The sequence below is a fragment of the Streptomonospora mangrovi genome (genome assembly GCF_027604915.1).
GTDB lineage: Bacteria > Actinomycetota > Actinomycetes > Streptosporangiales > Streptosporangiaceae > Streptomonospora > Streptomonospora mangrovi.
The window spans coordinates 57302-161294 of record NZ_JAJAQC010000012.1 but is presented as its reverse complement, the minus strand read 5'-3'; the positions used below and the strand labels follow the sequence as shown (position 1 = coordinate 161294).

General features: G+C 74.1%; 88 protein-coding genes and 1 riboswitch (1 of these 89 only partly in view). Of the genes, 31 read left to right on the top strand and 57 right to left on the bottom strand.

Annotation, left to right across the window (positions count from 1 at the left end; all coding sequences use genetic code 11):
- Positions 1–102: 102 nt before the first annotated feature.
- The 6 genes from LG943_RS09615 to LG943_RS09590 form a co-directional block, all read right to left on the bottom strand.
- Entirely contained in the window at positions 103–2955 is a 2853-nt protein-coding gene (locus LG943_RS09615; RefSeq protein ID WP_270071870.1) for a DEAD/DEAH box helicase, read from the bottom strand.
- A gap of 100 nt (positions 2956–3055) precedes the next feature.
- Complete coding sequence (locus tag LG943_RS09610) at positions 3056–3481, bottom strand: DUF397 domain-containing protein (protein ID WP_270071869.1); 426 nt, start codon at positions 3479–3481, stop codon at positions 3056–3058.
- 63 nt (positions 3482–3544) lie between these two features.
- Complete coding sequence (tatC, locus tag LG943_RS09605) at positions 3545–4354, bottom strand: twin-arginine translocase subunit TatC (protein ID WP_270071868.1); 810 nt, start codon at positions 4352–4354, stop codon at positions 3545–3547.
- Positions 4355–4496: 142 nt separating this feature from the next.
- Positions 4497–4922: a twin-arginine translocase TatA/TatE family subunit gene (locus LG943_RS09600; RefSeq protein WP_270071867.1), complete on the bottom strand. Its 426-nt coding sequence runs from the start codon at positions 4920–4922 to the stop codon at positions 4497–4499.
- Positions 4923–4951: 29 nt separating this feature from the next.
- Positions 4952–5176: a hypothetical protein gene (locus LG943_RS09595; protein ID WP_270071866.1), complete on the bottom strand. Its 225-nt coding sequence runs from the start codon at positions 5174–5176 to the stop codon at positions 4952–4954.
- A gap of 93 nt (positions 5177–5269) precedes the next feature.
- Positions 5270–7369, bottom strand: a complete 2100-nt coding sequence (locus tag LG943_RS09590; RefSeq protein WP_270071865.1) for a helix-turn-helix transcriptional regulator — start codon at positions 7367–7369, stop codon at positions 5270–5272.
- A gap of 71 nt (positions 7370–7440) precedes the next feature.
- On the opposite strand from LG943_RS09590, the gene LG943_RS09585 reads away from it, so the two are divergent.
- Positions 7441–8535: a DUF3866 family protein gene (locus LG943_RS09585; RefSeq protein WP_270071864.1), complete on the top strand. Its 1095-nt coding sequence runs from the start codon at positions 7441–7443 to the stop codon at positions 8533–8535.
- Positions 8536–8588: 53 nt separating this feature from the next.
- Here LG943_RS09585 and LG943_RS09580 read toward each other — a convergent pair whose 3' ends face one another.
- The 8 genes from LG943_RS09580 to LG943_RS09545 all read right to left on the bottom strand — a co-directional run bounded on the left by LG943_RS09580 (position 8589) and on the right by LG943_RS09545 (position 18302).
- Complete coding sequence (locus LG943_RS09580) at positions 8589–9677, bottom strand: FKBP-type peptidyl-prolyl cis-trans isomerase (protein WP_270071863.1); 1089 nt, start codon at positions 9675–9677, stop codon at positions 8589–8591.
- 102 nt (positions 9678–9779) lie between these two features.
- Positions 9780–11138, bottom strand: coding sequence for a Pup--protein ligase (pafA, locus tag LG943_RS09575; RefSeq protein ID WP_270071862.1), 1359 nt, complete (start codon positions 11136–11138; stop codon positions 9780–9782).
- Between the two features lie 172 nt (positions 11139–11310).
- Positions 11311–12072 (bottom strand): proteasome subunit alpha, encoded by a 762-nt coding sequence (gene prcA / locus LG943_RS09570; RefSeq protein WP_270071880.1) that lies wholly within the window; start codon positions 12070–12072, stop codon positions 11311–11313.
- A gap of 44 nt (positions 12073–12116) precedes the next feature.
- Entirely contained in the window at positions 12117–12965 is an 849-nt protein-coding gene (gene prcB / locus LG943_RS09565; RefSeq protein ID WP_270071861.1) for a proteasome subunit beta, read from the bottom strand.
- 266 nt (positions 12966–13231) lie between these two features.
- Positions 13232–13435, bottom strand: a complete 204-nt coding sequence (locus LG943_RS09560; protein WP_270071860.1) for a ubiquitin-like protein Pup — start codon at positions 13433–13435, stop codon at positions 13232–13234.
- A 185-nt stretch (positions 13436–13620) separates the two neighbouring features.
- On the bottom strand, positions 13621–15141 hold the full coding sequence (gene dop, locus LG943_RS09555) for a depupylase/deamidase Dop (RefSeq protein ID WP_408648572.1): 1521 nt from the start codon (positions 15139–15141) through the stop codon (positions 13621–13623).
- Between the two features lie 267 nt (positions 15142–15408).
- Positions 15409–17178, bottom strand: a complete 1770-nt coding sequence (gene arc / locus LG943_RS09550) for a proteasome ATPase (protein ID WP_270071859.1) — start codon at positions 17176–17178, stop codon at positions 15409–15411.
- 161 nt (positions 17179–17339) lie between these two features.
- Entirely contained in the window at positions 17340–18302 is a 963-nt protein-coding gene (locus tag LG943_RS09545) for a tRNA (adenine-N1)-methyltransferase (protein ID WP_270071858.1), read from the bottom strand.
- Between the two features lie 214 nt (positions 18303–18516).
- Here LG943_RS09545 and ppgK point away from each other — a divergent pair, with 214 nt between their 5' ends.
- On the top strand, positions 18517–19296 hold the full coding sequence (ppgK, locus tag LG943_RS09540) for a polyphosphate--glucose phosphotransferase (RefSeq protein WP_270071857.1): 780 nt from the start codon (positions 18517–18519) through the stop codon (positions 19294–19296).
- Positions 19297–19420: 124 nt separating this feature from the next.
- On the opposite strand, the gene LG943_RS09535 is transcribed toward ppgK, so the two are convergent.
- Positions 19421–19786, bottom strand: coding sequence for a hypothetical protein (locus tag LG943_RS09535; protein ID WP_270071856.1), 366 nt, complete (start codon positions 19784–19786; stop codon positions 19421–19423).
- A 164-nt stretch (positions 19787–19950) separates the two neighbouring features.
- On the opposite strand from LG943_RS09535, the gene LG943_RS09530 reads away from it, so the two are divergent.
- The gene (locus tag LG943_RS09530; protein ID WP_270071855.1) at positions 19951–21216 is read left to right on the top strand and encodes a helix-turn-helix domain-containing protein; all 1266 of its coding nucleotides are present in this window, start codon (positions 19951–19953) and stop codon (positions 21214–21216) included.
- Between the two features lie 63 nt (positions 21217–21279).
- On the top strand, positions 21280–21753 hold the full coding sequence (locus LG943_RS09525) for a hypothetical protein (protein WP_270071854.1): 474 nt from the start codon (positions 21280–21282) through the stop codon (positions 21751–21753).
- Positions 21754–21765: 12 nt separating this feature from the next.
- On the opposite strand, the gene LG943_RS09520 is transcribed toward LG943_RS09525, so the two are convergent.
- Positions 21766–22851: a site-2 protease family protein gene (locus tag LG943_RS09520; protein WP_408648575.1), complete on the bottom strand. Its 1086-nt coding sequence runs from the start codon at positions 22849–22851 to the stop codon at positions 21766–21768.
- Positions 22852–23227: 376 nt separating this feature from the next.
- On the opposite strand from LG943_RS09520, the gene LG943_RS09515 reads away from it, so the two are divergent.
- The 6 genes from LG943_RS09515 (at position 23228) to LG943_RS09490 (ending at position 31695) form a co-directional block, all read left to right on the top strand.
- A complete protein-coding gene (locus LG943_RS09515; RefSeq protein WP_270071852.1) occupies positions 23228–24052 on the top strand; it encodes a RecB family exonuclease in 825 nt (274 codons plus the stop codon).
- 80 nt (positions 24053–24132) lie between these two features.
- Complete coding sequence (locus LG943_RS09510; RefSeq protein WP_270071851.1) at positions 24133–25500, top strand: sensor histidine kinase; 1368 nt, start codon at positions 24133–24135, stop codon at positions 25498–25500.
- Positions 25501–25682: 182 nt separating this feature from the next.
- On the top strand, positions 25683–26360 hold the full coding sequence (locus LG943_RS09505; protein WP_270071850.1) for a response regulator: 678 nt from the start codon (positions 25683–25685) through the stop codon (positions 26358–26360).
- 162 nt (positions 26361–26522) lie between these two features.
- Positions 26523–27368 (top strand): ABC transporter ATP-binding protein, encoded by an 846-nt coding sequence (locus LG943_RS09500; protein WP_270071849.1) that lies wholly within the window; start codon positions 26523–26525, stop codon positions 27366–27368.
- Positions 27368–29917 (top strand): ABC transporter permease, encoded by a 2550-nt coding sequence (locus tag LG943_RS09495; RefSeq protein ID WP_270071878.1) that lies wholly within the window; start codon positions 27368–27370, stop codon positions 29915–29917. Before LG943_RS09500 ends, LG943_RS09495 begins: the two co-directional genes overlap by 1 nt.
- 356 nt (positions 29918–30273) lie before the next feature.
- Positions 30274–31695, top strand: coding sequence for a threonine/serine exporter family protein (locus tag LG943_RS09490; RefSeq protein WP_270071848.1), 1422 nt, complete (start codon positions 30274–30276; stop codon positions 31693–31695).
- An 82-nt stretch (positions 31696–31777) separates the two neighbouring features.
- Here LG943_RS09490 and LG943_RS09485 read toward each other — a convergent pair whose 3' ends face one another.
- Together LG943_RS09485 and LG943_RS09480 are read right to left on the bottom strand one after the other, a co-directional pair.
- Positions 31778–32623, bottom strand: coding sequence for an EamA family transporter (locus LG943_RS09485; protein WP_270071847.1), 846 nt, complete (start codon positions 32621–32623; stop codon positions 31778–31780).
- A gap of 154 nt (positions 32624–32777) precedes the next feature.
- Positions 32778–33440 carry a MarR family transcriptional regulator gene (locus tag LG943_RS09480; RefSeq protein WP_270071846.1) on the bottom strand — a complete coding sequence of 221 codons (663 nt, stop codon included), beginning with the start codon at positions 33438–33440 and terminating at the stop codon, positions 32778–32780.
- A gap of 136 nt (positions 33441–33576) precedes the next feature.
- Here LG943_RS09480 and LG943_RS09475 point away from each other — a divergent pair, with 136 nt between their 5' ends.
- Complete coding sequence (locus tag LG943_RS09475) at positions 33577–34719, top strand: NADAR family protein (protein ID WP_270071845.1); 1143 nt, start codon at positions 33577–33579, stop codon at positions 34717–34719.
- 424 nt (positions 34720–35143) lie between these two features.
- Here the strand turns inward: LG943_RS09475 and LG943_RS09470 are convergent, their stop codons facing one another.
- The 3 genes from LG943_RS09470 to LG943_RS09460 form a co-directional block, all read right to left on the bottom strand.
- Entirely contained in the window at positions 35144–35800 is a 657-nt protein-coding gene (locus LG943_RS09470; RefSeq protein WP_270071844.1) for a LutC/YkgG family protein, read from the bottom strand.
- A 553-nt stretch (positions 35801–36353) separates the two neighbouring features.
- On the bottom strand, positions 36354–38039 hold the full coding sequence (locus tag LG943_RS09465; RefSeq protein WP_270071843.1) for an LUD domain-containing protein: 1686 nt from the start codon (positions 38037–38039) through the stop codon (positions 36354–36356).
- The gene (locus LG943_RS09460) at positions 38036–38758 is read right to left on the bottom strand and encodes a (Fe-S)-binding protein (RefSeq protein WP_270071842.1); all 723 of its coding nucleotides are present in this window, start codon (positions 38756–38758) and stop codon (positions 38036–38038) included. The genes LG943_RS09465 and LG943_RS09460 overlap by 4 nt, the downstream gene beginning before the upstream one ends.
- 1237 nt (positions 38759–39995) lie before the next feature.
- Here LG943_RS09460 and LG943_RS09455 point away from each other — a divergent pair.
- Together LG943_RS09455 and LG943_RS09450 are read left to right on the top strand one after the other, a co-directional pair.
- Complete coding sequence (locus LG943_RS09455) at positions 39996–40742, top strand: endonuclease V (protein WP_270071841.1); 747 nt, start codon at positions 39996–39998, stop codon at positions 40740–40742.
- Between the two features lie 295 nt (positions 40743–41037).
- A complete protein-coding gene (locus LG943_RS09450) occupies positions 41038–41235 on the top strand; it encodes a DUF5999 family protein (protein ID WP_270071840.1) in 198 nt (65 codons plus the stop codon).
- Positions 41236–41423: 188 nt separating this feature from the next.
- Here LG943_RS09450 and LG943_RS09445 read toward each other — a convergent pair whose 3' ends face one another.
- The 4 genes from LG943_RS09445 to LG943_RS09430 form a co-directional block, all read right to left on the bottom strand.
- Positions 41424–42032, bottom strand: coding sequence for an alpha/beta hydrolase family protein (locus LG943_RS09445; RefSeq protein WP_270071839.1), 609 nt, complete (start codon positions 42030–42032; stop codon positions 41424–41426).
- A 103-nt stretch (positions 42033–42135) separates the two neighbouring features.
- On the bottom strand, positions 42136–43341 hold the full coding sequence (locus tag LG943_RS09440) for a hypothetical protein (RefSeq protein ID WP_270071838.1): 1206 nt from the start codon (positions 43339–43341) through the stop codon (positions 42136–42138).
- A 274-nt stretch (positions 43342–43615) separates the two neighbouring features.
- Entirely contained in the window at positions 43616–46540 is a 2925-nt protein-coding gene (gene gcvP, locus LG943_RS09435; RefSeq protein ID WP_270071837.1) for an aminomethyl-transferring glycine dehydrogenase, read from the bottom strand.
- Between the two features lie 119 nt (positions 46541–46659).
- A riboswitch (glycine riboswitch) is annotated at positions 46660–46749 on the bottom strand.
- 278 nt (positions 46750–47027) lie between these two features.
- Positions 47028–47621 carry a MerR family transcriptional regulator gene (locus LG943_RS09430; protein ID WP_408648571.1) on the bottom strand — a complete coding sequence of 198 codons (594 nt, stop codon included), beginning with the start codon at positions 47619–47621 and terminating at the stop codon, positions 47028–47030.
- Between the two features lie 396 nt (positions 47622–48017).
- Between LG943_RS09430 and LG943_RS09425 the strand changes: the two genes are divergently transcribed.
- Positions 48018–48548, top strand: a complete 531-nt coding sequence (locus LG943_RS09425; protein WP_270071835.1) for a hypothetical protein — start codon at positions 48018–48020, stop codon at positions 48546–48548.
- 104 nt (positions 48549–48652) lie between these two features.
- The gene (locus LG943_RS09420) at positions 48653–49924 is read left to right on the top strand and encodes a D-arabinono-1,4-lactone oxidase (RefSeq protein WP_456340057.1); all 1272 of its coding nucleotides are present in this window, start codon (positions 48653–48655) and stop codon (positions 49922–49924) included.
- Positions 49925–49980: 56 nt separating this feature from the next.
- On the opposite strand, the gene ligD is transcribed toward LG943_RS09420, so the two are convergent.
- Entirely contained in the window at positions 49981–50889 is a 909-nt protein-coding gene (gene ligD, locus LG943_RS09415) for a non-homologous end-joining DNA ligase (RefSeq protein WP_270071833.1), read from the bottom strand.
- 113 nt (positions 50890–51002) lie between these two features.
- On the opposite strand from ligD, the gene ku reads away from it, so the two are divergent.
- On the top strand, positions 51003–52082 hold the full coding sequence (gene ku / locus LG943_RS09410; RefSeq protein ID WP_270071832.1) for a non-homologous end joining protein Ku: 1080 nt from the start codon (positions 51003–51005) through the stop codon (positions 52080–52082).
- A 50-nt stretch (positions 52083–52132) separates the two neighbouring features.
- Here ku and LG943_RS09405 read toward each other — a convergent pair whose 3' ends face one another.
- The 9 genes from LG943_RS09405 to LG943_RS09365 all read right to left on the bottom strand — a co-directional run bounded on the left by LG943_RS09405 (position 52133) and on the right by LG943_RS09365 (position 62956).
- Entirely contained in the window at positions 52133–53092 is a 960-nt protein-coding gene (locus LG943_RS09405) for an ATP-dependent DNA ligase (RefSeq protein ID WP_270071877.1), read from the bottom strand.
- Between the two features lie 142 nt (positions 53093–53234).
- A complete protein-coding gene (locus LG943_RS09400) occupies positions 53235–53705 on the bottom strand; it encodes a bifunctional nuclease family protein (protein WP_179766258.1) in 471 nt (156 codons plus the stop codon).
- A 292-nt stretch (positions 53706–53997) separates the two neighbouring features.
- Entirely contained in the window at positions 53998–54540 is a 543-nt protein-coding gene (locus LG943_RS09395; protein WP_179766259.1) for an FHA domain-containing protein, read from the bottom strand.
- A gap of 364 nt (positions 54541–54904) precedes the next feature.
- Positions 54905–57403 (bottom strand): mannose-1-phosphate guanyltransferase, encoded by a 2499-nt coding sequence (locus LG943_RS09390; protein WP_270071831.1) that lies wholly within the window; start codon positions 57401–57403, stop codon positions 54905–54907.
- Between the two features lie 137 nt (positions 57404–57540).
- On the bottom strand, positions 57541–58152 hold the full coding sequence (locus LG943_RS09385) for a CDP-alcohol phosphatidyltransferase family protein (protein WP_408648574.1): 612 nt from the start codon (positions 58150–58152) through the stop codon (positions 57541–57543).
- A 411-nt stretch (positions 58153–58563) separates the two neighbouring features.
- Positions 58564–59361 carry an FAD-dependent thymidylate synthase gene (gene thyX, locus LG943_RS09380; RefSeq protein ID WP_270071829.1) on the bottom strand — a complete coding sequence of 266 codons (798 nt, stop codon included), beginning with the start codon at positions 59359–59361 and terminating at the stop codon, positions 58564–58566.
- 280 nt (positions 59362–59641) lie between these two features.
- Positions 59642–59782 carry a GPGG-motif small membrane protein gene (locus tag LG943_RS09375; protein WP_179766262.1) on the bottom strand — a complete coding sequence of 47 codons (141 nt, stop codon included), beginning with the start codon at positions 59780–59782 and terminating at the stop codon, positions 59642–59644.
- 66 nt (positions 59783–59848) lie between these two features.
- Entirely contained in the window at positions 59849–60655 is an 807-nt protein-coding gene (locus tag LG943_RS09370; RefSeq protein WP_270071828.1) for an NAD-dependent epimerase/dehydratase family protein, read from the bottom strand.
- 66 nt (positions 60656–60721) lie between these two features.
- Complete coding sequence (locus LG943_RS09365; protein WP_270071827.1) at positions 60722–62956, bottom strand: anthranilate synthase component I; 2235 nt, start codon at positions 62954–62956, stop codon at positions 60722–60724.
- 405 nt (positions 62957–63361) lie between these two features.
- On the opposite strand from LG943_RS09365, the gene LG943_RS09360 reads away from it, so the two are divergent.
- The 3 genes from LG943_RS09360 (at position 63362) to LG943_RS09350 (ending at position 68003) form a co-directional block, all read left to right on the top strand.
- The gene (locus LG943_RS09360) at positions 63362–65809 is read left to right on the top strand and encodes a HelD family protein (protein WP_270071826.1); all 2448 of its coding nucleotides are present in this window, start codon (positions 63362–63364) and stop codon (positions 65807–65809) included.
- A gap of 61 nt (positions 65810–65870) precedes the next feature.
- A complete protein-coding gene (locus tag LG943_RS09355) occupies positions 65871–66332 on the top strand; it encodes a nuclear transport factor 2 family protein (RefSeq protein ID WP_270071825.1) in 462 nt (153 codons plus the stop codon).
- Positions 66333–66779: 447 nt separating this feature from the next.
- Positions 66780–68003: an MFS transporter gene (locus tag LG943_RS09350; RefSeq protein ID WP_270071824.1), complete on the top strand. Its 1224-nt coding sequence runs from the start codon at positions 66780–66782 to the stop codon at positions 68001–68003.
- On the opposite strand, the gene LG943_RS09345 is transcribed toward LG943_RS09350, so the two are convergent.
- From LG943_RS09345 to LG943_RS09315, 7 genes are all read right to left on the bottom strand, one after another.
- Positions 67957–68973 carry a LacI family DNA-binding transcriptional regulator gene (locus tag LG943_RS09345; RefSeq protein ID WP_270071823.1) on the bottom strand — a complete coding sequence of 339 codons (1017 nt, stop codon included), beginning with the start codon at positions 68971–68973 and terminating at the stop codon, positions 67957–67959. The genes LG943_RS09350 and LG943_RS09345 overlap by 47 nt on opposite strands.
- A 299-nt stretch (positions 68974–69272) precedes the next feature.
- Positions 69273–69794 (bottom strand): SRPBCC family protein, encoded by a 522-nt coding sequence (locus LG943_RS09340; protein WP_270071822.1) that lies wholly within the window; start codon positions 69792–69794, stop codon positions 69273–69275.
- A 58-nt stretch (positions 69795–69852) separates the two neighbouring features.
- A complete protein-coding gene (locus LG943_RS09335) occupies positions 69853–70197 on the bottom strand; it encodes an ArsR/SmtB family transcription factor (protein WP_270071821.1) in 345 nt (114 codons plus the stop codon).
- Between the two features lie 219 nt (positions 70198–70416).
- Positions 70417–71025 (bottom strand): hypothetical protein, encoded by a 609-nt coding sequence (locus tag LG943_RS09330; RefSeq protein ID WP_270071820.1) that lies wholly within the window; start codon positions 71023–71025, stop codon positions 70417–70419.
- 61 nt (positions 71026–71086) lie between these two features.
- A complete protein-coding gene (locus LG943_RS09325) occupies positions 71087–71788 on the bottom strand; it encodes a TetR/AcrR family transcriptional regulator C-terminal domain-containing protein (protein WP_270071819.1) in 702 nt (233 codons plus the stop codon).
- A gap of 178 nt (positions 71789–71966) precedes the next feature.
- Entirely contained in the window at positions 71967–72932 is a 966-nt protein-coding gene (locus LG943_RS09320) for an aldo/keto reductase (RefSeq protein ID WP_270071818.1), read from the bottom strand.
- A 172-nt stretch (positions 72933–73104) separates the two neighbouring features.
- On the bottom strand, positions 73105–73716 hold the full coding sequence (locus LG943_RS09315) for a TetR/AcrR family transcriptional regulator (protein ID WP_270071817.1): 612 nt from the start codon (positions 73714–73716) through the stop codon (positions 73105–73107).
- A gap of 172 nt (positions 73717–73888) precedes the next feature.
- Between LG943_RS09315 and LG943_RS09310 the strand changes: the two genes are divergently transcribed.
- Entirely contained in the window at positions 73889–74071 is a 183-nt protein-coding gene (locus LG943_RS09310) for a hypothetical protein (RefSeq protein WP_270071816.1), read from the top strand.
- Positions 74072–74179: 108 nt separating this feature from the next.
- On the opposite strand, the gene hemC is transcribed toward LG943_RS09310, so the two are convergent.
- From hemC to LG943_RS09270, 8 genes are all read right to left on the bottom strand, one after another.
- The gene (hemC, locus tag LG943_RS09305) at positions 74180–75130 is read right to left on the bottom strand and encodes a hydroxymethylbilane synthase (protein ID WP_270071815.1); all 951 of its coding nucleotides are present in this window, start codon (positions 75128–75130) and stop codon (positions 74180–74182) included.
- 186 nt (positions 75131–75316) lie between these two features.
- Positions 75317–75487: a hypothetical protein gene (locus tag LG943_RS09300; protein WP_270071814.1), complete on the bottom strand. Its 171-nt coding sequence runs from the start codon at positions 75485–75487 to the stop codon at positions 75317–75319.
- Positions 75484–75720 carry a hypothetical protein gene (locus tag LG943_RS09295; protein ID WP_270071813.1) on the bottom strand — a complete coding sequence of 79 codons (237 nt, stop codon included), beginning with the start codon at positions 75718–75720 and terminating at the stop codon, positions 75484–75486. The genes LG943_RS09300 and LG943_RS09295 overlap by 4 nt, the downstream gene beginning before the upstream one ends.
- A 14-nt stretch (positions 75721–75734) precedes the next feature.
- Entirely contained in the window at positions 75735–75965 is a 231-nt protein-coding gene (locus tag LG943_RS09290; RefSeq protein ID WP_270071812.1) for a hypothetical protein, read from the bottom strand.
- Between the two features lie 514 nt (positions 75966–76479).
- Positions 76480–77724 carry a helix-turn-helix domain-containing protein gene (locus tag LG943_RS09285; RefSeq protein ID WP_270071811.1) on the bottom strand — a complete coding sequence of 415 codons (1245 nt, stop codon included), beginning with the start codon at positions 77722–77724 and terminating at the stop codon, positions 76480–76482.
- A gap of 58 nt (positions 77725–77782) precedes the next feature.
- Positions 77783–78955 (bottom strand): methyltransferase domain-containing protein, encoded by a 1173-nt coding sequence (locus LG943_RS09280; protein ID WP_270071810.1) that lies wholly within the window; start codon positions 78953–78955, stop codon positions 77783–77785.
- Positions 78956–79264: 309 nt separating this feature from the next.
- Entirely contained in the window at positions 79265–80515 is a 1251-nt protein-coding gene (locus LG943_RS09275) for an acyl-CoA dehydrogenase family protein (RefSeq protein ID WP_270071809.1), read from the bottom strand.
- Positions 80516–80755: 240 nt separating this feature from the next.
- Positions 80756–82192 carry a helix-turn-helix transcriptional regulator gene (locus LG943_RS09270; RefSeq protein WP_179770397.1) on the bottom strand — a complete coding sequence of 479 codons (1437 nt, stop codon included), beginning with the start codon at positions 82190–82192 and terminating at the stop codon, positions 80756–80758.
- 227 nt (positions 82193–82419) lie between these two features.
- Between LG943_RS09270 and aceA the strand changes: the two genes are divergently transcribed.
- Positions 82420–83718 (top strand): isocitrate lyase, encoded by a 1299-nt coding sequence (gene aceA, locus LG943_RS09265; RefSeq protein ID WP_270071808.1) that lies wholly within the window; start codon positions 82420–82422, stop codon positions 83716–83718.
- 174 nt (positions 83719–83892) lie between these two features.
- Positions 83893–84771 (top strand): CPBP family glutamic-type intramembrane protease, encoded by an 879-nt coding sequence (locus LG943_RS09260; protein ID WP_270071807.1) that lies wholly within the window; start codon positions 83893–83895, stop codon positions 84769–84771.
- Between the two features lie 43 nt (positions 84772–84814).
- Here the strand turns inward: LG943_RS09260 and LG943_RS09255 are convergent, their stop codons facing one another.
- Positions 84815–86062, bottom strand: coding sequence for an MFS transporter (locus LG943_RS09255; protein ID WP_270071806.1), 1248 nt, complete (start codon positions 86060–86062; stop codon positions 84815–84817).
- A gap of 159 nt (positions 86063–86221) precedes the next feature.
- Here LG943_RS09255 and LG943_RS09250 point away from each other — a divergent pair, with 159 nt between their 5' ends.
- Entirely contained in the window at positions 86222–86899 is a 678-nt protein-coding gene (locus tag LG943_RS09250) for a FadR/GntR family transcriptional regulator (protein ID WP_270071805.1), read from the top strand.
- A gap of 16 nt (positions 86900–86915) precedes the next feature.
- Here LG943_RS09250 and LG943_RS09245 read toward each other — a convergent pair whose 3' ends face one another.
- Positions 86916–87614, bottom strand: coding sequence for a TetR/AcrR family transcriptional regulator (locus LG943_RS09245; RefSeq protein ID WP_270071804.1), 699 nt, complete (start codon positions 87612–87614; stop codon positions 86916–86918).
- Between the two features lie 253 nt (positions 87615–87867).
- Here LG943_RS09245 and LG943_RS09240 point away from each other — a divergent pair, with 253 nt between their 5' ends.
- The 4 genes from LG943_RS09240 to LG943_RS09225 all read left to right on the top strand — a co-directional run bounded on the left by LG943_RS09240 (position 87868) and on the right by LG943_RS09225 (position 92160).
- Positions 87868–88668, top strand: coding sequence for an ABC transporter permease (locus LG943_RS09240; RefSeq protein WP_270071803.1), 801 nt, complete (start codon positions 87868–87870; stop codon positions 88666–88668).
- Between the two features lie 5 nt (positions 88669–88673).
- Positions 88674–89465 (top strand): ABC transporter permease, encoded by a 792-nt coding sequence (locus tag LG943_RS09235; protein ID WP_333486348.1) that lies wholly within the window; start codon positions 88674–88676, stop codon positions 89463–89465.
- A complete protein-coding gene (locus LG943_RS09230; RefSeq protein ID WP_270071876.1) occupies positions 89462–90430 on the top strand; it encodes an ABC transporter ATP-binding protein in 969 nt (322 codons plus the stop codon). The genes LG943_RS09235 and LG943_RS09230 overlap by 4 nt, the downstream gene beginning before the upstream one ends.
- Positions 90431–90555: 125 nt before the next feature.
- On the top strand, positions 90556–92160 hold the full coding sequence (locus tag LG943_RS09225) for an alkaline phosphatase D family protein (RefSeq protein ID WP_270071801.1): 1605 nt from the start codon (positions 90556–90558) through the stop codon (positions 92158–92160).
- Between the two features lie 140 nt (positions 92161–92300).
- Here LG943_RS09225 and LG943_RS09220 read toward each other — a convergent pair whose 3' ends face one another.
- The 3 genes from LG943_RS09220 to LG943_RS09210 all read right to left on the bottom strand — a co-directional run bounded on the left by LG943_RS09220 (position 92301) and on the right by LG943_RS09210 (position 95101).
- Positions 92301–92975 (bottom strand): RraA family protein, encoded by a 675-nt coding sequence (locus LG943_RS09220; RefSeq protein WP_408648570.1) that lies wholly within the window; start codon positions 92973–92975, stop codon positions 92301–92303.
- A gap of 203 nt (positions 92976–93178) precedes the next feature.
- Positions 93179–94054 (bottom strand): dihydropteroate synthase, encoded by an 876-nt coding sequence (folP, locus tag LG943_RS09215; RefSeq protein ID WP_270071800.1) that lies wholly within the window; start codon positions 94052–94054, stop codon positions 93179–93181.
- A gap of 99 nt (positions 94055–94153) precedes the next feature.
- Entirely contained in the window at positions 94154–95101 is a 948-nt protein-coding gene (locus LG943_RS09210; protein ID WP_270071799.1) for an Lrp/AsnC family transcriptional regulator, read from the bottom strand.
- A 375-nt stretch (positions 95102–95476) separates the two neighbouring features.
- Between LG943_RS09210 and LG943_RS09205 the strand changes: the two genes are divergently transcribed.
- A complete protein-coding gene (locus LG943_RS09205) occupies positions 95477–97060 on the top strand; it encodes an LCP family protein (RefSeq protein WP_270071798.1) in 1584 nt (527 codons plus the stop codon).
- Between the two features lie 210 nt (positions 97061–97270).
- On the opposite strand, the gene LG943_RS09200 is transcribed toward LG943_RS09205, so the two are convergent.
- Positions 97271–97819 carry a flavin reductase family protein gene (locus tag LG943_RS09200; RefSeq protein ID WP_333486346.1) on the bottom strand — a complete coding sequence of 183 codons (549 nt, stop codon included), beginning with the start codon at positions 97817–97819 and terminating at the stop codon, positions 97271–97273.
- 372 nt (positions 97820–98191) lie between these two features.
- Here LG943_RS09200 and LG943_RS09195 point away from each other — a divergent pair, with 372 nt between their 5' ends.
- Positions 98192–98968: a hypothetical protein gene (locus LG943_RS09195; RefSeq protein ID WP_270071797.1), complete on the top strand. Its 777-nt coding sequence runs from the start codon at positions 98192–98194 to the stop codon at positions 98966–98968.
- Positions 98969–99378: 410 nt separating this feature from the next.
- Here the strand turns inward: LG943_RS09195 and LG943_RS09190 are convergent, their stop codons facing one another.
- A complete protein-coding gene (locus tag LG943_RS09190; protein ID WP_270071796.1) occupies positions 99379–100758 on the bottom strand; it encodes an MFS transporter in 1380 nt (459 codons plus the stop codon).
- 941 nt (positions 100759–101699) lie between these two features.
- On the opposite strand from LG943_RS09190, the gene LG943_RS09185 reads away from it, so the two are divergent.
- Positions 101700–103151: a TldD/PmbA family protein gene (locus LG943_RS09185; RefSeq protein WP_408648573.1), complete on the top strand. Its 1452-nt coding sequence runs from the start codon at positions 101700–101702 to the stop codon at positions 103149–103151.
- A protein-coding gene (locus LG943_RS09180) for a metallopeptidase TldD-related protein (RefSeq protein ID WP_270071794.1) crosses the window boundary here: on the top strand, positions 103148–103993 show its 5' portion. The gene runs 582 nt beyond the window's last position; the window shows 846 of its 1428 coding nt (coding positions 1–846); the start codon lies at positions 103148–103150; the stop codon falls past the right edge of the window. Before LG943_RS09185 ends, LG943_RS09180 begins: the two co-directional genes overlap by 4 nt.

The window sequence follows — 103993 nt, the reverse complement described above, 5'->3', positions numbered from 1 at the left end:
CGAAGGCGCGGAGCGGGGCGGCCGCGCGGGCGCGGCGGCCCGGCGGGCGCGGTCGCACCGGCCCCCCGCCCCCGCGACCGCGCCGGGCCGGGCGGCGCGGCCTCAGCCCACCGACGAGTAGGCCACCACGCCCCGGCGCACCAGGTCCACGGCCTTGCGCGCGGTCCGGCGCACGCCGCTGGCCTCTGGGGCGGCGTCGGCCACCTGGCCCAGCATGTCCACCAACTGCTTGGTGGTGCGCACGAAGTCGCCCGCCGGCATGTCGGCCTCCAGCAGGATGCGGTCGAGGCGGTCGCCGCGCGCCCAGCGGTGGGTGATCCACACGAAGCCCAGGTCAGGACGGCGCAGGAACGACACGTGGTGGTCGCGCTCCACCTCGTGCAGCTCACCCCACAGCCGCTCCATCTCGGTCAGGACCTCGGCGGGCACGCCGTCGGGCACCCGCGGGAAGGGGTCGTCGGAGCGGCGGGACTCATACACCAGCGACGCCACGCACGTGGCGAGGTCCTGGGGGTCGAGGTCGTCCCACAGGCCGCGCCGCAGGCACTCGGCCACCAGCAGGTCCAGCTCGGAGTACACCTTGGCCAGCCGCCGCCCCTCCTCGGTGACCGTGTCGCCGTCGAGGTACTCCAGGTCCTCCAGCACCCCGCACACCCGGTCGAAGGTGCGCGCGATGACGTGGGAGCGCCCCTCGACCCGGCGGCGCAGGGAGTCGGTCTCCTTGCGCAGCCGGAAGTAGCGCTCGGCCCAGCGGGCGTGGTCCTCGCGCTCGGGGCAGCCGTGGCAGGGGTGCTGCCGCAGCTCGCGGCGCAGCCGGGTGATCTCGGGGTCGTCGCCCTCGCCGTCGCCGCCGCGCCCGCGGCTGACCTCGTCGACCCCGGTCTCCTTCAGCCGGTTGCGCAGGCTGGAGGCGAGGTCGGTGCGCGACTGGGCCGAGCGCGCCGAGAAGTTCTTGGGGATCCGCAGCCGCCCGGCGGGCTCCACCGGCACCGGGAAGTCCACCGCGTTGACCCGCTTGACCTGCCGCTTGACGGTCAGCACCAGCGGCGCCGGGACGTCGCCGCGCAGCCCGGGGTCGAGCACGACCGCGTAGCCGCTGTGGCGCCCGGCCGGCACCCGGATGATGTCGCCGGCGCGCAGCCGCTCCAGGCTGCGCACCGCCTCCTCGCGGCGGCGCGCGCTGCGGCCCTTGGCCGCCTGGTTCTCGCGGTCGCTCAGCTCGCGGCGCATGGCCGCGTACTCCATGAAGTCGCCCAGGTGGCAGGTCGCGGCGGCGCCGTAGCCCTCCAGCGCCTCCTCGTGCTTGCGGAGCTGCTTGACCAGCCCCACCACGGCGCGGTCGGCCTGGAACTGGGCGAAGGACGCCTCCAGCATGGTGCGGCTGCGCTCGCGGCCCACCTGGCCCACGAGGTTGACCGCCATGTTGTAGGAGGGCTGGAAGCTGGAGTTGAGCGGGTAGGTGCGGGTGCTGGCCAGGCCCGCGACCGCCTCGGGGTCGGTGCCGGGCTGCCACACCACCACCGCGTGGCCCTCGACGTCGATGCCGCGCCGGCCCGCGCGCCCGGTGAGCTGGGTGTACTCCCCGGCGGTCAGGGCGGCGTGGGTCTCGCCGTTCCACTTGTCCAGCTTCTCGATGACCACGGTGCGCGCGGGCATGTTGATGCCCAGCGCCAGGGTCTCGGTGGCGAAGACCGCGCGGATCAGGCCGCGCGAGAACAGCGACTCCACGACCTCCTTGAACGTCGGCAGCAGGCCGGCGTGGTGGGCGGCCACGCCGCGCTCCAGGGCGCGCAGCCACTCGTCGTAGCCCAGCACCGCGAGGTCGGCCGGGGGGATGTCGGCGCACTGGCGCTCGGCGAAGGCGCGGATCTCCAGCGCCTCCTCGTCGGTGGTCAGGGTCATCCCCGCGTACATGCACTGGCGCACCGCGTCGTCGCAGCCGGCGCGGCTGAAGATGAACACGATGGCGGGCAGCAGCCCCTCGCGGTCCAGCTCGTCGATGATCTGCACGCGGCTGGGCGGGGCGTACTTGGCGCGCGGGCGCGCCGAGGTGCGCGCGCGGGCCTGGGGGTGGCGGCGGCGGTGCGCCAACTGGGTGATGCGGTCGTCCTCCAGCGCCAGCCGGGTCAGGCGGGGGTTGATCCGCATGGGCTCGCCGTTGACCAGGATCTCGCCGGTGCCGCCCGAATCCTGGCGATCGCGCCGGCGGGAGCGCCGGCCGCCCCGGCCGCCGCCGCGCTCACCGGACTCCGCGTCATCGGCGTCGGCGTCGGCGGGCGAGACGAACAGGTCGTGCACGCGCTTGCCGGCCATCATGTGCTGCCACAGCGGCACCGGGCGCTTCTCGTCCACGATGACCGTGGTCTCGCCGCGGACCTGCTGCATCCACTCGCCGAACTCCTCGGCGTTGCTGACGGTCGCCGACAGGGCCACCACCCGCACCGACTCCGGCAGGTGGATGATGACCTCCTCCCACACCGCGCCCCGGAACCGGTCGGCGAGGTAGTGGACCTCGTCCATCACCACGTAGGCCAGCCGCAGCAGGGTATGGGAGCCGGCGTAGAGCATGTTGCGCAGTACCTCGGTGGTCATGACCACGATCGGCGCCTCGCCGTTGACGCTGTTGTCGCCGGTGAGCAGCCCGACGTTGTCGGCGCCGTAGCGGCGCACCAGGTCGGTGTACTTCTGGTTGGACAGCGCCTTGATGGGGGTGGTGTAGAAGCACTTGGCGCCGTCGCGCAGCGCCAGGTGCACCGCAAACTCCCCCACCACGGTCTTGCCCGAGCCGGTGGGGGCGGCGACGAGTACCCCCTGGCCCTGCTCCAGCGCCTTGCACGCCCGGACCTGGAACGGGTCGAACTCGAACCCGTAGAGCCCCTGGAACTCCTCGATGGCGGCGCTGGACTCGGCTTGGCGCCGACGGAAGGCGGCGTACCGCTCGGCGTGGGTACTCATATCGATCAAGCCTAGGGCGTTGCGGCGGGTGAGGCGCACACGCCGGGACGGCGGCGCCCGCCGTCCCGGACGGCGCCCCGCGGGGGCGGGGCGGGAGCGCTCAGGCCGCCGGTCCGCCGCCGCGTTCGGCGGTCTCGCCGGCGGGCTCGGCGGCCCCGGCCGCGTCGTCCTGGGCCGCCGGGCGGGAGTTGGGCGACACCACGGCGGTGACCGGGACGTCGCCGCGCTGGATGGCGGCCTCCTCGGGCGTCAGGTACTCCTCGGGGATGTCGAACTCCCCGTCCTTGGCCCCCAGGACGAACGCCTCCCACTCCGCGGGGGTGAAGAAGAGGATGCCCTTCTCGGGGTGCTTTCCGTCGCGCACCGCGCGGAACCCGTCCTCGAACTTGGCGACCTCGACAACGGCCTCGGAGTCCTCGCGCGAGAGCGAGGAGCGCTTCCACACGGCGTTGGTGGTGTCGTGCCACTTCTCGTTGCCCTGCGCCTCGGGCGGCAGGTCTCGCCGGGTACCGGGGGTCTCGGCCACTGTTGGTTCTCCTCGCGCCTTGCGTCGGTGCTCTCCCGCTGGTGGGGACTGCCGGGACCGACCCTAGCGGCTCGGGCCGGAGTCGGTCAGCGACTCCTCGTCATCGAGGGGGGAGATCTCGTCGTCGGAGAGGCCGGCGAACTCGTCGCGGCGGCCCCGGCGGCGGTCGTTGATGAAGCAGAACAGCTCGGCGGCCTCATACAGCACGACCAGCGGGAGGGCCAGGGCCAGCATCGACAGGGGCTCGGCGGGGGTGACGATCGCCGCCAGGACGAAGATGCCGAAGATGATCAGCCGCCGGGACTTGGCGAGGGTCTCGTGCCGGATGACGCCGATGAGGTTGAGCAGCGCCACCAGCAGCGGGGTGACGAACCCCAGGCCGAACACCAGCATCATCAGGGTCATGTAGCCCAGGTAGCTGTCGATGGTGATCATCGGCAGCGAGCCCTCGGGGGCGAACTCGAACAGCACCGCCATGGCCAGGCCGGTGACGTAGTAGGCCAGCGCGGCGCCGCCCACGAACAGCAGCGCGGCGGTGGGCACGAACCCGTAGGTGTAGCGCTTCTCGCGGCCGGTCAGCGCGGGCGCCACGAACGCCCAGAGCTGGTAGAGCCAGAACGGGCTGGACACCAGCACGCCGACGATGATCCAGACCCGGAACGCCACGAAGAAGGCGTCGAAGACGCCGGTGAAGATGAGGTCGCAGCCGGACCGGCCGCCGCGCGCCTCGGCCGGCAGGGAGCAGTAGGGGCCCCGCAAAAGGTCCCACACCGGCTCGTAGAGGAAGTAGCCGACCACCGTGCCCAGCGCGACGAACAGCAGCGCCTTGACCAGGCGGTTGCGGAGTTCCCGCAGATGGTCCATCAGCGGCATGCGACCCTCGGGGTCCTTCGGCCGCCGCCGTCGCCGCACCTGCATCGCCTGCTACGCTCCTCGACCTGTCCTCGCCTGCGTGCGGCCGCGCGCCTGTCCGCGCGGCCGGCCTGCGCGGCCGCACGCTGCGGCCGCGGCCCGTTCAGCCGTTGTAGGTGCGGCGCACGGGCTCGCCGTTCTCGTTGATGATCCGCCCCGGGGGGAGTTCGGGGTAGTCCTCGTGGCCCTGCTGCCGGTAGGGCTCCCGGTCGGCGGGGTCGGGGTGGCCGACCTGCCGGGGGTCGGCCGCCTGCGGACGGCCCGGGTGGTCCGGGTAGCCCGAGCGGTCCTGGTGGTCGCGGTGGTCCTGGCCGCCGTGGGCGGCCGAGGGGCCGGACTCATGGCGCCGGGGGTCGTCGCCGCGGCCGCCAGTGTCCTGGCTGTCGTCGTCGCTCAAACCCTTGGCCTCGGACTTCAGGATACGCGCGCTGCGGCCCAGGGAGCGGGCGAGATCGGGCAGCCGCCGCGCGCCGAACAGCAGCAGCGCGATCAGCAGCAGGATGAAAAGCGTGCGGGCGTCGATACCCATGACTCAACCTCGTTTCCCGGCGCAGGCGCCTACGCCTTCGATGGTACGTCCCCGCCGGCGACGGGCTCGGGGGCGCCCACCGGGCCGCCCTCACCCTGGGAGCGCAGCCGGTCGTACCCCGGTTGGACCTGTGCGCGGGTGCGCGCCACCTGGACGCGGAGGCGGTGCAGCTCGGCCAGCATGCGCAGGGCCAGCACCCCCACCAGGGCCAGGCCGAGGAGGGTCAGCACTCCCAGTGCGGCGAACACGAACACGCCACCCACCTTACTGCGTGAACCGGGCGCCGACGATGGACACGGGATGAACCGGGAGGTAGCGGCCGCAGGGCGCCGGCCGCGCGCCGCCGGTCACCGCAGGCCGCCGGAGTCGGGCGCATAAGCGGCCAGGGCCGCCCGAGCCCGCTCGCGCACCTGCTCGGCCAGCTCCACCGGCGCCACCACCCGGGCGCGCGGGCCCAGCCGCAGCGCCAGGCGGCGCACCCACTCCGGCGCCGGGGTGCGCAGGACGGCCCGCACTCCCCCGCCCTCCAGGTCGCGGACCGAGGAGCAGTGGTACTCCTCGGCCACCCAGCGGGCCGAGGGGTCGAGATCCAGGGTCACCCGGGTGTCGTCGTCGGACAGTCGCAGGACGCCGTCGCGCAGGTCGCGGCGGCGCGCCCGCGCCGGCACCCGCGCGGGCTCGGGCAGCACGGTGAGGTCCAGCACCCGGTCCAGCCGGAACAGCCGGACGTCGCCGCGCAGCCGGCACCAGCCCTCCAGGAACGCCTGCCCGCCGTAGACGACCAGGCCCATGGGGTCGACGTCGCGCTCGGTGACCTCGTCGACGTAGCCGGAGAGGTAGCGCAGGTGCAGCAGTTGGCCGGCGCGCAGCGCCTCGTCGCAGCGGCGCTGGACCTCGCGGACCTCCTCGCTCAGCTCGATGCGCACGCCCACGGCGTCGGCCAGGCGGTGCACGGGGTCGGGGGCGGCCTCGGGTTCGCGGGGGCGGCCCGCGCCGCCCGCGCCCACCGCCGCGAGGGCGCGCGCGGCCCCCGCCGGCGCGGCAGCGGCGGCGCGCAGCTTCTCGCCGACGCGCTTGAGGGCGTCGCTGTCGGCCACGCCGGGGAGTTCGGCCAGCAGTTCCAGGCCGATCACCAGGCTGGCGGCCTCGTCGGCGGTGAGCCGCAGCGGCTGGGCCAGGGTGTCGGCGTTGGCGATGATGATCTCGCCGGTGGACTCCGCGGCCTCGATGTCGACGTCGATGAGGTCGCCGGGGGTGTAGCCGGGCAGGCCGCACATCCACAGCAGGCTGAGGTCCTTGAGCACCTGGCGCTGGGACAGGCCGAAGTGCTCGGCGACCTCGTGCACGCGGACGTCGTGGCTGAGCGCGTAGGGCACCAGCATCAGCAGCCGGCGCAACTGCTCGGCCGAGGCCGACCCGCGCCGGGCGTCGGCGGCGGGTTCGGGGTCGGCGGCGGGATCGCCCACTTCGGGGCCGGGGTCGCGCGCGGCGAGGTCGGCCAGGTGGGCGGCGATGGCGGCGCGCGCCTCGTCCGGGGCCTCGATGACCGCGCGGTCGCCGAAGCGGGCGACCATGCCGACCAGGTCGTCGAGGTCGGCATAGGGCAGGTCGAGGAGGTCCCAGCGGGGGTGGTCGCCCTGGGGCGGGCCGGGCACGATGCGCTGGGCGGCCCGGCGCAGTTCGTGGCCGGAGTCGGCGCGCACCCGCACCCGCGCCACGCCCTGGGGTTCGAGGGGCTCGCGCCCGCGCACCAGGGAGCGGACGTCGACGCCGTCGGGGACCTCGACCGGCGGGCCGGCGGTGTCGATCTCGACCTCGCCGACGATGCGGCCCAGGCGGAACACCCGCCGCGCGCCCCGGTCGAGGTCGCGGCCGCCGACGTACCAGTGGCCCCGGTAGTTGACCACGCCCCAGGGCTCCAGGCGGCGGCGCGCCACGGGTTCGCCGGGCTTGCGGTAGTCGAAGGCGACCCGGCGGCGGTCGCGCACCGCCTGCCACATCGGCAGGAACGCGGGTTCGTCGGTGCCCAGCACGGGGGTGAGGGCGGGGGCGGCGTCGGTGTCGACGGGCACCCCGGCCGCGCGCAGCTTCATCAGGGCGTTGGCGGCGGCGTCGCCCAGCGCGGCGTGGCGCCAGGCGCGGGCGGCCAGGCCCAGCACGGCGGCCTCGTCGGGCATCAACTCGATCTCGGGCAGCTCGTAGTCGGCGGGGAAGACACGGTAGCCCTCGTCGTCGCTCCAGGGGTCGCTGCCGCCGGTCTCGATGGGGATGCCGCTTTCGCGGAGTTCGCGCTTGTCGCGCTCGAACATGCGCTTGAACGCGGAGTCGGAGTCGGCCTCCTCGTAGCCGGCGACCATGGTGCGGATCTCGCGCGCGGTGAGGAAGCGCCTGGTGGCCAGGAGGCAGATCACCAGGTTGAGCTGCCGTTCGGTCTTCCTCCGCGACATCGCCGGTCCCTTTCCCGCCGTGGGCGCGCCGTCCCCGAAGTTGTGTCAGGCACGACGGTACCGTGCCTGGCGTGATCCGTTGGCGTTGTGCACATGTCACCGCGCTCCTGCGCTCCTGGCCCGGTGCGGTGGAGGTCGAGGCCGTGCCCGAGCGGGCCTCAGGGCCGCCGGGGCCGCCCGCCGCGCCGTGCCGCGCGCTGGCCTACACCGCCCTGGTGGGCACCCCCGAGGTCGGCGACCGGGTGCTGCTCAACGCCACGGCCCTGGAGATGGGCCTGGGCACCGGCGGCTACGCGCTGGTGGCGGCGCTGCCCGACCGGCTGCCGCCCGACCCCGCCGGGCCGGGCCATCTGGTCAAGGCGCGCTACACCCCGCTCCAGGCGACGGTGGCCGGCGCCGACGAGCAGGGCTCGCCCCACCACGCGCTGCTGCGCGACGCCGACGACGTGGGCGGCATGCCGGTGGTGGTGGCCGACCTGCACTCGGCGCTGCCGGCGGTGGTGGCGGGGGTGCGCCAGGCGGCGCCGGCGGCGCGGATCGCCTACGTGATGCTCGACGGCGGCGCGCTGCCGGCGGCGTTCTCCCAGACACTGGCGGCGCTGCGCGGCGCGGGCCTGCTGGCGGCGGTGGTGACCACCGGGCAGTCCTTCGGCGGCGACCTGGAGGCGGTGACCGTGCACAGCGGGCTGCTGGCGGCCCGCCACGCGGCGGGCGCCGACGTGGCGGTGGTGGCCCAGGGGCCGGGCAACCTGGGCACCGGCACCCGGTGGGGGTTCTCGGGGGTGGCGGCGGGCGAGGCGGTCAACGCCGCCGCGGTGCTGGGCGGGCGGCCGGTGGCGGCGCTGCGGGTGAGCCAGGCCGACCCGCGCGAGCGGCACCGGGGGGTGTCCCACCACAGCCTGACCGCCTACGGGCGGGTGGCGCTGGCGCGGGCCGACGTGGCGGTGCCGGTGCTGGGGGGTGAACTGGGCGCGCGGGTGCGCGCGCAGGCGGCACGGCTGGGCGGGCGCCACCGCCTGGTGGAGGTGGGCACGGCCGGGCTGGAGGCGGCGCTGCGGGCGCTGCCGGTGCGGCTGAGCACGATGGGCCGTACCTACGACCAGGACCGGGCGGCGTTCCTGGCGGCGGGGGCCGCCGGCCGGCACGCGGCGGCCCTGCTGGGCTGAGGAACGCGCGCGGGGCCGGTGGGCGCACGCCGCACCGGCCCCGCGCCGCCGCGCTACTCGCTCTCGGGCTCGGCGGTCTCCTCGGAGCTGTCGCCGCCGCCGTCACCACTGCCGCCGCCGTCGCCGCCCTCCTCCTCGGGGGCCGGAGCGCTGTCGACCGCGTCGAGGATGTCGACCACGAACACCAGGGTGCCCGCCGGGGAGCCGGACTCCTCGGCGTTCTCGCCGTAGGCCATGTCCTCGGGGATGACCAGCAGCATGCGGCTGCCGACCTTCTGCCCCACCAGGCCCTCGTCCCAGCCCTCGATGACCTGGCCCGCGCCGATGATGAAGGTGGAGGGCACGCCCTCGGCGCCCTCGCGGTTCCAGGTGGAGTCGAAGACGGTGCTGTCGTCCCAGCGCATGCCGGTGTACTGAACGACGAGCTGCTGACCTTCCTCGACCTCGGGGCCGTCGCCCTCGATGAGCGCCTGGGTCTCCAGGTCGGCCGGCGGGTCGGAGTCGGGGATCTCGATGTCGGGCAGCTCGTGGCCGGGCTGGTGCACCGTGGGCAGGCCGTCGCCGCCGTGGGCGGTCTGCTCGCCGGGCACGACCTGGCCCTCGCCGTAGCGCTCCTTGATGTCCAGCACCGACACCGAGGCGCCGGGGGCCGGGGAGGGCTGGCCCATGGCCTGGGCCTCGGCGGGGTCCTGGGGCGGGAAGGCGTAGATGACCCGGCTGCCGACCGGCTGGTTGACCAGGCCCTCGGTCAGCTCCTCACCCAACTGGGAGAGGTTGAGCAGGATGGGGGCGCCGGCCTCGTAGGTGGACTGGGTCTTCTCGGCCTTGCCCTCGGCGGTCCACTGGTACTCCACCACCTCGGCCTGGATGATGTCGGTGGAGCGCACCAGTTCGTTCTCGCCGTCGCCCTGCTCGACCACGTCGGAGATCTGCTCGTCCTGGGGAGGCGCCTTGTCGCTGAAGTCGACCTTGGGCTCCTCGCCGAGCTCGCCCCGCACCGTGGGCAGCCGCGAGTCGTAGTCGTCCTCCTCCGACTGGAGGAAGGCGGGGGTGCGCCAGTCCTCGGGGATGGAGCTACAACTCGACGCCGCGAGCAGCACGGCTAGGAACGGCACCGCAAGGGCGGCGGCACGCAGTCGCATAGGTCACAACCTCAAATATCCGGCTCGGGTCCCCGACACACTATCGGAGAGCCCATAATGCCCCGGCGGGGTGAGAACAGTGTAAGAGCCGGAGTCGCGGCCTCACATCCCGGCGATGAGCTTCTCGACGCGCTCGTCGACCGCCTTGAACGGGTCCTTGCACAGCACGGTGCGCTGCGCCTGGTCGTTGAGCTTGAGGTGCACCCAGTCGACGGTGAAGTCGCGGCGCTTCTCCTGGGCCTTGCGGATGAACTCCCCGCGCAGCCGCGCCCGGGTGGTCTGCGGCGGCACCGATTTGGCCTCGAAGATCTGGAGGTCGTTGACGACCCGGTCCATCTGGCCTCGGCGCTGGAGCAGGTAGAACAGCCCGCGGTCGCGGAAGATGTCGTGGTAGGTGAGGTCGAGCTGGGCCACGCGCGGCGAGGACAGCGGCAGGTTGTGCTTGGCGCGGTAGCGCTCCAGCAGCTTGTACTTGGCCACCCAGTCGATCTCGCGGGCCACCAGGTCGAGGTTCTGGGTCTCGACGGCCTCCAGGGTGCGCGCCCACAGCTCCAGCACCCGCTTGCCGGTGGCGTCGGTGCCGTTGCGGTCGACGAAGGTCTGCACCTTCTCCAGGTACTCGCGCTGGATCTCCAGGGCGCTGGCCTCGCGGCCGTTGGCCAGGCGGACCTTGCGCCGCCCGGTCATGTCGTGGCTGACCTCGCGGATGGCCCGGATGGGGTTCTCCAGGGTGAAGTCGCGCATCACCACACCGGTCTCGACCATGCGCAGCACGAGGTCGGTGGAGGCGAGCTTGAGCAGGGTGGTGACCTCGCTCATGTTGGAGTCGCCGACGATGACGTGCAGGCGGCGGAACCGCTCGGCGTCGGCGTGCGGCTCGTCGCGGGTGTTGATGATGGGCCGGGAGCGGGTGGTGGCCGAGGACACGCCCTCCCAGATGTGCTCGGCGCGCTGGCTGACGCAGTACAGCGCGCCGCGCGGGGTCTGGAGCACCTTGCCGGCGCCGCAGATGATCTGGCGGGTGACCAGGAAGGGGATGAGGATGTCGGCCAGGCGGCCGAACTCCCCGTGCCGGCCCACCAGGTAGTTCTCGTGGCAGCCGTAGGAGTTGCCGGCGGAGTCGGTGTTGTTCTTGAACAGGTAGATCTCGCCGGCGATGCCCTCTTCGTGGAGGCGCTGCTCGGCGTCGACCTGGAGGCCCTCCAGGATGCGCTCGCCGGCCTTGTCGTGGGCCACGAGGTCGGCCAGGGAGTCGCACTCGGGGGTGGCGTACTCGGGGTGGCTGCCGACGTCGAGGTAGAGGCGGGCGCCGTTGCGCAGGAACACGTTGCTGCTGCGGCCCCAGGAGACCACGCGGCGGAACAGGTAGCGGGCGACCTCGTCGGGCGACAGCCGGCGCTGGCCCCGGAAGGTGCAGGTGACGCCGTACTCGTTCTCCAGTCCAAAGATCCGACGTTCCATTGGCCTCACCCGTTTCGGTCCGTGGTCGCCGCTCCCGGCCGTTGCCGGAGCGCTGCAACGACTCCCAGCCTATTTATGGGCCGCCCGCGTGCCGCGGAAACCCCGGCGGGCACCGGCCCGGCGCCCCTGCGCGCAGGTGCGCCGGCGCCCGCGCCCGCCCGGCGCGGCACGGTCAGCCCTCGTCCTCGGTGCCGGCGGACCCGGTGCCGCCGGCGGTGGTGTCGGTGTCGGTGGTGGCGGTGGCGGAGCGGTCGGCGAGCAGGGCGCTGAGCCGCTCGCCCTGGATGCGCCGGAACTTGCGGTGCTCGCGGCGGGCGCGCTCCAGCACCGCGACCTCCAGCCCGGCGGCCTCGATGTCGCGCTGCTCGCCGTTCTCGTGGCGCAGGGCGTGAACGGCGGCGCTGAGCGCCTCGCCCAGGCCGGCGTCCTTGTTGAACCGCTCCTTGAGGGCGGTGGTGACCTGCTCGGCGGAGCCGCCCATGGCCAAAAAGCCCTGCTCGTCCACCACGGAGCCGTCGAAGGTGATGCGGTAGATCTGGTCGGCGGCGGCGTCCTCGCCGACCTCGGCGACCACGATCTCCACCTCCCAGGGCTTGTTGCTCTCGCTGAAGACGGTGCCCAGGGTCTGGGCGTAGATGTTGGCCAGCACCCGCCCGCTGACGTCGCTGCGGTCGTAGGCGTAGCCGCGCACGTCGGCCAGACGCACGCCCATCTGCCGCAGGTTCTCGAACTCGTTGTAGCGCCCCACCGCCGCGAAGGCGATGCGGTCGTAGAGTTCGCTGATCTTGTGCAGGGTGCGGGAGATGTTGTCGGCCACGAACAGGATGCCGCCGTCGTACTGCAAGACGACGGCGCTGCGGCCGCGCGCGATGCCCTTTCGCGCGTAGTCGGCCTTGTCCTTCATGCTCTGCTCGGGCGAAACGTAGAACGGCATCGACACCGCGGATCGTTCCTTTGCTAAGTCGTGGGGGCGGGACCTCAGCGCACCGGGGCGCGGGGTCCGTCGGGGCGGTCGGCGCGGTCCTCGACCACCTGGGTGGCCAGGCGGGCGACGTCCTCGGCGGGCAGGCGCCGGTGGCCGTCGGCGGTGATCACGTCGACCAGCGGGAAGATCCTGCGGTGCAGGTCGGGGCCGCCCGTGGCGGAGTCGTCGTCGGCGGCGTCGTAGAGGGCCTGGATGGCGACGGTGGCGGCGTCCTCCTCGGAGAGGTCGTCGGCGAACAGCTTCTTCAGCGCGCCGCGCGCGTAGACCGAGCCCGAGCCGATGGAGTGGAAGTTGTGCTCCTCGTAGCGGCCGCCCACGGGGTCGTAGCTGAAGATGCGGCCCTCGCGGCGCGCTTCGTCGTAGCCCACCAGCAGGGGCACCACGACGAAGCCCTGGAGGGCCATGGGGAGGTTGCCGCGGATCATGGTGGCCAGGCGGTTGGCCTTGCCCTCCAGCGACAGCGAGCGGCCCTCCATCTTCTCGTAGTGCTCCAGCTCGACCTGGAACAGCTTGGCCAGCTCGATGCCGATGCCGGCGGCCCCGGCGATGGCGATCGCCGAGAACTCGTCGGTGCGGTAGAGCTTGTCCATGTCGCGGTTGGCGATGACGTTGCCCGAGGTGGCCCGGCGGTCACCGGCCAGCACCACGCCGCCCGGGAACGTCAGCGCGACGATGGTGGTGGCCTCGGGGGTGAGGCGGGTGGAGGAGACGCCCTGCGGAAGCTCCCGGTTGCCCGGCAGGAGGTCGGGGGCGACCATGCCGAGGAACTCGGAGAACGAGGAGGTTCCCGGATTCATGAACGCGGCGGGCAGGTGTGCTCCGCCGTCGAACGCTTCGGACACGCGACTCCCTTCGGCAGGCGGCCCGTCCGGCTGGGGGGGCGGACGGGGCGCGCGAGGTTGTTCGGTTGGCAGGTACAGAAGACCCTATTGACCCAGGCCCCACTTGGCGCACGCGCCGACCGGTATCCGCTGAGAGCGAACCCGGCGGGGGTGCGGCGGGCTCACGCGGCGGGGCCGGCCCCGGTGTCGGGGGGGGGGGCCGGGGGGGGGGGCCGCTGCCCCCGCCGCCGGCCGCGTTTTCCGGGAGGAGCGTCCCGGCTCGGCGGTCACTGACCGCCCTTCTGCACGAACTGACGCACGAAGTCCTCGCTGTTGCTCTCCAGGACCTCGTCGATCTCGTCCAGGATGTCGTCGACGTCCTCGCTGAGCTTCTCGTTGCGCTCCTGGGCCTCGGTGCCGGCCTCGACCTCTTCGACCTCTTCGTCGCGTCGGGTGCCGTGCTTCTGGCCGCCGGTGTCCTTCGTCGCCATGGATGCAACCTCCTCGATGGGCCTACGCCCTTATCTTGGCCCGCGCACAGGCGCCTCAACCTTGATCGCGGCGCCCGTTGTGTGCACGTTACCGGTGGCACGGGCTGTGAGCCCGTACACACGAACGAACGCCCCGGCGCCGGGGCGGATTCCCCGGCGGGCCGGCGGCGGCGCGGCGGACGGCCTCAGCGGCGGTCCCCGGTGAGCACCGACACCAGGTCGGCGGCGGTGGGAGAGCGGTCCAGGAGCGCTCCGACGTGCTCGCGGGTGCCCCGCAGCGGCTCCAGGGTGGGCACGCGCTGGAGGGAGTCGTAGCCGGGCAGGTCGAAGATGACGGAGTCCCACGAGGCGGCGGCCACGGAGTCGGCGTACTTGGCCAGGCAGCGGCCGCGGAAGTAGGCGCGGGTGTCCTCGGGCGGCTCGGTGATGGAGCGCTCGACGTCGGCCTCGTCCAGCAGCCGCTTCATCCGGCCGCGGGCCACCAGGCGGTTGTAGAGGCCCTTGTCGGGGCGGACGTCGGAGTACTGGAGGTCGACCAGTTGCAGGCGGTGGTGGCCCCAGTCGAGGCCGTCGCGGGTGCGGTAGCTCTCCAGCAGCTTGAGCTTGGCCACCCAGTCCAGTTCCTCGGCCAGTCTCATGGGGTCCTCGGTGAGGCGGTCCAGCACCGACTCCCAGCGGTCGAGGATGTCGGCGGTCTGGGGGTCGACGTCGGCGCCGAAGCGGTCCTGGACGTACTTGCGGGCCTGCTCCAGGTATTCGCGCTGGATCTCCACGGCGGTCATCCGGCGGCCGTCGCGCAGCCGCGCGGTGTGGGTGAGGCCGGGGTCGTGGGAGAACGCGCGCAGGTCGGCGACCGGGGTCTCCAGGGAGAGGTCGACGCTGATGAAGCCGTCCTCGATCATGGCGAGCACCAGCGAGGTGGTGCCCAGCTTGAGGTAGGTGGAGATCTCGCTCATGTTGGCGTCGCCGATGATCACGTGCAGGCGCCGGTACTTGTCGGGGTCGGCGTGCGGCTCGTCGCGGGTGTTGATGATGGGCCGCTTCAGGGTGGTCTCCAGGCCGACCTCGACCTCGAAGAAGTCCGCGCGCTGGCTGATCTGGAAGCCGGTGTCGCGGCCGTCGGCGCCGATCCCGACCCGGCCGGCGCCGCACACCACCTGGCGGGAGACGAAGAACGGGATCAGGTGGCGGACGATGTCGCCGAACGGCGTGGAGCGGCGCATCAGGTAGTTCTCGTGGCAGCCGTAGGAGGCGCCCTTGTTGTCGGTGTTGTTCTTGTAGAGCTGGATCGGCTCGACCCCGGGCACCGCGCCGGCGCGCCGGGCGGCGTCGGCCATGACGCGTTCGCCGGCCTTGTCCCAGAGCACGGCGTCGCGCGGGTTGGTGACCTCGGGCGCGGAGTACTCGGGGTGGGCGTGGTCGACGTAGAGGCGGGCGCCGTTGGTCAGGATGACATTGGCGAGTCCGAGGTCTTCGTCGGTGAGCTGGGTGGGATCGGCGACCTCGCGGGCGAGGTCGAATCCGCGGGCGTCCCGCAGCGGGTTCTCCTCCTCGAAGTCCCAGCGGGCCTTGCGCGCCCGCGCGGCCGAGGCCGCCAGGTAGGCGTTGACCACCTGGGTGGAGGTCACCATCGCGTTGGCACCGGGGTTTCCGGGCACGGAGATGCCGTACTCGGTCTCGATGCCCATAATCCGCTGCACACTCATGGTGGAAGGTTATCCATCGACGGGGGGTCTTGAACTCTCCATGGCGAATTGTGGCCCAACAGCCGCTCTCCTCCGGAGTCGCCGCCGGCGCGTCCGCGGTCCCAAAAGCCCGGCTGACCGGGGATCGCGCGGTTTGGGCGGGGTGCGCCGGCGCGCGCGGGCCCGACACGCGGGGTGACGGCTTGGGGCGCGGACCGGGCGGGCGCGACGCCGACGGCCGGCCCCCGCATCGGCTGCGGGGACCGGCCGTGGACGTGGCGCGGGCGGCTAGAGGTACTGGCCGGTGTTGGCCACGGTGTCGATGGAGCGGCCGGAGTCGGCGCCCTTCTTGCCCGAGACCAGGGTGCGGATGTAGACGATCCGCTCGCCCTTCTTGCCGGAGATGCGGGCCCAGTCGTCGGGGTTGGTGGTGTTGGGCAGGTCCTCGTTCTCGCTGAACTCGTCGACGCAGGCCTGGAGCAGGTGGGAGACCCGGATGCCGCGGGACTGGTTGTCGATGAAGTCCTTGATGGCCATCTTCTTGGCCCGGTCGACGATGTTCTGGATCATCGCGCCGGAGTTGAAGTCCTTGAAGTACAGGACCTCCTTGTCACCGTTGGCGTAGGTGACCTCCAGGAAGCGGTTCTCCTCGCTCTCGGCGTACATGCGCTCCACGACCCGCTGGATCATGGCGTCGACGGTGGCCTTGGCCGAGCCGCCGTGCTCGGCGAGGTCGTCGTCGTGCAGCGGCAGGTCGGGGGTGATGTACTTGGAGAAGATGTCGCGGGCGGCCTCGGCGTCGGGGCGCTCGATCTTGATCTTGACGTCGAGCCGGCCGGGCCGCAGGATCGCGGGGTCGATCATGTCCTCGCGGTTGGAGGCGCCGATCACGATGACGTTCTCCAGCCCCTCCACGCCGTCGATCTCGCTGAGGAGCTGGGGCACGATGGTGTTCTCGACGTCGCTGGAGACCCCCGAGCCGCGGGTGCGGAAGATGGAGTCCATCTCGTCGAAGAACACGATCACCGGGGTGCCCTCGCCGGCCTTCTCGCGCGCCCGCTGGAACACCAGCCGGATGTGGCGCTCGGTCTCGCCGACGTACTTGTTGAGCAGCTCGGGGCCCTTGATGTTGAGGAAGAAGCTCTTGCCGACGTCGCGGCCGGTCTTCTCGGCGACCTGCTTGGCCAGCGAGTTGGCCACCGCCTTGGCGATGAGCGTCTTGCCGCAACCGGGCGGGCCGTAGAGCAGCACGCCCTTGGGCGGGCGCAGCCGGTGCTCGTAGAAGAGGTCCTTGTGCAGGTAGGGCAGCTCGACGGCGTCGCGGATCATTTCGATCTGGCCGCCCAGGCCGCCGATGTCGGTGTAGGAGATGTCGGGGACCTCCTCGAGGATCAGCTCCTCGACCTCCGACTTGGGGATGCGCTCGTAGACGTAGCCCGAGCGCGGCTCCAGCAGCAGGGAGTCGCCGGGGCGCACCGGCTGGTCGCGCAGGGGCTCGGCGAGGCGCACGATGCGCTCCTCGTCGTGGTTGGAGATCACCAGCGCGCGGTCGCCGTCCTCAAGGAACTCCTTGAGCAGCACGACCTCGCCGATGGTCTCGTAGGACTGCACCTCGACGACGTTGAACGCCTCGTTGAGCATGACCTCCTGGCCGGCGCGCAGGGAGTCGACGTCGACCGAGGGGCTGACGTTGACGCGCATCTTGCGCCCGTTGGTGAAGATCTCGACGGTGTCGTCGTCGCGCGCCTCGAGGAACACGCCGAAGCCCGACGGCGGCTGCGAGAGCCGGTCGACCTCCTCCTTAAGCGCGGTGATCTGGTCGCGGGCCTCCTTGAGGGTGGCCGCGAGGCGTTCGTTCTTGCCATTGGTGGCGGCGAGGTTGGCCTGCGCCTCGCGCAACCGGTCCTCAAGCAGCCGCACATGGCGGGGGGAATCGGCGAGCTTGCGCCGGACTACGCTGAGCTCCTTCTCCAAGTAGGAGACCTGAGCGGTGAGTTCTGCGACTTCACGGTCGCGCTCGGTCTGACGCTCGTCGTCGCGATCGGCCACGTCCGCCACCTCCCAATAAGAAGGACGACTACTCGAAACCCTACCTACCCATGGACTATTCCTAACCTCCAGTACTCGGCGAGTGTCGAAGCACTCACTTCTTGATCTTGTGAACGCCTAGGTCACACTGGTAAAGGCGGGCTGGACGTAATGAGAAAGTAACGTTGCGACTAGTGTTCGACCGGGTTGTCGGAGGCGTCGGCGGCCTGTCCGGCGCCCTCGGCGCGGCCGGGCGCGCCCGGCGACGCCGCCTCGCGCGCCTTCTGCTCGCGCTGCCAGTCCTCGCCGTAGGAGCCCTTGGCGGGCCGGCGGCGGCGCTCGGGCGCCTCGGCGCCGTCGGCCAGCCGCCGCGCCGTCACCAGGAACCCGGTGTGGCCGATCATGCGGTGGTCGGGGCGCACGGCCAGGCCCTCCACGTGCCAGGTGCGCACCAGAGTCTCGAACGTGCGCGGCTCGTAGAACGCGCCGTGCTCGCGCAGGTCCTCCACCACCCGTGAGACCTGGGTGGTGGTGGCGACGTAGACGCACACCAGGCCGCCGGGCACCAGGGCCGAGGCCACGGCCTCCAGGCACTCCCAGGGGGCCAGCATGTCCAGCACGACGCGGTCGACCCCGGTGTCGTCGATGTCGGCGGCCAGGTCGCCCACGGTCAGCTTCCAGGCGGGGTGGGGGCCGCCGAAGAAGCGCTCGACGTTGGTGCGGGCGATCTCGGCGAAGTCGGCGCGGCGCTCGTAGGAGGAGACCAGGCCCTGCTCGCCCACGGCGCGCAGCAGCCAGCAGGTGAGCGCGCCGGAGCCGCCCCCCGCCTCGACCACGCGGGCGCCGGGGAAGATGTCGGCCTCGGCGACGATCTGGGCGGCGTCCTTGGGATAGACGATGGTGGCGCCGCGCTTCATCGACAGCGTGAAGTCGGCGAGCAGGGGGCGCAGGGCCACGTAGGCGGTGTTGGAGGTGGAGCGCACCACGCTGCCCTCGGGCCGGCCGATCAGGTCGTCGTGGTCCAGCCGCCCGCGGTGGGTGTGGAACGCCGCGCCGGCGCGCAGCGTGATGGTGTGCATCCGGCCCTTGGGGTCGGTCAACTGGACGATGTCTCCGTCGCCGAAGGGGCCGCGGCGGCCGTGGATGCCGGTCACTGGTGCTCGTCTCTACAGGTCGTGGGAGGTGCGGGCGGGGCAGTCGCCCAGGGTAGCGGCCCCCGCGCCGCTCGGCGTAATCGCGCCGCCGCCCCCGGCGGGGCCGCGCGCGGACGCGCGCTCGCCCGCGCGGGCACGCCACAATTGGGACGGCGGGAGCGCGGCGGCGGACGCCTGCCGGGTCCGCGGACTTGATCGGAAGGACGGGATGATGATGGCGGTCACGAAACCGCAGGTCGGTCTGGGGATCGACATCGGAGGCAGCGGGGTCAAGGGCGCACCGGTGGACCTGGCCACCGGCACGTTCGTGGTGGACCGCGTCAAGCGGGCCACGCCCCAGCCCTCCACGCCGGCGGCCGTGGCCGAGGTCGTGGCCGAGATCGCGGCGGCCTTCCCCGAGCACGTCGACCCCTCGGTGCCGCTGGGGGTGACCTTCCCGGCCGTCATCCAGCACGGGGTCGCGCGCAGCGCGGCCAACGTCGACCGGTCCTGGATCGGCACCGACGCCGAGAAGCTGCTGGCCGAGGCCACCGGCCGGCGCGTCTACGTGCTCAACGACGCCGACGCCGCGGCGGTGGGCGAGCACCGCTACGGCGCGGCGCGCGGGGTCAGCGGGGTGGTGCTCATGACGACCCTGGGCACCGGGATCGGCACCGCGCTGCTGGTGGACGGCCGCCTGGTGCCCAACACCGAGTTCGGGCACCTGGAGATCGACGGGTACGACGCCGAGACCCGGGCCGCCGCCAGCGCCCAGGCCCGCGACGGCCTGACCTACGAGGTGTGGGCGCGCGAGCGCCTCCAGCGCTACTACGACGTGATCGAGAAGCTGCTGTCGCCGGACCTGATCGTGGTGGGCGGCGGGGTCAGCCGCGTCTCCGACGAGTTCCTCCCCCACCTCAAGCTCAACGCGCCGATCATCCCGGCCGAACTGCGCAACACCGCCGGGATCGTGGGGGCGGCGTGCCTGGCCGCCGAACGGTTCGGCGCGGAGTAGGCCGGCAAGCGGAGCAGGCCGGGAGCGGGTGCGCGGCAGGCCGGCGGGCGGGCGGGGTCGGTCGCCGGCCCGCGGCGGGCCGGCGCGGCTGTCCCGCCCGGGCGCGGGCCGGGCGGGACGGGCCTCAGGCGCCGGTGCGGGCGAGGACCCCGGCGATCCTGCGGGCGGCGTCGGCCGTGCGCGCCGCCGGAGCGAGCGGGGCGCGGTAGGGCGGGGGCACCGAGGGGTCGCCGTGCCAGTGCAGCCACCACCACAGGCGGCCCCGGTGGGGGCGCAGGACCGCCCGCTGGACGCGGGGGGCGCCGTCGCGGGCCACGGCCTCGACGGTGCCGATGACGCCGTCGACGCGCGCCTCGACCCCGCACGAGCGCAGTTCGGCGCGCAGGGCGTTGAGCGCCCGGACCCACAGCAGCTCGACCGGGGCGTTGTCAAGTCGGTGGCCGTGTGCGGCCAGGCCGGGGATGCCGGACGGCGGGGTCTCGACGGTCATCGGCGCTCCTGACTGTTCGGGGGTATCCCCAGCACCGGGGGGACTTTAGTCCCTTGAATCTGCCTCACCGACCGCCCTCGCGAACCCTTCCATGCATATTACGCATAGCAGTAATCCTCTCACTCATAGCCACCAAAACCAGGTCGTCACCCTAGCCTAGGCTCATGCCTCGACGTGACAGCGCTCTGCCGCGGGAATTCTGGGCGCGCCCCGACATCGCGGCCGCACTGGCCACCTGCGACCTCCCCGGGGTCCTGGAGGGGGTCCGCGCGGCCCAGGGGTGGTCGCAGCAGGAACTCGCCGCGGCCGTCGGCTACTCCCAGAGCTGGGTGTCGCGGGTGGTCAACCGGCAGCAGTCGCTCACCGTCGAGCAGGTCCGCGACCTCGCCGGACGGCTGGGGATCCCCATCCACCTCCTCCGGTTCGCGGACACCGCAGCGCCGGAGAGGGGGGCCGGTCCGACGAAGCGACGGGAATTCGGCAGGGTGATCACGGCGGCCGCGCTGGCGGTGCCGGTGGCGCCGCCGCCGGGGGACATCGGCGACCACACCGCGCCGACCCTGCGCGCCATCACCGGGGGGCAGCGGCGGCTGGACGCCTCCTGCCCCGCACGCGACCTGGCCGCGGGCGCCCGCGCCCACGTGGAGCTGACCGCGCGCACCCTGGCGCGGGCCCGGCGCACGCCCTTCGCGGCCGACATCGCCGCGGCGGCCGGCGAGGCCGCCGGGTTCGCCGCCTGGCTGCACGCCGACATGGACGACACCGGCACCGCGCGCGCCCACTACCGCTCCGCGGTGCGCGCCGCCCGCCTGGCCGGCCATCCGCTGCTGGGCGCCTACATGCTGGGCAGCCTGGCCTTCTTCGAGACCGACAACGGCGACGCCGCGGCCGGGCTGGAGCTGGCGGGCGAGGCCGGGCGGCTGGTGGGCGCCGGCGCCCACCCCACGGCCGCGGCGTGGCTGGCGTGCGTGCGGGCGGTGGCCCACGCGGCGCTGGGCGAGCCGCGCGCCGCCGACCGCGCGATCGCGGCGGCCGAGGCGGCGGTGGCCCGCCGCGACAACGCCGACCCGCCGTGGCCGTGGGTGTTCCCCTTCGACGCGGCCAAGGTGGCGGGCTACCGGGCGCTGGCGGCGGTGCGGCTGGACCGGCCCGCCGACGCCCGGCGCGCCTTCACCGAGGCGTTCGGTCAGGCGGCGCCCGCCGCCAAGCAGCGCGGGGTGCTGATGGTGGAGATGGCGCGCGCCCACCTCGCCGCCGGCGACGTCGACGAGGCGTTCCGGCTGGCCGGCGAGGCGCTGGACGTCGGCCTGCGCCACGGGTCGGACCGGCTGGTCTCGCGGGTGCGCGGCCTGCGCCGGAGCTACCGGGGCGCCCCGGCGCGCTGCCTGGGCGACCTGGACGACCGGCTGGCCGACGCGCTGGCGCTGTAGGCGGCGCGACCGGGGGTAGACCTCCGGCACACCCGGGGCGGACGACGCAGGAGGAGGCGACGGATGCGGCGAGTGGCGATCACGGGGCACCGCGGACTTCCGGCGGAGGTGGAGCGCGCCGTGGCGGCGGACCTCCGCGAGCGGCTGGGGCGCGTCACCGGGCCGGTGACGGGCCTGTCGTGCCTGGCCGACGGAGCCGACACGCTGTTCGCGCGGGCGGTGCTGGAGCGCGGCGGCGCGCTGGAGGCGGTGGTGCCGGCCGAGCGCTACCGCGAGGGGCTGCCGGCCGAGCACCGCCCGGTCTACGACACCCTGCTGGCGGCGTCGGTGCTGGTGCACCACCTGCCCCACGTGGAGTCCACTCCGGAGTCCCATCTGGAGGCCGGGCGCTACCTGGTGGAGCACTCCGACGAACTGGTGGCGGTGTGGGACGGGCAGCCGCCGCGCGGCCTCGGCGGCACGGCCGACATCGTGGACTACGCCCGGCGGCAGGGCCGCGCGGTGACGGTCGTCTGGCCCGAGGGAGCGCGGCGCTAGCCGGCGCGGGGGTCAGCGGCGGGTGAAGGCGGCCTCGACGTCGGCGGTGCGCAGCACGCCCATGGCGGTGCCGTCGTCCTCCACCAGGAGGTACTCCGAGGCGGGGTGGGCGCGCATCGCGTCGAGGAGGTCCTCGCCCTCCAGTCCGGCGCGCACCACGGCGCCGCGCGTGATGGCGCGCGCCACGCTGGAGACCGGCACCCAGGGGCGCCGGGCCTCGGGCACGGCGGCGGCGGCCGCGGCGTTGACGATCGAGGTGGGCGTGCCGGCGGTGTCGGTGACCACGATGGCCCCGGCACCGGCCTCGGCCATACGGCGCTGCGCCTCGGCGACGGAGGTGTCGGCGGGCACGTGGACGGCCGCCGCCGCCATGGCGCGGGCCCGCAGGGTGGGCACGCGCTCGCGCAGCCGGGAGGCGCGCAGCGCCGAGCCGGCGCCCATCCAGATGAAGGAGGCCAGCAGCACGGCCCACAGCAGGCCGAAGAGGTTGGGCGAGGTGCCGTCGCGCAGGGCGAGGAGCACCGGCAGGGCCACGACGCACACGGCCAGCACCCGCCCGCCCCAGGCGGCGACGACCGTCCCGGCGGCGGGGCGCCGGGTCAGGCCCCACACGGCCGCGCGCACCATGCGGCCGCCGTCCAGCGGCAGGCCGGGCAGCAGGTTGAACACGCCGACCAGGAGGTTGGCCACCCACAACTGCCAGATCAGGACGCCCACGATGGTCTGGGGCTCGACGAACCAGTAGGCGACGAAACCGACGGCGGCCAGCACCAGCGACAGCAGCGGGCCGGAGAAGGCGATCAGGAACTCGCGGCCGGGGCTGCGGGCCTCGCGCTCGATCTCGGAGACCCCGCCGAGCATGTAGAGGGTGATGCGGCGGACGGGTAGGCCGAACATCCGGGCCACCACGGAGTGGGCGAGTTCGTGGATGAGCACGGAGACGTAGAGCAGGACCGCGAAGACGAACGCCACCAGGTAGGACGCCGGCCCAAGGGCGAGGGTGCGGTCGACCATGGGCTGGTAGAGCAGCGTGATGATGACGGCGATGACCAGCCAGGAGGGCGTCACGTAGACCGGGATCCCGAACGGGCGCGCCATCAGCCACCCCGAGCCCCGCTCAGGCGGCCGGGGGGTCGCGGGCGGCTCCGAGGAGGTGGTGTTGCCGTGTTCGGTCACGTGTTCAGGTTACGTGCTGTGAGTGAGGGCGCCGAGCGAGCGGAGTGGGGTCCGCCCCACGCGCAGCCCCCAACGCCGACCCCGCGCAGCAAGTGGGCCACCCGGATGAACCGCGAGCGGTGCGGGCGCACTCGGCGGTCGGCCCGGTCCGCCCGTTGGGGCGCGCGGGTCGCCCTCCCGAAGTGCCCCGAAAAAACTGCGGATTATGAGGGGAAATTAATCCACGGGTCCCCTCCCCCGCCTCCGGGGGCTGTGGACAGGGGATTTCGGCGTCCCTCCCGGCTCGTACTGTTGGAGCATGGATTCGCCGCCCGCCACCCCCTTGGTATCGGCGCTGTCGCCCTCCCGGGCCGCCGACTTCTTGCAGTGCCCCCTGCTGTTCCGGTTCCGCGTCATCGACCGGCTGCCCGAGAAGCCCAGCGCCGCCGCGCTGCGCGGCACCCTCGTGCACGCCGTGCTGGAGCGGCTGTTCGAGCTGCCCGCCGACACCCGCACGCCCCGCACCGCCCTGTCGCTGCTGGAGCCGCAGTGGGAGCGGCTGCGCGCCTCCCGGGCCGAGGCGGTGGCCGGGCTGTTCGCCTCCGACGAGGAGCTGGCGGCCTGGCTGGCCGAGGCGCGCACGCTGATCGGCCGCTACTTCGAGATGGAGCAGCCGCAGCGGCTCGAACCCCACAAGCGCGAGATGCGCCTGGACGTCACCCTGGCCTCGGGCCTGCGGCTGCGCGGCTACCTCGACCGCATCGACGTCGCGCCCACCGGCCAGATCCGCATTGTCGACTACAAGACCGGCAAGTCGCCGCAGCCGCGCTTCGAGCAGAAGGCGCGGTTCCAGATCTTCTTCTACGCGGTGATGCTCTGGCGCGAACTCGGCGAGATCCCCACCCGCCTCCAGTTGATGTACCTGGGCGACGGCGGCGTGCGCTGGTACGAGCCCACCGAGCAGGAGCTGCTGGCGGCCGAGGCCGAGATCCTGGGCATCTGGCAGCAGATCGAGGACACCGCCCGCTCGGGGGTGTGGGCGCCCCGGCGCAGCAGGCTGTGCGACTGGTGCGACCACCGCGAACGCTGCCCCGAGTTCGGCGGCACCCCTCCACCGATGCCCGATTCACTTCCAGTGGTGTAGCCGAAACTCATCCGGGCGTAGGAGGCCGAATCAACCGGGCGGAGGTCCGCGCGCGGCGGTCCCCCTTCTAGCGTTGACGTGTGAGGTCCACTCCCGCGCCGCCGAGGTCCCGCGCCGCCGGCGCCCGCCCGGCCGCCTCCGCCGCCGACCGCTTCTCCCCCGGTGCGTGCCGCGCTCACGCGCGCGCGGGCCTGGGACGTCCGGCGCCGCCGGGGCCGGCGCGCTCGCGGCTGCGCTCGGCGCTGCCCGCGCTGCTGACCGACGTGTTCATCGTGGCGGCGCTGGTGGTGTTGAACAGTTCGCTGGTGGAGCTGGCGCGGACCGTGCCGACCATGGCGCAGCTATGGGGCGAGTTCGCGGCCGGGCACGTCGGGGGCGCGCTGCTGGCGCTGACCATGCTGGCCCGCCGGCGCCTGCCCTTCACCGTGCTGCTGGTCCTGACGCTCGGCGGGCTGGTCGGCGACCACGCCCACGTCCTGGTGTGGGGCAGCGCGAGCCTGGGGATCGCGGTCGCCGCCTATTCGGTCGGGCGGTATCTGCCGCTGACGCGCGCCCTGATCGCGCTGGGCACCGGTGTGGCCGTCAACGTGCTGGCGACCACGCTGAGCCCCGCCCAGGCGGGCGACCCCGGGGAGCCGTGGTGGATCAACCAGGGGTTCTACCTGGGGTGGATCCTGGCGGCGTGGTGGGTGGGCCGCCTGGTGCGCATGCGGGCCTTCCACATGGAGGAGCTGGCCACGCGCGCCGAGCGCCTGGAGCGGGCGCGCGACGCCCACACCCGCGCCGTGCTGGCCGAGGAGCGCGGCCGCATCGCCCGCGAGCTGCACGACGTGGTGGCCCACCATGTCAGCGTCATGACGGTGCAGGCCACGGCGGGGCGCCGGGTCATCGACCGCTCCCCCGAGCGGGCGCGGCAGACGCTGGTGGAGATCGAGGAGACCGGGCGCCAGGCCATGGCGGAGATGCGGCGCATCGTGGACGTGCTGCGCACGACCGAGGCCGACGCGCCCGACCGGGGGCCGCAGCCGGGCCTGGCGGGGCTGGCCGAGCTGGTGCAGCAGGTCCGCGACACCGGGACGCGCACGGAGCTGCGCGTGGTGGGCGATCCGCCCGAGCTGTCGCCGGGCCTGGAGCTGACCCTGTACCGGATCGTGCAGGAGTCGCTGACCAACGTGCTCAAGCACGCCGGGCGGGGTGCGCGGGCGGCGGTGGAGGTGCGGTTCACGCCGGAGTCGGTGGAGGTGGCGGTGACCGACGAGGGGGCGCCGCCGGGCGCCGAGGGCGAGCCGGCGGGGGCCCCGCGCGCCACCGACGAGCCGGGGCACGGCCTGGTCGGGATGCGTGAGCGGGTGGCGCTGTACGGCGGCGACCTGGTCACGGGTCCGCGCGCGGGCGGCGGGTTCGAGGTGCGGGCGCGGCTGCCGCTGGACCGGCGTGGCCAGGGCTGAGCGCCCGGGGGCGGCCGGCCGCCGGGCGCCGCCGGGCGCCGCCGGGCGGCCGGTTGTGGCCGGGGGCGGGAGGTGGGTGCGCCCGGTGCGCGGCCGGGGGGGGGCCGGGGGGGGGGGGGTGGGGGGGGCGGGGGGGGGGGGGGGGGGTCGGCGGGGGTCGCGGAGTCGGCCAGAATCTGATCATGTCCATCCGCGTCCTGCTGGTCGACGACCAGCCGCTGCTGCGCACGGGTTTCCGCCTCATCCTGGAGTCGGAGCCGCAGATCTCGGTCATCGGCGAGGCCGCCGACGGCCACGCCGCCGTCGCCGACACCAAGCGCCTCCTGCCCGACGTGGTGCTGATGGACATCCGCATGCCGGGCAAGGACGGCATCGACGCCACGCGGGAGATCCTGGAGTGGGCGGCGGGCGCCGGCCAGCAGGTGCGGGTGCTGGTGCTGACCACCTTCGACCTGGACGAGTACGTGGTGGAGGCGCTGCGGGCCGGCGCCAGCGGGTTCCTGCTCAAGGACGTGCCGCCCGACGAGCTGGCGGGCGCGATCCGGGTGGTCTCCGACGGCGCGGCGATCGTGGCGCCCACGATCACCCGGCGGCTGCTCGACCGGTTCGCCCACCACCTGCCGACCACGCGGGAGCGGCCCGAGCCGCGTATGGAGCTGCTGACCGAGCGCGAGCGCGAGGTGCTGCGGCTGCTGGCGCGCGGGCTGTCCAACGCCGAGATCGCCCGGCGGCTGGTGGTCAGCGAGACCACCGTCAAGACGCACGTGGGCAACGTGCTCACCAAGCTGGGGCTGCGCGACCGCGTCCAGGCGGTGGTGCACGCCTATGAGACGGGGATCGTGCGCCCGGGCGAGGAGTAGGGCGCCGGAGGCGGGGCGCGCCGAAGGGCGCGGGTTTTCCACATCCCTCCATTGAGGGATGCGCTCGGGGGCCGGCGCCGTCTAGCTTCGAGCTGAGAAACGCGGTGCGGGCGCTGTGCGCGCACCTCGGCGCCCGACCTCAGCCGGAGAGGACGGTCTGTTGTGACCCTCACCGCTCCCACCACCCCCGACCTGCTCGCCGCCGGCCACCCCGGCGACCTCGCCGCCTACGCCGACCAGGTCAGCAAGGTCTACGGCCGCGGCGACTCCCGCGTGGCGGCGCTGGACGGCATCACCCTGGGCGTGCCCAAGGGCCGGTTCACCGCGATCATGGGTCCGTCGGGGTCGGGCAAGTCGACCCTGATGCACTGCCTGGCCGGGCTGGACCGCGTCACCTCGGGCCGGGTGGTGCTGGGCGGCACCGACCTCACCCGGCTGGGCGAACGCGCCCTGACCCGCCTGCGGCGCGACCGCGTGGGGTTCGTCTTCCAGGCGTTCAACCTGGTGCCCACCCTCACCGCGCTGGAGAACATCACCCTGCCCGCCGACATCGCCGGGCGGCGCCTGGACCGCGCGTGGCTGGACGAACTGGTCGACTCCGTGGGCCTGCGCGACCGGCTGCGGCACCGCCCCTCGGAGCTGTCGGGCGGCCAGCAGCAGCGGGTGGCGTGCGCGCGGGCGCTGGCGGCGCGGCCCGACGTCGTCTTCGCCGACGAACCCACCGGCAACCTCGACTCCCGCTCCGGGCGCGAGGTGCTGGGCCTGCTGCGCGACTCCGCGCGGCGCACCGGGCAGAGCGTCGTCATGGTCACCCACGACCCCTCGGCGGCGGCCTACGCCGACCTCGTCGTCTTCCTGTCCGACGGCCGGGTGGCCGGCCAGCTCGCCGACCCCGACCAGAACACCGTGCTGGAGCGCATGAAGCACCTGGACGGCGCCGGCGGCCCCGCCGCCTCCGCTCCCGCCGACCCCGCCTCCTCCGGCGGCCCCGGGGGTGGGCGGCCGTGATGATGCTGCGGCTCACCCTGCGCGGCCTGGCCGCCCACCGGCTCCGATTCCTGCTGACCGGCTTCTCGGTGGTGCTGGGCGTGGCGTTCGTTTCGGGCACCCTCATCCTCACCGACACCATGGACCGCGCCTTCACCCGCATGTTCGAGGGCATGGACGCCGACATCGCGGCCGTGGTCCGCCCCCAGCAGGAGTTCGCCCAGGGCTTCGCCGCCCAGGCCGACCCCGCGACCCTGCTGCCCGACCACCTCGCCGACGACCTCGCCGAGGTCGAGGAGGTCCAGGCGGTCTACCCCATGGCCGAGGGCACCGCCGCCGTGCTCGGCCGCGACGGCGAGGAGATCGGCGGCCAGGGCCCGCCGCAGGTCGGCACCACCTGGCACGACCGCCCCGGCTCGGGCAGCGAGATCGTGGGCGGGCGCGGCCCCCGGGGCGGCGGCGAGTTCGTCCTGGACCAGGGCAGCGCCCAGGCGGCCGGGTTCTCCGTGGGCGATGAGGTCACGGTGCGCGCCGGCGGCGAGGAGCGCGACATGAGGCTGGTGGGGGTGTTCCGCTCGGGCCAGTTGGGCAGCACGGCGGGCTCCACCGTGGCCGCCTTCGACCTGCCCACCGCGCAGCGGCTGCTGCTGGGCGACCCCGACCGGGTCAACGCCTACTACCTCGACGGCGTGCCGGGCAAGTCGCAGTGGCAGATCGCCGACGCCGCGGCGCCGCTGCTGGAGCCGGGCATGGAGTCGCTGCCCATGGACATCGTCCGCGACGAGCAACTCGGCCCCATGCGCGAGGTCCTCGACTACTTCGGGGTGTTCCTGCTGACCTTCGCCGGGATCGGGCTGTTCGTGGGCTCGTTCCTGATCTTCAACACCTTCGCCATGCTGGTGGCCCAGCGCGGGCGCGAACTCGCGCTGCTGCGGGCCATCGGCGCGAGCCAGGCGCAGGTGCGCGGCGCGATCACCGGCGAGGCGCTGGGGGTGGGGCTGGCGGGCTCGGGGCTGGGGCTGGCCGGGGGCGTCGGACTGGCCTGGGCCATGCTCGCGGCGGTCGAGGCGCTGGGCATCGACCTGCCCGACACCGGGCTGCGCGTCACCCCGCTCACCGTGGCGGCGGCGTTCCTGGTGGGCACCGGGGTGACCGTGCTGGCGGCCTACGCGCCGATCCGGCGCGGCACCCGGATCCCGCCGGTGGCGGCCATGCGCGACGACCTCGGCAGCGCGGTGGCGCCCTCCACCGGGTGGGGGCGGGCGGCGGCCGGGCTGCTGGCGCTGCCGGGCGGGGCGGCGCTGATCTGGGCGGGAGTGCGCGATCCCGCCGCCGAGGCGGCGCCGTGGCTGGTGGGGTCGGGCGCCGGGGTCGGTTTCCTGGCGGTGGCGCTGCTGATGCCGCACGTGAGCCGACCGCTGATCGCGCTGATGGCGGCGCCGTTCCCGGCGGTGTTCCGCATCGCCGGGCGCCTGGGGCGCGACAACGCCGTGCGCAGCCCCCGGCGCACGGCCGCCACCGCCACGGCGCTGATGATCGGCCTGGGGCTGGTCGCCACGATCGCCACGCTGAGCGCGTCGGCCTCGCGGTCGGTCGACGTCGAGATCGACGAAGCGCTGGGGGCCGATTACATCGTCACCACCGACAGCCCCACCGAGACCGTGCCCGAGGACGCCCTGGAACGCCTGCGCGGCGTGGCGGGGGTGGACGCCGTGGTGCCGATGCGCATGGGCCAGGCCCAGGTCGGCGGCGAACCCGCGATCACCGTCTCGGCCGACCCCGGCGGTCTGGAGCGCACCGTGAGCATGGAGGTCGTGCGCGGCGCGGCGGGGTTCGACGGCGAGGGGTTCATGGTGGCCGAGAGCGTCGCCGACCGCCGGGGCTGGCGGGTGGGGCGCGAGGTCCCCTTCGTGTTCCCCGACGGCGGCGAGGCCCGCCTCGAACTCCAGGGCGTCTACACCGCCTCCCAGGCGATGCGGTCGGACTACCTGGTCTCCCCCGCCGCCTACCGGGCGCACTTCCCCCAGGACCTCACCATGGGCGTCTACCTCACCGCCGACACCCCCTCGCCGCGGGTGCGCGAGGCGGTCGACACCGCGCTTGAGGAGCACTCCGCGCTGGAGGTGATGGACCGCGGCGAACTCAAGGACCGCAACCGCGAGAACCTCGCCCTGCTCACCAACACCATCTACGCGATGCTGCTGCTGTCGATCGTGATCGCCGGGCTGGGCATCATCAACACGCTGGCGCTGGCCACCGCCGAGCGGGTCCGCGAGATCGGGCTGCTGCGGGCGGTGGGCCTGTCCCGGGTGCAACTGCGGCGCATGATCCGGCTGGAGGCGGTGGTGATCGCACTGCTGGGCGCGGTGGTGGGGGTGGGCATCGGCCTGGTGTTCGCCTGGGCGCTGCAACAGGTGCTGGCCGAACGCGGGGTGACGGTCCTGGAGGTGCCCACCGGCCAGCTCGTGGGGCTGCTGGGCCTCGCGGTGGTGATCGGGGTGCTGGCCGCCCTGTGGCCCGCGTGGCGGGCGTCCCGCATGGACGTCCTGCGCGCGATCGCGACCGAGTAGCCGCCGCCCGGGCCGGGCCGGCCGCGTCCGAGCGCGCGGCGGGCGGTCCCCCGCCGCCGTCGCCTCCGCGACCGACCGGCTACGCTCAGCGGTCGAGGGACCGGCGCCGCCCGGCGGCGCCCCGGTCGCGGCCACGGGCGGGGCCGCCCTCCACCGGCGCCACTCGGACCGCCGCGCTGCTGCCCAATCAGCGGCCGGCCTGCGACGATGGCCGGTGACGGACCTCACCGGTGGACGTGGCGCGCCAACGCCAACCGGTGCCGCGACCGGGGCGTCTCACGCGTGGCCGCGGCCAGACCGCCGCGGCCGCGCATCCGCCGGCCCGCACACCACGGAGGAGGTGGCCACCCCAGGCCATGGCCCAGGACCCGCGACCCGCACCGCTGAACGACGCCAACCTGCTGAGCCGACTGCGGGACTGGAGGGCGGCGCGCGAGTCGGAGATGCACGCCGACCTCTTCGACGAGGCGGTGGAGCTGCCCGACCCGCGCGCGCTCGACCTCGTGCTGCGGGTGGGCGAACTGCTGCTGGCCAGCGGTGAGAGCACCGAGGTGGTCAGCGAGTCGATGCTGAGCCTGTCGGTGGCCTTCGAGCTTCCGCGCGCCGAGGTGTCGGTGACCTTCACCGCCATCACCCTGTCGACCCACCCCGGCGGCGACCAGCCCCCGATCACCGGCGAGCGCGTGGTGCGCCGCCGCACACTGGACTACTTCCGCGTCAACGAGCTGCACACCCTGGTGCAGGACGCGGCGCTGGGCGCCGTGGAACTGGAGGGCGCCATCGCCCGGCTGCGCGCCATCAAACGCGCCCGCCCGCCCTACCCCAACTGGCTGATCGTCACCGGGTTCGGGCTGATCGCCTCCAGCGCCAGCCTGATGGTCGGCGGGCAACTGCTGGTGGCCGGCGCCGCGTTCCTGGCGACGGTGCTGGGCGACCGCGCCTCGGCGTTCCTGGCGCGGCGCGGCGTCGCGGAGTTCTACCAGATGACGGCGGCCACCGTGGTGGCGTCGTGCATCGGGGTGGCGCTGCTGTGGGCCAGCGACCGCATGGACCTCAACCTCCAGGCGGGCGCGGTCATCACCGGCAACATCATGGCCCTGCTGCCGGGCCGCCCCCTGGTCTCCAGCCTCCAGGAGGCCATCGCCGGCAGCTACGTCTCCTCCTCTGCGCGGCTGCTGGAGGTCTTCTTCACCCTGGGCGCGATCATCTCCGGGGTGGGCGCGGTCGCCTACACCGCCGTGCGGCTGGGCGTCAACGTCAACCTGGAGGACCTGCCGGGCGCCGACGCGTCGGTGGCGCTGCCGGTGCTGATCGGCGCGGCGGGGATCGCCATGGCCTTCGCGGTGTCGCTGACGGTGCCGCCGCGCATGCTGCCCTGGATCGGCGTCATGGGCGTGATGATCTGGGTGATCTACGCCGGTGTGCGCGCCTTCCTGGACGCGCCGCCGATCCTGGGCACGGTGGCCGGCGCGGTGGCGGTCGGCGTGGTCGGCCACGCCCTGGCCCGGCGCACCCACCGGCCGGTGCTGCCCTACGTAATTCCGGCGATCGCCCCGCTGCTGCCGGGCAGCGTCCTCTACCGGGGGCTGCTGGAGATCACCCTCAACCAGCCCGTGGAGGGCCTGCTGAGCCTGTCGGAGGCCGTGGCCATCGGCCTGGCCCTGGGCGCCGGGGTCAACCTGGGCGGCGAACTCGTCAGAGCCTTCCAACGCGGCGGCCTGGCCGGCGCCGGCCGCCGCAGCCGCCCCGCCGCCCGCCGCAGCCGAGGCGCCGTCTAAGCCGGCGGCGGGAGTATCGAGCGTTCAGACCGATCCCCCAAACAGAGGCAGGGGGCTGGGGCGCCACCCGGCGGTGGGTGGTTCACCCGGTCGACAGCAGGGCCACCGCCGCCGCCGCGCCCACGAGCCCGGCGACCTGCGGGGGTGCCACGCGCTCGCGCAGCACAGCGACGCCCAGCAGCACCGGGATCGCGGGGTAGAAGGAGGCGAGGACCACGGCGACCACCATGAGCCCGTCGTGGGCCGCCAGCAGGTAGAAGACCAGGGCGACGGCGGCGACCACCCCCAGCGCGCCCGCCGCGAGCGCGTCGCGGGCGCTCATACGCAACCGCGAGAGCGCGGGCAGCACCAGGGGCAGCACGGTCAGCACGGCGGTCACCCGCCCGGCCGCCACCGGCCAGATCCCCGCGTCCGGCCCGGCCTGGGCCAGGGCCACGTACTGCACGGCCACGCCCACCCCGGCCACCAGCGCGTCCACGGCGGCGGCCGTCCGCGCGGAGTCCACCGGACCGCCCCCGCCGCCCGGGCGCGCCACCAGCCACAGCGCGGGAGCGGCAGCCGCGATCCCGACCCAGGCAAGCGCCGTGGGCCGGTCGCCCAGCAGCAGCACCCCCACGAGCACGGGCAGCGCCACTCCGCTCACCGCCGAGACGGGGACAACGACGGTCATCGCCCCGCGGGTGAGCCCCCGGAACAGGAAGACCATGCCCACGCCGGTGCCCACACCGGAGAGGGCGCCCCAGGCGAGATCGGTCAGGCCGGGCGCACCGCCCGGCACCAGCGGCGCGGCGGCCAGCGCGGCAAGCAGCCCACCCGCCTGCCCCAGCAGGGCCACGGCGGCGAAGTGCGCCCGCCGCGCCAGGAGGCCGCCGCCGAAGTCCACGACGCCGTAGCAGCAGGCCGAGGCCAGCGCGAGGACGGTACCCATCAGCACTCACCCCCGCCCCCGGCACGGCGAGTGCCGCGGCCCGCCGGACGGCGGCGGCGCAGCCCGGTATCCCGGCGGCAGGGGCCGGTGCTCCAGGGGTAGAGTCCGGTGCGCACCAGGGGCGGTCGGGGCACCGGCCGCGCGCGGCGGGCCGTCATGAGGGGGCCTCCCCACCACCGCCGCCGGAAGGCGGAGCGCCGGGAGCCGTCCCCTCGCGGCCACTCCCCCGCGTGTCGCCGTCCCCGCCTCCCCCGGCGTTAGCGCCGTCCTCGGCGGTCGGCTCGGCGGCGGGCCGTGCCGCCTGAGCCTCGCGGTCGGCCTGGCCGACCGGGCATACGGCGTCGCGCACGCAGGCGGCGCGGTCGCACAGGCGGCACAGCAGGTCCGGGTCGCCGACGTCGCCGTAGAGGCGCCGCAGCAGCTTGGCGAGGAGTCCGGCAAGGGCTGCCTGCTCGTCGGCGTCGAGCACCGACACCACGTCGTTCAGCGGCCGACCGCGCGCGGCGAGAAGCCGGCGCGCCGTCGCCTCCCCCGCAGCCGTGCAGACGATCGCGACCAGCCGCCCGACACCGGGGCGCCGCTCCGCCAGCCCTTGCCGCTCCAGCGAGTCGACCATCCGGGCGGCGGCGGGCTGGGAGAGCCCCACCCGGCGCCCCAGCTCCGTGACGCTGATCCCCGGGGCGGCGGTGAGCACCACCAGCGCCGCGGCGCCGCTCGCGCTCACCCCGGCGGCGCCGGTGGCCCCGGCCAGCGCCATGTCCGTGACGGCGAGCGCCGTCGCACCGAGCAGGTTCGCGAGCCGATCGACATCATGCATGAATCATGCATAACAGCACTGCGTGATCACCGCAATACCCCCGCCCGGTGCCGCCGCCCCGCAGGCGCCGCGCCCAGCGCGGTTCGCCGCCGGACCGGGGCCTGCCCACCCGGGGCCCGCCCAGTACCCTGCGCCCATGAGATGGCGGAGCCCCACCCACCGCACGGTGGCCGGTCAGCGGATCGACGGCGCCTGGTGCCACGTGTGGCTGCGGCGGGCGGGCGGCACCCACGCCGTGGAGGACCTGCTGGCGTTCGCCGACGGCACGATCCACTGCGGCCGCTCCACCGACCTGGCGGGGCTGCGCCGCATGCTGGAGTCCGGCGAGATCGCCCTCACCGACCCCGCCGCCGACCACTCCCCCGCCGGGGGCACCGGGCAGCGGGGATGGCGGTCACGCGCCCCCGAACCGCTCACCCCCGAGGGCTTCCTGCTCGACGTCGCCGACCGGATCGAGGCGCTCGCCGGCCGGCCCACCGCCGCCGACCGCTGCTGGGCGGCGATCCGCGACTACCTGCGCGACCCCGTCGAAGCGCGCCGCCAAGAGGTGCGCGCCGCCTACCTCGCCGTACCGCCGCACCGGCGCGTCTACGTGCTGGGCGACATGGACGCCCAGGACCGGCCCCTGCGGATCCTCACCGCCGACCTCGGCACGGTGCTCGGCGGCGACGGCCCGGTGGCGACCGAGGAACTGCGCCGCGAGGCGCACGAGTACTTCACACAGACCGAGGAGGCGGTCGAACGCGAACGGAGGCAGCGCGCCGTCCAGCACGCCGACGACCCGCCGCAGCCGCCGCCCCCGGCGGTAACCCTGAACCAGACGGTGTTCCCGAGCGGGTGGCCCGACCGGCTCGGCACGTTCGCGCTGCGCAACGACTACCCCGCGCCCATCGACGTCGAGGGCGAGGTCTACCCCTCGGTCCAGCACGCCTACTGGGCGCTGTCCACGGCACAGGCCGCCGACCGGACCCGCGTGCGCGAGGCGCCCTCGACCCGGGAGGCCCAGGAGCGCGGCGGCCGGGCGCGTCGGCGCCCTGACTGGCCGGCCGTGCGCCTGGCCGTGATGGCGGACCTGCTGCGCGCAAAGTTCACCCAGCACCCCGACCTCGCCGAGGTGCTGCTCTCGACCGGCGAGGCGCCCATCAGCTACACCGGTTTCTCCGACTCCCCGTACTGGCTGGACGACCCCGACGGCCGGGGCCGCAACTGGATGGGCCGCCTCCTCGAACTGGTCCGCGCCGAACTCCGCCTCCGGCCCCCCGGCCCGCCCGCCCCCTGACCGACCCGCGGGACAGCTCCCGTCGCGGGACGGCGCGCGGTCCCCATGCCTGGCAGGCGAACACGTCCCACATTCGACGCACACCAAGCAACGGGACCCGGCACCCGCACGCACACGACGGCCTCGACGGCGCCCCTGGCGTATATCGATGCCCCCGCGCCACTCGCACCGCCCGGAAGGCCCGCGCGACGGCTACGCGCCGCATCGCCCACCGGCACCCGGACAGCGACGTTCCCCGTGGCGGGGACGTCGCGCGGTCCCCATGCCCGGCAGGCGAGCACGTCCGTCATTCGACGCGCACCGAGCCATGAGGGCGGACGCCGCCCTTTTCGCCGTGCTCCCCGGCGGATTCGGCGGCGTTCGAGGAGGATTCGGACAGGGGTCGGGGGATACGGACAGCGGCGGACCTGGCGCCGCTTTTCGGTCAGCCGACGATGACCACGTCCACGCGCTGCGGACCGTGCACGCTGCCCACCGCCACCCCGTCGACGGCCGTGGTCGAGGTCAGGCCGGTCAGCCAGGTGGTGGGGCGTGCCGGATCGAGTTCGGCCAGGGCGGCGGCCATCGTGTCCACGATCTGGCCCGACTCCACCACGCACAGGTGGCGGGCGGGCAGCAGGGACAGCGCGCGGCGGCCCTGGCCGATACCGCCGTCGAAGACCAGGGTGCCGGTGTCGGCCACGGCCAGCGCGCAACGCGTGACGGCGGCGCCGGCGCTTTCGATCGCCCGTGCCGACAGCGGCGCGTGCGGCGGGTCGTCACGCATGGCCCACACGCCGTCGAGGTCCGACAGCCAGATGGACGACAGGTCGCGCGGCACCACCACCCGGCGCACCCCGTAGCCCCACAGCGAGGAGGCGATCACCCTCGGCAGGTCGTCCAGGTCGGTCACGTGCTGCACGCCGATCCCGTGCCGGGCCAGGCGGTCGGTGAACAGCGCGACCGGGTCCCCGCCCTCGGCACCGGCCGCCGACCAGGCCGCCTCCGCGCCGGGCGGCGCCTCGGTCGGCCGTGCGGCGGCCGCAGCCCGCCGCACCCGCGCCAGGATCTGCGCCCGCGCGGGGTCACGCCCGTCAGCCATCACACCGCCTCGCTCCCCCACCCATCACTGGTCGTCCCCGTTCGGGCCGCCGCACCGGCGGCCGGTACTTCGCTGTCGGTCCGATACCTGCCGTACCGAAGCGCGCCGCCGCCATCAGCCGTCTCCACCTGCGACCCCGCACTGCCGCAGCGGTCGGCCGTTCCGCCCGGCCCGTCCCGCCGCCACCCAGCGCCCCTCGGCCTGCCTTCCGGCGTACCGCGCCGGCCACCGCCCAGGAGCCGGACTCGACTGACCGTCCCGTCGCCCGCGCCACCACCGGCCCGCCCCACGGATGCGCGCGCCACCGGATCCTGCGCCGCCGATCGCTGTACGGTACGCGCCGCACCGAAGCGCGCGGTGAGCACGGACTGTGCCGGCTGTGGCCCTGTTCTGCCGGGCCAATGCTCGACGTGCCTTCGCCGACCACCCGCAGCGCTCCGATCGGCCGTTTCGCCAGGTCCGCCACCCCGGCCCGCCCCCGATGAACCGCCCTGAGGCGCGGCCCCGGCGCGCGGCAATCCCGATACGCCGCCACCCATGCGGTCCCGGGCCGTCACGGCGTCCCGCCCTCACGGCCGTCCCCGGGATCCGCGAGGGGCGGTCCGCCCTCCATCGGATTCGGCGGTGCCGTGGGCTTTTCCGCCGGCGGGCGCTGTGCCGAGGCGCCGGGGCCAGCCCGGGGCGGGCGGATGGCCGCTCCCAGCAGGAGCGCCCGGCGGCGGCGCGCCCACCAGGCGCGGAAGGACTCCGCCGGCGGGACCGGGAAGTCGCGCGCCTCCGTCCAGCGCCCCAGCAGCCCCGGGAGCCGGCGCAGCCGACCCGAGCGCGCCAGCAGCCGCGCCCACCGCGACCCCGCCCGCTGCGCCCGCGCGAACCGCCGCTCCTCGGCCATCACCCACTCCGCGCTCTGCGCGGCCAGCGCCTCGGGCGTGGGCACCGCGTTGGCGCGGCGCTCATCAACCACCCGCGCCCGCAACTCCAGCAGGATCTCGGGGATGTCCACCCCCACCGGGCACACCTCGGCGCACGCCCCGCACAGGGTCGAGGCGAACGGCAGCGACGCCTCCCGCGCCGAGGCGGTGCCCCGCAACTGCGGCGCCAGCGCCGCCCCGATCGGCCCGGCGTGCACCGACCCATAAGGCGCCGCACCCGTGCGCTCGAACACCGGGCACACGTCCAGGCACGCCGTGCACTGGATGCACCGCAGCGCCTGGCGACCCACCGGGTCGCCCAGGGTGGCGCTGCGCCCGGCGTCGACCAGCACCACATGCACCTCGTCAGGGCCGTCGCCCTCGACCGGCCCCGTCCAGGTCGAGACCACCGGCGCCTGCGCCGCCCCCGTGGCCGAGCGCGCCCACACCCGCGCCAGCACCGCGATGTCGGCCCACGCCGGCACCACCTTGTCGATCCCGGCCACCGTGATCAGCGCGCGCGGCATCGCCGCGCCCATCCGCACGTTGCCCTCGGTCTCCATCGCGACCACGCTGCCGGTCTCGGCCACCAGCGCGTTGGCGCCGGTGATGGCGGTCCCGGCCTCCAGCAGGGTCTCGCGCAGGTACTCGCGCGCCACCGCCACCAGCGCGCCCGGGTCGGCCCGCAGGTCGGTGGCCGCGCCCGGCAGCCGCCGCGCCAGGACCGCCCGCGCGCCCGCCCGGTCGTGGCGGCGCACCGTGCGCGACTCCGACTCGGGCGGTTCGTGGGCCAGCCCCGCGATGAGGTCGGCCACGGCGGTCTCGTGGACGGTGATCCCGGCGCGCAGCAGGTGGGCGTCCAGCCGCAGTTCCCCGGCCGTGGCCGAGGAGGACCGCACCGCGTCGCGGGCGCCGGTGCCCGCCGCGACACGCGCCACGATCCGGCCCGCCTCGGCCGCGTCGCGCGCCCAGTGCACGCGGGTGCCCGCCGCCTCGGCGCGCTTCTCGAACTCGGTGAGGTGGCGCTCCAGGTCGGCCAGCGCCCGCTCCCGCACGGCGGTGGCCGCGCGGCGCAGACCCGCCCAGTCGGGCTCGGCACGGCGCCCAGCACGGCGGTCGGCGCGCTGCTCGGCCGCCGCCGTGGCGCGCGAGGTGCGCGCGGCGCTCTGCCCCAGGCTGGCCCGCGCGGTGTCGGCGAACCGGGGCTCACCCGCGCGCGGGGAGCGCGGGCCGCGGCCCAGCAGGTGCCCCCACGGGTAGCCCGCACCGGGTGCGGGGGCGCCGCCCGCGCCACCCGCACCCGCGCCGGGCCGGGGCGCGGGGCTCACCGGGGCACCTCGCCGGTGTCGCTGGCCAGGATCTCGGCGAGGTGCAGGGTGCGCACGCCGCCGCGCAGCCGCGACATGGCCCCGCTGATCTGGGTCAGGCAGGCGTCGTCCACGGCGCACACGACCTCGGCACCGGTCTCGCCGATGTGGCGGACCTTGTCGGCGACGATCGCCACCGAGGTGTCGGCGTTCTTCCAGGCGAAGGTGCCGCCGAACCCGCAGCACTCCTCGGCGGCGGGGAGTTCGGCCAGTTCCAGGCCGCGCACGGCCCGCAGCAGCCGCAGCGGGCGGTCGCCGACCTTCAGAGCGCGCAGCGACTGGCAGGTGGGGTGGTAGGTGACGCGGTGGGGGAAGGTCGCGCCGACGTCGGTGACCCCGGCGACGTCGACAAGGAACTCGCTCAACTCCAGCACACGCGGCACCCGCGCCAGGCGGCGCTCGCGCTCGGCCAGGCGCGGATAGCCGGTACGCACCATGGCTGCGCAGGACGCCGAAGGGGTCACCACGAGGTCGCACCGGGCGAACACCGAGGCGAACCGCCCGGCCAGCGCGGCGGCCTCGCGGCGGTAGCCCGAGGTGTGGTGCGCCTGGCCGCAGCAGGTCTGCTCGCGCGGGAACACCACGTCGTAGCCGAGTCTTTCCAGGACGCGCACCGTGGCCCGCGCGGTGCCGGGGAAGAGGGTGTCGGTGAGGCAGGCGACGAATAGACCGATGCGCAACGCTGCTCCTTGCGCCCCAGCCGGGGCACGGGAAATGCCGGTGGCACAGCCGAACCCGGGCACCGGCCCGGATCCACGCGCTTCATCCTAGACACCCAGCGCCTCCCATGGCCGGGCTTTCCCCAAGCGCCCCACCAGCACATCGCCCACATCGCCCCAGTTCGGCGGCCTCGTCCCAGCCGAAGACTCCCACTACTCAGAGCCGAGCAGAGTCCGGCAACACGCAACGCGACTCGGAAGTGCGCCAGCACCATCCCCGCGTGCGCGGGGAGCACGTAGACGTCTCTGACCTTGCCGCAGTGCAGCAGGGACCATCCCCGCGTGCGCGGGGAGCACCCGTGCCACAGTTCTCCCGGCCCCTGGATCAGGGGGCCATCCCCGCGTGCGCGGGGAGCACTCGCCGTCGCGGATCTCGATGGTCTTGCCGTCGGGGCCATCCCCGCGTGCGCGGGGACCCCAGGCGCGGCGCCGCACCGCTGGTGGTGTCGTCGGGGCCATCCCCGCGTGCGCGGGGACCCCAGGCGCGGCGCCGCACCGCTGGTGGTGTCGTCGGGGCCATCCCCGCGTGCGCGGGGACCACGTTCCGGTGTTCGTGGAGGCGGTGCTGGGCGTGGGGCCATCCCCGCGTGCGCGGGGACCACATGAACGGCCGGTCGGGCGTGGGCAGGTACCCGGGGCCATCCCCGCGTGCGCGGGGACCACGTAAGCGGGGTAACATAAAACCTCGCATACTGAGGGCCATCCCCGCGTGCGCGGGGGCCACGCCGGAGAACGCCTCGGGCCAGTGCCCGGCCATGGGCCATCCCCGCGTGCGCGGGGGCCACACTGCATGACCTGTGGCTTCGTTGAGCCTATAGGTCGATTTCATTCACTTCCTCGGAAACCGACAAACGCACCCATTTGTCTAGTAACCGAGCGCCGACGACACCAGGCGTCTCGCCCTCAGTCGTGCGTTGTGGGTGCTTCGGGCACCCGCGACCAGTGGCGCCCCCGCTGGTCCGCGACGCGGCCGTGACCCGCAGGTGGCGCGCTTTTTCTCGCGGGGCGGCCGGTCTATGTTGTTCCATCACGTTCTGCCTGATCGCACCGACACCACCGATCCGGGGGCGGTGGTCGGGATAACGACAGGGCGCTGAGACAAGACGTGGGATCGGGTCACCCACCTCCACCCCCGGCGGGCGGCCCGATGACCGTCGACCCGACCGCACGACGGCGCGTTGGTTCTAAGCTTTTCCGCATGCGCACCCCCGACAGCGGTGGCTCCGCCGGGGTCGGCGATCCTGCCGACCGCCTTGCCCGCGATCTTGCTGACGTCGCTCTCGGCAGCGGGCCGCCCGCGACGGTCGAGGACGCGCAGGCGCTCCAGGAGCGCCTGGCGCCGCTGGTCCGGCAGGAGCCGCTGGACCTGGCGGGTGTCTCGCTGGTGGCCGGGCTCGATGTCGCCTACAGTCCCGGCGACGACCGACTGGCGGCGGCCGCCGTCGTGCTCGCCGCGCCCGACTGGACCGTCGTGGAGACCGCCACCGCCGTGTCCCGACCGCGCTTCCCCTACGTGCCCGGCCTCTTCGCCTTCCGCGAGGCGCCCGCCCTACTGGAGGCGGTCGCCGGTCTCCGCGCCGTCCCCGACGTCTGGGTGTGCGACGGCTTCGGCCTGGCCCACCCCCGCCGCTTCGGCCTGGCCTGCCACATCGGGCTGGCCCTGGACCGCCCGGTCCTGGGCGTGGGCAAGACGCCCTTCATCGGCCGGGCCGAGCCCCCCGCCGCCCCCCGGGGCTCCTGGAGCGACCTTGAGGACGGCGGCGAGGTGGTGGGCCGCTGCCTGCGCACCCGCGACGGCGTCAAGCCCGTCTACGTCTCCGTCGGGCACCGGGTGGACCTGGACTCCGCCACCGAACTGGTGCTGCGGCTGGCCCCGCGCTACCGCCTGCCCGAACCCGTGCGCGAGGCCGACCGGCACTGCCGCGCGCGCCTGGCCGCAGTGTGATCCCCGGTCAGACCCCCGGCCTGGTCCCTGGATTGATCCCCCGCCCGACCCCGGCCTGATCCCGAGTGTGATCCCCGCGCCGCCGCGCCGGTTGGTCTGCTGGCCGCAGTCGGCCAATACCGCTCCGTAGCGCACCGACACGCTGTGCCGCTGCGTCGAATACCAGCGAAACCGAATGTACTGTGACCCGCACCACCCCGGACGGCGATGCCGGGCCGCGACGCCGCGCGGCAGCACAGGTCCGGCGCCCGACCGCCGCAGCACGGGTACGACACGACACCATCGGAGACGCGCCATGTGCCGACACCAGCCCACCTGCCCCTCGTTCACCGCCCTTGACCGCGAGGCGGCGCGCGTCGTCGCCAGCCACCCCGAGCAGGGGTGGAGCCTCCTCTGCAACGGCGTCGTGGTCTTCGACGACACCGGCGAACTCCTGCCCAACGGCGGCGTCGTCGCGCCGCGCCGCCCCACCGACATGCGCGCCGCGGCCTGACGGCTCCCGAGCCGTCCGCCCCCGCACACACCCGGGCACCCGGCCGGCGGCGCAGCCGTCGCCCCACCGGCTCTGACCGGCCCCACCTCGGCGGCCTCATCGCGGGCGTCCACGGGAGCGCGCCCGCGCACCGGCGCCCCGACCGCCCACATCCCGTGGGCGGCCCGGGGCACCTTGACCGCGCCCCCTCAGCCCACGCGCTCGGCCAGCCACCCCACCACCACGGCGGCCAGGGACTCCACGTCCTTGGCCAAGTCGTGGCGTTCGCCCTCGCGCACCACCAGCGTGGTGGCATCAGCGGGATCGGGCACCCCGAACGGGTCGCGGTCGCCGTTGACGACCAGCGTGGGCACCCCCGCCCCGCGCAGTTCCCCGGCCCGCGAACGCTCCGGCTTGCCCGGCGGGTGCAGCGGAAAGGCCAGCGCCACCACGGCCGCCGCCTCCAGCGCGGCGGCGGTGCGGCAGGCCACCCGGGCTCCGTTGCTGCGCCCGCCCAGCACCAGCGGCGCGCCGGCCAGTTCCGGCCGCGCGCGCACCTGCTCCACCACCGACCGCCATGCCTCGTCCTGCGGCCCGGTGGCCGGCCCCGGCATGCGCCGGCCCGCCACCCGGTAGGGCTGGGTGATGCGGGCCACCGCCGCGCCCTGGGCCACGGCTGCCGCCGACACCGCCGCGATGTCGGGGGCGTCCACTCCCCCGCCCGCGCCGTGGGTCAGGGCCAGCAGGTAGCGGGGCGCGCCCGTGCCGGGCACCTCCAACTCGACCCGCGCCGGCCCTCGCGGCGTCTCGATCTCCACCCCGTCCCCTCCTTCGCCCGCCCGCCGGCCACCGCCGACCGTCTGCCCCGCACCACCGCGAGCCGCACCACCGCCGACCGCACCGTCGGCCACCCCGACCGCCTCAGTCCTGGTCGGGCCAGCCCTCCGGCAGCACGTGGGCGCCGCCGCCCGCCGCCAGCCGCAGCCGCTCGCGGAAGTCGTCGTGCAGCGCGCGGCCCCACACGTACTCGCCGGGCGTGCGCACCGCGTCCTCCAGCGCCCGGCGCAGCTCCACCGCCCGGTCCTCGCCCTGGGCCAGCGGCAGGGCCAGGTGGGTGTACATCTGGTTGAGCGCGACGAACAGCTCACCGGTCAGCATCGGGGCGCTGCCCTGCGCCACGGCCGCCTCCACGTAGGGCTCCCACCACGCCTCGGGCTCCTCCCGGCCCTCCTCATCACCGGCCTGGGGATCCCGCGGGTCGGGCTCGGGCGCCAGGAACCCCCGGCGCAGCCGCGCGCGGACCTCGGCGGCGGTGGCGGGGTCGCGGTGGCGCAGCCCGCTGTCCCACACGCCCTCGGCCGACACGGTGTCGCCGCGCACCGCCAGCAGCCGGGCCAGCAGCTCCACCGCGCCGCCGGCGACCTCGGGCGCCACCCGGGCGCCGCCGCCCTCGGCGTCGGTCTCGGCCTCGGCGACCACGGCGCCGAACGCGCTGATGGCGTGCTCGACGTGCACGGCGCCCAGCAGCAGCCGCAGCCCCGGGTCCTCGCGCAGCTCCAGCCCGCGCCGGATGACGTCGGCGGCCTCGTCGGCCCGCCCGCGCGCCAGCAGCCGGGCGGCGTAGTCGTGGGCGGCCTCGGCGGCGATGTCGGGCGCTGCGCCGTCCAGCGCCTGGCGCCAGTGGTCCTCGGCGGCGGCGGTGTCGCCCCGGTCCTCGGCCAGCTTGGCCAGCCCGTGGTGGGCGGCGGGCGCGTAGCGGCTGTGCCCGGAGTCCAGGACCGCGCGCCAGGCGGCGGCCGCCTGCTCGGCGGCGCCCTCCTGCTCGTAGGACAGGGCGAGGTGGTAGGCGGCGCGCGGCGCGTACTCGGGGTGCCCGGTGTCGATGGCCTGGCGGGCGGCCGCCCGCGCGGCGGCGACCTCGCCCATGTCGTGGCGGACCACGGCCAGGCCCATCGCGGCCATGGGGAGGTAGCGCCGCGATCCGCCGTCCACGACCTGCTCGTAGACCTGGGCCGCCCGCGTGAGGTGGCCGTTCTCGGCGAGGTCGCGGGCCTGGTCGCACAGGCTCTTGAACTCCGGCTCGTCGCCGGCGGCGTCGAAGGTGGTGGGTCCGACCGAGGCTGTCATGAAGAGCCACTTTCCACACGGGGGGAGCATGGCGCGGCGCCTGCCGCACCGGCGGTTCCACTGGGAGGTTAGCGGCTCGGGACGACGGCGCTGACGAGGCGGGGCCGGGTCGTCGCGAATCGGCCCGTCCCGGCGCTGGGCGGCGGCGCGGTCCCGCGCTTTCCGGGCATAGCACCCGAACCAGCACCTTTACGCCGTAGATTAACCATTTCGGACACCGGAGCGGCGTCGGCCCGCCGGCGCCGCTCGCGCGGGCGCCGGCGGGCCGGTGCGCCTAGCCCTCGAACGCCTCCGGCGGCGGGCACGCGCACACCAGGTTGCGGTCGCCGTACGCCTGGTCGATGCGGCCCACCGGCGCCCAGTACTTCGCCCGCCGCAGCTCGGGCACGGGGTAGCCGGCCTCGGAGCGGGTGTAGGCGTGCTTCCAGTCGTCGGCGGTCAGCGCCTCGGCCGTGTGCGGCGCGTTCTTCAGCGGGTTGTCCTCGGGGTCGTACCCGCCGTCGGCCACCCGGTCGATCTCGCCGCGGATCGCGATCATCGCGTCGATGAACCGGTCCAGCTCGGCCAGGTCCTCGCTCTCGGTCGGCTCCACCATCAGCGTGCCGGCCACCGGGAACGACATCGTCGGCGCGTGGAAGCCGTAGTCGATCAGCCGCTTGGCGACGTCCTCGTTGCTGATGCCGGTGCGCTTGGCCAGGGGGCGGATGTCCACGATGCACTCGTGGGCCACCAGTCCCCCGCTGCCGGTGTAGAGCACCGGGAAGTAGGGCTCCAGCCGCTTGGCCACGTAGTTGGCGCTGAGCACCGCCGCCTCGGTGGCCGCGCGCAGGCCCGCCTCGCCCATCATCCGGATGTAGGCCCAGGAGATCTGGAGGATCCCCGCCGACCCGAACGGCGCCGCCGAGACCGGCCCGACCCCGGTGTAGGGGCCGGCGTCGGCCTGCCCGGGGTGGTTGGGCAGGAACCCGGCCAGGTGGGAGCGCACCGCGACCGGGCCCACGCCCGGGCCGCCGCCGCCGTGGGGGATGCAGAAGGTCTTGTGCAGGTTGAGGTGGCTGACGTCGGCGCCGAACTCGCCCGGCTTGGCCCAGCCCAGCAGGGCGTTGAGGTTGGCTCCGTCGACGTAGACCTGCCCGCCCGCCTCGTGCACCAGGCGGCACACCTCCACGATGGTGTCCTCGTAGACGCCGTGGGTGGAGGGGTAGGTGACCATGATCGCCGCCAGGTCGGCGGCGTGCTCGGCGGTCTTGGCGCGCAGGTCGGCCATGTCGATGTTGCCGCCGTCGTCGCAGGCCACGACCTTGACCCGCATGCCGGCCATGATCGCGCTGGCGGCGTTGGTGCCGTGCGCCGAACTGGGGATGAGGCAGACGTCGCGGCCCTCGTCGCCGCGCGAGCGGTGGTAGCCGCGGATGGCCAGCAGCCCGGCCAGCTCGCCCTGGGAGCCGGCGTTGGGTTGCAGCGACACCGCGTCGTAGCCGGTGATGTCGGCCAGCCAGCGCTCCAGGTCGCGCACGATCCGCACGGTGCCCGCGGCCTGCTCCAGCGGCGCGAAGGGGTGCAGTCCGGCGAACTCCGGCCAGGTCACCGCCTCCATCTCGGCGGTGGCGTTCAGCTTCATGGTGCACGAGCCCAGCGGGATCATCGTGCGGTCCAGCGCGAGGTCCTTGTCGGAGAGGCGGCGCATGTAGCGCAGCAGCGAGGTCTCGCTGCGGTGGGCGGTGAAGACGGGGTGGGTGAGGTAGTCGACGTCGCGGCGCAGGGCGGCCGGCAGCAGGTCGGGCGCCTCCCGCGGCTCGGCGTCGCGCGGCACGGGCGCGGCGGCGGGGTCGGCCTCGGTGAAGGCGGCCACGACCGTGTCGAGGTGGGCGGGGGTGGTGGTCTCGTCGCAAGAGACGCCCACGGTGTCGGAGTCGACCAGCAGCACGTTGATCCCGCGCTTGGCCGCCGCCTCGACCACCGCCGCCGCGGCGCCGCGCACCCGCACGCGCAGGGTGTCGAAGAACGCCTCGTGCACCACCTCGCACCCGGCCGCGCGCAGCCGCGCGCCCAGCAGCGCGGCGCGGGCGTGCACCCGCTCGGCGATCTCGCGCAGGCCGTGCGGCCCGTGGTGGACGGCGTACATGCTCGCCATGACCGCCAGCAGCACCTGGGCGGTGCAGATGTTGCTGGTGGCCTTCTCGCGGCGGATGTGCTGCTCGCGGGTTTGCAGGGCCAGCCGGTAGGCGGTGCGCCCGGCGCCGTCGACCGACACGCCCACCAGGCGGCCGGGCAACTGGCGTTGCAGTCCCTCGCGCACCGACATGTAGCCGGCGTGGGGGCCGCCGAAGCCCATGGGCACCCCGAAGCGCTGGGTGGAGCCCACCGCGATGTCGGCGCCCATCGCGCCGGGGCTGCGCAGCAGGGTCAGCGCGAGGATGTCGGCGGCCACCACCGCCAGCGCCCCGCGCTCGTGGGCCTGGGCGATCACGGGGGCGGGGTCGCGCACCGCGCCGCCGGCCGCCGGGTACTGCACCAGCACGCCGAAGGCGTCGGCGTCGGGCAGGCCGCCCGACAGGTCGGCCACCACGATGTCGATCCCCAGCGGCTCGGCGCGGGTGCGCAGCACCGCCAGGGTCTGGGGGAACACGTCGGAGTCCACGATGAACGCGCTGCCCTTGCCGCGGGAGGCGCGGCGGGCCAGCGTCATGGCCTCGGCGGCGGCCGTGGCCTCGTCCAGCAGGGAGGCCCCCGACACGGCCAGGCCGGTGAGGTCGGACACCATGGTCTGGAAGTTCAGCAGCGCCTCGAGCCGGCCCTGGGAGATCTCGGGCTGGTAGGGGGTGTAGGCGGTGTACCAGGCCGGGTTCTCCAGGATGTTGCGCCGGATCACCGGCGGGGTCACCGTGTCGTAGTAGCCCAGGCCGATCATGGAGGTCAGCACCTGGTTGCGGTCGGCCAGCTCGCGCAGCTCGGCCAGCGCCTCGGACTCCCCGGCGGGGGCGGGCAGCGCGCTCAGCGGCGCGGGTCTGCCGGGGCCGGTGAGGATGCCTTCGGGCAGCGCGGCGGCCATCAGCTCGGCGGTGGAGCCGAACCCGACCGTCTTGAGCATGTGGGTCAGCGCCGCGGGGTCGGGGCCGATGTGCCGGTCGGCGAAGGCGCGGGCCGGGACCGCGGACTCGGGCGCCCGGCCGTGGTCGCGGGTGGGCTGCTCCGTCATGGAGACCTCCTGGTGGCAGTGGCCGCTGGCGCGGCTGCTCCTGTGTGGTCTCCCCCTCTGTCGCTCGCGGCCGTGTCGGCCGCGGCCCAGGCACGTGTGGCCTACCGCTCCAGAGTGGCCTTCTCCACGCGGTCCCTGGTGCCTGAGAGGTTACTGGGGAGTATTGCCCCGTCGGCGCCCCTGAATGGGGTCTCTCCCGCGTGGTATCGACGGCCGTCGTTGCTGTCGGACGGTTCTGCATTATCCATGGCAGCGCGCGCCGCGCGGAGTCCGGGGTGGTTCCGGCTCCGTTGGCCGCGCGCGGCACACGATTCGACGGTACTCGAAAACCGGGGAGCGGTGGAGTGGCACCCGCACGAGTGCGGTGTGCGCCGCGCACGGGCGCGGTGGTGCGGGGGTCCTCGCCGGAGCGCCGGCCGCGCGGCGCGCCGGGGGCGGTGGGCGCTGGAGGCGGGACGCGGCCGGGAGGGTGGGAGGGTCGGGTCTGTTAGCCGGTCTTGCGCTCCCGGCGGCGGCGCGCGAGTTCGTCGGCGGGGTGGTTCTCGGCGAGCGGCTCGCTGAGGCGTTCGCCGGGGACGTCGTCGAGGGTGCCCTCAAGCTCGCGCCACACGCGGCCCAGCGCGATGCCGAACACGCCCTGCCCGCCCTGCATGAGGTCGACCACCTCGTCGGGGGAGGTGCACTCGTAGACGCTGACGCCGTCGCTCATCAGGGTGATCTGGGCGAGGTCGGCGGTGCCCCGGCAGCGCAGGTGGTCGACCGCCGTGCGGATCTGCTGGAGGGAGATGCCGGTGTCCAGCAGCCGTTTGACCACCTTCAGCAGCAGGATGTCGCGGACGCTGTAGAGCGGGGGGTCGCCGCTGTCCGGCTGCACGCTGGGGCCGACCAGTCCGGTCCGTGCCCAGTAGTCGAGTTGGCGATAGGTGATTCCGGCGGCCGCACACGCGGTGGGGCCGCGATAACCGACGTCCATAGGCAGCGCCACCACGTTCTCGTCGCACAGCAGGCCCTGCTCCCCAGCCCGTCGTATGGCTGTATGCCTGAGAGCGGAGGTCTGCTGCTCACCGCTAGTAACCGCCACGCCGAACCTCCGGCTTCTCGGCCCACGGCGGTTTGACAGGGGGCATGAAGGGTGCGCCGCGGGTTCCTTCGACATTGAAGGTAAGCCGGTCGCACGACAGCGTCAACGACACTCACCGGCGCGTCGCGGAACCTGTTCGGGTGTTGCACGCGCCCCGCACGAACCATCCGCAACGCGGGCGGGACGCGGGGCCGCCGCTCCCCCGCCCCTCCTGTGGCCTGCGGTGACAAGGATACCGTCCCGGGGTCGGCGGACCGGCCCGCGACAGGGGCGACGGCGGGGGCGCGGGCGCGCCGACACGCGGTGCGGATCCCGTTGCCGCCGGGCGTGTCGCGGCCGCGCGCGGCCCTGCGCGGCGGCACGCGGTGCCGTTTCGGCGCTGGTAGGGTCCGGCTCGTGCCCGACTCCGCCGACGTCCCCGATCCGCGCCCGCGCCGGCGCGCACCCGCCCGCACCCGCGCGCTGCTGTGGCTCCAGTTGGCCGTCTCAGCGGTGGGCGCCGCCGCCGGCGCCCTCGCGCTGGGTGTCGGCGGGCAACTGGGCATGGCCGCCGACGGCGGCCGCGCCGTGGCCGGGGCGGCGCTGACGGGCGGGGTGGCCGCCGCACTGCTGCTGTACCTGGCCCTGGCCCGGCGCCCGCGCCGCCGCGTGCTGGTGGCGGTGCTGCTGCTGCCGGCCGCAGTGCAGGTCGTGGCCGCGGCCCTGGTGCCGATGACCACCTCGTTCGGGATCTTCGCCTACGCCCCCACCACCGGCTGGTTCGGCTGGTCCACCGCCGAGGTGTTCCAGCTCTACTCCTACGCCCTCCAGGCGCAGATGTGGGCGGTGCTGCTGGCCACGCTGGTCGCGGTCGCCAACGCCGTGCTGCTGCTCGCGGCCCCCGGCCGCGACCCCGCTCCCGCGCCCGGCGCGCCGGGCACCCGCTGACGCTTCCACTGCGGGCGCCCCTCCCGACGGCCGCAGCCCGCGCCGGGTCTGGTTAAGTGGGCACCGCCGTGCATCCATCCCCCCGGCGCGAAGGGACCCTGCTGGTGAACCGGCGCGAGACCAACTGGGCGGGCAACATCGGCTTCTCCGCCGAGCGTGTCCACCGCCCCTCCTCCCTGGCCGAGCTGCGCGCGGTCGTCGCCCGCTCCGCGCGGGTGCGCGCGCTGGGCAGCGGCCACTCCTTCAACGACATCGCCGACACCACCGGCGACCTGGTCTCCCTGGCCGCGCTGCCGCGCACCATGGAGCTGGACAGCGCCACCGGCGAGGTGCGCGTGGGCGCCGGGGTGCGCTACGCCGAACTGGCGCAGTGGCTCACCGGCCGCGGCCGGTCGCTGCACAACCTGGGCTCGCTGCCGCACATCTCGGTCGCCGGGTCCTGCGCCACGGCCACCCACGGCTCGGGCGACGCCAACGGCAACCTCGCCACGGCGGTCACCGGGCTGGAGCTGCTCACCGCCGAGGGCGACACCGTCCGGCTGAGCCGCGGCGCCGACGCGGAGTTCGCCGGCGCGGTCGTGGCGCTGGGCGCCCTGGGCGTGGTCACCGAGCTAACCCTGCGCACCGGGCCCTCCTTCGACGTCGCCCAGCGGGTCTATGCGGACCTCCCGCTGGAGGTGCTGGCGGACCACTTCGACGACGTGATGTCCAGCGCCTACAGCGTCAGCCTGTTCACCGACTGGCGGGCGCCGCGCATCGACCAGGTCTGGGTCAAGCAGCGCGTGGGCGACCCCGCGCCGGTGCCCGAGGGCGGGCGCTTCTTCGGCGCCGCCGAGGCCGACGGCCCGCGCCACCCGGTGGCGGGCATGGACACCGCCAACTGCACCGAGCAGGGCGGGGTGGCCGGCCCGTGGTCGGAGCGGCTGCCGCACTTCCGCCCCGGCGCGCCGCCCAGTAGCGCCGGCGACGAACTCCAGGCCGAGTACCTGCTGCCGCGCCGCCACGCGGTGGCGGCGCTCCAGGCGCTGTCGGCGGTGCGCGCCCGCATCGCGCCGGTCCTCCAGGTCTGCGAGGTCCGCACGGTGGCGGCCGACGACCTGTGGTTGAGCCCCAACTCCGGCCGCGCGACGGTGGGCGTGCACTTCACCCTGGTGCGCGACCTCGAAGCGGTGCGGCCGGTGCTGGCGCTGGTGGAGGAGCGGCTGGCGCCCTTCGGCGCGCTGCCGCACTGGGGCAAGCTGTTCGGCACCGCACCGGACGTCCTGCGCGCGGGCTACCCCCGGCTGCCCGAGTTCCTGGCCCTGGCCCGCCGCTACGACCCGCGCGGGAAGTTCGGCAACGCCTACCTGGAGCGGCACCTCTTCGCGGCGGACTAGCCCGCCGCGCCCCGCAGCCCTCGAAGCCCCGGCCCGCGACCTGCCGCGCCGTACCCTCAGCCCACGTCGAGCCGTTCGACGGCGCGGCGCGGTGAGCGGGCGCGGCGCGGCAGGTCGTGCCAGGGGTCCAGGCCGGCGCGCTCGCCGAACGTGCGCACCGTCCAGGTCCGCGCCGACTCCACCGCGTCCAACTCCTCCCACGCCAGCGGGGTGGCCACCGGGGCGTCGGGCAGCGGCCGCACCGAGTAGGGCGCCACGGCGAGCTGGGCGTGGCCGTTGCGCAGGTAGTCGATGAACAGCCGGTCGCCGCGCCGCTGCTTGCGCACAAGCGTGGTCAGCTCCGCCGGGCGGCGCCGGGCCACCAGTTCGGCGATGACGTGGGCGAGGTCGCGGGCCTGGCCGGCGTCGATCTCGGGGCGGATGGGCGCCACCACGTGCAGCCCGCGCGAGCCCGTGGTCATCACGTAGCCGACCAGCCCCAGGTCCTCCAGCACCTCGCGGACGTCGTAGGCGGTGCGCCGCACCGCCGGGAAGTCGTCGGCGGCCGGGTCGAGGTCGAGGATGAGCCGGTCGGGGGTGGTCAGCGCGCCGCGCCGGCTCAGCCAGGGGTGCAGGGTGATCGCCGCCTGGTCGGCCAGCCACACCAGGGTGGCGGCGTCGTCGCAGGTGATCATCTCCTTGTCGGCGTCGCGGCTGCTGGGCACGGTCACCGAGCGCACCCAGTCGGGGGCGTAGGAGGGCCGGTTCTTGACGTAGAAGCCGCCCTCGGGGTCCTCGATGCCGTCGGGGAAGCGCTGGAGCGCCAGCGGCCGGCCGCGCAGGTGGCGCAGCATGGGCTCGGCCACGGCCTGGTAGTGCTCGGCGAGTTCGCGCTTGGTGACGCCGCCCACCCCGAACAGCGACTTGTCGGGGCGGCTCAGGCGCACCGCCCGCCCGCTCGCCCGCACCGTGTCCCGCCCGGCCATGGCGCTCCTCTCCCCCGTTGGCACCCGTGTTGTACTCCTTTACCCGCCATCCCGGGCGTTTTACCTGGTAGGGGGCATGATGGGTAAAGCGCCCAACGGGGAGGAGGCGGCCGATGGCATCGCCGGTGTGGAAGGGGACGCTCAGCTTCGGGCTGGTGAGCCTGCCGGTACGGCTGTTCAGCGCCCGCGAGCGGCACGGCACGAGGTTCCACCAGTTCCAGCGGGGGACCTCCGACCGGATCCGCTACCGCCGGGTCAACGAGCGCACCGGCAAGGAGGTCGACTCCTCCGACATCGTGCGCGGCACCCGGGTGGACGACGCCGGCGGCGAGGAGGAGTACGTGGTCCTGGAGCCCGAGGACCTGGAGGAGATCGCGCCGGGCCGCTCCAGCTCGCTGGAGATCAGCGCGTTCGTGCCGGCCGGCGACGTCGAGGCGCTGTGGTACGACTCCGCCTACTACCTGGCGCCCGACTCCAAGGGCTCGGCCAAGCCCTACCGGCTGCTGTACGCCGCCCTGGAGCGCGCGGGCCGGCTGGGGCTGACCACGCTGGTGCTGCGCGAGCGCCAGCACCTGGCGGTGATCGGGCCGCAGAACGGGGTGCTGGCGCTGAGCACGCTGTGGTGGGCCGACGAGGTCCGCGACCCCGCCGAGACCCTGCCCGCCATCCCCGAGGCCGACCTGGCCGACCGCGACCTGGAGCTGGCCGAGCAGCTCATCGGGGCGATGGCCGACGAGTGGCGGCCCCAGGAGTACACCGACGACTACCAGGAGCGCGTGGACGAGCTGGTGCGCGCCAAGAGCACCGGCGAGCGGGTGCGCTACGCCGAGGAGGGACCGCCGCGCGAGACCAACGTGGTGGAGCTGACCGAGGCGCTGCGCGCCAGCCTGGGCGGCGGCAAAGGCGGCGGCAAGGGCGGCGGAAAGGGGCCGGGCCGCACCAAGGGCGGCGGCGGTGGCGCGGCGGGCCGGGGCTCCTCCGGCGGCGCCAAGGGCACAGGAGCGCGCACCGCGCCCGAGCCGCGCGAGGCACCGGTCGCCGAGCTGTCCAAGAAGGAGCTGACCCGGCTGGCCGCCGAACTGGACGTCCCGGGCCGCTCCAAGATGAGCCGGGAGGAACTGGAGGAGGCGGTCACCCGCGCCCGCGGCGCCTCCTCCGGCGGCGGCCGCCGCCGCGCCCGCTCCGCCTCCTAGTGGCGCCCCGCCGCGGCCGGCGCGCCCGCCCGCGCCCGCCTCCGCCTAGCCTAGGACTCCAGGTCGAGGTCGGCGGGCACGTCGGCGGCGTCGACGTCGGGGCGGGCGCGCACGTAGCGCACGACGTGCCGCCACCGCCCGCCGCTGACCGCGGTGTCGGGGGCCACCTCCACCACCGCCTCGGGCACCACGCGGGTGTACTCCCGCGAGCGGTCGGAGCCCCAGGAGGCGGGCAGCACGGCCGGCCAGGGGTGGTCGTCGCCCTCGGCGGCGCGCAGCAGCGGGCTCAGCGCCGCGCGCTCGGCGGGGCCCAGGTCGGCGGTGCGGCCCACGATCCGCAGTTCGCCGGTCGCGGAGTCGCGGCGGCCCAGGACGAGCTGTCCGGGGCGCTCGGGCGAGCCGGTGACCCCGCCGACGACGGCCTCGGTGGTGACGCGGCGCTTGTACTTCTGCCACTCCCGGCGGCCGGGCCGGTAGGGCGCGCGGCCGTCCTTGACGACCAGCCCCTCCACCCCCACAGCCGGCATCTCGGCGTACCACTGGCGGGCGACCTCCAGGGAGGCGGTGTGCCAGCCCAGCATCAGCACCGGCTGGGCGGTCTCGCGCAGCAGCGCGGTGAGGCGGTCGCGGCGCTCGTCCAGCGGCCGGCGGGTGAGGTCGGTGCCCTCCTCGGCCAGCAGGTCGAAGACGATGTAGTGGCAGGGCTCGGTGGCGGCCAGGCGGCGGGCGGCGGCCGGTCCGGAGCGGCCGCGCCGCTGCACGGCGTCGAAGTCCAGCCGGCCCTCGGGCGACCAGCGCACGATCTCGCCGTCCACGAGCGTGCCGGGCGGCAGCGCCGCGTGCACGGCGGCGGCGACCTCGGGGAAGGTGGAGGTGAAGGAGTTGCCGGCCCGGGAGGTGAGGGCGGTGCGCTCGGCGCCCCGCTCGGCGAGGGCGCGGTAGCCGTCCCACTTGGGCTCATAGCGCCAGCGGGGGCCTTCGGGCAGGCGCGCGACGGTGCGGGCGAGCATGGGGTCCACGGCCAGAGCCTGCCCGGCGCGCGCCGCGCCCAGTGGCCCCCTGGCCGATCATGGGCCGATGTTGACCGGCGCTTTACCGCCGCGCACCGCCCGGCGGGCGCCCGGGCGGGGCCGGCCCGCGCCCCGCGCCGCCTCAGGTGGTGCGGCCGAAGTCCTCGGGGGTGATCTGGTCGAGGAACTCGCGGAACTTCTCGACCTCGTCCTCCTGCTCGTCGGGGATGGGCACGCCGGCCTCGTCCACGACGTCGTCGTGGGCGTAGATGGGCGCGCCGGTCCGCAGCGCCAGGGCGATGGAGTCGGAGGGCCGCGCGCTGACCTCGACGCCGTTGGAGAAAACGAGTTCGGCGTAGAAGATGCCGTCGCTCAGCGCGGTGATGTTCACGGTGCTGAGGCTGGCGTCGAGGGCGTCGAGCACGTCGCGGAAGAGGTCATGGGTGAGCGGGCGTGCGGGCATGACGCCCTGTTGGGCGAGGGCGATCGCGGTGGCCTCGACCGCGCCGATCCAGATCGGGAGGTAGCGCTCGCCGTCGGATTCTTTGAGCAGGACGATCGGCTGGTTCGAGGGCATCTCGACTCGGACGCCGACAACCTCCATGTGCTTCACTGCGGCTCCGTCCCACGACTCGTCGTGCCGGAGGGGCACCCGCCATGGTGCGCTCCGCTCCGTCTTCTTCACGGTACACCGCCCAGGCGGCAGGCGGCCGAGGCGGTCCCGGGCGGTGGTTCGGTGCCCGGACCGGGGCTGGTCGCCCCTCCCCCGATCCCGCGTTCAGACGACATGACCGCGATGTGTCCGATCGCGCCATCGGTGGCGGTCTTCCCTAGAAAAGCTCTCCGGTGAAGGGGTGGCGCAAACCTGATCCGGGCGCCCGGGAGCGGCCGGGCCCACCCGCGCCTCAGCGGCGCGGCTTGGTCAGCAGCACCAGCCGGAACTTGCCGATCTGGACCTCGTCGCCGCCGCCCAGCTCGGCCTCGTCGATGCGCTCGCGGTTGACGTAGGTGCCGTTCAGGCTGCCTACGTCGCGCACGCCGAACCCGTTGCCGCGGCGGAAGAACTCGACGTGGCGGCGGGAGACCGTGACGTCGTCGAGGAAGATGTCGCTGTTGGGGTGGCGCCCGGCGGTGGTGACGTCGCTGTCGAGGAGGAAGCGGCTGCCGGCGTTGGGGCCGCGCTTGACGACCAGCAGCGCCGTGCCCGGGGGAAGGGCGTCGACGTTGGTGGGCTCGCCGGGGAGGTCGTCGGCGGCGTCGGCCTCGGCCTCAAGCGCCTGGATGCCGGAGATGGAGATGGTGGACGTGGTCTCGCCGACGGAGTCGCGGCGCTCGCCGGATCGCGGGGCCTCCCCTCCTGCCGTACGGACGGGGGAACCGCAGTTGGAGCAGAAGCGGGCATCATCCGCAACGGCGTGACCGCACTGCGTGCAGTAAACGCTCGACATAGGTCGGCTCGGCCTCCTACCGCACGGGGGCGGTGCTTGATTCGGCTGGTAGTCGTTCGCGCCAGGGTGCAACGGACATTTCGCTCACCCCTCCTGAAAACGGGGCAGAGCAGTGTGATGTTCCCCCCGGTTCACCGCGAATTCTTACATGGTGTCATCCCCCGCCATCCGCTGCTCTCACCTCTCACCGCCCCCACCTCCGAACACCGGGAAGCCCGGTCTGTTCGGGGCTGGGAACACTCGACTCTAAACCATATCGACGTCGGCGAGGGGCCGCTGACCGCCCGGTTCGACGGCGGCCCGCGGCCAAATCCGGCCGCGGGCCGCCGTGGGCGCGGGCGGGGCCGGCCCCGCCCGCCCGGGGTCACCCTTCGGCCCGCTCCACGACCTCGGCCCACTCGTCCAGCAGCCGCTGGGCGGTGTCGGTGTCGGGGCCCTCGGCCCACAGGTGCGTGACCGCCTCGGAGGTGTCGGGCAGCACCAGCGCCCAGGCGCCGTCGGACTCGATCACCCGCACGCCGTCGGTGGTGTCGACCTGGCGGTCGCCGGCGGCCTCGACCACGGCCCGCATCACGCTGCCCTTGACGGCCCAGGGGGTGGGCACCGAGCGGCGCAGCAGGTGCGCCTGCGGGATGCGCCGGTCGATCTGGCTGAGCGAGAGGCGGGTGCGGGCGACCAGGCCCAGCAGCCGGACGAACGCGGCGATGCCGTCGGCGGTGCGCGAGAACTCCGGCACCACGTAGCCGCCCCGCCCGTCGGAGGCGAACACGATGTCGTCGGCCTGGGCGGCCTTGGCCAGTTCGTCCACCGCCGTGGGGGTCCACTGCACCTGCACCCCGTGGTAGCCGGCCACCTGCTCGGCCACGCGGGTGGTGGTGACCGGCAGCGCCACCCGGCCGCCCTTGCGCTCGGCGGCGACCAGGTCGAGCACGACCAGCAGGGCGCGCTCGTTGTCGACCAGTTCGCCGTTCTCGTCGACCAGCGACAGCCGCTCGGCCACCGGGTCGAAGCGCACGCCGAAGTCGGCGTTGGAGGAGGACACGAGTTCGCCCAGGTGCTGGAGGTCGCGCATCTGCTTGGCGAGGGTGTCGGTGGGCGACGCCTCGTCCAGGCGGTTGTTGACGGTCAGCACCTCGACGTTCAGCCGCCCCAGCAGGGAGGGCAGGATGAGCGAGCCCGTGCCCCCGGCGCAGTCCACGACCACCTTGAGCCCGGCCTCCTCGACCTCGGAGGTGTCGACCAGGCGCAGCAGCTCGTGCGCGTAGTTCTCGACGCCCCGGGAGGGGAAGGACAGCTCGGCGATCTCGCCGGGGAAGGCGCGGCGGTACTCCGCCCGGCTGAACACGCGTTCCAGCTTGCGCTGGGCGGCCGGGGAGAGGTCGGCGCCGCGCTCGTCGAAGAAGGTGATGTCGACGGACTGGGGGTCGCCGGGCGAGGTGCGCAGGCTGATGCCGCCGGCCACCCCGCTCTGGGAGGTGTGGTAGCGCGCCACCGGCAGCGGCACGACCTCAAGGTCGCGCACGTCGATGGCGCTGGCGGTCAGCGCACTGATGACCGCGCGCTTGAGCGCCCGCGCCGCCCGCGAGACGTCGCGGGAGGTGGTGACGACCGACCCCTTCTTCAGGGTGGTGGCGTAGGCGCTGGCCAGCCGCACCGCGAGTTCGGGGGTGATCTCGACGTTGATCAGCCCCGACACCCCGCGCGGGCCGAACAGCGACCGCTGCCCGCGCGACTCCCAGATGACGTTGGTGTTGACGACCGCGCCGGCCTCGATGGTCTTGAAGGGGTAGACCTTGACGTCGTTGGAGACGAACGCCTCGGACTCGATGACGCACTCCTCACCGACGATCGCGCCCTCCTCGATCCGGGCGCTGGGCATCACGTCGGTGTTCTTGCCGATGACGCAGCCGCGCAGGTTGGTGCTGGAGCCGATGTAGACGTTGTCGTGGACCACCGAGCGGTGCAGGAACGCCTCGGAGCGCACGACCACGTTGCTGCCCAGCACGGTGTACTCGCGCAACTCGGCGCCGGCCTCGACCTTGGCGTAGTCGCCGATGTAGAGGGGGCCCTTGAGGACGGCCTCGGGGTCGACCTCGGCGCCCTCGGCCATCCACACGCCCGGGGAGACCTCGAAGCCGTCGATCTCGACGTCGACCTTGCCGGAGAGCACGTCGGCCTGGGCGCTGAGGTAGCTCTCGTGGGTGCCGACGTCCTCCCAGTAGCCGTCGGCGATGTAGCCGTAGAGGGGCGCGCCGTCCTTGAGCAGCTTGGGGAAGACGTCGCTGGACCAGTCCACGACCTCGCCCTCGGCGACGTCGTCGAGGACCTCGGGCTCCATGATGTAGATGCCGGTGTTGACGGTGTCGGAGAAGACCTGCCCCCAGGTCGGCTTCTCCAGGAACCGCTGGATCCGGCCCTGGTCGTCCACGATGATGATGCCGAACTCCAGCGGGTTGGCGACCCGCTTGAGCCCGATGGTGACCTTGGCGCCGTTCTCGCGGTGGAAGCGCACCATGTCGGTCAGGTCGATGTCGGTGAGCGCGTCGCCGGAGATGACGATGAACGGCTCACCCTTCAGGTGCTCCTCGGCGTTCTTCACGCTGCCGGCGGTGCCCAGGGGCACCTCCTCGGCCACGTAGTGGAGGTTCATGCCGAGTTCCTCGCCGTCGCCGAAGTAGTTGCGGATCAGCGTGGCGAGGAACTGGACGGTCACGACGGTGTCGTCGAAGCCGTGGCGCTTCAGCAGGCGCAGCACGTGCTCCATGATGGGGCGGTTGACGACCGGGAGCAGCGGTTTGGGCTGGTTGGCGGTCATGGGCCGAAGGCGGGTGCCTTCCCCTCCGGCCATGACGACGGCCTTCATCGGGGCCACCCCCAGACCCCGCGTGATGGACGGCCGGACGCCCTGGGGCGCGTAATCATGGTGGGGATGTCGCTCCCTTCCTCTTGCTCGTGCCGCATGGCCGCGCGGCTGTCGCCGGCACGGCCGCGGCCGGGTGCTTAGTCGGCGGGCCGCTCGGAGTCGGTCGCTCTGTCGCTGGTCGTGGCCGCTACCCCGGAAACGGAATCGTCACCCGTTGCGTTGTCGACCCGCCGGGACTCCGCGATCAGTCGTGTCGCCTGTATCGCGTAGAGCAGTCCGGCCCACCAGTAGATAGCCGTTCCCCAGATGGCGAACGCCCAACCCATAATCCGCGCCACATCACCGGCGATTCCGGCATAACCGGCGACGAACAGGAGCGGGAAGGAGTAGAGAAGGCACAGCGTGGCGGCCTTGCCGGCGAAGTTCACCGGCAGGGTGCCGTAGCCGTAGTAACGCATGACGGGCAGCGCCAGCACGATCAGCGCGTCGCGCAGCACCAGCACCGCCATCAGCCACCAGGGCACGATGCCGCGCACCACCAGACCCAGCAGGGCGGCGAAGATGTAGAGGCGGTCGGCCATGGGGTCGAGCACGGTGCCCAGCCGGCTGGTCTGGTTCCAGGCACGGGCGATCTTGCCGTCGAGCCAGTCGGAGACCCCGGCGAAGGCGAGCACCCCCAGCGCCCACCAGTCGGCCTGGGGCACGAGCACCAGCCACAGGAACACCGGGACGCCGATGAGGCGGAGCATGCTCAGCAGGTTCGGGACCGTCCACACCCGGTCGGTCGTGATCTCAGTCACGGCACCCTCGCGCGCGCTGGCCGCTCGGCGCCGGGATCCCTCGGCTCGCCACCCCCACCTCCCGTGTGTCCGAATAGCGAGCTTACCCGGCGGGGGCGCGGATCACCGCGCCCCCGGGCGGGTCGGGGCCGCGGCGCGGCGCCCGGGGGCCGCGGCCGTGGTCAGCGGCGATGCGCGGACCGGCGGCGGCGCGCCCGGCGGCGGCCGGGCGGGGCGCGGCCGGCGGGCCGGGAATTGGGGCGCCGGCTCGCGCGCGGCGGGCCGGCCCGAAACCCGGCGGCGGAGCCGCCGGAACGGCGTCCCGGGCGGGGGCCGCCCGCCGCCCCGACCGGCGGGCGCGGGCGGCCCCGCCGGGCCGGTTCAGACCTTGCGCCAGGTGGGGACCCACGCGCCGTCGGTGACCTCGTAGTCGCCGAACAGGGCGGGGGCCTCGGTGCGCAGGAGTTCGGCGATGCGGCCGAAGAGCAGGCGGATCTCCTCCTCGGCGCCGGGGGCGGTGCGGGCCTCGATGGTGTGGCGCAGGGTGCGGACGTTGGCGGTCCACACCAGGCCGGTGGCGACCCCCTCGGGGGCGAAGCGGCGCATGAACGAGGTGCGGTGCTTCTTCTCGGCGAAGGCCACGCCCTCCTCGTCCAGGCCGAAGTGGTCGGCCATCCACAACTGGAACCGCTCCATCTGGTCCAGCATGTCGGTGGCACGCTTCATCAGCTCGGGGTCGTCCTTGGCCCACTCGGGGAACCAGAACGGGATGTCGGTCAGCCGCACGAACCGCAGCGACTCCTGGGAGACGGCGGTGCCGGGGCGGTGGCGGACGAGTTCGTGGGTGAGCACCCGGCTGACGTTGTGCAGCACGAAGCTGAAGCTGACGTGCTCCAGCACCGATCCGTGCATGCTGGCCAGGATGTTGCCGAGGTAGGCGTCCTGGTCGGTGCGGATGCGGGTGACGTTGGGGTTGAGGCCCGGCTCCCAGGAGCGGTAGCACAGCCGGCCGGCGAACTCCGCGAGGTTCTGCGGGTCGTTGAGCGGGGTGTCCAGGTCGCCGCGGTCCAGCCGCTCCAGCCAGCTCTGCCCGCCGACGTCGGCGAGGTAGCGGGCGATCTCGTCGTAGTCCAACTGCGGCCGGGCGATCAGGTGGACCTCGGGCTCGACGCTCTTCACGTGGTTCTCTCCCCCAGGGCCGCGCCGTGGGCGGGCGCGGCGGTTGCTCATGGCGAGGCCGCCCGGGCGGTGGGCCCGCGCGCGGTGCGCGGGCCGGCGGGGAGGACGCGGCGGCGCGGTGGCGGCCGGCGGCCTCGGCGGGCGGCACAGGTCGAACGTAGCACCGCCCGCCCACAGGGCAGGTCCCCGGCCCGCCGCGGTGGCGGGCCGGGGACCTGCGGGCGAATCTGTTGTCGGCTTCTTCTTTCGGTCTTGTTCGGGGATACGGGGGATGTCCGCGTCAACCGAGGTAGAACTGCCCGGGCGCCACGATCACGCCGAGAACGATCAGCACGATGCCCCAGAGGAGCTGGCGGCGCACCAGCGCGAAAACGCCGGCGACGATGAGGATGATCCCCAGTATCAGCAAGAGAATACCCATGGCCTATGGACTGCCCCTGGGGTCCTCGGCATAACGCGGGCCGGGCCAAGATTGTCGCAGATCTCGTTATTCCCGCAGGTGAGGCAGCACGGACTCGGGTCGGGCGAACGCGCCGCCCTGCGGGCCTCCGTGCCAGAAGGGGTCGTCGTCGGGGAACCGCCCGGCGAAGCGGGCGGCGTCGTCGACCGGGCGGTAGCCCAGCTCGTTCTCGCCCGCGCTGAGGTCCCAGAACCGGCGGGCGTTGCCCGAGACCGCGTAGGCGGCGACGAAGGCCACGTTGGGCGCGGTGAGCGCGGCGCGCGCGAAGCCCACGCAGTCGCGCGGGCTCAGCCAGGTGGCGAGGTGGCGGGTCTGGGTGGGCTCCTCCTCGAACGAGCCGACCCGCAGGGCCACCACCTCCAGGCCGAAGGTGTCGGCGTAGAGCTGGCCCAGCGCCTCGACGGCGACCTTGCTGACCCCGTAGAGGCCGTCGGGGCGGGGCGGCTCGTCGGGGAACACGTGGTGGTGGATGGGGTAGTTGCCGGTGACGCGGTTGCTGGAGAACAGCACCACGCGCGGCACCTCGGCGCGGCGGGCGGCCTCCAGGACGTTGTGGGTGCCGCGGACGTTGACGTCGAGGAGGTCGGCCAGGGGCGCCTCGTCGGGGATCGCGGCCAGGTGCAGCACGGCGTCGGCGCCGGCGAACGCCTCGACCAGCGCCGCGCGGTCGCCGATGTCGGCCGTCACGGCGCTCTCGCGGTCGTCGTCGGGCTCGACCGGTTCGCGGTCGAGCAGTACGAGGTGCTCGGCGTCGTCGCGCAGCCCCGCGCGCAGGGCGGAGCCGATCCGCCCCGCCGCTCCCGTGATCACGATCCTGCCCAGTTTCGCGTCCATGCCATCGAGCGTAGGGCTGCGGCGGAGCGTTCGCGTCCGCTTCGGCGCCGGGGCGCCCCGGCGGGTCTACCTGGCCATGCGCAGCACCCGCTCGATGATCCGCTCCCCCACGGCGGCGGTGAGGATGGACTCGGGGTGGAACTGCACCGCCCACTTGCGGGCCGCGGGGTCCTCGACCGCCATCACCACGGGCGCGGCGGGGTCGCCGGTCACGGCGGTGACGGTGAAGCCCTTGACGCGCTCGGGGGTGGTGTAGGTGGAGTGGTAGCGGGCGCCGGTGAACAGGCCGTTCTCGGCCAGGCCGGAGAGCAGGTCGCCGCCCTCGACGCGGATGCGGCCGGGCTTGCCGTGCACGGGCTCGGCCAGGGTGAGGAGTTCGCCGCCGGCGTGCTCGACCATGGCCTGGAGGCCCAGGCACACCCCGAACACCGGCAGGCCGCGCCGGTCCAGCTCGTCCAGCAGGGCGGCGGTGTCGAAGTCGGCGGGCAGGCCGGGGCCGGGCGAGAGCACCACCAGGTCGGGGGCGAGTTCGTCCAGCAGCGCGGGGTCGAACCCGTGGCGCACGGTGGTGACGTCGGCGCCGTGGCGGCGGACGTAGTCGGCCAGGGTGTTGACGAAGGAGTCCTCGTAGTCGACCAGCAGCACCCGCATGCCCGCGCCGGCGGCCGGGAGGGGCGCGGCCTCGGGTTCGGCGGGGGCGGTCTCGGGGCGGTCGGCGCGCGGGGCGGAGTCCAGGGCCAGGGTCTCCAGCAGGGCCCGCGCCTTGAGGAAGGTCTCGCGCTCCTCGGCGTCGGGGTCGGAGTCGTAGAGCAGGGTGGCGCCCACGCGCACGGTGGCCACGCCGTTCTGGATGTGGGCGGTGCGCAGGGTCAGGCCGGTGTTCATGGCGCCGTTGAAGTTGATGACCCCCACCGCGCCGCCGTACCAGCGGCGCGGGGTGGTCTCGTGCTGCTCGATGAACCGCATGGCCCAGGTCTTGGGCGCGCCGGTGACGGTGACGGCCCACATGTGGGTGAGGAAGGCGTCCAGCGCGTCGAACTCCGGGCGCAGCCGGCCCTCGATGTGGTCGACGGTGTGGATGAGCCGGCTGTACAGCTCGATCTGGCGGCGGCCGATGACGCGGACGCTGCCCGGCTCGCACACCCGCGACTTGTCGTTGCGGTCGACGTCGGTGCACATGGTCAGCTCCGACTCCTCCTTGAGGGAGGACAGCAGCTCGCGGATGTTCTCGGCGTCGCCCAGGGCGTCGTCGCCGCGCGCGATGGTGCCGGAGATGGGGCAGGTCTCGACGCGCTGGCCCTGGCCGGGGGTGCCGCTGACGCGCACGAACATCTCGGGTGAGGCGCCGACCAGGTACTCGCCCTCGCCGAGGTTGAAGAAGAACTCGTAGGGGGCGGGGTTGCGTTCGCGCAGCCGCTCGTAAAAGCGCGCGGGCGACTCGCAGGCGCCGTAGGTGCGGTGGCCGGGCACGACCTCGAACAGGTCGCCGCGGACGAACCGCTCCTTGGCCTTCTCGACGATGCGGGCGTAGCTGCCGGGTTCGGGCGGGGGCGGGATCTCGGCGGGCACCACGGCGGGCGTGGGCTCGGTCTCGCGCGGCAGGCCGTGGGTGGTGGCGGGGCCGGCTTCCGGGGCGGCGCCCTCGCGGGTGAACTCGTAGGTGTAGCGCAGGCAGGTCTCGCGCTTGCGGTCGCGCACGACGATGGAGTCGGGCAGGTGCAGCACGAGGTCGCGGTCCTCTGGATCGCGCTCCAAAACCGGTTCGACCGGCTCGAACTGGAAGGCCAGGTCGTAGCCGAAGGCGCCGTAGAGGCCCAGGTGGGGGTCCTCCTCGGCGGAGAACAGGGCGACGACGGACCGCAGGACGGAGAAGACGCTGGGCCGGCGGCTGCGCTGCTCCTCGGTGAAGAACTCGCCGGGGCCGGGTTCGGGCACGGTGACCTCAAGGCGGTCGGCGGTGCCGGGGTCGGCGCCCGGGGCGGTGTGCTCGGCGAAGGCCGTGGCGATCACCGGCATCAGCACCCGGCCGCGGTCGTTGAGGGGCACGGCGGTGACGCGGCGCCCGCGCGCGGCGACCTCGACGCAGGGGTCGACGTAGCCCAGGTGCCAGCGGCTGTAGCGGCCGGGGTACTCCATTCCCGAGGAGAGCACGCCGCCGCGGCGGTGCTCGACGCTCTGCACGAGCGCGGTGAGGACTTCGGGGTCGCAGGGCGTGGCGGTGCGCTCGACGGCGAGCCCGCCGGCGGTGCGGTAGGCGATGCGGCTCGACTCGGACGGTGCGGAGTCAGTACCTGGGGTCACGGCCGGTCCTTTTCACACTGGGACGGTGCGGATCTGGCGCCGCCGAACCGGGGCCGTGAACGCGAAAAACGACCGCCGGTGCGGGCGGTCGTGCGCTGGTCGGTGGAATCGCGAACCTGCGGGCGCCGCCGAGAGGCGGCGCCACCACAGGGGTGGGGTCGGGGCGGGTCGCATGGGGAGAAGCATAGCGCATGGGGGGTGGTGGCCCCCGCCCCCGGGGGGGCCCCCCTGGGGGGCGCCCCCACCACTGGGGTGAGGTCGGTGCGGTTCGCATGGGGAGAAGCATAGCGCATCGGGGGTCTGCGGGGCAGACGTGCGACTGGGCGCGCGGCGCGCTGCTCTGATACGCTCTCTAGGCTCGGATTCGGAGTGAGAGCATATCTCATTAAGGAGTCTATCACAGACATGGAGCAGCGTCAAGATTCCCGGGCGGACGCGCGGTCGGCACCGCCCCGGCAGCCCTCCCCCTCCTCCCCCGGACACGGCACCGCCCCCTCCTGCGGCTCCGGGCGCGCCGCCGCCGTGCGCGCCGAGCAGGACCGCGTCGACCGCCTCTACGCCCGGCTGGATGTGCTGCGGGAGCGCGCCGGCGCCGCGCTCACCGCCGCGTTCGCGCGCGGGGGCACCGGCGGGTACGCGGCGCTGATGGAGCGCGAGGCCGCCGTCGCCGAGCAGGCCGCGCGCGCCGCGCGGCTCTCGGCGGTCGAGAACGGCCTGTGCTTCGGCCGTATCGACCACGACCCCGACCACGGCGGTGACACCCTCTACATCGGCCGCATCGGCATCCGCGACGACGACCACGAGTCGCTGCTGGTGGACTGGCGGGCGCCGGCCGCCCGGCCGTTCTACTCGGCCACCCCCGTCTCGCCCGACGGCCTGGTGCGCCGCCGCCACCTGCACATGCGCGACCGCACGGTGACGGGCGTGGACGACGAGGTGTTCGACCTCGACGGCCTCAGCGACGCCGACCGCCGCACCCTGGTGGGCGAGGCGGCGCTGCTGGCCGGACTGCGCCGGGGGCGCACCGGGCGCATGCACGACATCGTCGCCACCATCCAGACCGAGCAGGACCGGGTCATCCGGTCGGGCCTGGCCGGGGTGCTGGTGGTGCAGGGCGGCCCGGGCACCGGCAAGACCGTCGCGGCGCTGCACCGGGCGGCCTACCTCCTCTACACCCACCGCAACGTGCTGGAGCGCCGGGGCGTGCTGGTGGTGGGGCCCAACCCCACGTTCCTGCGCTACATCGGCGAGGTGCTGCCCTCCCTGGGTGAGACCGACGTGGTGCTGCGCACGGTGGGCGAACTCTTCCCCGGGGTCGCGGCCACCGCCCAGGACCCGCCGGAGGCGGCCGTGGTCAAGGGCTCGCTGCGCATGGCCGCGGTGGTGGAGGCCGCCGTGGCCGACCGCCAGCGGGTGCCGGGTGAGCCGGGCGGAGCGAAAAGCGGGCCGGGCTGCTCGGGCGGGCGGGACGGCTCGGGCGGAAGGGGTGGCGCGGGCGGACCGGGCGGCGCGGCGGAGTCGGCGCTGGTGGTCGAGACCGACGGTATGCGGCTGCGGGTGCCCGCCGCGGTGTGCCGCGCGATCCGCGACCGCGCCCGCGCGCTGCCGCTGGCCCACAACCTCGCCCGCAAGCTGGTGGTCAACCGCATGCTGGAGGCGCTGGCGCGCGACCAGGCGCGGCAACTGGACCGCCCCGCCGACGACGCCGACCTGCGGTACACGGCCCAGGCCCTGTGGCAGGAGGAGCCGGTGCGGCGGGCGATCGACGGGCTGTGGCCGCACCTCACCCCGCAGCGGCTGGTCGGGGAGTTGCTGAGCGACCGCGCCACGCTGGAGCGCGTCGGCGCGCGGGCCGGACTGACCGAGGGGGAGCGCGCCGCGCTGCACCGCCCCGCCGGCGCGCCGTGGACCGTGGGCGACGTGCCGCTGCTGGACGAGGCGGCCGAACTGCTGGGCGTCGACAACAGCGCCGACCTGGCCGCCGAGCGGGCCGAGCGCCGGCGCCGCGCCGACGAGGAGCGCTACGCCCAGGGGGTGCTGGAGTACACGGGGCTCTTCGAGGACGGCCTGATGGCCGCCGACACGCTGGCCGAGCGGCAGCGGGGCGCGGCCCCGGCCGCCACCACGGCGGAGCGCGCCGCGGCCGACCGCGAGTGGACCTACGGGCACGTGATCGTGGACGAGGCCCAGGAGCTGTCGGAGATGGCCTGGCGCGCGGTCATGCGCCGGGTGCCCACCCGGTCGCTCACGGTGGTGGGCGACACCGCGCAGACCGGCAGCCCGGCGGGTGCGCGGACCTGGAGCGCGATGCTGGGCCGCTACGCCGGCGGGCGGCTGCACGAGGAGCGGCTGCTGATCAACTACCGCACGCCCGCGCCCATCATGGCGGTGGCCGCCGACGTGCTGGCGGAGGTGGCGCCCGAGCAGCGGGTGCCGGAGTCGGTGCGCGCCGAGGGCGACCCGCCGCGCGCGGTCCGCGTCGCGGCCGCCGACCTGCCCGCGCGGCTGCCCGCGCTGGTGGCCGAGGAACTGGCGGCGATCGGCGAGGGCCGGGTGGCGGTCATCGTCCCGGCGCGGCGCCACGCCGAGGTGGCCGCCCTGCTGCCGGAGGCGGCGGCCGACGCCGGCCCGGCGGCGCTGGACGCGGCGGTGGCGGTGCTGACCCCGGGGCAGAGCAAGGGGCTGGAGTTCGACGCGGTGGTGGTGGTCGATCCGGCGGCGGTGGCGGCGTCCTCGGCGGCGGGCGGCCGCGACCTGTACGTGGCGATCACCCGGGCCACCCGCCGCCTGACCGTGGTCCACGAGGACCCGCTGCCGCCGATGCTCCGCCGGCTGCGGGAGGAGTGGGCCTAGCGGCAGGACGGTGTCCGATCCCCGCCGGACAGATCCGTCCGCGCCGTCCACGCTGGGCACCATGACGAAGACATCCGACGAGACCAACTCGACCACTGTCCTCACCGGCATGTACGCGGCCGAGGCGAAGTACCTGGCGGCGGGAGGACCCGGTGCGGCCTCGTTCGACATCCTCGCCCCCTTCTTCGCCACCGACGTGGAACTGCATCAGGCGGCGGCGCTGCCCTACGGCGGCACCTGGCGCGGCCACGCGGGCCTGGCGCGGTTCTTCCACGCGATGAGCCGGACGTGGGAGTCGTTCGCGATGGTCGAGCAGGAGTTCCTGGCCACCGGACCGACCGCCGTGGTGCACACCCAGGTCCACGCCCGCGCCCGCGCCACCGGCCGCGAACTGGCCTTCCCCATCCTTCAGACGATCGCGGTCGAGGACGGCAGAATCCGCGAGGTCCGCCCGTTCTACTGGGACACGGCGACGATCGCCGCCGCCTGCGCCGCGACCACCGGTACGACCGGCGGAATGTGAGGCCCGACGAGTCGCGAGGGCAGCCGGTGGCCGGGCGCTGCGGCCACCGGCGCAGCCCGTAGGTGGCTCGGCCCCAGACGGGGCACCGGCGGCAAGCGGGGGTCAGGCGGGCGGCCACCGGTCTGCGGGACCTTTGGTCGAGGTGGCGACGGGGCGCCGAGGCCGGGCACGGGGCGGGGCACGCGCCCACCGGTCAGCGGGGCGGATGGCCGGGGCGGCCTCGGGCACCGCCGGACTCACCTCCCCGTCGCGACCCCGGCCGACCGCAAGAGCACCGAAACGGCATCCCCGGCTACACCACCTCCCTCGCCGACTCAGCCCTCGGCGGCGAGGGATAGGCGGTTGCCGCCGTGGTGCCGGGTGTGCCAGGCTCAAACCTGGGAAGTACTACGTAGTACTTGGTTACCGGGTATCCCCACCACACACCCACCAGGCAAAGGCGGCTTTGTGCTCGGCTCCTACCTCGCGCTGCTGCGGCGGGCGCATGTTCCCTCGGCGCTGGCGATCAACATCGTGGGCCGCCTCCCCCACGGGATGGTGGCCCTCGCGCTCACTCTGCTGTTCCGCGACGAGGGCGTGCCCTTCGGCACCGTGGGGGTGCTGGTCGCCGTCTACGGCATCGGCACGGCCGTGGGCGGGCCGGTGCTGGGGCGGCTCGTGGACTTCCACGGGCAGCCGGTCGTGCTGGTGGTCAGCGGCGCGGTGGCGGCGGGGACGCTGATGTGGCTCGCCCTCGCGCCCGACGCCCCCCTGCCGCTGGCGCTCGCGCTGTCGGCGCTGGCCGGGGCGTCCACCCCGCCGCTGGAGCCGTGCCTGCGCTCCATCTGGCCCGACCTGGTGCCCGACGAGCGGGAGCGCGAGACCGCGTACTCGCTGGACGCCGCGCTCCAGGAGGTCATCTTCGTCACCGCGCCCCTGCTGGTGGTCGCGGTGGCCGCGCCGTTCGCCCCCGTCGGGGCGGTCGTGGCCACCGCCGTGATCACGGTGACGGGCGCCGCCGCGTTCGCGGCGCTGCGGCCGGTGCGGCGCTGGCGGCCGGTGCCGCGCCGGACCAACTGGCTGGGCCCGCTCATGTCGGCGCGGGTGCGCCGCGTCGTCGTGTGCTTCGTGTTCGTCGGCACCGCGCTCGGCGCCCTGGCCGTGGGCGCGGTGGCCTACTCCGAGGCCGCCGGGTCGCGCGACGTCTCGGGGCTGCTGCTCAGCGCCAACGGGCTGGGCGCGCTGGTCGGCGGCCTGCTCTACGGCGCGCTGCCGATGCCCTTCTCCCCCACCGCGCGCTTCCGGCTGCTGCTGGGCGGCCTGGCCCTGGGCTACCTCCCGATGCTGCTGATGCCCGGCACCGCGCTGATGGCGGTGTTCGCCGCCCTGTCGGGGGTGTTCCTGGCCCCCGCGCTGGCCTGCACGTTCCTGCTGCTGGGGCGGGCGGCCCCGGTCGGCACCGCGACCGAGGCGTTCGCCTGGCTGATCTCGATGTTCGTGTGCGGCAACGCCCTGGGCAGCGCGGCGGCGGGAGCCGCCGTGGAGGTCGCGGGTCCGGTGGCGCCGTTCGCCGTGGCCAGCGCGGCGACCCTGCTGGCGGCGCTGTTGTCGCTGCGGGTGCGGGAGCGCGGCGAGGCGGGGCGGCTCAACCGGCGGAGCGACGCGGGGGCGGCGCCGTCGACCCCCGGATGAGCAGGCGGGCGGGCAGCCGTACGACCTCGGTGGGCTGGGTGTCGGCACCGTCGACGGCGGCCAGGAGCCGGCGCATGCCCATCTCGCCCAGGGTCTCGCCGGGCAGGTCGACGGTCGTCAGCTCGGGTGTCAGCGCCTGGGCGAGGTCGACGTTGTCCACGCCGGTCACCGACAGGTCGCCGGGGATGGCCAGGCCCTCCGCCTGGGCGGCCTTGTAGGCGCCGACGGCGAGGATGTCGTCGTCGCAGACCACCGCCGTGACCGGGTGTCCGGCGGCGCGCTCGCGCGCCAGGGCCGCGCGGGCGGTGTCGCGTGCGGCGTCGCGGTCGACGGATGCGGCGGCGCGCGCCCGCCGCATGCCCCGCGCGGCGCAGGCGGCGTCGACGGCGGCGGCGCGCTCGCGGAAGGTGGAGGTGTCGACGTCGGCGCGCAGGTGCAGGATGTCGCGGTGGCCGAGGCGGTGCAGGTGGTCGACGACCTCGGTCAGGGCGGGCGCGATGTCGAAGCGGACGGCGCCCATTCCGGCGGGAGGTTCGGCGTCGAGGACGACGGCCGGGACGCTGTCGTCCAGGGGCCGCCCGCCGTCGTCCAGGGAGCAGGCGAGGACGGCGTCGACCCGCTGCCCGGCGACGTCGGCGGCGACCGAGGCGAGGTCGCGCTGGACGGAGAGCACCACCTGGAATCCGGCCTCGCGGGCGGCGCCGCGCGCGCCGGTGAAGACGCGGGCGAAGAACGGGTTCACGATGTCGGGCACGGCGATGAGGACCATGCGCGGCCCGCCCACGCGCAGCCGCCGGGCGTCGGCGTTGGGCCGGAAGCCCAGGCGCCGCGCGGCGTCGAGGACGGCCTGCTGGGTGCCGGGGGCGACCCGCCCGCGCGCGGCGCCGCGGAAGACCAGCGACACCGTGGACTGCGAGACCCCGGCCAGCCGGGCGACGTCGTGGCTGGTGGGGGGTTTGCCGGTGGTCACGGGGCCAGCATAGCCGCGCGCTCCGCGCCGGGACCGGGCGTCGGCCGCCGCCCCGGATCCGGCCCCACGGCCCTGCCCCAGCACGGGGAAGAACGAACCCGTGCCGGGGCAGAGGGCGACGGGTGCGGCCGACAGAACACGGCACCGGCGGCACGGGCGGCGCGGAGTGGGCGGGCGGCGCCGCCCGCCGCGCGGTGCCCGGCCTCGGGCGCCTGCCCGTCCCGCCCTCGCCCGCCGTCTCCGCGCTTACCCGCCTCCGCCGACTTCTCCTGCACGGCGGCGAGCCCGGTCCACGGCCGCTACGCGGGCTGGTGGCCCTCCGGCGGGCCGATCGTGGCGGCCTCCGGGCCGAACTCCTTGACGTAGTGGGCGTTGAGCCGGCGCCACTCCCCGGCCACCTCGTGGCCGGCGCCGTCGAGGTGGGCGGCCAGGACGTCCAGGCAGACGTGCCAGCCGGTGGTGTCGCGGGCGGCGCGGCCGAGTTCGCCGAAGGTCTGGGTGAACACCAACTCGGTGCCCTCCCCCACCGGCCGCAGCTCGAAGCGCAGCAGGTCGCCGGACCAGTCCAACTCCAGCAGGCGGGGCGGCTCCCAGGCGGTCATGCGGCCGGCCATGACCTCGTCCTCGGCGCCGTCCTCGCCCTCGAAGACGAACCGGAGTTCGGCGCCCGCCGCGCGCTCCCCGTCGATGCGGCTGGGGAACCACGCGGCCAGGTGCTCGGGCTCGGTGATGGCCCGCCACACCTTCTCGGGCGGGTGCGCCAGGCGGCGCACGATGCGCACCCGCCAGCGGTCGCCCGCCTGCTCCAGATGTCCGTACACGTCGGTCTCCCTTGGCGTTGGCGTCGGCGGCCCGGTGGGGCCGCGCCCTCAGTCCCGACTACCCAGGGCCGTGCGGGCCGTCGGGCGGGCCGGGGTCGTCGGGCATGGCGTCGAGGTGGCGCTCGAGTGCGTCCAGCCGGTCCTCCCAGAGCGACCGGTAGGGCTCCAGCCAGGCGTCGACCGCGCGCAGCGGTTCGGTGCGCAGCCGGTAGATACGGCGCTGGGCGTCGGAGCGCACCCCGACCAGGCCGGCCTCGCGCAGGACGCGCAGGTGCTTGGACACGGCCGGCTGGCTGAGCCCCAGGCGCACCACGAGGTCGCCCACCGGGCGCTCGGAGGTGCGCAGCAGGTCCAGGATGCGCCGCCGGTTGGGTTCGGCCAGGACCTCGAACACCGCTTCCATGGCCGTAATATGCCAAGTCGGTTATATGCCTGTCAAGAAATACACGCGGGTCGCCGCCGCCGCGTTGCGCCCTCTCGACCACGCGGGCACGAGGGCGTGGCACCCGTGCGCGGCGCCCCCGTCCGCCCCTCCGAGACGGACGGGGACACCGCCGGTCGCCGGGGCGGTCCTCGGTGCCGTCCGTCCATCGGCGCCGAAGGGCGTTGCCCCGGACGTCTCTCAGCCGTTGACCACGGCGCCCAGCGCGGAGGTGTACTGCTCCTCCGTGGGGATCGTGAACAGCTTGGGCGAGCCCTCGAAGGTCACCATGTAGGGGCAGTCGGTGTCCTCGCCGACCATCTCCACCGGCTCGCCGACCTCCTCGCCGGTGCGGGCCTCATAGACCCGGACCTCCACGGTGGCGCTGCGCATCGGCGCGGACTCGCCGGTGAACTCGCAGGTGGCGACCTCCTCGCCGGAGTCGGTGCGCTCGGTGCAGGCGACGAGCTGCACGTCGCCGGGAGACTCGGGGTTGAACGGGTCCCCGGGCCGGTCCACGTTGAGCGAGACCTGGCTGAGGGTGGTGGAGTCGGCGTTGCCGACGTCCTCGAAGACCGCGATCGGGTGCGGCCCGGAGCCGGGGGTGTACTCGGCCGCTCCCGGGATCGGGCGGCCCTGGCACAGCGTGCTGTAGTCGTCCATCCGCTCCGCCGTCTGGTGGAGGGGCCTGTTGGACCACTGGACGAAGCCGTAGACGCAGCCGGCGGGGAGTCCGACGACCACGAGAAGCGCCACCGCGCAGCCGACCACGCGCCCGACGGGACCCGGCTCCTCGTTCCGCTTGTTCACGGTTGCCTTCCCTGGGGGGTGCGGGATGAACTGGGGGGTTTGGTTCGCGCCGCGCGTCCGGTCACCACGGGTCTCCCGAGGCGTCGAGGTCGGCGACGATCTCGTGCACGGAGCGCCCGGGCGGGGCGACCGTGAGCAGGCCCCGGATCTCGGCGATCAGCAGCAGGCGGGAGAACTCCCCGCCGGTCACCGAGGGGAGCCGAAGGTGCGCCGGGCCCAGGCGGGCGTCGTCGAGCAGCATCTTGACGACGGCCTCGCGCTCACGCTGGTAGCCGGCCTCGTCCACGTCGGATTCGCGCTCCTCGGCGATCGCCGACCAGGTCACCAGGGAGGCGACCGCCGAGGCGAGCACGATCGCCGCGTCGGTGGAGTACCCGCGCCGCTCCAGCGCCGCCATCTCGTGTGCGAGCAGCCGCATGCCCGACTCGCCGCGCGGGAACAGCACCTGGAGGTATCCGGCCAGCCCGGGGTGGGCCAGCAGGAACGACCGCAACTGGCCGGCGAAGGACACCAGGTGGTGCTCGACGTCCTGGTCAGGGTCGTCGTGGAGCACGAGGTCGGCCAGCAGGCTCTCGCCGACCAGCCGCTCCAGCTCCCAGCGGCCCTCGATGTGGCGGTACAGCGCGGTGGCCGAGACCCCGAGTTCGACGGCCACGGCGTTGACACCCAGGCGGCGCATGCCCAGCGCTCGGCCGGCGCGCACGATCTCGGCGGTCGACACCACGGCGGGGCGGCCGCCGTGCCGGCGTCGGGACGACTCCATCGGGACCACCCCCTTTTTCCTTCCGCTCTTCAGCGCGCGGTCGACGGCGCCCGCCCAGGGACGACGCCAACCGGGGCGAACCTAAGTTAACGGCATTAACCTAGAGCCGCCCCGTCCGGGGGTCAAGTGGGTCCTGTGGGGGGTGCCGGGGCGCTGCGGCCCTTCCCGCACCGCCGGGCTAGCGGGCCGCGTCCAGGCGGGCGCGCTGGTCGGCGGTCAGCTCCAGGTCCACCGCGTCCAGCACCTCGTCCAACTGGGCCACGGAGCTGGCGCCGACCAGGGGCAGCACCTGCGGGTCGTGGCCCAGCAGCCAGGCGATGACCACCTGGTTGCGGGTGGCGCCGGCCTCCTTGGCGACCTCGTCCAGCGCGGCCAGCCGGGCGGGGGTGCCCGGGTGGTCGTAGGGCGGCGACAGCGGCTTCTCGGGCCGGGTGTAGGCGCCCGAGAGGAGGGCGGAGTACGCCAGGACGGGCAGCCCGTGGACCTGGGCGAAGTCCAGCAGCTCGCTGCTGGCGTGGGTGTGGCCCGCCTCGGGGAAGGGCACGTCGTAGCGCGGCTGGAGGTAGCTGTAGCGGTACTGGAGCACGTCATACCCCGGCCGGCCGCTCGCGGCGGCGAGGGCGCGGGCGTGCTCCAGCCGCCAGGTGGCGTGGTTGCTCGCGCCCAGCAGACCCACCGCGCCCTCGTCCACCAGGTCGGCCAGCGCACCCATGGTCTCCTCCATCGGCACCGAGCGGTCCTCGATGTGGGTGTAGAGCAGGTCGATGCGCTCGACGCCCAGCCGCTCCAGGCTGGCGCGGGCGGCGGCGCGCACGGTGTCGGCTCCCAGCCCTTCGGCGGTCTCCAGCCCGGTGCCGGGCACGGTCGGCTGGGCGCCGAGCTTGGTGGCCAGGACGACCTCGGGACGGCCCCGGGCCGCCAGCCAGCGGCCGAGCAGCGCCTCGCTCTCGCCACCGCGCCCGCCCGGCGTCCAGAAGGCGTAGTTGTTGGCGGTGTCGATGAAGTTCCCGCCTGCGGCGACGAACCGGTCGAGGATGGCGAACGACTCCTCCTCGCCGACGGTGGTGCCGAACGGCAGGGCGCCCAGGCAGATGGCGCTGACCTGGCGCGCGGCGTCTTGGGATCCGATGGTGCGAGTACGCATGGGGTGCTTTTCCGTTTCTCACCGGCCCCCGCGTGGGGGCGTTGCCGAGGCGCGCGGCGGCGGCTCCGAGCACGGCCCGCGCCGCGCCGTCGGTGACGATCCTGGGAGGTGGAGCGCGCTCCAGGTCAAGCCCGCGCACCGGACGGCTTCGCCCGCGCGGCACCGGCGCGGCCTACGGCTGGGCGGTGATGGCCCCCGCGACGGCGGCGGCGAGGTCGTCGATGATCGCCTCCTCGGCGACCTCCGGGTGCTCCAGCCACCACTCCCCCGCCGCCTGGACCATGCCCACCACCGCGTGGGCGACGATCTGGGCGCGCACGGGGTCGGCGACCTCGCCGTCGGCCAGCAGCACCCCGGCCAACTCCTCGCCCAGGCGGCGCACCATCATGCCCAGGTCCCCGCGCGTGCGCGGGTCCTCCGACGTGGCGCGGTCCATGAGGAACCGGTAGAGGTTGAGGTTGCCGCGGATCATGCCCAAGTAGGCGCCCACGGTCGCGCGGGTGCGGCGCGCCAGGGAGGTGTCGGCGTGCAGTTCGGCGCGCACCCGCTCCATCAGCGGGTCCACGTGGCGCCGGGCCAGCGCCCGGTACAGCCCGCTCTTGTCGCCGAAGTGGCGGTAGAGGATGGGTTTGCTGATCCCGGCCTCCGCGGCGATGGCCGACATCGAGGCGTCGGGGCCGTCGCGCTGGATCACCCGGTCGGCGGCGTCGAGGATGGCGCGTCGGCGCTCGGGATTGCGGCCCCGGGGCGCGGGGGCGGTGTGCTGGGCGGGTTCGGAAGCCACCCGACAGACGGTAGCGCCTGGCGGGCGCCGCCGCGCGGGGGTGGAGCGGGCCGCAGTCAAGGCGCCGCACGTGGGACGGCCAACCTGGCCACCAGGTCGCGGCGCCGAGTTCCCCCCTTTGGCCACAAAGCGAGACGATGCAACCACACAACGTCACAGGAGTAGTGATCCCATGAACCGACTCACGGCCGCGCTCGCCCTCGCCGGACTCGCCGCCCTCACCCTCGGCCCCGCCCCCGCGCACGCCGAGGGCTTCTTCGACGACACCCTGGAGGACACCGCCGAGGACGTGCTGGAGAACGCCCACATCGAGGTCGACAGCATCGAGATCCTGAACCGGATCGCCCTGCTGTAGCCCCGCCCCGGCACTCGCGGGCATCGCGGGCGGGGCACGACCCGGGCGGCCCTCCCCCGCCGGGCGCCCCGCCCGTGGGCGTCCGGCGAGGCGGCCGACGGCGGCGGGTCAGTGCGGGATGCCGTCGATGATCCCCCGCGCGCCTTTGCGCAGCAGGTCCGCCGCCACGTAGGCGCCCAGCTCGGCCGGCCGGTCCACCGAGTCCCACTCGTGGGAGTAGGCGAACCGCCCGCCCTCCCTGGTGAACACCATGCCCATGAGCGAGAGCTGCCCGTCCCGCGTGGTGCTCGCGTGCCCCGCGATCGGGGAGTTGCAGTGCCCGCGCAGGCCGTGCAACATCGTCCGCTCCGCCGTGACGTGGATCCGCGTCACCGGGTCGTCCACGAGCCGCAGCAGCTCGCACACCCCCGTGTCCGCGGTGCGGACCTGCGCGCCGACCACCCCGGCGCCCACCGGCGGGCACATGACCTCGGTGGGCAGCACCTCGGTGGCGCGATGCGCGAGCCCCACGTGCCCGAGGCCGGAGGCGTTGAGCACGAGCGCCTCGTACTCGCCGCGCTCGTCCAGCCGGGCGATGCGAGCGTCAGCGTTGCCGCGGATCCGGTCCACGTGCAGGTCGGGCCTGTGCCGCAGCAGTTGGGCCTTCCTGCGCACCGCCGAGGTCCCGATGCGAGTGCCGGGCGGCATCTCCTCCAGGGTCCTGTACTTCGAGCCTTCGCGCACCACCAGGACGTCGCGCACGTCGGTGCGCGGCAGGTAGGCGGCGAACGCGGTGCCCTCGGCCAGCGGGACGTCGCCGGGCACGTCCTTCATGGCGTGCACGGCGACGTCGACGGCCCCCATGACGAGCGCGCGTTCGACCTGCTTCAGGAACGCGCCCTTCCCGCCGAGCTTCGACAGGTCGCCCATCCACTGGTCGCCGGTGGTGCGGATGCCCACGTGCTCGATTTTGAGGTCCGGGATGACCGAGGTGATGGTGTCGGCCACGGCGCGGGCCATGGACATGGCCATGGGTGAGGTGCGGGAGCCGATGCGCAGGGGCGGCCGATCGGAAAGCATGCGCCAAAGGTACTCCGCTGGCGATGCCATTCGCGCGCGTATGAGCTGGTCATGACGGGTTGTCGCTATCTCGGACATGGATCCTCGCACTAGACCACAGGGGGGACGACCTTGCCGGGTTGCCCGCGCGCCGGGACGCCTCAGGACCGCTCCTGTCCCGGCGCGCGGGCGTTCGAGGGGGCCGCGTCAGGTCTGCGGCCCGGCGTAGCGCCACCGCTCGATGCGCTCCTCGACTCCGGGATGGTCGAGGTCGTCATCGATCCCGCGCGGCGGCCCGTACTGGAGCCGGATCCGCTCCTCCTCGTCGTTGTCGTCCCGGTCGTCCTCGAGTGCGCGGCCCCGGCTGGATCGGGTCATGCCGCGCTCCGGGCGGTCAGCACATCGGCGACCGGCGCCAGATGCGCGGCGCGCCACCGCTCCTCGGCCGCCGCGTACTCCCGAACCAGCGCCGCCAGCGCCTCGGGGTCCGGCGCCGACCGCACACCGTAGACGCCGATCACGTAGTACTCGCCGGAGTACGGGCCGAACGCGAACTCGAACCAGCCGCCGTACTGGGCCTGGAAATGGGCGACGACGACTTCCGGGGGCATGGCCTCCGCCACCGTCACCACCCCGCCTTGTCGGCGTCGGCCAGGCGGCGGGCGAACCGGTCCAGGTCGTAGGAGCCCACGGAGTCACCGGTTTCGTGGTGTATCGCCTGGAAGTAGACGTCGCCGGACTCGTCGGCGGAGAACCACGCGCACCAGGTCGGGTGCACCAGGGTAATGGCCACGAACCGGGCGTAGGCCTCGCGGTCGAGCGGGCGCGGCGTGTACTCGCGGGCAGGGGTCGTCACCGGGACACCCCCTCGCGGGGCGGTCGCCGTGTCTGCGTGCGCCTGGCGCGGTCCCGGCCGCGCTCTCGTCGTCGGGGGAGCGGCAGCATTAGAATCCTCCACCAGAATCAGGGAATTGATTTCAGGTGGCGGGATATGGTTGGCGCCTTCCCGCCACCTTCTGTGTCACGAGGTCACGACTGGGCGTTCAGCAGCGAACGAAGTTCGTCGCACGTGGCGGCCCTGAGGGGGCGGCTGTCGCCCAGTTGGGCGCACCAGTCTCCGTGCCTCCCGTCAGTGCGGAACTCCCGCCAGATCTCCCAGTCCGGGAATTCCCCCGCCAGAATTTCGGCCTCGGTAGGCCACGGCCCGTGTAGAGCGTCGCGCTCGTCCGCTCGGGAAGCGTCCGCCATAGCTGTCACCACCTCGTAAAGTCGTGTGGCGACGACGCTAATTCTCGACTACCTGGGAGAACAGAATCGGGCCGTGGCATTTTCACCACGGCCCGATTCAGAACTACCACGCAGCGTAGGACCTACAAGGGAACCCCAAGGAAGTCAACCAGTTCGCGCAGTGCGGCACTCGGTGTCCGCTTCTTGTTGGCTTCCCTCCAAAGATCCTCCCCAATCTCTCGCGCCGCCCGCTGCTGGCGCAACCAGGCCGGAGCAGTGGCACGAAGACGATGCAAGGTCGTTTCAGCCGCTTCATCGTCGCCGAGAAGAACGTTCGCCTTGGCCTTGTCCAACTCGTGCCGCTGCCGCGTGTTCGGGGTGACCCCCGAAGTGTCGATCATCTTGCTCCTCTTGAGCGCTACATCGGGCCGGTCGGCTATCAACTCGTTCTGCGTCCCGTTGATAGCCGCCGTGGCAGGCCCGAACCGCATATGTCCGACCGCTTCACGCTCGGTGCGAAGCCGCCTCCCTGCCGTTTCCGCGAGGTTCTGCATGTCGGCCGCCTCGTCCTTGCGGTTGTTGCGCGCCGCTGCCGCCGCCGCCCTCATCAGGAGGTAGCCCCACGCCGACAGTTCATCAGGGGTCGCCTTCGACATGCGCGGCTCGATGGCCTCCGCCGTCGTCCGGCACAGGTGTTCCACCTCATCAAACCTGGCCTGCCGGAGCAGCGCCCATCCCTGCTGCCCGATCGCGGCGGCGGCCAGTGCCTGGTCACCGACCTGGACCGCGTCGGCCAAAGCGTCGCGCAGTGCGACCATGGCGAGGTCGTGTTCGCGGATTTGGATCAGATACCGGCCGGTGAGTTGGAGCGCGTCGGCGCGCAACCTCACCGCTTTCTGCTGCTCCTCACCCGACAGCACCTGTACGTGCGCGTGAGCGGAACGGACCGCAGCGGGGGCCGTCCTGGCGACATCGTCGTATCGGTTCTCCTGGTAGTCGTTCGCAATGGTGACGACCACCGATTCCAGCATGCGCAGATTGGGCGGAGACGGGTCGATGGAGAAAAGCCGACCACCGAGTCCGGCCGGTGGATTGATCGCGCTGCGGATATCGAGAAGGACGGTGTTCCGGTAGCCGGTGGGTTCGGGTTCCGGCGTTTCGGGGGCTGTGAACCAGATCGTCCTGACGCCGAACACCCGGGCGATGGCGTGGTAGGTCTCCATTCGGGCGCTACCGCCCTGCTCGATTTTCTGGATCACTCCTACGCTGAGCCCGGCCAGTTCGGCGAGTTTTTCCTGGCTGAGTCCGCGACGCTTCCGGAGGTGCGCGACGCGTTGACTGATAGAGGGCTCTGGGGGCGTGAGTTCGGGGAGGGTATCGTTGGCCATGGTTGCCCGTCCTATCCTTCGATTCGCGTCTTCAGGATAGGACGGGCTTCGATACGCGTCAGGGAATACAGGTCAAAGCATTTTCCGGGGTGTCCACCCACAGGTGGTGTTCCCCGGTCGCGGTGACGGTGAGTCCGAGGCGGTCCCGGGCCGGGCTTCCCGACTGGGACCATGCCGTGCGGGCTGCGGCGATCTCGGCCCACAGGTCTCTTGGTCCGGCCCGCCGGGTCGCGTAGGGTCCGCCCGGCGGTTTGTACTCGGCGACCGCCCAGGATCCGGCCCGGTCGAACACGTACACCGTGGCTTCTCCGGCCGCCGGGTGGTTGTCGGGGGCGGCCTCGAAGGCGGCGTAGCCGAGGCCGGGCACCGACCACCCCAGGACGACGCTCCAGCCGGGGTCGCGGTCGGCCACGCATCGGGGGTTCAGCGGCATGGACCCGGTGACCGCGTCGGGGTCGTCCTCGTCGACCCAGGTCCGCCACGCGTCCACCGGAGGACGCTGGTCGCGCGCCAGCATGAACGCGGCGTCGCCGACGACACGGCCCGCCGCTTCCCCGTGTCCGCCCTCCAGCCGCACCAGGACCGATTCGGCGAACCCGGCGCCCGGTGCCCACGGGGCCACGATCGTCCCGCCGGGCGCGGCGGCGGCCACCCATGCCGCCGGGATCCGGGTGACCGCGACCGTGGCCAGCACCCGGTCGAAGCGCCCCTCTGGCGGGTGGGCGCCGTCGCCCACGATGAGGCGGGGCTTGTACCCGAGCCGGTGCAGCCGCTCCCGTGCCGCCTCCGCCACGCCGGGGTCCACCTCGATCGAGGTGACGTTCTCCGCGCCCAGCCGCTCGCACAGCAGGGCGGTGTTGTAGCCGGTGCCGGTCCCGATCTCCAGCACGGTGTCGCCGTCGCGGGCGCCCATGGCCTCCAGCATGGCCACCACCAGGGACGGCTGGGAGATGCTGGAGGAGGGGGAGTATCCCCGGCCGTCGTCGCCGCGCGGGCGGCCGTCGTCCACCTGGGTGACGATGCTGACGTCCTCGGTCAGCCACCGCTGGGGGTCCGGGTCGGTGACCGGGATCGCGGTGTACCAGCCGTCGCCGTCCTGCGCCCACACGGCCTCGGGGACGAACCGGTCGCGGGGCACGGCCAGCACGGCGCGGTGCCAGGCCGGGTCCTGGATCGCCCCCTTGGCGGTGAGCACGCGGGCGATCCCCGCGCCCGGGTACACGGCGGTCACTGCGGCTTGCCGCCCTGGCCGTCGCCGCTCTGCGGCGGCACCCCCTCCGAGCCGTGCCGGGACGGCTTGCTGCCGTCCGTGCTGGAACTGCCGCCCCTGCCGCTGTCAGTGGGTTTGTCCTGGTTGCCGTGGTCCCCCACGGTGTCCTCCCGGGGTCGCGGGGTGTTTCCGAGAGGACGGTAACCGGCGGCCACGGCGCATCACCGAGAGTGGCCGGTGGCGGCCACCTGGCCACCTGGTCCGGGCACACGAAAAGGCCCGGCACCGGGGGGATGCCGGACCTGTTCCCGCCGTTGACCGGCGCGGACGTCAGCGCACCGGCAGGCCCGTCACCGCGCGGCCGATGATCAGGCGTTGGATTTCGCTGGCGCCCTCGAAGATCGTGAAGATCGTGGCGTCGCGGTGCCAGCGCTCCACGGGGTAGTCCGTCGTGTAGCCGTTGCCGCCGAGGATGCGGATGGCGTTCTGGGTGACCCAGGTGGCGGTCTCGCTGGCGAACAGCTTGCTCATGGAGCCCTCCGCCTGGGCGAACTCCTTGTTGTTGCGGGCCATCCAGGCCGCGCGCCAGACCAGGAGGCGGGCGGCGTCGATGCGGGTGGCCATGTCGGCCAGGGTGAAGGCGATCGCCTGGTTGTCGGCGATGGGCTTGCCGAACTGCTCGCGCTGCACCGCGTAGTCGCGGGCGTACTCGTAGGCGGCGCGGGCGCAGCCCACCGCCATGGCGCCGACGCTGGGGCGCGACGCCTCGAAGGTGCGCATGGCCGCCTGGCCGCGCGAGGGCTGCCCCTCGCGGGCGCGGGCCAGGCGCTCGTCCAGCTTCTCCTTGCCGCCGAGCAAACAGCGGCCGGGCACGCGCACGTCCTCCAGGACCACCTCGGCGGTGTGGGAGGCGCGGATGCCGTGCTTGCTGAACTTCTGGCCCTGGGACAGGCCGGGGGTGCCGGGCGGTACGACGAAGCTGGCCTGGCCGCGCGAGCGCAGTTCGGGGTCGACCGAGGCGACGACCACGTGCACGTCGGCGATGCCGCCGTTGGTGGCCCAGGTCTTGGTGCCGTTGAGGACCCACTCGTCGGTGGCCTCGTCGTAGACGGCGCGGGTGCGGATGGCGCTGACGTCGCTTCCGGCGTCGGGCTCGGAGGAGCAGAACGCGCCCAGCTTGACGTCGTCGGCCGAGCCGAACATCTGCGGCACCCACTCGAACAACTGCTCCTGGGTGCCGTTCCCGGCCACGGCCACCGCCGCCAGCGCGGTGCCGGTGATGGACAGCGCGATGCCCGGGTCGCCCCAGTACAGTTCCTCGAACGCCACGGGGATGCCCACGCCGCTGGGCTCCAGCCACTGGTTGGCGAAGAAGTCCAGCGAGTACAGGCCGATCTTGGCGGCCTCCTGGATGATCGGCCAGGGGGTCTCCTCGCGCGCGTCCCACTCGGCGGCGGCCGGGCGGATGACGTCGCGGGCGAACCCGTGCGCCCAGTCGCGGACGTCGCGGACGTCCTCGTTGAGTTCGAGGCTGAACCCGGCGGCGGCCTGCTCCTGGGGCTCGCTTGCGGTGTCGCTCATCTGCACTCGTCCTTTGCTCAGGGGGGCCTCGGCGGCGCGAGGGGGCGGGCACGGGGGCCGGCGGCGCGCGGGCGGGCGCGCCGCGCGCGGCCGCGCAAGTGTTACCAACGGTAACATGATGGTCCGGCGGCACGGAAGTGCGTCCGGCCCGGCTCCCCCAGGCGTGCCGCTGCCCCGGCCGACGCCGCACCGGCCGCTCCGCTCCCCCGGCCGACGCCGCACCCTTTGCCTCCGGCCGGACTACTCGGCCTGGTGGCGTTCCAGGAAGGTGTAGACGTCGGTCTCGTCCACCCCGGGGAAGGTGCCCGAGGGCAGGGCCGAGAGCACGTGGGAGTGCGCGCGGGCCGAGGGCCACACGTTGCCCTCCCAGCGCGCCGCCAGGTCGGCGGGCGGGCGCACGCAGCACTCGCCGGTGGGGCAGTTGGACTTGGTGCGGTTGGTGGTCTCGCGGCCCCGGAACCAGCGCGACTCCTTGTAGGGCACGCCCAGGGTGATGGCGAAGTTGCGCTCGCGGCTGGGGTCGACGTGCGCCACGCACCAGTGGGTGCCGTTGGGCTTGTCGGTGTACTGGTAGTAGATCGAGTAGCGGTCCGGCGACATGAACACCTGGCGCCCCGACCAGTACCGGCACATCCGCTGGCCCTCGATGGCGCCGGTGTCGTCGGTGGGGAAGATCAGGCCGTCGTTCTCGTAGGCCTTGTAGATGATCCCGGTCTCGTCGTTGCGGATGAAGTGGCAGACCAGGTCCAGGTGCCGGTAGGCGAGGTTGGTGAACCGGTGCGCCGCCATCTCGTAGGACACCGAGTAGACGTCGCGCAGGTCCTCCACCGACAGGTCGCGCGCCTTCTTGGCCTCCTGGAGGTAGGGCACCGCCGTGCCCTCGGGGATGAGCACGGCCGCGGCGAAGTAGTTGGCCTCGACCCGCTGGCGCAGGAAGTCGGCGAAGTCGCGCGGCTGGGCGTGGCCCAGCACGAAGTGGCCCAGCGTCTGGAGCAGGATGGTGCGCGGGCTGTGCATGCCCAGCGACTCCCGCTTGAGGTAGAGGCGGCGGTTGCGGGTGTCGGTGACCGAGCGCACCGAGCGCGGGAGGTCCTGCACGTAGCGCAGGGTGAAGCCGTGGTGGGTGACGATCGCCAGGATCTGGCCCTGCGACAGCGCGCCTCCGCTGTAGCCCACGGCGTCGAGAGTCTCCTGCGCGGCCTTCTCGATGGCCGCGAAGTAGTTGCCGCGCTCGCGCATCTGGCGCCGCAGCTCGGCGTTGGCGCGGCGCGCCTCCTCGGGCGAGGCGGTGGGCTTGGCGCTGCGCCGCTTCAGCTCGTCGTAGAGCCCCACGATGTGCTCCAGCACGTCGTTGGGCACCCGCTTGCCGACCTTGAGGTGGGGCAGGTCCAGGGACTGGTAGAGGGGGTCGCGCTGGGCCTCCTCGACCGCGATCTCCAACTGGGCGCGGCGGCTGGGGGGCTGGCGCGACAGCAGCTCCTCCACCGAGACGCCCAGCGCCTGGGCCAGCGCGGTGAGCAGGGACAGCTTGGGTTCGCGCTTGCCGTTCTCCAGCAGCGAGAGCTGCGAGGGCGCGCGGCCCACGCGCTCGCCCAGGTCCGACAGGGTCATGCCGCGCGTGCGCCGCAGGTGCCGCAGCCGCTGGCCAAAGGTGACCAGATCGAGGTCCCCCGGCAAAGACGGTATTTCTTCAGTCCCGAAGTACGCCATGGGTTCATCATAGAGAAAGAATGAAAGATCTTCACCGCGGAACGTCTCGAAAAACCCTGGAACTTTGCCGAGGATCGTTGTTACCGGCGGGGAACAAGCCGCCGGGGAGGCCGCAGGACCACCCGGGCCGCCCCGGGGGCGGGTCTCCAGCCGGCACAACATCCAGGGGATACACGCGAAGGCGGTGACAGGCCATGAGCATCAGCGGTCGTCAGCAGGAAGCGGCAGCCAAGCTGCGGCAGGAGTGGGAGACCGACCCCCGCTGGGCCGGGATCGAGCGCACCTACTCCGCCGAGGACGTGGTCCGCCTGCGCGGTTCGATCACCGAGGAGCACACCCTGGCGCGGCTGGGCGCCGAGCGGCTGTGGGACCTCCTGCACACCGAGGACTACGTCAACACCCTCGGCGCGCTCACCGGCAACCAGGCCGTCCAGCAGGTCCGCGCGGGCCTGAAGGCGATCTACCTGTCGGGCTGGCAGGTCGCCGCCGACGCCAACCTCTCCGGCCACACCTACCCCGACCAGAGCCTCTACCCGGCCAACTCGGTCCCGCAGGTGGTCCGGCGCATCAACAACGCGCTCAAGCGCGCCGACGAGATCACCTGGTCGGAGGGCGACGAGTCCGCCCCCTACTGGCTGGCGCCGATCGTCGCCGACGCCGAGGCCGGGTTCGGCGGCGTCCTCAACGCCTACGAGCTGATGAAGGCCATGATCGCGGCCGGCGCGGCAGGCGTGCACTGGGAGGACCAGCTCGCCTCGGAGAAGAAGTGCGGCCACCTCGGCGGCAAGGTGCTCATCCCCACCGGCCAGCACGTCAAGACGCTCAACGCCGCCCGCCTGGCCGCCGACGTCGCCGGCGTGCCCAGCCTGGTCATCGCGCGGACCGACGCCCAGGCCGCGACCCTGATCACCAGCGACGTCGACGAGGCCGACCGCCCGTTCATCACCGGCGAGCGCACCGGCGAGGGCTTCTACCGGGTCCGCAACGGCCTGGAGGCGTGCGTGGCGCGCGGCCTGGCCTACGCGCCCTACTCCGACCTGCTGTGGATGGAGACCTCCACCCCCGACCTGGAGGTCGCGCGGCAGTTCGCCGAGCGCATCAAGGCGGAGTACCCCGACCAGATGCTCGCCTACAACTGCTCGCCGTCCTTCAACTGGAAGCGGCACCTGGACGACGCCACCATCGCCAAGTTCCAGCGCGAGCTGGGCCACATGGGATACAAGTTCCAGTTCATCACCCTGGCCGGGTTCCACTCGCTCAACTACTCGATGTTCGACCTGGCCAAGGGCTACTCCGAGGGCGGCATGAGCGCCTACGTCCAGCTCCAGGAGAACGAGTTCGCCGCCGAGGAGCGGGGCTACACCGCCACCCGCCACCAGCGCGAGGTCGGCACCGGCTACTTCGACCTGGTCAGCACGGCCATCACGCCGGACGCCTCCACCACCGCCCTCACCGGATCGACCGAAGAGGACCAGTTCTCAGCGGCTCACTGACACTGGATCCTCCTTCCCTGACGGCAGCCCGCCCCGCTTTCGTGGCGGGGGCGCGGGGGGCTGGCCGTCCCGCGCCGGCCTCGCGGCAACCGTGTCACCCGCGAGGCCGGCGCCTCTGCGTGCGCGGCCGACCGCGTGCGGGACCGCCGGTGGGCACATGCCATGATCGGGTCCATGGCCGAGCCCACCTCCGACGAGCGCGCCGAGCCGCACGCGACCCCCGGCTCCCCCGCCTCTTCCGGCGCGCCCGAGCCCGCCGCACCCCGGCCGCGCGCCCCGCTGCCCGCCGCCGCCGCGCTCACCCCGCGCCTGCTGCGCGGCGAGGTCGCCATGGTGCTGCTGCTGTCGCTGGCCGCGGCGGCGGTCTCGGCGGTCATCTCCTTCGTGGGGTCCATCACCGCGCCGGAGTCGCTGGCCGAGCAGACCGCGAGCCTGGTGGGCTCCCGCGCCGAGGCCGAGCGCCCCTGGCTGGACCTCGCCCGCCAGCTCGCCGCCGTGGTCTTCGCCCTGGCGCCGGTGGCCCTGGTGGTCCACCTGCTGCACCGCGGCGCCGAGACGGCGGGCACCATCGGCTTCGATCTGCGCCGCCCCGGCCGCGACCTGCTGGGCGGCGCCGCCCTGGCCGCGCTCATCGGCTGCGGCGGGCTGGTGGTCTACCTGGTGTCGTGGCGGCTGGGGCTGACCGTCACCGTGGCGCCCAGCGCCCTCAACGAGCACTGGTGGACGCTGCCGGTGCTGGTGCTCCAGGCCGTCAAGAACGGCGTGCTGGAGGAGGTGATCGTGGTCGGCTACCTGATGCTGCGCCTGGACCAGCTAGGTTGGTCGCCGGTGCGCGCGGCCGTGGCCGGGTCGCTGCTGCGCGCCACCTACCACCTCTACCAGGGCGTGGGCATGTTCTTCGGCAACCTGGTGATGGGCCTGGTGTTCTGCTGGTTCTACCGCCGCCACGGCCGGGTGATGCCGCTGGTGGTGGCGCACTCGCTGATCGACATCGTGGCCTTCGTCGGTTCGGTCTACCTGATCGGCCGCGTCGACTGGCTGCCCGGGTCCTAGCCGTTCCTCCGGGCGCGCGGGGCGGTGGCGGCCCGCGCCGGCTCTACCCCTTGAGGGAGTCCTCCAGGAAGCGCGGGCGGCCCAGCAGCATGCCCACCGCCGCGTTGGCGGTGACCAGCACCAGGACCAGCGCCAGCGGGGCGTGCCAGCCGCCGGTCAGCTCGTGCAGCATGCCGAACAGGAACGGTCCCACGCCCGCCATCAGGTAGCCCAGGCTCTGGCTGCTGGCCGACATCGCGGCGGTGGCGCCGGGGGTGCGGGTGCGCACGGCGAAGAAGGTGAGGGCCAGGGTGAAGGTGGCCATGCCCACGCCCACCAGCGTGGTCCACACCCAGGTGCCCTCCAGCGGCGACAGCCACAGCCCGGCCAGGCCCGCGATGTAGCAGGCGAAGAACACGAGCACGAACCACCGGTGGTCGCGCACCCGCGCCATCAGGCCGGGCAGCGCCAGCGACGTGGGCACCGACAGCGCCGTCAGGTAGGACAGCATCAGCCCGGCCTGCGCGGCGTCCATGCCCTGGTCGCGCAGCATCTGGGCGAACCAGCCGAAGAGGATGTAGGCCACCGTGGACTGCGTGCCGAAGAACAGCACGCTCTGCCAGCCCATGCCGGTGCGCAGCACCTGGCGCAGCCCCATCGGCGCGGAGCCGCCCGAGCGCGGGGGGTCGTGGCGCAGCAGGCCCAGCCACGGCAGGGCGGCCAGCGCGCCCACGGCCGCATAAGCGCCCAGCGCCAGCCGCCAACTGCCGCTCGCCTGGTACACCGGCACGGTCGCGGCGGCGGCCATGGTGGTGCCCAGGGCCAGGAAGGTGGTGTAGACCGTGGTCATGAGCCCGACCCGGCCGGGGAAGTGCTGCTTGACCAGGGTGGGCAGCAGCACGTTGCCCACCGCCCCGCCGGAGAGCGCCACCGTGCTCAGGGCCAGGAACAGCCAGGCGTTGTCGACCAGCGGCCGGGTGGCCAGGCCGAGCGCGATCGCCAGGAGCGCCGACAGCAGCAGCCGGTGTTCGCCCAGCCGCCGGATGAGCAGCGGGGTGAGCGCGCCGAACACCGCGAAGCACAGCACCGGCAGCGTGGTGAGCACGCCCGCCAGCACGCCCGACATGCCCAGGCCGCCGGTGACCTCGTCCAGCAGCGGGCCGACGCTGGTGATGGCGGTGCGCAGGTTGAGCGCGGCCAGCGCGACACCGCCGACGAGCAGCCAGACGACGCGGCGGGGACGCCGGGCCGTGGCGGTCGAGGGTTCGGCGTCGGCCCGCGGGGCTGCGGAGTCGACTGAGGCGCCCGTCACGCGGTCTCCTAGAGGTGGGATCACGGGATCTACATCATGACCGTAACGCATTGCCCGCGACGGCCAATTCCCGGCCGAGACTGGTCTAAGCTCCGGCCTAACCGCCCGCACAACCGCCGGCCCCTTCGTCTCGTGGCCGCCTGCCCGTAGGAGGTTCGCGTGCCTCTCGCCTCGACACGCCGCACCGGCCTTGTCGACCAGGTCATCAGCCAGCTCCGCGCCCAGATCGACTCCGGCGAGTGGGCGGTCGGCGACCGCATCCCCACCGAGTCCGAGCTGTCCGAGCAGCTTGAGGTGGGGCGCAACACCGTCCGTGAGGCCGTGCGCGCCCTCGCCCACGCCGGCCTGCTGGAGATCCGCCAGGGCGCGGGCACGTTCGTGCGCGCCTCCAGCGAACTGGGGGGCGCGCTGCGCCGCCGCCTGGAGCGCTCCCGGCTGCGCGAGAACCTGGAGGTCCGCCGGGCGCTGGAGATGGAGGCCGCCCGGCTGGCCGCCCTGCGCCACACCGAGGAGGACCTCGCCGAGATCGACCGCGCCATCGGGCTGCGCGAGGCGGCCTGGCGCGAGCGCGACATGAGCGCGTTCGTGGAGACCGACTTCGCGTTCCACCGCGCGGTGGTCAACGCCACGCACAACTCGCTGCTGATCGAGCTGTACGACGACATCGCCCAGGTGGTCTACGACAGCATCGCGCACACGGCCTACGGCCAGCCCTTCTCCGACGAGGGCATCGACCACAACGGGCTGGCCGAGGCCATCCGGGCCGGCGACGCCGACCGGGCGCTGCGCGAGGCGGCCTGCTACCTGGACGAACTGCTGTCGCTGGCGGGCGACTAGGTGCGACCGGGGGCTGTCAGGCGGGCGGCGGCCCGGCGGGTGGGCGCAGCAGCAGGCTGCTGCCCACGCGCCACATGGCGTCGAGCACGGCGGCGCGCGGCGGGTCGCCCTCGCCGCTGAGCGCCTCGGCCATCAGTTCGCGGAACGCCCCCAGGACCGCCGCCGCGGCCAGGCGGGGGTCCACCGCCGTGTCCAGCTCGCCGTCGGCCTGGCCGCGGGCGATACTGCGCGCGGCGATGTCGATCTGGCGGGCCACGCGCTCGGCGTCGACGTGGGCGGCGGCGGGTTCGCGCAGGCGGCGCCCCACGATCATCCGGCCCAGCGGGGCGTCGCACAGGAAGTCGATCTCGCGGGCGATGCGGGCGTGCTCGCGTTCGGGCCAGCTCAGGCCGCCGTCGAGGCGGGTGGTGAACACCTCGGAGTCGTAGCCGTCGTAGAAGGTGTTGACCACCGCCGCGACCAGGCCGTCCTTGCTGCCGAAGTAGCGGTAGAGCAGCCCGGCGGAGACCTCGGCGCGCCGCGCGACGGCGGCGACCTCCAGGTGGCCGTCCTCGGCGAGGATCACCTCCTGGGCCTCGGCGAGTAATCGCGCGCGGGTGGCGCGCCCGCGCGGGGAGACCGCGCCGGGCACCGCCTCGGCGCGGTCGCGGGCGCGGGTGCCGCCCGCGCCGCGCCGCTCGCGCTCGGTGCCGGTTCCGTCGCCGTTCGTGTCCACGCCAGCTCCCACTGTGCCGCCGGTGCCCAATCGCGCGGCCTGCCGCCGCGTCCGCGCCCAGTCTGCCGCTCCGGCTCGCCGCCCGCCCCCGGCTTAGCCGGATCCGGCCAACCGGGTGGCCCGCTCCGCCCGGCGGCCGCTTGGGATGAGACGAATATGGCCGGTGTGCTAGCGTTTTCGGCTCCGGCGTCCCGGACCTGAGTCACCCAGGGCCGTGCCACTTTCCCATCCCCGCGAAGGAAGGCACGGCACGGTGCGGGTGTACCTATCGGTGTTCGGCTGCGCGCTGCGCCGGTACTCCGGCTACCGCGCCGCCACGGCGGCCGGACTGTTCACCAACAGCGTCTTCGGTGTCATCAACGCGCTGGTGCTGCTCGCGGTCTTCGCGGCGCGCCCGCAGATCAACGGCTACACCGCGATCGACGCGGTCACCCAGGTCTACGTCGCCCAGGCGCTGCTGGGTCCGGTCGACGTCATCGGCCGCCCGCTGGCGCTGGCCGAGCGGATCCGCTCCGGCGACGTCGCCGTGGACCTGCTGCGCCCGGCGCACCCGATGGCGTGGTTCCTCGCCCAGGACCTGGGCCGGGCCGCGTTCGCGGTGGTCTTCCGCAGCGTGCCGACGTTCTGCGTGGGCCTGGCGCTGTTCCGCCTGGCGCTGCCGCAGGAGCCGGCGCGCTGGGCCGCCGCGGGCCTGGCGCTGCTGCTGGCCGTGCTCGTCTCCTTCACCCTGCGCTACCTCTACGCGCTGGCGGGATTCTGGATCGGCGACGCGCGCGGTGTGACCGCGCTCGCCGGCACGGTCGGGCCGCTGTGCTCGGGCCTGGTGCTGCCGCTGGTGCTGTTCCCCGACGCGGTGGCGGGCGTCCTGCGCGCGCTGCCGTGGTCGGCGATGGTGCAGGTGCCCGCCGAGATCGTGCTGGGCAAGGCCACCCTGCCGGGCGGCACGGTGCTGGGCGGCCTGGCGTTCCAGGCGGCGTGGGCAGCGGCGCTGCTGGCCCTGGGCGCGCTGCTGACCGCGCGGGCGGCCCGCCGGGTGGCGGTGCAGGGCGGGTGAGCGCGGTGGCGACTTACGTGCGCCTGGCGTGGGCCTGGACCCGCGCGCTGGCCCAGTACCCGGCGTCGCTGGCGATGCTGACGGCGGCGCAGGCGGTGGCCACGGTCGGCGAACTGGCCGCGCTGGTGTTCCTGTTCGGCCACGCCGGGCGGCTGGGCGGGTTCGGGCTGCACGAGGCGCTGCTGGTCTACGGCCTGGCCGGGCTGGCGTTCACGCTGGCCGACCTGCTGATGGGGTCGGTGGAACGGCTGGGCGAGCACATCCGCACCGGCGCCTTCGACGTCATGCTCGTGCGGCCGGTGCCCGCGCTGCTCCAGGTGGCCGTGGAGGAGTTCTCACCGCGTCGGCTGGGCAAGGTGGTGCCCTGCGCCGCCGCGCTGGGCTGGGCGCTCGCGGCGCTGCCGGCGGAGTGGACGCCGCTGCGCGCCGCCGCCGTCCCGGTGCTGGTGGCCTCGGGCACGGTCATCTGCTGCTCGGTCTGGGTGATCGGCGCCTGCCTCCAGTTCGTGGCCCTCGACGCCCGCGAGGCCGCCAACGCGGTGACCTACGGCGGCCAGGCCATGGCGCAGTACCCGCTGGCGGTCTACGGCCGCGACGTGGCGCGGGCGGCCACCTACGTGGTGCCGCTGGCGTTCGTGAGCTGGCAGCCCGCGCTGTACCTGCTGGAGCGGCCCGACCCGCTGGGCATGCCGGAGTGGCTGCGCTTCGCCCCGCCGGCGGTGGCCGCGCTGCTGGCGCTGGTGGCCGCCGCGGTGTGGCGCGCGGGCCTGCGCCGGTACCGGTCGACGGGAAGCTGACGACGCGAGAGGAGGCGGCCGTGGAGGCCGTGATCGAGGCCGAGGGGCTGGGCAAGGACTACACCGTGGCCGAGGGCCCGCTGCCGCGCCGCAGGCGGCGCCGGGTGAGCGCGGTGCGCGACGTCTCCTTCCGGGTGGCGCCCGGGGAGGTCGTGGGCTACCTGGGGCCCAACGGGGCGGGCAAGTCGACCACGCTGAAGATGCTGATCGGGATCCTGGCGCCCAGCGCCGGGCGGGTGCGGGTGGCCGGGCTGGAGCCGGTGCGCGCCCGCACCCGGCTGGCCCGGCGGATCGGCGTGGTCTTCGGCCAGCGCACCACCCTGTGGTGGGACCTGCCGCTGCGCGACAGCCTGGCGCTGACGCGGCACCTGTACCGGGTGCCGCGCGCCGACCACGCGCGGCGGCTGGCCGAGCTGACCGAGGTGCTGGAGCTGGGGCCGTTCCTGGCCACCCCGGTTCGCCAGCTCAGCCTGGGCCAGCGCATGCGCGGCGACCTGGCCGCCGCCCTGCTGCACGCGCCCGAGGTGCTGGTGCTGGACGAGCCCACGATCGGGCTGGACGTGGTCAGCAAGACCGCGATCCGGGAGTTCCTGCTGCGGCTCAACGCCGAGCGCGGCACCACCATCCTGCTCACCACCCACGATCTGGGCGACGTCCAGCGGCTGTGCCGCCGGGTCATGGTGATCGACGGCGGCCGGCTGGCGTTCGACGGCGGCCTCGCGGGGCTGCACGCGGTGGCGCCCTCACCCCGGACGCTGGTGGTGGACCTGGCCGCGCCCGCCGCGCCGATCGCGGTGGCGGGCGCGCGGACCGTGCGGGTGGAGGGGCCGCGGCAGTGGCTGGAGCTGAACGGCAATCCGGCGCGGGTGATCGCCCAGGTGGCGGCGGACCACGAGGTGGCCGACATCACACTTCGCGAACCCGATATCGAGGAGGTGGTGCACCGGATCTACGCGGGTCGGTGACGGCGACGGAGTGTCACGCAGACTTCACCACTGCGTGTACGTAGCCTCGACAAGCGGACACAACGGGACCGGACGATCACTCGCGGACACCGCAGGACCCCGCCCATCCCCGCTGGAGGTTCGTCTTGCCCGCCATCCTACCGTCCGCGCGCACCGCCGCGTGGCTGAAACGGCGCCGGTTCCTGGGAATCGGCACCGCCTCGGCCGCGGCCGTCGCGCTGGGCACCGGCCTGTTCGCCTCGGCGCCGGCCTCCGCCGACAACCGCCGCTCCCCCGGCTACCCCTTCACCCTCGGCGTCGCCTCGGGCGACCCCGCCCACGACGGGTTCGTCCTGTGGACGCGGCTGGCGCCCGAGCCGCTGGCCGAGGACGGTTCGGGCGGCATGCCGCCCGAGCCGGTCGACGTGGAGTACGAGGTGGCGCTGGACGCCAAGTTCAGCCGCGTGGTGCGGCGCGGCACCGCCGTCGCCTCCCCCGAACTGGGCCACTCGGTGCACCCCGAGATCACCGGGCTCAGCCCCGCCCGGGAGTACCACTACCGGTTCCGCGCGCTCAACGAGGTCAGCCCGGCGGGGACCGCCCGCACCGCGCCGCCGCCGACCTCGCTGACCGGCGGGCTGGCGTTCGCGTTCGTGTCCTGCCAGAAGTGGGACCAGGGCCACTACACCGCCTACGAGCACCTGGCCCAGGAGGACCTGGACCTGGTGCTGCACCTGGGCGACTACATCTACGAGTACCCCATCGAGGGCGACCTGCGCGGCAGCGTGCCCGACCACCTGCTGGTGGAGACCACCCGGCTGGAGCACTACCGGGTGCGCTACGCGCTGTACAAGTCCGACCCCCACCTCCAGGCCGCCCACGCCCGGTTCTCCTGGGTGGTCACCCCCGACGACCACGAGGTCGACAACAACTGGGCCGACGAGATCTCCCAGGACGACGACCCGCCCGCGGAGTTCCTGGACCGGCGCGCCCAGGCGTTCCAGGCGTACTACGAGAACATGCCGCTGCGCCGCGCCTCCATGCCGGTGGGCCCCGACATGGGCCTGCACCGCCGCCTGGCCTACGGCCAACTCGCCGACTTCACCATGCTCGACACCCGCCAGTACCGCGACGACCAGCCCTGCGGCGGCCGGATCGTGGACGACTGCCCCGAGCGGTTCGCCGAGGACCACTCCATCCTGGGCGAGGCCCAGCGCGAGTGGCTGGTCGACGGGTTCCGCCGGTCCCAGGCGCGCTGGCACGTGCTGGGCAACCAGTCGCCGATGACCCAGACCGACCACCTGGAGGGCGAGGCCGAGCGGGTGTGGACCGACCCCTGGGACGGCTACGCCGCCGACCGCGAGCGGGTGCTGACCGCCGCCGTGGACCAGGGGGTGCGCAACCTGGTGGTGGTCACCGGCGACCGCCACCAGAACTACGCGGCCGACCTCAAGGCCGACTACCGCGACGAGGACGCGGCCACGGTGGCCGCGGAGTTCGTGGGGACCTCGGTGGCCACCGGCGGCGACGGCCAGGACGTCGGCGAGCAGGGGCGGGCGTTCCTGGCGGCCAACCCGCACTTCCACTTCGTCAACGAGCAGCGCGGCTACGTGCGCTGCCGACTGACGCCGCGCGAGTGGCGCACCGACTTCCGGGTGGTGCCCTACGTGAGCCGGCCCGGCGCGCCGGTGTCGACGCGGGCGACCTTCGTGGTCGAGGACGGGCAGCCGGGCGTGGTGCAGTCGGCCTGACCTGACCCGGGCGGGGCGGCCCGGGGGCGCCTACCGGCCGCGCCCGCGCGGTGCGGCCGGGCGCCCCCGCCGCCGCGCGGGCGCCGGGCGGCCGGCGCTTGATCCGTTGCCGGGCGATACGCCGCCGGCGGTCCGGCGCCTCAGCCGGCGCGTTCGGCCGAGCGGGGGGCGCTGACGGCGGCGCCCTCCCAGCCGGCCACGCGCGAGGGGTCGAGGTTGAGCAGGTCCAGGGTGGACTTGCCCGCGCCCAGGGCGTCGAGGACCCGCTGGTCGCGGGAGACCGACTCCACGGCCGCCGCCACGATCTGGGTGACCCGCCCGCGCGGCAGGCACACCACGCCGTCGTCGTCGGAGACGATCCAGTCGCCGCGGCGCACCGGCGCGGGCAGGTGGTCGGTGTTGAGCACGATCTCGCGGCCCACGGCGCCGCCGGCGTCGTGGCCGGGTTCGCGCACCGAGACCCCGGCGCTGACGACGGGCAGCCCGGTGCGGGCGATGGCGGCGACGTCGCGCACGCAGCCGTCCACCACGATCCCGGCGACACCGCGCAGGCGGGCGGCCACCGCCAGGATCTCGTCCACGTAGCCGTACTCGGGCTCGCCGGAGACGTCCACGACCAGCGCCGACTCGCGCGGCGCCTGGGCGACGGCCACGTGGACGGCGAGGTTGTCGCCGGGGGCGCAGCGCACGGGCAGCGCCGCGGCGGCGAAGGCCGCGCCGGGCCAGACCGGGAACAGGTGCGAGCCCAGCGGCCGCGCGCCGGACCGAGTCAGCGCGGCCGTCCCCATCGCCGTCAAGGTGTCCGCAAGCGCCACGTCAGCCTCCCATTGCAACCGCGCCTGGCGGGCCGCCCGTCCGCGGGGCCGCGGGAACCGCCCCGGGGGCGGTCCCGTGCGGCGCGCGGCGCGGGGAGGGCCACGGCACCTCCCCGGCGACCCGGCTGTTCATATACTCATGGGTAACTTAAGCGTGACGCAAGACATACCGCGCGGAAATCCGCAAAAAACGCTACCGGCGGTTACACCCCGCTGTCCTGCCCGCCCGTCGCGGTGAGGGCGGCCACGGCGTCCAGCGCGGCGCGGGCGGCGGCCACGTCGTGCACCCGGAACACCGCCGCGCCCTGCCACGCCGCAACGGCCAGCACCGCCAGGGTGCCCGCGCGCCGGTCGCCCACCGGGGCGTCCAGCGTCTCGCCGATGAAGTCCTTGTTGGAGGCGGCCACCAGCACCGGCCAGCCGGTGCGGACGAGTTCGCCGAGCCGGCGCGTGACCTCCAGCGAGTGGTAGGTGTTCTTGCCGAAGTCGTGGGTGGGGTCGATCAGCACCCGGTCGGGCGGCACCCCCAGCGCCACCGCGCGGCGGGCCAGGGCGGTCACCCTGGCCACCACGTCGGCGACCACGTCGCGGTAGCGCACCCGGTGGGGGTCGGTGCGCGGCCCCAGTCCCCCGGTGTGGCTGCACACCAGGCCCGCGCCCGCCTCGGCGGCCACGGCGGCGAGGTCGGGGTCGGCGCCCGACCAGGTGTCGTTGACCAGGTCGGCGCCGGCCTCGGTGCAGACCCGCGCCACCTCGGCGCGCCAGGTGTCGGCCGAGAGCACGGTGGCCGGGTGGCGCTCGCGCAGCCGCGCCAGCAGCGGCGCGGTGCGGTCGATCTCCTCGGCGGTGCTCACCGGGGCGCCGCGCCCGGCCTTGACCCCGCCGACGTCGATGATGTCGGCGCCGTGTGCGACGGCCGCGTCGGCGGCGCGCAGCGCGGCGTCGAAGCCGAAGGTGGCGCCCGCGTCGTAGAAGGAGTCGGGGGTGCGGTTGAGGACCGCCATGACGGCGGGGCGGCCGGGACCGAACTCCCGGCCGCGCAGCCGCAGCACCCCGTGGGGGGCACAGCCCTCGGCCATGTCCGCCTTTCCGCGCCGCCGCGGAACCCCTCCCCGCCGGCGCCCGAATCGACGCCCGGCACCCCCTCCGGCACCGGGCGGGCGCGCCCGCGCGCCCGGTCAGCGCGCCGCGCCGACCACCGCCTCGGCCGGCGCGGCGGGCTCGCCCGAAGCGGGGGCGGCGCCGCCGCCCCCGCGGCGCTCCTTGGCCACCACCAGGTGCTCCCAGGTCTCGACGTAGCTGACCTCGGGGCAGGCCCGCACCGACTCCAGCGCCTCCACCAGCGAGGCGCGGTCGGGCGCGGTGGCGGTGCCGACGAGGTCGTAGCGTCCGAACCCGGTGGCGAGGAAGGACACCCCCGCCAGCGTACCCAGCCGGGCCGCCACCGCGGCGGCGTCGCCGCGGCAGCGCACACCGAATCCGACCTGCTCGTTGGCGCCCACCACCGAGGGCTCCACGATGGCGGTGACGTGGACGACCCCGGCGTCGATCAGCCGCACCACCCGCGAGCGGGCGGCGGCCTGCGACAGCCCGACCTGGCGCGCCAGCTCGGCGTAGGAGGCGCGGCCGTCCTGCTGGAGGTGGCGCACCAGCCGCCAGTCCAGCGGGTCGATGGCGATCTCGCGCAGCGGCCGCACGCTGCTGTAGGCGTCCTTGACGATGGCGCCGCCGCGGAACGTCTCGGCGCCCTCCACGCCGGGCAGCGCCCGCAGGTCGCCCAACTCCGCCGACAGCGCGTCGTCGTCGCGCACCCGGACGTGGGCCACGACCGGGAACCGGCCGGCCGTCTGCGCGGCGAAGACGACCGCCTCGCGGGCCGACAGGTCGTCCAGGACCGGCCGGACCGGACCGGAAACACGGAATGAAATGTGGGCGAACACCTCCATTCCCAGGACACCGGCGTGCAGGACCCCCACGATCCGGATCGCCCCCGCGCAGACCAACTGCCTGACGCGCGCCCGCACCGCCGTCCGGGACAGTCCGACTCCGTCCGCCAGCGCCTGGTATGTCGCCCTTCCGTCCGCTTGCAGCGCCCTCATGAGCGCGGCATCGACCGCATCGAGCACGATGGCATGCCTTTCCCTCGCATGTCGGCGCCCTTTCCCCCCGGGCGCCGCCCCTCCCTGCGGCCAGATCATGGCAGTTGTGGCGACGGTTAACTACTGATCACGAAAGAAACAAGGACGACTTTGGCCCTCCATGCTCGGAGATAGCGACATTCGGCTTCATTCAGTCACGTATGCCGACATCGCAGACACGTAACGAACAGGCCGTGGTTCGCCTCACGTGTGCGAACAACTCCGGCAAAGCGAGACACTGTTGTCCGGCATGTTCGGCGCTCCGTGCGGTAGGAGAAGGGGAAGTATGTCCTTCCGCGCCGTGGTTCGTCCGCGAATCGGGTGAGGGCGCCTCAGGGGACGGGCGGGTCAGAAGGGAATCCCATGGCACAGCGAGGGGACCGATCGGAGCCAGGGGGGCCTGCGACCGCCGCCCGGCCCGCGAGTACCTGGCGAGCGCTGCTGTGGACGGCGGGTTCGCTCCCCCTGCCCGGCCTGGCCCACCTGCGCATGCGCCGGCGCGTGCTCGGCTGGACCGTGCTGGGCTGCTACCTCGCCCTGATCGCCGCCCTGGTGGTGGCCGGCGTGCTGCTGATGCGCGGCGACCTCGCCCAGGGCGCCCGCCTGGCGGTGCAAGGCCGCTACCTGGCCGCGGTCTCCGTCGGGGTGTTCGCGGTGGCCGTGGTGTGGATGACCGTCGTCGTGCACTCCTGGGTGATCACCCGGCCCCCGTCCTCGGGCCGGGCCGCCCGCGCCGGCGGCGCGGTCCTGGTGGCGGTGCTGTGCCTGTGCGTCGCCGCGCCGGCCGCCCAGGCGCTGCGCACCACCTACACCGCCTACGACACCATCAACTCGGTGTTCGGCCCCGAGGACGAGGACGCCCCGCCGCACGACGCCGCCAACCCGTGGGGCGACCGCGACCGCGTCAACGTGCTGCTGCTGGGCGGGGACTCCGGCAGCAACCGCTACGGCATGCGCACCGACAGCATGATCGTGGCCAGCATCGACGTCACCCACGGCGACGTCGTGCTGATCGGCCTGCCGCGCAACCTGGAGAACGCCCAGTTCCCCAAGGACACCGCGCTGGCCGAGGCGTACCCACCGCCCTACGGGTTCGACAACCTGCTCAACGAGGTCTACCAGACGGTGGCCGAGGACCCCGAGCGGCTGGCCATCGACCCCTCGGCCAAGGACCCGGCGGCCGACACGCTCAAGCACGTCATCGCCAACCTCACCGACCTGGACCTGGACTACTACGCCCTGGTCGACATGAAGGGGTTCGAGTCGCTGATCGACGCCATCGGCGGCATCGACGTGCACATCGACGAGCCCATCCCCTACGGCGAGGAGGGCGACGTCCTGGAGGCCGGCGACCAGCACCTCGACGGCAACGAGGCGCTGTGGTACGGGCGCAGCCGGGTCAACAGCGACGACTACGCGCGCATGGGCCGCCAGGGCTGCCTGCTGATGTACGTGGCCGAGCAGACCGAGCCGACCACCGTGCTCACCAGCTTCCAGGAGTTGGCGGGGGCGACCAAGCAGACGCTGCGCACCGACATCCCGCAGTCCAAGCTGCCGGCGTTCATCGACCTGGCCGAGCTGGTCACCAGCGAGGGCGAGATGTCCACCCTCCAACTGTCGCCGCCCCAGGTCAACACCGCCCACCCCGACTGGAAGCAGATCCGCGACCTCATCCAGGACGCGATCAACGAGCAGGAGGAGGCGCAGGCCGCGCCGGGCAACGAGGCCGCCGAGGACGACGCCGTGACGCCCAACGCCTCGCCCAGCGGGAGCGGCCCGGCCGACGAGCGCCCCGCCGACGGGCAGGACGGCCAGCAGGGGCAGGGGCAGCAGCAGGGCCAGGCGACCGAGTGGCAGGAGTACACCGGCCTGGCCGAGCCCTCCCCCACCACCCCGGGCCGCCAGGTCGGCGAGGACGCCACCTCGCTGGAGACCATCTGCCCCTGACACGTTGAGACCGCCGCGCGCCGGGCGCGGGGGCGCCCGGATCCGGGTCCTCCCCCGCGCCCGGCGGCGCGTCGGGGGTCGGGACGCGTCCGGGGCCAGGTGCCCAGCGGCGGCATGGCCGACCCCCTGCGCGGGGACACCACGTGGTACCGGGGCGCACGGGGACACCACGCGGATCCGGCGGGCGGGAACGCCGGCCGAGGGAGCTGATCAGACCGTGAAGCGGCCGTAGCGCCCGCGGTGGTAGAGCAGCGGGCGCTCGGTGTCCTCCGACACGTGCGCCTGCGCCACCCGGCCCACCACCAGCCAATGATCGCCCACCGCCAGCACGTCGTGCTTGAGGCACAGCACGTGCCCGGCCGCGCCCTGGAGCAGCGGCAGCCCGTCGGCGCCGCGCCGCCACCGGGTGGGGTGGGCGAAGCGGTCGATGCCGGGCGTGGCGAACCGCGCGGCGACCTCCCGCTGGTCCTCGGCGAGGATGTTGACGGCGAACGAGGACGCCTGGCGCAGGGCGGGCCAACTGCCCGAGCGGTCGTTGATGTAGAAGGACACCAGCGGCGGTTCGAGGCTGACGCTGGTGAAGGAGGTCGCGGTCACGCCCACCGGTCCCCGGGCGCCCTCGGCCGTCACCACGACCACGCCGGCGGCGTGGGCGCCCATGACGCTCCGGAAGGCGTCGGCCGTCAGCGCGCCGTCGCGGGACAGCCGCCGCTCGCCGTGGTCGTCCAATCCGGTTGCCGCCTCCGCCGAAGTGCGCACGCACGCCTCCATCCGCCGGCCGGTCCGGCCGGGTCGTCGTCCTGGGGTGCGGTCCGTGCCGCGCCCGGTCCCCTTCGCACAGCCGCCACCGCCGCGCCGGTATTCCCCTGCGGGGCGGGAGGAACGGCACCCGGGCGGCGGTGGCGGCCCCGGGCCGCGCCCGCGCCGGCACGGCCGGGGCGGGCCACCCGGGCGCGCGGCGGACGACGCCCGGCCGGGGCGGACACGCTCCGTGGCGCACCTCACGTGCCGGCCGTCCGGCGAACCGGCCGTGACGCGGGCCTGCGGCGGTAGCCCGGATGACTCAAACCATCACCGAACGTAACAAACATAAGGGGGACTTCCGCCAACAAGCCCGCTAAAGTCCGGCATATGCACTCGCACAGGAGGTCGCGGCCCGGCCGGGCCCGCCGCGCCCTGGTGCTCGTCGTGGTCGTCGCCCTGTGCGGAACAGGGCTGGCGGCCGCCGCGCCGTGGCTGCTGGCGCAGGCGGGCATCGATCTGGACCGCACCGCGCTGCCGTGGGCCGACCCGTGCTCGGTCGAGACCGACGAGGGCACGGTCATGCTCACCCTGGCCGAGGCCCGCCGCGCCACGACGGCGGTGGCGCTGGAGGCGCGCGGCGAGGAGGGGCCCGACACCTCCGGCATCGATCCGGCGGTCCTGCGGCGGCTCCGCGAAGGCCCGCCCGACGACGCCGGACCGAGCCTGACCTGCCGCGCCTCCGTCGCCGACGGCCTGGAGCGCGAGGGCCTCACCGAGACCGGGCTGACGCCGCGCGCGCAAGCCGTGCTCGACGCGATGGGCGAGGTTTTCGGCGAGATGAGCCTGGGCGGCTACGAGCCGGGCGGGATCGGCACCGGCCACGGCGAGGACTCCGCGCACTACGACGGCCGCGCGATCGACGTCTTCTACCGCCCGGTCACCGAGGAGAACCGGCGGGAGGGCTGGCTGCTGGCGCACTGGCTGGTCGCCCACGCCGAGGAACTGCACGTCGCCAACGTCATCTTCGACGACAAGATCTGGAACGCCCGGGGTTCACGCGGCGGCTGGTGGCCTTACCGCTCCCCCGACCCCAACAACGACATCCTGCGCCACCTCGACCACGTGCACGTGGACGTCCACGAGGGCGGCGACAGCGCACGCTGATGCGGAGCGGCCGGGCGTGTGCCGGGACTGCGGCGCGTCGGACCGAGGCACCAAGACCAAGCGCGGCGCGGGGCCGGACAGCGCCCCGGCCCCGCGCCCGGCTCACCCATGCTGTGTTCGCGTGAGAGGCCGCCGCCAAGCCGAGCCGACCCAGCCCACCCGGCCCATCGCCGCCGCCCCGTCGCCCGCGCCGACCGCTGGCGCGCCAACCGATCACCGCTCACCCATGCCATCCGCCGCCTCGCCACCCCGTCGTGTGCTTCGCGCATCGGCGTACGGTCCGATGACACCCGACCCGGGCAACCGCCGCCCTCACCGCAATCAACGCAACCGGGCACGGCCGCGAACGCGTCTCGCGTTCGCGGCCGTGCCGCTTTCGTGGGCCGAGTGCCCGGGTTGATCACACGGGGTCAGACGTCGGCGGCCATGCGCGCCTCGCCGACCGCGACCGCCGGTCCGCCGACCGGCGAGGGAGCGGCCTCCCCGACCTCCTCCCGGACGGGCGCGTACCCCTCCTGCGTCGGGACCGAGGGGCCGGTCGCGTCGGTCGTCGGAACCGGGTCGGTGGCGAAGACAACGCCGGTCCCGGTACCGGCGTCGGCCACGGGCGCCGCCGCCCATCCGGCGGCCGCCGCGAGCCCGGCGGGCGCGCCGCGCCGGGTGGCGCGGGCGGCCACGGCCAGCGGCGCAAGGGCCGCGACGGCGATCACCCCGCCGACCACGGCCAGCGTCCCGGTGCCCGCCGCCTCGATGACCCCGCCGCCGACGATCCCTCCGGCGCCCATACCCAGCCACATCACGGCCGCGTTGAGCGCCACCGCCGACCCGGCGGCGGCGGGCGCGGCGTCGATGAGCTTGGCCTGGACGGCGGGCAGCACGCCCCAGCCGCCCAACCCCCACAGCGCCAGGGCCGCGACCGTGGGCACCACCGCACCGCCCGTGAAGGGCAGCGCGAACAGTCCGGCCGCCAGGAGCACGAGAGCGCCGAGCATCGTCGCGTCCGAGCCGATGCGGTCGGTCGCCCAGCCGGAGGCGACGTTGCCGAGCGCACCGGCCAGGCCGTAGACGACCAGCAGCGCGCTCAGCTCGCCGGGGTCGGGGCTGCCCAGGTCGGACAGGACCGGGACGACGAAGGTGTAGACGGCGAAGTCGCTGACGGCGGCGAGGAGCGACACCCCCAGGACGGCGGGCACGGTGGCGCCCCGGAGGACGCCGAACCGGGCGCGCAGCGGGATCCGGGGCAGCGGATCGGTGCGCGGCAGGGCGGGCAGGGTCGCCATGGCGGCCAGCCCCAGCAGCGCGATGGCGGCGTAGACGCCCTGGGGCCCCACGGGCCCGGCGAGGGCGACCCCGGCGGGCACGCCGAGCACCGTGGCCAGGGTGGACCCGGTGACCACGAGCGCGACCGCGCTGCCGCGCCGGTGCGGGGCGACCAGGTCGGCGGCCGTGACGACGGCCAGCGGGGTGAACGTCGCGGCGCCGATGGCGGTGACGACACGGGCCGCGAGGAGCGCCTCGAACCCGGGCGCCAGCGCGGTCAGCAGGTTGCCCGCCGCGCACAGGACCAGGGCGGCGGCGAGGAGCCGACGGCGGTCGCAGTGCCCGAACAGGGTGGACAGCACGGGCGCGGCGAGCGCGTAGGTCAGCGCGTAGACGGTGACGAGTTGCCCGGCGAGGGACACGGTCACGTCGGTATGGGAGGCGATATCGGAGAGCATTCCGGCGATGACATAGGCACCGGTGGCAACGGCGAAGTTACCGAGAGCGAGGGCGAGAATCCTCACCGACATGGCGGCTCCTGCGGACAAAAAATGCAGTGGGTGGGTTTTAGGGGTCGCCGGAATTCCGAGCGGCGTTGTCGAACGCGCCGTCGGTAATTCGGGCAGGGTTGTTCAGCCCGCGAATGCGATTGCCCGTGCCACCCGAATTCGGGCATGGCTGATCGCGTTCACCGACTGAGTCGCAGTATGTTCACATCGTGAACGGTCGCCGGAGTGCCCGCCGACCTACGGTGGGCATGCCCCAGAGCCCCTTACCTGCCAGGGCGTACCGCAGCAGGCAGAAGCGCTGTCGTGTAGGACGACGAGTATGCGCCGTGGCGCCACTCCGATTTCCCAACCACGGACCGAGTCCGCGCCTGGGGATGGAAAGCCTCACCCGGCCCGGACCACCGATGGTGGACCGTGATGACCGCGTGACATAACCAAGCTAACAGCCGAGGAATGCCGAACGCGACCCATGGCAACCCCGAATTTCGGTGGCCCATGCCACACCCCGACCCGTAAACGAACGGCGGGCCTCAGGCGACTTTCACGTTCCCCCCACGCACCCCTCGGAGGGAGTACCGTCGTCCTGGCCGCAGGAGCGGCAAGTGACCAAAAGCGCTACCCCACGCCGAAGAACCCCCAGGTCAACAAGGGTGCTCCCCGCACGCGCGGGGATGGCCCGACCGGCGCCGCCGACCGCGGCGACATCGGCGGGTGCTCCCCGCACGCGCGGGGATGGCCCCCCGGACGTCATCGCGGCGTGCGGGCCGATCGAGTGCTCCCCGCACGCGCGGGGATGGTCCCCCGGTACTCGTCGCTCATCGGGGTTCCTCTCCGTGCTCCCCGCACGCGCGGGGATGGTGCCCCGAATGCCCTGTTCGTTCCGTGAATCTGGCTCCGGGTTGCGTCTCTCGTTAGGTTGGGGGACTGTGCCTGACATTGATGCTGACTTCCTTGCCCTGCCGATGCGGCAACTGGCCGACGCGGCGTTGCAGGCGGCCCGGGAACTCGGGGCCGATCATGCCGACTTCCGGTTGGAGCGGATCCGGGGGCGCTACATCTCCCTCTCCGACGCCGAACTCGACAGTGAGAGCGACACCGATACCCTCGGCTTCGCCGTCCGGGTGATCCACAACGGCGTCTGGGGGTTCGCCGCCGACACCGTCCTCACCGTCGACGCCGCCGTCGCCGTGGCCCGCCGGGCGGTCGAGGTGGCGGCCGTGTCCGCCGCCGCCAGTACCGAGCGCGTCGAACTCGCGCCCGAGCCGGCCCACCGCGACGTGACCTGGGTGTCCTCCTACACGGTCGACCCCTTCACCGTGACACCGCGCGAGCAGACCGCGCTGCTCGCCGGCTGGAGCCGCCGCCTGCTGGAGGACAGCCGCGTCGACCACGTCGACGCGTCCTTCGAGGCGGTCAAGGAGCAGAAGTTCTACGCCGACACCGCCGGCACCGTCACCACCCAGCAGCGGGTGCGCATCGCCCCCGAGGTCGAGATCGTCGCCACCCGCGACGGGCGGCTGGACAGCATGCGCACCATCTCCGCGCCCGCCGGGCGCGGCTGGGAGTACACCGCCCAGGTGGAGCCCGAACTCGACGCCCTCCCCGAACTGCTCGCCGAGAAGCTGGCCGCCCCCAGCGTCGAGGCCGGGCGCTACGACCTGGTCATCCACCCCTCCAACCTGTGGCTGACCATCCACGAGTCCATCGGCCACGCCACCGAACTGGACCGCGCGCTGGGCTACGAGGCCGCCTACGCGGGCACCTCCTTCGCCACGCCCGACCAGCTCGGCACCCTCCGGTACGGCTCGCCGATCATGAACGTCACCGGCGACCGCACCGCCGAGAACGGCCTGGCCACCATCGGCTACGACGACGAGGGGGTCGCCACCTCCTCCTTCGACCTCATCCGCGAGGGCGTGCTCGTGGGCTACCAGCGCGATCGGCGCATCTCCCGCCTCCAGGGCTACGAGTCCTCCAACGGCTGCGCCCACGCCGACTCCCCCGCCACGATGCCGATCCAGCGCATGGCCAACGTGTCGCTGGCCCCCGACCCCGACGGCCCCTCCACCGACGAGCTGATCGCCGGGGTGGAACGCGGGATCTACATCGTGGGCGACAAGAGCTGGTCCATCGACATGCAGCGCTACAACTTCCAGTTCACCGGCCAGCGCTTCTACCGCATCGAGAACGGCCGCCTGACCGGCATGCTGCGCGACGTCGCCTACCAGGCCACCACCACCGACTTCTGGAACTCGATGCGCGCTCTGGGCGGGCCGCAGACCTACGAGCTGGGCGGGTCGTTCATGTGCGGCAAGGGCCAGCCCGGGCAGGTCGCGGCCGTCAGCCACGGCTGCCCCACGGCGGTCTTCTCCGACATCCGGGTTCTCAACACAGTGCAGGAGGCAGGGCGATGAGCGGGACCGCTCCTCAGGCGGTGGTGGAGCGGGCGCTGGAGCTGGCGCGCGCCGACGAGTGCATGGTGCTGGTGGAGGAGACCTCCTCGGCCAACCTGCGCTGGGCGGGCAACTCGCTGACGACCAACGGCGCCACGCGCGGGCGCACGGTCACCGTGGTCGCGCTCAACCGCACCTCGCGCGGCGTGGCCGTCGGCACCCGCTCGCGCACCGGTGTCCGCGACGACGAACTGGAGGACCTGGTCCGTGCGGCCGAGGCGGCCGGCGAGGAGGCGCTGCCGACCGACGACGCGTCGCCGCTGCTGACGCCCGAGGACGCCTGCGCGCCCGCCAAGGCGACCCCGTGGGACGCGCCGGCGGCCGCCACCGACATGTCCGCGTTCTCGGGGGTGGCGCCGGGCCTGGGCCGCGCCTTCGAGCGCGCCGGCGCGGGCGGGCGGCGCCTGTACGGCTACGCCGAGCACACGGTGACCTCGACGTTCCTGGGCACCTCGACGGGGGTGCGGCTGCGCCACGACCAGCCCACCGGCACGATCGACGTGAACGCGAAGTCCGCCGGGGAGGCGGAGTCCGGGCCGGGCACCGGCCACTCCGCCTGGGTGGGTCAGGCGACCCGGGACTTCTCCGACGTGGACGTCGACGCGCTGGAGCACGAGCTGGGCCGGCGGATCGGCTGGGCCGAGCGCCGGGTGGACCTGGCGGCCGGGCGCTACGAGACCATCCTGCCGCCCAGCGCCGTGGCGGACATGATGGCCTTCCTCTACCTCAACGCCAACGGGCGCGACGCCGCCGAGGGGCGGACGGTGTTCTCGGCGCCCGACGGGGGCACCCGGGTCGGCGAC

Coding starts and splice junctions, on each gene's coding strand:
- LG943_RS09615 (WP_270071870.1), bottom strand. CDS start 2,955: ATGAGTACCCACGCCGAGCGGTACGCCGCCTTCCGTCGGCGCCAAGCC.
- tatC (WP_270071868.1), bottom strand. CDS start 4,354: ATGCCGCTGATGGACCATCTGCGGGAACTCCGCAACCGCCTGGTCAAG.
- LG943_RS09600 (WP_270071867.1), bottom strand. CDS start 4,922: ATGGGTATCGACGCCCGCACGCTTTTCATCCTGCTGCTGATCGCGCTG.
- LG943_RS09590 (WP_270071865.1), bottom strand. CDS start 7,369: ATGTCGCGGAGGAAGACCGAACGGCAGCTCAACCTGGTGATCTGCCTC.
- LG943_RS09580 (WP_270071863.1), bottom strand. CDS start 9,677: ATGCGACTGCGTGCCGCCGCCCTTGCGGTGCCGTTCCTAGCCGTGCTG.
- pafA (WP_270071862.1), bottom strand. CDS start 11,138: ATGGAACGTCGGATCTTTGGACTGGAGAACGAGTACGGCGTCACCTGC.
- prcA (WP_270071880.1), bottom strand. CDS start 12,072: ATGCCGTTCTACGTTTCGCCCGAGCAGAGCATGAAGGACAAGGCCGAC.
- LG943_RS09560 (WP_270071860.1), bottom strand. CDS start 13,435: ATGGCGACGAAGGACACCGGCGGCCAGAAGCACGGCACCCGACGCGAC.
- dop (WP_408648572.1), bottom strand. CDS start 15,141: ATGAGTGTGCAGCGGATTATGGGCATCGAGACCGAGTACGGCATCTCC.
- ppgK (WP_270071857.1), top strand. CDS start 18,517: ATGGCGGTCACGAAACCGCAGGTCGGTCTGGGGATCGACATCGGAGGC.
- LG943_RS09535 (WP_270071856.1), bottom strand. CDS start 19,786: ATGACCGTCGAGACCCCGCCGTCCGGCATCCCCGGCCTGGCCGCACAC.
- LG943_RS09530 (WP_270071855.1), top strand. CDS start 19,951: ATGCCTCGACGTGACAGCGCTCTGCCGCGGGAATTCTGGGCGCGCCCC.
- LG943_RS09525 (WP_270071854.1), top strand. CDS start 21,280: ATGCGGCGAGTGGCGATCACGGGGCACCGCGGACTTCCGGCGGAGGTG.
- LG943_RS09520 (WP_408648575.1), bottom strand. CDS start 22,851: ATGGCGCGCCCGTTCGGGATCCCGGTCTACGTGACGCCCTCCTGGCTG.
- LG943_RS09515 (WP_270071852.1), top strand. CDS start 23,228: ATGGATTCGCCGCCCGCCACCCCCTTGGTATCGGCGCTGTCGCCCTCC.
- LG943_RS09505 (WP_270071850.1), top strand. CDS start 25,683: ATGTCCATCCGCGTCCTGCTGGTCGACGACCAGCCGCTGCTGCGCACG.
- LG943_RS09495 (WP_270071878.1), top strand. CDS start 27,368: ATGATGCTGCGGCTCACCCTGCGCGGCCTGGCCGCCCACCGGCTCCGA.
- LG943_RS09490 (WP_270071848.1), top strand. CDS start 30,274: ATGGCCCAGGACCCGCGACCCGCACCGCTGAACGACGCCAACCTGCTG.
- LG943_RS09485 (WP_270071847.1), bottom strand. CDS start 32,623: ATGGGTACCGTCCTCGCGCTGGCCTCGGCCTGCTGCTACGGCGTCGTG.
- LG943_RS09480 (WP_270071846.1), bottom strand. CDS start 33,440: ATGCATGATGTCGATCGGCTCGCGAACCTGCTCGGTGCGACGGCGCTC.
- LG943_RS09475 (WP_270071845.1), top strand. CDS start 33,577: ATGAGATGGCGGAGCCCCACCCACCGCACGGTGGCCGGTCAGCGGATC.
- LG943_RS09470 (WP_270071844.1), bottom strand. CDS start 35,800: ATGGCTGACGGGCGTGACCCCGCGCGGGCGCAGATCCTGGCGCGGGTG.
- LG943_RS09455 (WP_270071841.1), top strand. CDS start 39,996: ATGCGCACCCCCGACAGCGGTGGCTCCGCCGGGGTCGGCGATCCTGCC.
- LG943_RS09450 (WP_270071840.1), top strand. CDS start 41,038: ATGTGCCGACACCAGCCCACCTGCCCCTCGTTCACCGCCCTTGACCGC.
- LG943_RS09440 (WP_270071838.1), bottom strand. CDS start 43,341: ATGACAGCCTCGGTCGGACCCACCACCTTCGACGCCGCCGGCGACGAG.
- gcvP (WP_270071837.1), bottom strand. CDS start 46,540: ATGACGGAGCAGCCCACCCGCGACCACGGCCGGGCGCCCGAGTCCGCG.
- ligD (WP_270071833.1), bottom strand. CDS start 50,889: ATGGCCGGGCGGGACACGGTGCGGGCGAGCGGGCGGGCGGTGCGCCTG.
- ku (WP_270071832.1), top strand. CDS start 51,003: ATGGCATCGCCGGTGTGGAAGGGGACGCTCAGCTTCGGGCTGGTGAGC.
- LG943_RS09405 (WP_270071877.1), bottom strand. CDS start 53,092: ATGCTCGCCCGCACCGTCGCGCGCCTGCCCGAAGGCCCCCGCTGGCGC.
- LG943_RS09395 (WP_179766259.1), bottom strand. CDS start 54,540: ATGTCGAGCGTTTACTGCACGCAGTGCGGTCACGCCGTTGCGGATGAT.
- LG943_RS09390 (WP_270071831.1), bottom strand. CDS start 57,403: ATGAAGGCCGTCGTCATGGCCGGAGGGGAAGGCACCCGCCTTCGGCCC.
- LG943_RS09385 (WP_408648574.1), bottom strand. CDS start 58,152: ATGCTCCGCCTCATCGGCGTCCCGGTGTTCCTGTGGCTGGTGCTCGTG.
- LG943_RS09375 (WP_179766262.1), bottom strand. CDS start 59,782: ATGGGTATTCTCTTGCTGATACTGGGGATCATCCTCATCGTCGCCGGC.
- LG943_RS09370 (WP_270071828.1), bottom strand. CDS start 60,655: ATGGACGCGAAACTGGGCAGGATCGTGATCACGGGAGCGGCGGGGCGG.
- LG943_RS09360 (WP_270071826.1), top strand. CDS start 63,362: ATGGAGCAGCGTCAAGATTCCCGGGCGGACGCGCGGTCGGCACCGCCC.
- LG943_RS09355 (WP_270071825.1), top strand. CDS start 65,871: ATGACGAAGACATCCGACGAGACCAACTCGACCACTGTCCTCACCGGC.
- LG943_RS09335 (WP_270071821.1), bottom strand. CDS start 70,197: ATGGAAGCGGTGTTCGAGGTCCTGGCCGAACCCAACCGGCGGCGCATC.
- LG943_RS09325 (WP_270071819.1), bottom strand. CDS start 71,788: ATGGAGTCGTCCCGACGCCGGCACGGCGGCCGCCCCGCCGTGGTGTCG.
- LG943_RS09320 (WP_270071818.1), bottom strand. CDS start 72,932: ATGCGTACTCGCACCATCGGATCCCAAGACGCCGCGCGCCAGGTCAGC.
- LG943_RS09310 (WP_270071816.1), top strand. CDS start 73,889: ATGAACCGACTCACGGCCGCGCTCGCCCTCGCCGGACTCGCCGCCCTC.
- hemC (WP_270071815.1), bottom strand. CDS start 75,130: ATGCTTTCCGATCGGCCGCCCCTGCGCATCGGCTCCCGCACCTCACCC.
- LG943_RS09300 (WP_270071814.1), bottom strand. CDS start 75,487: ATGACCCGATCCAGCCGGGGCCGCGCACTCGAGGACGACCGGGACGAC.
- LG943_RS09295 (WP_270071813.1), bottom strand. CDS start 75,720: ATGCCCCCGGAAGTCGTCGTCGCCCATTTCCAGGCCCAGTACGGCGGC.
- LG943_RS09285 (WP_270071811.1), bottom strand. CDS start 77,724: ATGGCCAACGATACCCTCCCCGAACTCACGCCCCCAGAGCCCTCTATC.
- LG943_RS09275 (WP_270071809.1), bottom strand. CDS start 80,515: ATGAGCGACACCGCAAGCGAGCCCCAGGAGCAGGCCGCCGCCGGGTTC.
- aceA (WP_270071808.1), top strand. CDS start 82,420: ATGAGCATCAGCGGTCGTCAGCAGGAAGCGGCAGCCAAGCTGCGGCAG.
- LG943_RS09260 (WP_270071807.1), top strand. CDS start 83,893: ATGGCCGAGCCCACCTCCGACGAGCGCGCCGAGCCGCACGCGACCCCC.
- folP (WP_270071800.1), bottom strand. CDS start 94,054: ATGGCCGAGGGCTGTGCCCCCCACGGGGTGCTGCGGCTGCGCGGCCGG.
- LG943_RS09205 (WP_270071798.1), top strand. CDS start 95,477: ATGGCACAGCGAGGGGACCGATCGGAGCCAGGGGGGCCTGCGACCGCC.
- LG943_RS09195 (WP_270071797.1), top strand. CDS start 98,192: ATGCACTCGCACAGGAGGTCGCGGCCCGGCCGGGCCCGCCGCGCCCTG.
- LG943_RS09190 (WP_270071796.1), bottom strand. CDS start 100,758: ATGTCGGTGAGGATTCTCGCCCTCGCTCTCGGTAACTTCGCCGTTGCC.
- LG943_RS09185 (WP_408648573.1), top strand. CDS start 101,700: ATGCGGCAACTGGCCGACGCGGCGTTGCAGGCGGCCCGGGAACTCGGG.